This window comes from Nostoc sp. UIC 10607 (assembly GCF_047228265.1).
Lineage (GTDB): Bacteria > Cyanobacteriota > Cyanobacteriia > Cyanobacteriales > Nostocaceae > Nostoc > Nostoc foliaceum_A.
Window position 1 is genome coordinate 115,343 of sequence record NZ_JBIQNW010000003.1, and the last position, 115,343, is coordinate 230,685.

Genomic DNA, 115,343 nt, shown 5'->3' on the forward strand with positions numbered 1-115,343 from the left:
TTTTTTAACGTCATGTTTACCATTGCGATCGCACTCTTCTTGGTGGTAGAAGGAACTATTCTGATTTTTTTGGTGAAGTTTCGTCGCCGTCGCGGTGATGATACTGATGGTTTACCAATAGAAGGTAACGTTCCCTTAGAAATCTTCTGGACAGCAATTCCAACAGTGATTGTCCTCTGTTTGGGCATCTACAGTGTAGATGTTTTTAACCAAATGGGCGGCTTTGAGCCTGCGGGTCATCCTCATTCAGCAGCTCCTGTTGCTCATATGCCCGGAAGTGCTATTGCAGCTACATTAAGCGATACTGAAGCAACAACTGCGCCGACAATTGGTATTGGCGCGTCTCCTCAAACCCTTAACAAACCAGCCGACTTAGTTGTTGATGTCAAAGGTATACAGTACGCCTGGTTATTTAATTACCCTGATAGTGGCATTACCTCTGGGGAATTACACATTCCCGTCGGTGCTGATGTGCAACTCAACCTTTCAGCACAAGATGTAATTCATTCATTCTGGGTGCCAAACTTCCGCTTGAAGCAAGATGCACTTCCCGGTATCCCTACCGAACTACGATTTGTTGCCACCAAACCAGGTACATATCCCGTAGTTTGTGCTGAGTTGTGCGGTGGTTATCACGGTTCAATGCGGACACAGGTAATTGTCCACACACCAGAAGAATATGATAGCTGGCGGACAGAAAACCAGATTGCTCAACAGCAAAACCTCAATCAAGTCGTTGCTGTTAATCCAGCCGACTTATCAACATCAGAGTTTCTCGCGCCCCACACCCATGATATGGGAATTAGTGCAGCAACTCTAGAGTCAATGGTCATTGGTCAGGAGAGACACGATTGATTAATCGCGTCTGTACAAGAGCTTTGGACGTTTGACCCTGGACTCCCGATAGTGGTAAAAAAATATGACGCAGGTAGAATTCCCACGGAATACTCCACCAGAAGAAAATAAACCGGAAATGGTGGCTGGCCACACCTCCCATCCGAAGGCGTGGAAATGGCAGGATTACTTTACATTTAATGTTGATCACAAGGTTATTGGTATCCAATACCTAGTAACGGCATTTGTGTTCTATCTCATCGGCGGACTGATGGCGATCGCTCTGCGTGTCGAATTAGCAACACCAGATGCAGACGTACTCGACCCCAATCTGTATAACGCTTTCATGACCAATCACGGGACGATCATGATCTTCCTGTGGATTGTCCCTAGCGCCATTGGGGGATTTGGTAACTATTTGGTGCCGTTGATGGTCGGTGCTAGGGATATGGCTTTCCCGAAGCTGAACGCGATCGCCTTTTGGTTAAACCCACCAGCCGGTGCGCTGATTTTAGGTAGTTTCATTTTTGGCGGTTCGCAATCTGGTTGGACAGCTTACCCACCTTTGAGCTTGGTGACAGCACCAATCGCTCAAACTATGTGGATACTTGCGATCGTCTTGGTAGGAACTTCTTCAATTTTGGGTTCACTGAACTTTGTGATCACCATTTTGATGATGAAGGTTCCCAGCATGAAATGGGATCAAGTACCCTTATTCTGCTGGGCAATCTTGGCAACCTCCATCCTGGCGCTTCTTTCCACACCTGTATTAGCAGCCGGTTTAGTTCTGCTGTTGTTTGACCTCAACTTTGGCACCTCCTTCTTTAAACCAGATGCAGGCGGTAACGTTGTAATTTATCAACACTTATTCTGGTTTTATTCTCACCCGGCAGTATATTTAATGATTCTGCCCATCTTCGGCATCATGTCGGAGGTAATTCCAGTTCACTCCCGCAAGCCAATTTTTGGTTATAAAGCGATCGCTTATTCTAGTGTAGCCATCTGCGTTGTGGGTTTGTTCGTCTGGGTACACCACATGTTTACCAGTGGTACACCCGGTTGGATGCGGATGTTCTTCACTATCTCCACTCTTATAGTTGCAGTTCCCACTGGCGTGAAGATTTTTGCCTGGGTTGCTACCCTCTGGGGTGGTAAAATCCGCTTCACCGGTGCGATGCTTTTCGCCATTGGCTTGTTATCCATGTTTGTCATGGGCGGCTTAAGTGGTGTGACGATGGGAACAGCCCCCTTTGATGTTCACGTCCACGACACATATTATGTAGTTGGACATTTCCATTACGTTCTGTTTGGTGGTTCCGTGTTTGGCATTTACGCCGGCATTTATCACTGGTTCCCCAAAATGACCGGACGAATGCTGAATGAAAGTTTGGCACGCATTCACTTTGCCCTCACCTTCATCGGTACTAATCTGACCTTTTTACCCATGCACGAGTTGGGCTTAAAAGGAATGCCTCGACGAGTGGCAATGTATGACCCCCAATTTATCGACCTCAATCAAATTTGTACCTTTGGTTCATTTGTTTTGGGAATATCGGTAATTCCTTTCGCCATCAACATGATCTACAGTTGGTTGAAAGGGCCTTTGGCTGGTGATAATCCTTGGCAAGCTTTGACTTTAGAATGGACAACTAGCTCGCCACCTGCAATTGAAAACTGGGAAGTGTTGCCGGTTGTGACTCATGGCCCTTATGACTACGGTCATGGTCACAGTAATGAAGTACAGCCATCTGCAACACCGGAAGCTAGTGCTTAGTTAATAGATTAAGTACTGCGATCGCTGTTAAGGTGACTGTAATTTCTAGTCATTTAATTTGAGAACTCGAAACTCCAAGCTTAGAACTCGAAACTTGAGCTTCAGAACTCGGAACTTCAAGCTTAGAACTTGGAACTTGAGCTTCAGAACTCGGAACTTCAAGCTTGGAACTCGGAACTTGAGCTTCAAAACTCGAAACTTCAAGCTTGGAACTCGAAACTTGAGCTTCAGAACTCGGAACTTCAAGCTTGGAACTCGAAACTTGAGCTTCAAAACTCGAAACTCGGAATTTTGAGAATTCCTGAACAAGTGAAGAGTTAATACCATTTCACTTTAATAATGATACAAATACGCTGGTAAGGGCATGGCAATGCCATGCCCCTACGAGAAATCTATATGTATCAGGATTTTTGTGAATTGGTATAAGTTAAACAGGGATTTTGGATGAAGAATGAAAATTTTGCCGCTTCACACTTCATTCTTCATTCAAGCTTCCACAACAGACACAGTGGATAATATTGTCAAAAAATCTATGACCATAGCTACAACCACGAGTCAAGATCACAGTGCAGGACACGAAGAACATCCAGATTTAAGAGTCTGGGGATTGTTGACATTCCTAGCCTCTGAATCCCTGATGTTTGGGGGATTTTTTGCCACTTATTTATTTTTTCGAGGTACTACAGCAGTTTGGCCTCCAGAAGGAAGCGAAGTAGAACTACTTGTACCGACGATTAACACCATTATTCTGGTATCTAGTAGTTTCGTCATTCACTTCGGTGATAAGGCGATTAAAAAGAATAATGTCAAGGGAATGCAACTGTGGTATGCAATTACTGCAATCATGGGCGCAATATTCTTGGGTGGTCAGGTTTATGAGTACTCAACATTAGGATACGGACTGACTACCAACGTCTTCGCCAACTGCTTTTATATCATGACTGGGTTCCACGGTTTGCACGTTTTTGTGGGACTGTTATTGATATTACGAGTATTGTGGCGATCGCGTCTTCCCGGTGAATATTCTGCAACCAATCATACTTTCATCGAAATGACAGAAATTTACTGGCACTTCGTAGACATTATCTGGATTGTTTTATTCACCTTGGTGTACGTTCTTACTTTGTTTTAACAAAAGTTAGAAGTTAGAGATTATTAAGTCTTAACTTCTAACTCCTCACTCCTAACTCCTAACTCTCAGAAAGATTATTATGCAACTTGATGCAAACAAATTCTCGTGGTTCGAGGTTCCAGAAGACATCAAAAATCTATTAGTTTTAGCTGCACAAAACTGGGAGAACACATCAGAATCGGAAAAGTATATTCAACAAGCTTTAGCTAATACTGGTGAAAATACAGATGTATTGGTAGCAGCATATAGATTTTTTTATTATAAGAATAATTATTCTCTTGCATTACAAACAACAGTCAAATTATTAGATAAAATTAAAGAACTAGAAAAATTACCTGAGGACTGGGAGCAACTTAAGCTTATATTAGTCAATCGCAAAGAAGACCCACAAATTCGATTGTACTTAAATGCTTATGCTGCTTCTGGATTAGTATTAGCAAAGCTGGGAGCAATCGAGGAAGCAAAAGAAATCAGCACCAGAGTCAAACAGATAGACGACAAGAATGATTTTGGTGCCGGGATTCTACTGGATATTTTGACACGTCCAGCAGAAGAAGATGATTAATTAGTCAGCAATCAAAAATCAAGGTGAACAATCATGAACAATTGGTTATCTACTACCTCATATTCCTCTTACTCCCTGTTAGGAGCGGCTACTGATAGTAACTCTATCTTTCCTCCTATTACCATACCTACTAAACTTCCTGTAGGCAATATTCCTAATGTCTCTCCGATCCTGATCATCCAATCTTCGCCGTTATCAATTTAAAATCTATGAAAGGTAGGGATTGGCTGCTAACGGGGGACGGTCAGTATCAAGCCTGTAAATCTGTGAGAGCATGGGATTTATTGAGAGAAAACTACCGCCTTTATCGGTTTTTAACTGAGGTGGAAGATGTTCTCAATAGTGGTGATAATGAAACCAATTGTCTGCCAGAAATTCGGATGCTCGTAAGGCGCTTGATAGTAAATTCCTACTGGGTGCAAAGTCAACATTTAGAGGCTTCACCCAAAACGGGAAGCTCTGTTTTACTCCTATATGATGAATTGGGTTTTCCGTTGACGGTGCAAACAGTAACATTTGCACCGGGAACCCGATCAACCATTCATAATCATGGGACATGGGGAATAGTGGCGGTGTTAAAAGGTGAGGAAAAAAATACTTTTTGGCGACGCACTAATAGCCCAGAATTTCAGGACAAAATTGAACAGACGGGAGAGATAACTCTCTTTCCAGGGGATATTATTAGCTTCACTCCTGATGCAATTCACAGTGTAGAAGCAATGGGTGATGAACCAACAGTGACTTTTAATATCTACGGCGAAACTGATCCAGATGAGAGATTTGAGTTTGACTTAGGTACTCATCAGGCTAGGAATTTTTAATTAGGCATCGTCAGGGTTTATAGTTAGACGCTTTAGCGCTAAAGCGCCAACTACAAACAATTGAGTAATTAGGAGATAATTGCATGGCAAGAGTAAGTTTCTATAGCAAACCAGGCTGTAAAAGTGGTACTAAGCAAAAAGTTTTGCTCACAGCTGCTGGTCATGAGGTGATACCATACAACCTGCTAACAGAACCTTGGACAGTTGAACGGTTGCGCTCATTTTTTGGCGATCGCCCCGTAGCCGAATGGTTTAATCTTTCCGCCCCCAAGGTAAAATCTGGTGAGGTGGTTCCTGAAAAAATCGATGAACAAACTGCTTTGACGCTGATGCTGAAAGAACCACTGTTGATTCGCCGTCCTTTGTTAGAAGTAGGCGAACAGCGCGAGGTAGGATTTGATGTACAAAAAATTGATGCTTGGATTGGCTTACAAGCTGTGGATGAATCCTTGCAAGAAATCAGCGACAAGCTTATGAAGGAAAATTTGCAAGGCTGTTCTCACGGTCACGATCATGGGCATAAACACCATAAGGAAGGTGGCTGTAAGCATTAGTACAGGATTTTTGCATTAAAACCTGAATTCTTGGGTTTGAGATGCAATAATGCTCTCAAGTCCCAACATACAACTTTGGAGTGAATTAGTCTTTGTAACATCTCGTGAAATTATGCTGACTTTCGTCACAAATGTTACAAAGCTAAACTTGCATGGGCATAGTAAGTATGCTTAATATTGCAAGACAAAACAATGACAGCTACTTTATCTGGTTATCAACTCCTTGAAACCCTTCACTCCGGTAGTAAAACCGTCATTTATCGTGGACGGCGAGAAACTGATAACGTCTCTGTCATTGTTAAAACCCTCCTGTGCGAACATCCACTCCTAGAAGACATTGCACGACTGCGCCACGAATATCAAATTATTGAGCCTCTGCAAATTCCTGGCATTGTTAAAGCCTACGAGTTAAAGAATTATCAGCATGGTCTGGCTTTAGTTTTGGAAGACATTCCAGGTTGCTTGCTCCAAGAACTGATTGCAACTCAAACAACCACCTTGATTACTTTCCTCAAGGTGGGGATTAATCTAGCACATATTTTAGGAGAACTGCACGCCCAACAGATTATTCACAAAGATATTAAGCCGGACAATATTTTAATTAACCCCGATTCTGGCGAAGCCAAACTGATTGACTTCAGTATCTCCTCGCGCCTTGATAAAGAAAATCCCACCTTGAGCAATCCTCATTTGCTCGAAGGTACGCTTGCGTATATGTCACCTGAGCAGACGGGGAGAATGAATCGGGCGGTTGACTATCGCACCGACTTTTATTCGCTGGGTGTCACCTTGTATGAAATGCTGACGGGTATTTTGCCCTTTGAAGCTGTTGACGCGATGGAGTTGATCCACTGTCACATTGCCAAAACGCCAGCCGCACCCTGTAGCGAAACCGTGTGCCGTGTTCTGGAAGATGTACCAGAGGCAATTAGTGCAATTATTTTAAAATTATTAGCGAAAACAGCAGAGGAGCGCTATCAAAGCGCCTGGGGACTAAAAGCGGATTTAGAGGAATGCTTATTTCAACTTCATACGACTGGAAAAATTGAAAACTTTGTACCGGGAAGACAGGATAAATCTGGGCATTTTTCGATTCCGCAAACACTATACGGACGCGAAGCAGAAGTAGCAACATTGATGGCTGCGTTTAAGCGTGTGGCAGGTGGTAGCAGTGAACTCATGCTAGTCTCTGGTTATTCGGGGATTGGAAAGACGAGTGTCGTCAATGAAGTTCATAAACCGATTGTGGGAGCAAGAGGTTATTTCATTGCAGGCAAGTTTGACCAGTTCAAGCGCAATATTCCCTATGCATCGTTGATTCAAGCATTCCAATCCTTAATTGGGCAATTACTTACCGAAAGCGAAGCCCAAATCCAAGTGTGGAAAAAGAAACTCCTAACTGCGTTGGGAGAGAATGGGCAAGTCATTATCGATGTGATTCCAGAAGTCGAACTAATTATTGGTACTCAACCAGATGTAACACAACTTGGTGCGGCTGAATCTCAAAATCGTTTCAATCGCGTTTTTGGGCAATTCATTGGCGTATTCACGACCCAAGACCATCCTCTGGTTGTTTTCTTGGATGATTTGCAGTGGGCAGATTCGGCATCGCTAAACTTAATTGAGCTATTGATGACGGATAGCGATGCCTACGGCGGCAAGCTACGCAAATATCTATTATTAATTGGAGCATACCGCGATAATGAAGTGTCGCCCACCCATTCGCTCATGCTTAGTTTAGACAAGATTCAATCTTCTGGCGCGGTGGTAGATAACATCAATTTGGCACCATTGCAGTTAACGGATGTGGAAGTGTTAATTGGCGACACATTGAATTATACAGAATACAGCAAACCGTTGGCAGAATTGCTATTACACAAAACTGGTGGCAATCCGTTCTTCTTAACGCAACTGCTCAAAACCCTGTACCAGGAAGACTTGTTAACGTATGATTTTCATTCAGGGATATGGCAATGGAATATCCCAGATATTCAAGCGATCGGTCTTAGTGACCTGAATGTGGTTGAACTGACGGCGAGAAATATTCGCAAACTGTCACCAGAAACGCAAAAAGTCCTTAAACTGGCTGCTTGTATTGGCAACACGTTTAACTTAGATGTATTAGCGATCGTTAATGAAGCATCTTCTTTAACCACTGCGGTGCAATTGTGGTCAGCCCTTCAGGCTGGGTTAATTTTGCCGTTAAATCAGGACTACAAAATTCCCTTAGCGTTTAGTCAGGAGGATTCAGGTAGCGTTACCTTAACGGATTTCAAAGTTGACTACAAGTTTTTACATGACCGAGTACAGCAAGCAGCGTATTCTCTAATTCCCGATGAGCAGAAGAAAGCAACGCATCTGAAAATAGGTCAATTACTGCTGCAAAATACTACACCAGAAGAACGCAAAGAAAATATATTTGCTTTAGTTAATCAACTCAATTACGGTACTGATTTACTGATATCTGAAATAGAAAAATATGAACTTGCAGAACTCAATATAATCGCAGGTAAAAGAGCAAAAGCAGCCACAGCGCACGATTCCGCCATCAAATATTTGCAAGTTGGTTTAGATTTGTTAGCAGAAGATAGCTGGGAAAGTCAGTATGACCTAACATTAGCACTGCATGAGGAAGCAGCAGAGGCAGCTTTTTTGAGTGGTGATTTTAACGAAATGCAGAGATGCGTTGAGGTTGTGCTAAACCGCGCTAAAACGCTACTGGACAAAGTGAAAGTCTATGAAGTCCAGATGCAAGCTTACATGGGGCAGAACAGACTGATAGAAGCAGTTAATACCGCGCTACAAGTTTTAAAGCTGTTAGGGGTGGAGTTTCCCCAAGAGCCGAACGCGTCAGACATTGGGCAGGCACTAGGAGAAACTGCGGCAATTTTGAACGGGCAGCGAATTGAGGATTTAATTAACCTGCCTCAAATGAGCGATCGCTATAAATTAGCAGCTATACGACTGTTATCAAGTATCTTTGCTCCGGCATACATTGCTGCTCCTACACTGTTGCCTTTGACGGTGTGCAAACAAGTACAATTATCCGTCCAATATGGTAATGCTTCCGTTTCTCCCTTTGCTTATGCCAATTATGGTTTTCTGCTTTGTGGAGTTATAGGAGATATTGATTCGGGTTATCAGTTTGGTCAGTTGGCTTTAAATCTGGTGTCTAAGTTAAATGCTCAAGAAATCAAAGCCAAGACAGCTTTCATAGTAAATCTATTTATCCGACATTGCAAAGAGCATCTCAGACAAACTTTAGAGCCTTTGATGTCAGCTTACTCTAGCGGTGTGGAGACAGGAGATTTAGAATATGCAGGCTACTGTCTACTACAGTACTCCTGTTCAGCTTACTATAGTGGCAAAGAACTGACTGGACTTGAAAAAGAGATAACAATCAACAGAGATGCGATTCATAAAATCAAGCAAGAAACAGCGCTCAATTATATAGAAATCTATTGGCAGGCTATATTAAATCTGCTCGGAAAAAGTGAAAATCCTTGTCGTCTTCAGGGTGAAGCCTGCGATGAGCAAATTAAGTTGCCATCGTACCAGCAAGCCAACGACAAAGTAGGAGTTGCCTATATATATTTAAACAAACTTTTACTTTGTTATTGGTTTGAAAATTACTCTCAAGCGATTGAGAATATCGCTATAGCAGAGAAGTCTTTAGATGCAGTGGTAGGAATGCCCGTTGTTCCTGTCTTCCATTTCTACGATTCTCTGGTGTGGTTAGCGGTGTATTCTGATACTCCACAGTCAGATCAACAGGGCATTCTTGAAAGAGTACAAAGTAATCAAGAAAAAATGCTCAAATGGGCGCATCATGCCCCGATGAATCATCTGCACAAATTTTATCTCGTAGAGGCAGAACGGCATCGGGTTTTAGGTGAAAAAATCGAAGCGATCGAGATGTATGATCAGGCGATCGCACTTGCTAAACAAAACGAATACATCAACGAAGAAGCTCTAGCTTACGAACTCGCTGCCAAATTCTATTTGTCATGGGGTAAAGAAGCGATCGCCCGCACCTACATGACAGATGCTTATTACGCCTATAGCCATTGGGGTGCTAAAGCTAAAGTCAAAGATTTAGAAGCACGCTATCCGCAATTGATTGTGCGGTCAAACACACAAAAGCTAGAAACGAATTATAAAGAATTTACACTAGACAACTCCACGACTAGCGGCAGCGCTCAAATTCTCGACTTGATGACAGTGATGAAAGCTTCACAGGTCTTGTCAGAAGAAATAGTGCTGAGTCGCCTGCTCGAAAAATTGATGAAAAATGTCATCCAAAATGCTGGCGCTATCCAAGGTTACTTTATTGCCAAGCACGAGAATCAATGGATACTAGAAGCGGCGGGAACAATTGCAGGTAAGGAAGTTAGCGTTGTTGTTAATGGGCAGGATGAAACTAATTTACCCTTACTTCCGGTTGCCTTATTCAACTATGTGGAAAGAACCAGAAACAACCTAGTTTTAGACGATGCTGTTAAAGACTCCCGTTTTGCAGCTGATGCTTATATCGCCACTTACCAATCTAAGTCAATTTTGTGTCTACCGTTGATTCACTCTGGCAAGTTTACTGGTCTTCTTTACCTGGAAAATAATCTTATTCCTGGCGCTTTTACCCCAGAACGGGTAAATGTCCTGAGTCTGTTGATAGCACAAATTTCGATCGCGATCGAAAACGCCCGTCTCTACACCAACCTACAAGCTTACTCGCAACAACTGGAAGCCAAATCACAAGAACTCGAAGTTAAAAATGAAGCTTTGCAAGCATCCGAAATGCGAGAGCGAGAAAAAGCCGAACAACTCGAAAAATCGCTGCACAAACTGCAACAAACCCAGGCTCATCTTGTGCAAACCGAGAAAATGTCGAGCTTAGGGCAACTGGTAGCTGGCGTTGCTCACGAAATCAACAATCCAGTCAATTTTATCTTTGGCAACCTGACTCATGCCAACGGCTACACCCAAGAGGTGCTGAGACTGCTGGAACTTTACCAGAAACATTACCCATCTCCTCATCCAGAGATTCAGGAAGAAGCGGAGGCTATCGATCTAGAATTCCTGCTAGAAGACTTGCCTAAGCTACTTTCTTCTATGCGGGTTGGAGCAGACCGAATTCGGCAAATTGTTGCTTCCCTGCGAACTTTCTCACGCATGGATGAAGCCGAGATTAAAGCCGTTAATATTCATGAGGGGATTGACAGTACCATAATGATTCTGCAACATCGCCTCAAGGCAAAGTCAGATTGTCCCGCTATTCAACTTGTTAAACACTATGCCTTGCTGCCCCAAGTGGAATGCTATGCAGGACAACTCAATCAAGTGTTCATGAACGTGTTGAGTAATGCGATCGATGCTTTGGAAGAGTCATTAGTGGAAAATCAAGAACAAATAACAACTCCAACTATTACTATTCACACTGAACAAATTGATGCTCATCAAGTCGAAATTCGGATTGCAGACAATGGTATGAGTATACCAGAGCCTGTTCGCCGCCGCCTGTTCGATCCTTTCTTCACCACAAAACCTGTGGGTAAAGGAACAGGTATGGGTTTGTCGATTAGCTACCAAATTGTCACCGAAAAACATGGTGGTTCACTCTCTTGCACCTCAGAACCCGGCAAGGGAGTGGAGTTTCAAATCCGCATTCCAGTTTGCCAGGAAGTCAGCAAGAACCTTGTGGTTAGTGTCTAGAGACTGAAATACGCTGTATTTCAGCTAAATGAAGTACATGGGTAGGGGCACAACATGTTGTGCCCCTACAATTATCTGTACTCACCTTGGCGTAGCCTCTGTCTGCGATACGCTGCGCGTTTGCGTAGCATCCCGCAGAGAACGTAGAGAAGTTGCAATTTGCTGTATCACTCTCAATACGGTTCGGTTAAAGGGGAAAAGGGAATTTACCTTTTACCCCTTTCCCCAGACCATTGTCTTCTTTCCTACTCTCTTTAACGCACGCCAGCAGTTTCTAAGGACAAATCCTGAAACATGGGGGTGCTGAGGTAACGTTCGCCGAAGGAAGGCTGAATCATTACAATTAAACGTCCGGCATTTTCTGGGCGTTTACCTACTTGAATTGCGGCACACAAAGCTGCGCCAGATGATATCCCAGACAATAAGCCTTCTTCTTTTGCCAAACGTCGTCCAAATGCGATCGCTTGTTCATCGCTGACTCTAATTACTTCATCAACCAATTCTAGGCGGAGAACATCGGGGATAAATCCGGCACCAATACCTTGAATTCTGTGTGGCCCGGCTTCACCACCTGAGAGGACTGGGCTGTTGCTGGGTTCAACTGCGATCGCCTGAAAAGTCCGCTTGCGCTGTTTGAGTACTTCTGCAATCCCAGTAATCGTCCCACCAGTCCCTACCCCAGCAATGACGATATCCACTTCGCCGTCTGTATCTGCCCAAATTTCTTCGGCGGTGGTTTCTTGGTGAACTTTGGGATTGGCAGGGTTGCGGAACTGTTGCAGCATAAAAGCATCGGGAGTATTAGCCACAATTTCTTCGGCTTTGCGAATCGCTCCCCGCATTCCCTCAGCGCCTGGTGTCAACTCCAAAGATGCACCATAAGCCCTGAGCATAGCCCGTCGTTCTTGGCTCATTGTCTCTGGCATTGTCAAAATCAAACGGTAGCCACGCGCCGCAGCTACCATCGCTAAAGCAATTCCTGTGTTACCAGAGGTAGGCTCAACTAAAATGGTCTTTCCAGGGGAAATTGAGCCAGCCGCTTCTGCTGAGAGTACCATACTTAAACCAATGCGGTCTTTCACCGAAGCCGCTGGGTTCATACCTTCTAATTTGACAACTATCCTTGCTACTACTCCCTCAGCTTGAGGAATCTTGTTCAGTTGAACTAAAGGAGTCCGTCCAATCAGTTCTGTTATGTCTTGAGCAATCCGCATTATTTAACTCCTAAAATCCTAAATCTTAGTACAGAGTATTTACTTATAACAATAAGCTTTTGTGTATTTAATTTGCAGTTTAGTTACAATGAGTGCATATACTATGTATTCTAACTAAACCACAAAATATGAAAGTTTAGGAAGAACTTTTATCAGATGTTCCCATTGATTCTCACTTCAGCAGACGGCTAGCTTGCCATGCTTGTATTTTACCATTTACAGTTATTGACTATTGCTTCTTGTGCTGATATTCAATTTTTGTAATTCTGTATCTATAAATAATTTTTACCATTATTTTGAATATCTACTAATCCGGTTCGGTTAACGTGTTTATTCTTCGAAGATCCCCCCAACTCCCCTTAAAAAGGCTTGCTCTTGCTTCTTATTATCCTCTTTTTTAGGAGTTCACCACAGGCGGAGGCATCATATTGCAATATCTTCTATTTGTTATGGAAATGTAATTTACTTTCAAAACATTTAATTGCTTTTCTTGAATTATTAGTCTATCTTTATCACCAGACATTGATATTTTCTTTTGAGTGCAGATGTTATCAGCCCGAAATTGCATCAATAACAGTCCTTAACCATTGCCTACATTGCTTTTAGGTTGAGTGCAAAAACACCAGAACCCCACCTCGAAAACACTAGTACCCTGTCTCAAAAACACTAGTACCCATACCCCAATGAATTTTTTAAAGTCTTACCAGGTGAGGATTACAGCCTTTGAGTACTATTCTAATGAATTTAATAATTTTAACGTGGCTGGGGTAAACTGTTTTGTGGAGAGCGGCTGATATAAATCGTATAGGATTTACGCAGAGATTCCCCTCTACCCCCCAACATTCCTGAGCGAAAGCTTAGTGAACTAGGGGGGACTTCTTAATCTCTCTTTTGAGAGTTGGATGAAATCAGATTCTTTGAATCTGAGTGCGTTATTTCTGACTGAATAATCCTCCTTTTTGTGAAAATGTTGGTAACTTTTCAGTAGCCAGTAGTCAGTGGTAATTAAAAAAACAACTGACAACTAACGATTCAGAAAATTACCGTTTACACATATTTTAATATCAAAACTGTTTGAGAGGTAGAGATATATAGCTACTTTAGATAAACAGCAAAAGATATTTTCTTACTGGGTGCATACTACCTAGCAAGGGAGAGCCAAGATGAAAGCCAAACTTTTAAATGTTCTTACAGTTTGCGTAGTTACCTTAGCAGTGCTTTCTCCAGGAGTAGTAGTATTTAGCATAGTTTGGGAGCGACATTTAGAGTTAGTAAAATCCCAGAATTTAGCCTGCGAAGTTAACAAGATTAGTACAGATGCTCCTGCCTTGGCTCCCCGAATAGAGGGTACACATTCCCCTCAGGCTAGCATCCAATCCTCTGACCGTAATTTGATTCATCAAATGCTGACTGTTGCTGAACAATATAAATTTGCCACTATCCTGCAATGGTTCTTCTTGTTAATCCCTATTTGTGTTGGTTTAGGGATTCTCTTTTACGACAGATATCTTGTTCATCGTGCGGCTGTTTTAAAAGAACAAGTTGAAATGTTGGAAAGGCTATGGCAGCAAAGTATCGAACAGTAACCAATTCCCAATTTACTCACTAAAATCAACAAATTTATTATGTCAGAACAACGCCAACAGATGTATTTTAATCTGATTGATGAGTTACTCAGATGCCCTAATGGTCAAGAACCAGAAGTTTTAGAATCTAAGCCAGAATTGATTGATTCTGGTTTCGTAGAAACAATGTTACAAGTGGCAACTATGTTTGCCCATGAAGGCAATCAAGATGGTGCCAAATTTTTATTTTTTGTGGCGCGTGAGCTAGCTAAAGAACTAGGTTTATACCCGGAAGTTCCCAATACTGAAGTTGTAAATCCTGAAGCTGCCAATAAGGAGTAAAAATGCTGTTGACTTCAACGGATGCCGGACAAATAGCTTTAGAGCTACTCATGGCAGATTGGAATATTTCAGAAGAGAATCGAGAGTGGTTTACAATCTTTAACTCTCGTCTGATTGGCGAGAGTTGGTACACTGTGGAACTAGGTGTAGAAGGATTTCCAGATAGGTGGTTTATTCAAGTATATGACAATGGAGTGTGTGATCCAAACTATACATTTATATCACCAATCCGTGGTTGTGAAGGATTTACGGACTTTGTAAATGTACCGGATATTGTAGCAGAGGTCTTAGTTTGTGAACGCAATGCTCGATAATAATTAAAAATTCAAAATTTAGAATTCAACAATAGTTCGTAATTCGTAATGACGTTTGCGGACTCACTACCGCTGTGCTTATATATTGGGATTTAGACCTACCCATAATGAATAGTAAAACCTGTAGAGGTAGCTTTCTTTAAGCCTTGATTTAATTACGAATTACGAATTACGAATTTTTAATATAAAGATGCTTTACGCAAATCGGAGGCGATACTAAATAAGGTACGCCTCTTTTTTCTGTAATATTTAATATTTTATTAAAGCCTATTAGGCTATTTTGTCATATTTAAATGACAAAATTATGTTATATTAAATAGCGTGATGGACGCTACAGAAATATCAGTTCCAATGATTGCTGAAGATATCTTAGCCAAAGAATTCACAAGAGTCCTCAACCACTACTACCCAAAAGTTGGGGAATTACTAGACGGGTGTTATGTGAAAGTCATCACCTGTTTTTGGGGACGACCTGCTAGACGCTTGCAATATATAGGAATTTATTGCTCTGCTGAAATGATTTCCTGTGTGCAAGCCCACAAAGAAATTCTCAGAGAAGTAGCAGACAATATGGGTCTAGTGCAAGTAGTCTGCATGAATGCCAAGCGATTGTTGCGCGATCCGATGTCGAAGATCAAACACAACAACCCACGCCTATGGTTGGAGTTGCAGTGGGTTGCAAATTAGTCATTTATCGCATTAATGGAGAGGAGTAAATGTGTTTGTAGAGAGGACATTAGTCCTCAAATATATAAGCACTAAAGTGCTTACTACGAACCTATCGACCACTAGAATAGCCAGCACAAAGTATTAACGCAAGTAATGAAAACTGGAATTTTCTGCAATTACGATAATCATCACCAAGATGCTCGTCGTGCCATCTTTGAGCAAGTCGCGCTGATAAAACAGGCAGAAAGTTTAGGTTTTGAGTCAGCCTGGGTGAGTGAACATCATTTTAGTGAATCCAATCTCAGCCCGTCTATGTTGCTGTTAATGGCACACTTGGCGGGAATGACTTCAACTATCCAATTAGGGGCTGCGGCGGTGTTATTGCCATTCCATAACCCGATTCGGGTAGCGGAAGATATCGCCACTCTGGATAACCTATGCAATGGACGATTATTATTTGGAGTTGCCAAAGGCGGCCCCTTTCCCCAACAAAATAAGCATTTTGCGACACTCCCCAGTGAAGCCCGTCCCAAGATGCTAGAAGCGATCGCATTGATTCAAAAGCTGTTATATGCAACTGATGTATCATTTAATGGCAAGTATTATCAATGCGATCGCCTGACAATTTACCCAAAACCATTGCAGCAACAAATACCAGTATATGTTGCCACTGGCGGTGATGATGGTATCGAGTTTGCTGCTAAACATTCCTTCAGCTTGATGGGTGGGCCGCCATTCTCCCTACAGAGATTGAAGGATACTGTTGCTAAATATCGAGCCTTAAATTCTAGTGGTGCAGAAAACTTCGTGCTGGCACGCTTTTTTTATGTTGGCAAAACATTTGATGAGGCAGTGAGTGAGGCATTGCCTTTCGTTCGCCAATTTAGCCAGAAAATGAAAGCTAATACGGCTCAAGTATTGCAGAATAGTGCAAATACCAACCAAAAACCATTTGATCGCACAAACATTTGTTTCGATGAAGATTATTTGATTGAAAATTCAATTATCGGTGATGTGGAGACTTGTCGAGACAAAATCAAGAAATTTCAGGACGAATTAAATTTAGGTACCCTAGCACTCAAACCCTCGTCTGCGGATCTGCAAAAAAACCTGGACAGTTTGACGCGCTACAACCAAGAGGTGCGAAATTATGTCTTCTAAACTATATCTGCTTCCTCCCGATGATTTACCTCCCACTGAGGTAACTAAACAGGATGGAATGCTGCAAATGGAGCTAGAACAGTCTACTGGTAGATGCTTTTATCTAGCCTGCGATCGCATTACGCGAGTCCTGTTATCTAATTGTCAGTGGTACATCACAACAAATGCTAGCATCCTCACATTAATTGTTGACTGCCCTGATTTAGTATCTTACTGGCATATTGTCAGCAATATTGCCCAGTTAGGTAATAGGTTAGAGCGGTTTGCTAGCAATGGCAAAATCCGCGTTTATCCGCCATTTGGTAAGGGGATGCCATTTGAAATCAGCGTAAATGAAATATCTGCTTATCGAGATTGGCTTTGAGGTAAATAGAAACTGGGAATCACACAAAATATAGCTGTCTTCCACCCTGTACTCCTAAAGTGCAGGGTGTTGTAATTGTTATCAAAGCTACTCTTAAATTAGCAGTTTTCCGGAGTAGAAAATACTCCCAGATGCTCACGAATTTCGCTGACTGGCACATCCCAAAGTTGATCCCATTTTTGCGCGATAAATTTACCTGGAGTATGAGAACCCAACTTGTAGCCACGAGAGATTTCTGTCATTAAAGCTTTCAAATTAGTAGGTTGATAAAGGCTAATCATCGCCATACCAAAACTCAAAAGCATCACGTTGATGGGAATTGGAGTCTGAGCTAAGAAAAAAGCTTGTAGACCAATTTCACCAACTACATTTGTGTCAAATCCAGCAACTACATGATATATGTCATGGGTGGATCTCCAAAGCATTTTAAGATAGGAAATGTCATCAACAACAGGAACTTTTTTATAAAAGTAGGGATCGAATCCTCTAGCTTTCATTTCTCTAGCATAAACATGACCTAGTGTTCCTTCTGGGAGTTTGCCTAAATCATCTAAATTGAAAGGGGCCGGTAGCCAGCGTTCTGAAAACAAGGCATTGACTTCAGGGATTTTTTTTAATTCATCAACAGCTAACTGTGCCATTTCTGTTTGGTCGAGTGCGTCCTCGAAGTCAAATACTCTATTAGTATTACCATCTCCGATTTTGTGGGCACTAGATGCCAGAAATTGAATGTAAGCAAGAAGTCCTTTATCGTTGTTGTAATTAATTATATTGTCCATAGTGATTATCTACTTGAAGATATAATTTGGCTAATTTAAATCTGAGTATTCAATTTTGGAATAGATTTATCCAGTTTTTCATGAATCTTCAGAGGTATTTAGTGAAAGTTTTTGCTAGAAATATGTTTAGGTAAAAACACTATCTCAGAGAAGAGATGAATGATCAAGAAATGGAGCAGCACATTAATCTAAAAATCAAGACTTTCCTGTTAGCTGCCATTACACTATCTCTAAGTATGTGGGATCTCAGCTTTAACTTGGGAGCCTTTAAAGTTATTTTCTTTGAGAAAATCTTCTTGATTTGGGTAGCTTCATCAGCAACTCTCCTAGCGTGCCTTTTACTTCCACGCAACCGTTCACCAATTACATGGCCAGGATTACTGGTGATGAGTATCCCTACATTGTGGTTTATCCTGCCTTTTGTGCCTTTCCATGAAGTTTCTACGACGGGTGCTTTGCGAAAGATAGTTAGTCTCGGCTTAGGAATTGTTGTTTATCTGATTTGCCTACCTTATACCCTTTATATGGTTTTTGCGATTATTAATGAAGACATTATTCATCTGTCTAAAAAGCTGATTATAAAATTAATTGTGATACTTTTAATTATTGGCTGTATCGGATATTTTGTTGGTAGTCATAACTATCTATTTTTGTCATGTTTTGACTTTAAAGTGAGTGGCAATGATTTGCCAGCAAATTGTCTACAAGAAGGACATAAACCATTAAAAAGATTTCGATGAAAATTAGAATGTAAATATTTCGTAATTGCAGGGCAAAGCATTTTGATAAAACCAAAGCTTTGCCCAAATGCTGGTGTTTGCTTACGCCAAAATCACCATTCCCGAAGGAGGCAAATCAATTCGCACAGTTGCGCGACGGTCATTATGATGTTGTATAGCTACAGTTTGGTCGCGGGGTGGGTGGCGTAAATATGAATCGCTCCAATCGCTTTTGTATAAAAAGGTCATGGTCGAGTCTTGAGGATGCATGTAAGTATCTACTGTCACTTCGGCACCGCGATTTTCTAAGCCGTTGGTATTCAGCACCATCAACACTTCTGTGTCAAATAAAGTCTGTGACCAAGCAACTAATTCGCCTTGTCCGGGAATCGAAAAGGGGGAGTTACAAAAAGATGTTTCGCGCAGGTAGTGATGACCACGGCGCAATGCTTTACCAATTTTATCGTGACTGTTGCGGATACGTGCGATCGCAGCTATCCGCAAATAGGTGGGATGGTCGATATCGAAGAAATGACAGTTTGCTGTTTGAAATGCGCCAAAAGCGCCGCCAAACATTGCTTCTTTGATATATCTATCTTCGGCAAATCTTCCACCTTCTATGCTGTAATCGTGATAACCTTCATTCCCATCAAAAGCCTGTTCTGTTCCATAATAAATAGCAGGAATTCCTGGCATAGTTAATTGCACACCCACAGCATGAGCAACTTGCTCATAGAGATTAGGCACATTACTGTATGCGGCAAATCGCTGCTTATGAGTCCGGGATGACATTTCATCGTCATCCAAGATAGAAACATGATATGTGCCAATTTGGCGGTATTCGCCAGCGAGATTGTTTTCGCTATACAAATCGAAAAATTGCTTGGGGTGTACTAACCCTTTTGCGAATGCAGCCAATTCATTAGGGGTCTGCGCGATGTCTAATACAGCACTAAGGTTGCGAGCAATAATGTCTATGTAAGCACCAGCCATACTACCAGAGGTTATTTCCCCAGTCAGTAAAAAGTTGTCTTTACCAATAGATTCGGCATACTCGCGAATTGCAGTGCAGAATTTGCGGGAATCTTCTGGAGAAACGTGCTTGAGGCTATCTATCCGCAAGCCATCGCAATCAGAAAGAGCAATCCAATATTGATAAACTCTGGCTAAAGCTGCAATTACGTCATTTCTATTGAACCAGTTATCAGCACTCTGGTTGTATATTACATCTAGGATTACATACATTCTGCGATCGTGGGCAGCATCAATCAAATCTCTTAAATCTTGACGAGTGCCAAAGTGGGGGTCAACATCTAAAAATTCTTGAATGCGATCGCTGTGGTAAGCTTCTAATTCAGAACGTTGTCGCCAAGGTGGATTAATCCACAGCGTTGTTACTCCCAATCGTTGCAAATAGTCCAACTTACTCTTAATTCCCCTAAGAGTACCACCAACAAAGTTTGTACCTGCTGCCATCCAGCCAGCTTTATCTTTAACCTGGAATTTTAAAGGGTTATTGTGGTCAAAGAGTTCCCTTTGATTTTCATTATCATCACTGAACCTATCTAATAGCAATTGGTACAAAAACTGGTCGCGCCAACTGATAGGACTCGGATAAACTCTCCCTCGTGGTTTCAGGTTTGTTTCAGAGAGTTGCTGGGGTGTCAATTCTTCAACTTTAGCCATGAGGATTTACGCACAGATAGGAAAATGGCAGTATGCATCTCCTATATTGCAAAAATACTTCAAGTTTTCATGAACCCATAGAGGGATTTAGTAATACAGTGACTTAAATTTGTGATGACAGGTTTTTAAGATTGAGAAGGAAGTAGTACTGACAAGTTTGTTACCTTTTCAGTTAGCCACGCATACCAATTCTCTAACCCAGCACCAGTAGTTGCAGAAACCTGAAAAATCTGAATTTGGGGATTTACTTCAATAGCATATTCTATGCATTTTTGAACATCAAAATTTACATAAGGTAGCAAATCAATTTTAGTCAGAATCATGATGTCACTAGCACGGAACATATGCGGGTATTTTATCGGTTTATCTTCTCCCTCCGTGACGGAGAGAATCACGACTTTTGCCTGTTCTCCCAAATCAAATAAAGCTGGACAAACTAAATTTCCTACATTTTCAATCATCACAACTGAATTTAGTGGCGGATTCAATTGTTGTAAACCCCTGTCTATCATTGATGCATCTAAATGACAGCCTGTTCCGGTATTGATTTGGATGACTTTAGAACCTGTTTCTTTAATTTTTTTGGCATCGTTAGCAGTTTCTTGGTCGCCTTCAATGACACTGATAGATAATTGATGCTTTAAATCATTAATAGTTCGCGTCAAAAGAGTTGTTTTCCCTGCGCCGGGAGAACTCATTAAATTTAAGGCGAGAATATTTCGACCTTTAAACCATCCGCGATTTTGCGCAGCTAGCAGGTTATTCTTTGCCAATATATCCTGTTCTAAGGATATCGTTGTATTGTGTATTTTGGCGTGAACTTGAGACGCTTCTATATGAGTATCATGGCTGTGAGAATGAGTGATGACAGAACCATCTGGTAAAGTGTGAGTATGATGGTTATGTTCAGCTTCACCTGTTTCTAAATTGGTAATTTTAGTTTCACCACCATCAGAACAACCGCAGGTTACACACATAATTCCTCTATTTCTATTTCCTTAATTTTCAGTTCTTCACCAGTAATCAAATCTAATTGCACGCTTCCACAGTTACAGATACCAAATGGTTTATCTAGAGAAATTTCTGCACCACATTGCCGACATTTCCCTAAGCCGGGAATTTCCAAAATTTCTAATTTCGCCCCTTCTAAAACTGTGCCTTGAGTGCAAATATCAAAACAAAATCGGATAGCATCGGGCATAATGGCTGAAAGTTTGCCAATTTCTAATAAAACTCGCTGCACTTTTGCGCCTTTGGCGTGTTCACTTACAATTGCCACAATATTTTGAGTAATTCCAAGTTCGTGCATACTATAAAATATATTAAAGATTAACAAATTCGTGGCAATTGGTCGCCTACGAGCATATCAACAATCCTTTCAGCACCAAAAACTGTTTTTAACAATACGATACCTGGGGGTGAGGTAATAACTTCGCCAATGATACAAGCATCTTTACCTGCTGGGTGGGATTTCATGGCAGATAAAACAGTTTCTGCATATTTACCTGCAACCACTACAACTAACTTACCTTCATTAGCTAAATACAATGGGTCTAAACCGAGAATTTCGCAAACTCCGTTGACTTCTTCCCGCACTGGAATGGATTCTTCATAAAGGCGAATTCCCACATTGGAACTGAGGGCAAATTCATTTAGTACTGTAGCTAAACCACCGCGTGTAGCATCTCGCATAGCATGAACTTGGGGACATACATGGAGAATAGTTTCTACTAAATTATGTAACGGCTGACAGTCACTTTCAATATTAGTGTCTAAAGCTAATTCCCCACGGGCAATTAAAATTGCTGCCCCATGATTACCTAATTCTCCATTAACAATTACTGCATCTCCAGGTTGAATATTGTGGGCGGAAATATTAACTCCTCGTGGGATGATACCAATACCAGCAGTATTAATAAAGAGTTTATCGACAGCACCACGATGTACAACTTTTGTGTCACCAGTGACAATTTGAACACCAGCTTTGTTTGCGGCTGCTTTCATACTGGCTGCGACACGCCGCAGGGTTTCTACGGGTAATCCTTCTTCTAAAATTACGCTACAAGTTAGATATAAAGGTTTAGCACCACTAACAGCTAAATCATTAACTGTACCGTTGACGGCTAATTCTCCTATATCACTACCGGGAAAAAATAACGGGTCTACAACATAAGAATCTGTAGTAAATGCGAGTCTGTCTCCTTGTTCCATGAGACTGGCTAAGTTGAAGCTGGCTTGGTCTTCTAGTTGTGAAAGAATTGGGTTATCAAAATTGCTGACAAAGATATCGTCTATTAAATCACGCATGGCTTTACCACCGCTGCCATGTGCGAGAGTTATATGAGTGTCTTGCACTTTAGTTTGGCGACGGCGGACTTGTTCCATTTTTTGAAACAAGGAATTTTGTGATGAGTTGGTGGGAGAAATATTCATATTAAAATTGAGGATTTTTAAACGCAAAGGAACGCAAAGGGAAGCGCAGAGGTACGCAGAGTATTTATGAGATGTACTAGTCTGAGGAGAAGCCGCAGGCGGGGAGAGGTTCTTGGGTTATTTTTGGTTTTTGGGCGATTGTTCTTTTAGAAATGGTGGAGAGTCGTCCATATTTGTAATAGGCTGCACAAGCACCTTCGGAAGATACCATGCAAGTACCAATTGGTGTTTCTGGTGTGCAAGCTGTACCGAATACTTTACACTCCCAAGGCTTTAAGACTCCTTTAAGGATTTCTCCACATTTACAGGCTTTATGGTCGGCTACTTTGAGATTAGGAATGGTAAATTTAAGTTCGGCATCAAATTGAGCATATTCAGGTTTAATTTGTAATCCTGAATAGGGAATGTCACCCAAGCCACGCCAATCAAAACTATCTCGCACGGCGAAAACTTTGTTTATGGCTTGCAGTGCTACTCTATTTCCAGATTGTTGGACAATTCGGTTATATTGATTTTCAACTTCGCAACGATTTTCTACTAGCTGCTGTAATAGCATCCAAATTGATTGGAGAATATCTAATGGTTCAAATCCTGAGACGACAATTGGCTTATTATATTGTTGGGAAATAAATTCATAAGGGTCAGTGCCAATTACCATGCTGACATGGCCAGGCCCAACAAATCCATCTAGTTGTAAGTCGGGATTATCTAGCAGTGCTTTGAGGGCGGGAATCACGAGGACGTGATTGGAAAACATACTAAAGTTATGAATTTCTTCGGCTGCTGCTTGCAAAATGGTGAAGGCGGTGCTGGGGGCTGTGGTTTCAAAGCCTAATGCGAAGAAAACTACTTCTTTGTCGGGGTTATCTCTAGCAATTTGCAGGCTATCTAAGGGAGAGTACACCATACGGATGTCTGCGCCTTGTGCCCTGGCTTGCAGTAAACTCGTTTTGGAACCAGGAACTCGCATGGCATCGCCAAAGGTGGCAAAAATGACGTTATGATTTTGGGAGATTGCGATCGCATCATCTAATCTCCCCTTTGGCATCACACATACTGGACAACCAGGCCCATGAATTAGTTCAATGGCTTGGGGTAATATTTCTTCGATACCATATTTAAAAATGGAATGGGTATGTCCGCCGCATACTTCCATGATTTTGATGGGTTTCTCTAGCTGATTGCATAATTTGGCGATTTCGTGGCATAAGGCTTCAGCTTTTTCAGGTTCGCGGAATTCGTCAACATATTTCATAGGAAGTGAGGAGTAGTTAGTTTTATGTATCTGTTAATTTCGCTTTTGTGGTAAGGAGTTTTTTTTAACGAACCGCGTACTTCTACGGAGAAGCAAGCTACGCGCAGCGTCTCGTTAGAGAAGGACGCAAAGAGCGCCAAGGAAGAAAGAAAGGTAAGAAAAACATGAATTTTAGACTCTTTCTCTGCGCCTCTGCGGTTTTGTGTGAGACAAAAAAAGTTTATTAATTTAAGTATTTATCCCTGCTTGTGCTGCTGCTAATTCTTGGAATAGTTGTAATGTTTCTGCCGCTTCTTGTTCGTTAATTCGATTCATGGCAAAGCCAACATGCACTAATACCCAATCACCAATACAAGCTTCGGGGGGATGTTGTTCATCTACGATACAAGCAATATTTACTTGGCGCTTAACACCACCAATGTTAACTATGGCTAATTTATGGTTAACGTCGGTAATCTCTATAATTTGTCCGGGGATTCCTAAGCACATTTTTTTATTTTTAAAGATAAACTAACCGCAGAGGCGCAGAGAGCGCAGAGAGAATTATTTGTGAGGAGAAGTTTGTCAAATATCAACGCTCATGTATTAATTGTGCAGCTGCAATAACTGCTTGTCCTAAAGATAAACTGCCGTCATTAGCTGGAACTAAACTGTGAGTAAGTACTTTTATTCCCAATGTTTGTAATCGTTTGCTAACTTGCTCTAACAATATACAATTTTGAAATACTCCTCCTGTTAGCGCTACCTGAGAAATCAGATTTTCTTGAGAAAGATGTTTAACCATTTCCACAATCGCATTAGCTAAACCTTGATGAAATTTGGCAGCGATAACTGGTTGTGGAATCTGCTGCTGCAAGTCATTGAGCAAGGCTTGCCACATTGGACGCGGGTCTATATAATAAATCCTATCTGAAAAGCTAAAGTTAAAAGGATAGATTAGCGTTTCTTTATCATTATTTAAGCTGCTAACATCTACTATAGCTTCCATTGCGATCGCAGCTTGTCCTTCATAGCTACATTCATCTCTATAAATACCGATAGCCGCCGCGACTGCATCGAACAATCGCCCTACTGAGGAAGCTGGAGGAGAGTTAATCCCTTTCTCTATAAGTTGATTGAGTAACTTGAGTGGCTTGTTTTTCAAAAATTGAAATATTTCTAAATCAGCATATTTTTGTTTGCAATCATCCCAAAGGTTAGCGGCAATTAATTGGGCGTAGGTATTACGCCAAGGCTGATATATTGCTTGTTCACCACCAATCATTGGCACTGGTTTAAATGTTGCTAGTCGCTGAAATTTTCGGTAATCTGCTAAAAGAAATTCTCCGCCCCAGAGTGTACCATCGTTGCCGTAACCTAAACCATCTAAAGCAATGCCTAATACTGGAGGCGAATCCAGAGGAATGCCATTTTCTGCCATACAAGCGGCTATATGGGCGTGATGATGTTGGATTTGATAAATTTTGATTTGATTTGTATCTGCAAGTTCTTTACCAAGTTTGCTTGAGAGATATTCAGGATGTTTATCTATAGCGATTATTTCTGGTTTATGCTCAAATAAATTTAAGTATAAATTCAAAGTTTCTCGGTAAGCATTGAAAGCCGCAGCATTTTCTAAATCTCCCAGATGTTGAGAGACAATTGCTTCTCCTTCCCGCAATAAGCAAAAGGTATTTTTTAACTCACTACCCATTGCTAAGATTTGCGGCACCTTGTGAAATCCCGGTGGTAAAATAATTGGTGCTGGTGCATATCCTCTGGCACGGCGAATTGTTTGGACTTTATCGCCGACAACTCTCACCACCGAATCATCTACCCGATTAATAATCTCTCGATTGTGGAAGAGAAAGTAATCAGCGATTTTCCCTAATTTCTCTCTTGCTTCGTCGTTATCAATACATTGTGGTTCATCGGTTAGATTGCCACTTGTTAAAACAATTGGGCGATTCATCCGCCGCAAAATTAAATGATGTAAAGGCGTATAAGGTAGCATGAAACCGAGGGTATTTTGTCCTGCTGCTACCGATGGCGCAATATGAAGAGAGTTATGAGTTAGGAGGGAGGAGTTAGGAGTAAATAAACTCTTGTTATATCCGTCTCTCTCTTTTACCTGTAGTAAAACAATTGGTGCGGCAGAACTTGCCAATAATTCTTTTTCTTTGGCGCTGACAATGGAATATTCTTCAATTACCTCAATATCTCGCGCCATTAAAGCAAAAGGTTTATGATAGCGCCTTTTGCGCTGACGCAGTTTTTGTACAGCAGTTTCCTGAGTTGCATCGCAAGCTAGATGAATACCACTTAACCCTTTGATTGCCACAATCTCACCCTTTTGCAACAAGGTACAAACGGCATCTACATCATCCAACATAGAGAACATGGAAGCAGTAACCGATTTCCCATCAGCGCGTTCTAACCAAGCTGTGGGGCCGCAAGCATGACAAGCTACAGGTTGGGCGTGAAAACGGCGGTTTTCGACATCGTGGTATTCCTTTGCACATTCTGAACACATGACAAACGCAGACATACTGGTATTGCATCTGTCATAAGGAATGGCACGAATAATACTCAGGCGAGGGCCGCAATGAGTGCAGTTAGTAAATGGGTAGCGATAAAAGCGGCTAAAGGGGTCGAATATTTCTTGTTGACACTGTGGACAAGTCGCTGCATCAGGAGTAATTTCTGTTGTGATGGCATTACTGACACTAGTAGAAATTACAAAATTATTAAAGTTAAATTTACCTTCGTAAGGAGTTCTAGTTAGTTCGTTAATTTTTGCTAGTGGTGGACATTCTGTTTGCAATCTGGCAACAAATTCTGTTAATGCTTCCTCACTACCAGATACCCGAATTAATACACCTTCACCATCATTACAAACATCTCCACGCAAACCGTAAGCTTTAGCCAGACGATATACAGTAGGACGAAATCCTACCCCTTGAACTGTGCCGCGAACTCTAATTTCTTCAGTCGCCATATAAATCTGACTTTCAAAAATTACGAATTACGAATTACGAATTACGAATTATTAAACTGCCACAGCAAAATTCGGTTATTTCCAGAATCAGCTATTACCGCCGTATTACCACAAATTTTTATTCCGTAACACCAATTTAAACTATCTCGTTTCGGCAATCCGAAATTACGATTTTCACCTTTACTTTGAAAATTTATTTGTCCTGCCAACCCATCTGCCACTACACCTTGCAGTGATAAAATTGATTCTGGCTTCCTCCATCCTAACAAACGGGAATTAGCAGTATCTGCAACTACTAACCAATCCCCAGCAACATCCACACCATAAGGCATACTCAAACTATTAGCACTAGGCAAATAAACTCCTTGATTCATTTCCACAAAATCAAAGCTTTTTTGCCCTAAAACCACTGCACAAGGAGCATTATTTTCTGTTGGTATTCCCTGCCAAATCATTACCCGGTGATTACCTGCATCGCTGACAACCAAATTCTCTCCCCAAAAGGTGATGTCGTGACACCAACGCATACTCGCTGCGGTTGGAGAACTACCGCCGTTTTCATTGCGAGATATCATATCCGGTTGTCCCAAAACTAAATCAGCGGGTTGACCGTTTTCTGTTGGTAACTGATGCCAAATTAATAGCCTTCTATTACCAGTGTCAGCAATAAATAGTCGCCCTTGATGATAGAAAACACCATAGGGCCAGTGCATTGTACTAGCAGATGCTGCATGATTTCCCCGATTTGGTTCATTATCGCTAAAATTAACTTGCCCTAACACCAAATCTGCTGGAACATTGTTATCTTCTGGTAATTTTTTCCAAATCAAAACCCGATGATTCCAAGCATCTGCTACAGCTAACCCCTCGCCGCAAGCACAAATCCCTGTCGGTACACTTAGGGTTGTCCTTCCCGGTGTGCTTTTAGCATTTTGTCCCTCATGATAAAAGTCAGGTTGTCCAATTACCCAATCAGCAGGTTGACTATCTCTCGTGGGTAATTTCTGCCATCCTAATAATCGATGATGTCCCGTATCTGATACCCATAAAGGGCCAGTTTCTGATAACAAACAAGCACCACGAGGCCCAAACATTTCTATCGGACTGGGTGCTACAGGTATCACTAATTGTTCTGGTTCAATAATGCTGCCTAAAATTATCTCTGCACCTTGAGGTGATAAAGGTAATTTTTGAGAAATTTCTGTTGCTTCTAGCGGTAATTGTGATATTGAATTATTTTTGATTGGGATATCCATGAACCGCAGATAGACGCTGATAATTATTTAAAAACATTAATGTTGATTAGCATGTAACAGCAGTCACAATTTTGCATTATGTTTTCCCATAAAACCTTTAAAAAAGTTTTCTATTAATCAATCTTAAAAAGTTTTTACAAACCTTTAGTGCCTTTCGTTACACAATAATATTTGTAATGAGTGCGCGATATACTGAAATGAGAAAGCAATATGCCTTTTGACTTGCGGAAAATACCAAAATGAATGCGCGATATACTGAAATGAGAAAGCAATCAAGCATTTTGAGAAAACAATATGCCTTTTTGCTTGCTAAATCTACCGAAATGAGAAAGTAATCAGGCATTTTGAGAAATCAATATGCCTTTTTGAGAAAGCAATCAGTGATTTTGCTTTCTCAAAACACTAAAATGAACAACTGAATTACACAAGGGAGAAACAATTCAGGTATATTGATAAAGCAATCTGCCTTTTTGATTGCACAAAACCCTAAAATCAATGCGTGAACTACTGAAATGAAGAGGCAAAGTTGTTGTAATTTCCTAATCGCCGAGTATATTTGCCCAGATATTCTTTTAGCATCATCATTTTTGTAGTTTCACAAAAATCTTATCGCCCTTAATTTTTACTAGATACGATTGAAGCGAAACATCAGGTGCAGTTAAGCATTTACCTGTCTCTAAACTGTACTGGAATCTGTGGGAAGGACAGGTAATAATACCATTTTCAACTTTACCCTTTTCTAAGGGAGATCCTAGATGAGTGCAAGCATTACGGTAACATTTTATTGCAACATCTTGGCGATATAAAATGAGTGAAGTACCAGCAAGTTGTACTGCCAATACACTAAATTCGAGAACTTGATCAATAGTCGCTACTTTGAGCCAAGTAGAAGTTATTTTTGAAGAGAATGGACTGATTAAACCAGAACTTGCATTGTTAACAATAGGGTTGTAATTAACCGCAACCACTTTGCTAATTTCGGGACAATGATTTTTGATTGCCTGTTCTACTCCTTGAGATAAAGTCAAAGTAGAAGCTGGACAACTGCTGCAAGTTCCTATTAATCTAACTTCTACTGTATCTGGTGGCTTAATTGCCACTAATTCTACATCCCCATTATGGCTTTTTAAACCTGGGCGTACTTCTTCAAGGGCTGTCTGAATGCGCTGTGCTAATGGTGCTTTTGGTGGTTTAACTAGTTCGTGATAAAGCAGCACTGCATACACTAATTCATCAGCAACAGCATGACGCAAAGCTGACATTGATTCTTGTTTTAGGCTTTTAATCAAATTAGTCAATGCAGCTTTATGCAAATCTTCAATTGCTCTTTTTAGACCTACTGCTACACACCGTTGGCTTTCATCCCACTCGGATATAATTGCCTCAAAGCGGTTAATTTCCCGAACTAATTCTTCAAGGTTGGGCATGGGTATTGGAAAAACAACTCACAAATGGCTAATGACTAATGACAATTCACTTCATTTTGAAATCCTTGAGGAGAAATGGCATAATCATGCCCGTAACTAAACTAGATAATATTATTGGTAAGTAGAAGGGAATTGGGGCTTGTGCGAGTAACACTAGCAGTAAGAAACCCACAGCAATACCAATAGTAGTTTGCTTGGCAAAATACATCGGGTTGCGTATTAGCTTTCCTTTAAAAAATAACTTGGCAGAAAGCCATCCTATCTCTAACATGTTTTCTCCTAATAATTTGTCAATAAATTTAAAGCAGCAAGTCCTAAAAGGATGGCGGGAATTCCACCGGCAGGGGCAAGTAATGCACCAAGCATTGCTGAAAACTGATAGCCGATATCTTTTCCAGCTAACAGCATTCCACCAATTGCACCGCCGACCATAGACAAGGCTGTTGCTATGATTAACCAGACGAATTCTGTTGCTATGTTCAGTTCACCATCTGCTAAACTTGTGAGAAAATTTATCACATTTGGGTAGGTCGAAATATCTATCATGCTGTTTTTTCCTGATTGCTAAAGTGAAGAATGAAGAGTTAAAAGTTAGGAATTATATTAGATCTATAAATCCTAATCCTTCATTTCTGCTTTCACATCTTTTAGCGCTTGGGCTACTACCTCTGCTTGTGCCATTTGTTGATATTTCGTAAATATTTCTAAAGCATCTTGATAGTAACTCTGCGCTTGCAAAAGATTTTTAGGATTACCAGCTTCTGGTTTTTCTTGGTCATCTGGTAAGTTGAAGAGGGCGTTGGCTTTGTTAGAAATTGTATTAGCGTACTCTAGGGGTGTGTCTTTGGAGTTACGCACTTTTAGCGCTTCATCATAAGCTGCGATCGCACGCAAGTTATTCTCCACAGGATGGGAACTCACTAAATATTGCAAAGCGTTACCTAAATTGTTTTGCAACATCGCATATTCTCTGGGATGATCAATCAAATTAATATGCTTTAGTGCCACCTCAAATGATTGTACAGCTAACCCTTGACGCAAGTATTCACGTTCCGATGCTAGGGGCATAGAAAGGTAAGCGATCGCAATATTGTTATACAAAATCGCGTATTCTTGGGGGTAATCTTCCCAAGTAAACACCCGCAACGCCTCATGATAAGCCTGGATACTGTCGGTTATCCGTGCCAAATTGAACGGTACAAGCGACTGCAACACCAGCCCAAAATTCATCTGCGTTTCTGCCACTTCTTCTGGCAAAGCTAATTGTTGTAAAATCGGTAATGCCTCTTCATAACCGACTTTAGCTTGCATCAACAGTTGGTAATCAGCATCCGGTATTGCCTGTAACGTCCCCGCCATGCCCACTTTGGCCCTGGCTTTCAGTAGGGGATACTCCTCACCACACATCTCGTAGGCCCGGTAATATAAGCCAACTGCATTCCGCAAGTCTTGGGCAGCTTTGGGCTTTTTTTGAAAACCCTGTGCTATCTCAATCAGCATTTGGATTTTTTCCTCTGCTGAGGCTGACTCCGATGCAACAGCTGCGATCGCAGCCTTCACCGCTGAATCTGTAATGCTGGGGGTCATAACTCTGCCGTACTCTAGCCAATTGGGAATTGAGTCCAACACCCATGAATGAACGAGACACATTTACGCATCTCATCACGGGCCATACCGATTTACGCAGGCTTCGAGTCCTTTAGGCGGAATTCCCCTTTTTTGTCTAAAACTAGAGGCTATGGATTAATGATGCTAGGGACTAGGAAAAATTTTTCCCAATACCTAATACCTAATCCTCAATCCCCTAAATTGAGTGAATCAATTTTTTTACTATAAAACACTCTATTTCTAAAATTCTAGGGGGAAATTGCCAATATTTATGTCAGCTTTAAACACCTTACATTTTGATAAGGTGTTCTGTATCATGACCTGACACAACGCAGTTCTTCTATATTGAATTGATAACATTTTATATATTTAAGACCTAACTTTGTTATCAAAATCTAATTCTTCACTATTTCATTATTTTAATTTGCAGTCATAACTTTTAAATTACAATACTTTCACGTTTAAAATATTAGCCTATTCAGATATAGCGGTTTCCGTATAGTACAGAAACAATAACTAACCACAGATACTAGTAAGGGCACGGCAATGCCTTACCCCCACCCGTGTATTTGATTCACATGAGAAGCGCTATAGCAATCCTATCTGATTGGTAAAAATTCGTTGTGTCTAGATTCCCGATTTATTTAATAATTCAGAGAGCTAACTTTCAGTAAAAAATCAGACGTTCAGTTTATTATTCAAGTTTTTGTGAGAAAGTCTGTTATTGATACAACTTTTAAGCAATCTCAATTGCATTAAAATTCTTAGCAATGATTAATTTTTATTTAACAAAAGATAATTCAATAGAAAATCCACTAATATAAATAAATAAATATTGATAAATACGTGAGACTCTACAAGCATTATTTACTAAGTCACGTATCGCAAACAATACAAAAACACCTAGCCGATGACTAATGTACTATGGCTACAAGGTGGTGCTTGTTCAGGCAACACCATGTCATTTCTCAACGCTGAAGAACCGACAGTCTGCGATTTAATTGCCGACTTTGGTATCAATATACTTTGGCATCCTTCCTTGGGGCTGGAACTAGGCAACGATTTGCAAACACTGCTACGGAATTGTATTTCTGGCACAATTCCCCTAGATATCTTGGTATTTGAAGGCAGTGTTGTTAACGCCCCCAACGGTACAGGCGAATGGAATCGGTTTGCCGATCGCGCCATGAAAGATTGGTTAGCAGACCTTGCCAAAGTTGCTAAATTTATTGTCGCTGTGGGTGACTGTGCAACCTGGGGAGGAATTCCCGCCATGTCACCCAACCCCAGCGAATCGGAAGGTTTGCAATTTCTCAAACGTCAAGAAGGCGGTTTTTTAGGGAAAGATTTCGTATCGCAAGCCGGATTACCTGTAATTAATATACCTGGATGTCCCGCCCATCCTGACTGGATTACGCAGATATTAGTTGCGATCGCTACTGGACGCATAGCAGACATTGCTTTTGATGAACTAAATCGTCCCCAAACTTTCTTTAACACCTACACCCAAACAGGTTGTACCCGCAACGTTCACTTTGCCTACAAAGCTTCAACCGCCGAATTTGGTCAGCGCAAAGGCTGCCTATTTTATGACTTGGGTTGTCGCGGCCCCATGACTCATTCTTCCTGCAACCGTATCTTATGGAACCGCGTCTCATCCAAAACTCGCGCCGGAATGCCTTGCTTAGGTTGCACAGAACCAGAATTTCCCTTCTTTGATCTCAAACCAGGAACAGTATTCAAAACCCAAACAGTAATGGGAGTTCCCAAAGAATTACCGCCAGGAGTGAACAAAAAAGACTACGCCTTACTAACAATGGTTGCCAAAGACGCAGCACCGCCTTGGGCAGAAGAAGACTTTTTTACAGTTTAGTCATTGGTCATTAGTCATTGGTCATTAGTCATTGGTCATTTGTCATTTGTGATTTGACCAATGACTATAACCCAATACAGTTCAGAATGAGCAACAAAATACTTGTAGAGACGGGGATTTATCGCGTCTTGAAAACCCAAGCGTATTAGACTATAACCTTTCACACTCCCATCAACGATAAATCAGGGGTTTCGACCATTTTGCAGGAGAGGCGAGTGAATAATTACCAATGACAAATGACCAATGACCAATGACTAATGACAAATAACAAATGACAAAGGACAAATGACAAATGACAATTCAATCGTTAGATATATCGCCCGTCGGTAGAGTTGAAGGCGATTTAGATGTTCGAGTTGATATTGAACATGGAAGAGTGGTCAACGCCTGGACACACGCTGAATTATTTCGCGGATTTGAAGTTATCCTACGCGGTAAAGACCCCCAAGCTGGATTAATTGTCACACCTCGCATTTGCGGAATTTGCGGCGGTTCTCACCTGACATCTGCATCTTGGGCATTAGATACAGCTTGGGAAACGGAAGTTCCCCGCAATGCAATTTTAGCTAGAAATCTTGGTCAAATTGTCGAGACAATTCAAAGCATCCCTCGCTATTTTTATGGTTTGTTTGCCATTGACTTAACCAATAAAAAATACCGCAATAGTCGCTTTTATGAGGAAGCTGTTAAACGCTTCGCCGCCTTCACAGGCAAATCTTATGAACTAGGCATAACAATTTCCGCTAAACCCGTAGAAATTTATGCACTATTGGGCGGACAATGGCCCCACAGCAGTTATATGGTGCCTGGTGGCGTGATGTGCGCCCCAACCCTTACAGACATTACCCGCGCTTGGGCAATTCTCGAATACTTCCGCACCAATTGGTTAGAACCAGTGTGGTTGGGTTGTTCTTTAGAACGCTACGAACAAATCCAAACTTATGATGACTTCAGAGATTGGCTGGATGAAGACCGCAATCATCGAGATTCCGACTTAGGATTTTATTGGCGCATGGGTTTAGACATCGGTTTAGATAGATATGGCGCTGGTGTTGGTAAATATGTCACTTGGGGATATTTAGCCCATGAAGATAAATACCAAAAGCCGACTATCGAAGGACGAAATGCGGCGATGATTATGAAAAGTGGAGTGTACGACAGCTTCGCAGACACTCACGTTTTAATGGATCAGTCATTTACCCGCGAGAATACAACTCACTCTTGGTACGATGAAGGGACAGAGGATATTCACCCTAGCGATCGCACCACTAAACCCACTGCAATCAATACCAAAGACTTCGATAACGCCTACTCTTGGTCGAGTGCAGTCCTGCACAAAGACTTCGGACGCTTGGAAACTGGCCCCTTAGCGCGGCAATTAGTAGCTGGTGGTCAACATGGCGAATCTTGGCAACACTACGACCCCTTTATCCTCGATGTCTTCAAACGAATGGGTGGTGCTAGTATTCATGTGCGTCAGCTAGCACGAGTTCACGAACTTGTCAAGTTATATCGCCAAGCCGAACACTGCTTGCGCGAATTTAAGTTAAACGACCCTTGGTATATCAAACCCAAAGAAAAAGATGGACGCGGTTGGGGTGCAACAGAAGCAGCACGCGGTTCTTTATCTCACTGGGTGGAAATAGAGGGCGGTAAGATTAAGAACTACCAAGTTATTGCCCCAGGTACTTGGAATATTGGCCCTCGTGACGGTGAAGGAATTCGTGGCCCCATTGAAGAAGCGTTAATTGGCACACCGATTTACGATTCTAGCGACCCTGTGGAAGTTGGTCATGTGGCGCGATCGTTTGATTCTTGTTTGGTGTGTACAGTTCACGCCCATGATGCGAAAACTGGTGAAGAGTTAGCGCGTTTTCGTACCGCTTAAAATATGCTAATTTCTAATAGCTAATGGCTAATTATTTTTTAGTTAGTCATTAGCTATGTTTTTTACTATGTTAGATATTATGCCATGATTAGAAATAGCTATGGCATGAGGGAAAAGTTTATGACTATAACTATAGAAGCTGTTTATGAACAGGGTGTACTGAGGTTATTACAGCCGATTCCATTAGCCGAAGGAACTCGTGTTGAAGTCACTGTGATTTCAACTGAGGCTAAACCTCAAAACAAAACTCCTAGAGAGATTTTGGCACAAATTGCAGCCATGCCCTTAGAAGTAAGCAATGATAAATTTTCTGGTCGAGATCATGACACTATTCTTTATCCTCCCCATAGTGCAACATGATCTTTGTAGATACCAGCGCCTGGTTTGCTAGTATTGTTCCTTCCGATACTGAGCATCAGGCAGCGTCTTCATGGGTTAATCAAAATATTCAGCCATTGCTAACAACAGATTACGTTGTTGATGAAACCTTGACCCTTTTGAGAACCCGTGGAGAAACGTTGAGGGCAATCAGCTTAGGAGAGGCATTCTTTTCAGATAATTTGACGACCATTTATTACCTGACAGAAGAGGATATTCAACAAACTTGGCAGGTTTTCCGTCAGTTCTCAGATAAAAACTGGAGTTTCACGGACTGCGCCAGTCGGGTTGTGATGAATAAACTCCATTTAACTCAGGCATTCACTTTTGATCATCACTTTCGTCAATTTGGCTTTGTGAACGTTGTACCTTGAGAGTTGCGCGATCGCGTAGCGTGCCGGAGGCAATCGCATTTGCTATTTCAGCGTTCGCATTTGTTATTTCAGCGTTCGCATTTGCTATTTCAGCGTTCGCATTTGCTATTTCAGCGTTCGCATTTGCTATTTCAGCGTTCGCATTTGTTACTTCAGCGTTCGCATTTGTTACTTCAGCGTTCGCATTTGTTACTTCGGCGTTCGCATTTGCTAGTTTGGCGTTCGCATTTGTTACTTCGGCGTTCGCTGCTGCTTATTGCGTTCATCCACTTGACAAAATGTTGATTGCAGAGGCTCAGATAGAAGAAATGACGCTTGCGATCGCCGATTCAATGTTTAATAAGTACGACATTTCCCTACTTTGGGCAGCAAAATCGCAAGACTTCACCATCTTAAAACTTACTAGATTGCTCATTGACTTGACTCAATTAACCTCTAGAAGCAATAGTAAAAAACAAATTTATCAACGCCTTACCAAAAAATAGCCAATCTAACCAAAATACGATGTGAAGAATTGCTATCACCCAAAATACAACTTGATAAGAAACTTTGCTGCTTTTGTGATGTAGCTTCTGTTGAGCAACAAATGCACCTAACCAACCACCCATAAATTCGCATAGATGTAAAGTATTTTCTTGCGTTCTCCATCGTCCTTGTTGTGCGCGAGACTTGTCATCGGCATATAGCCTAAAGGTAATGAAACTCATGACAGGATAAAGAATTAGCGGAATTGGGTTGCCAGTTGTTAGTGCAAGATGGATTGAACCTAACCCCGGTAGTAAAGATAGAAGTAATGTCTTTAATGCTAATGATGTAGATTTGTCTACAGTTCTGGATGTAGACTTCTTTGGTGCAGCAGAAGGTGAGGACTTTGATGTAACTCCTTTGATTGAAGCATTAAAAGCGCGTACCTTGCCATCTTTACTAGCTGTCAGTTGATAACAAACAAAATCACCAACTTGGGGACGACGGTTAACGTCTTTCAATGCTGTAATGTGTAGAAAGACTTCTTGACTACTGTCATCGGGTTGTATGAAACCAAACCCGCGATCGTCCTTCCATGTGATTAGTTGCCCTTTATGTAAAGCAGGTTTCATGAACAAATCATATATTTATATTTATCTTATAGTGTGCCCTTATTTACACAAATAGACAACACCAAAAATGCGTAGGCGTAGCCCGTCGGAGACATCGCTCCACCAACTCTTTTAACTTAGTAAAAATCTGGTGATAACTAATGGACTATTCCCAATGCCTGATATTCAAAACTCGTAGCGTACCACACTAAAACTTATAGAAACAGTGCGTTAGGCTTGCGTTAATGCACTTGCATAAAACAGCAATTTACACGGTAAGCTTGTGTCTGATTTAGCGCTACATAATTATCTCCCTCGCGTTCCCGATGCAGCATTGCAAGAATACATAGAATGGTGTGTTTTAGAGCAAGCTCAAGCCGCAGAATGTAACTTTACTCCTGATAGAAGTAAGTTAGATAATTTGCCACCAGAAGACTACGTTCCTAAACTTGTCGAGCAGTTCATGAAAGTTAAACCAGACCCAATTAAAGCCGGTTTGGTAGCTGCGATCGCTGGCAAGGAAGCTGATAAACACGCTTTATCTGGTTTAGCGATCGCGGCTGATTTTGTATCTCTTTATGTCAAGTATTTAATTCCTAAAGAAGGAAGTACTAAAGAACAAGCTGAAGAGATATTAACTAAAGTGTCACAAGATCAGTATGATAAACTGAATGAAATCGCCAAGAAACATGGTGTAGAGTTCTAGATTCCTGCTGATAATTTAGTTTCTCAGAGGCTTTGTCTGCATTATTTAGTCAAAGCCTCTGTTTTAGTCACTAATGATTGGCTATATTACAAACTTTTATTACTGTTAATTGTTGAATTGCGATCGCTTCATAGACAAATTTAGACTTAGACTCCAAGTAGAGTAATACGAGTTAAGTGCTGGAAACAAAACACTAGAAAAGTCAAAATTAGACTATTGAGGAAGGTTATAACTGCTTGATCTAAAGCTTTTTCAACCCATTCAGGTGACTTTTCAGACAGATATTGACGTAAAAACAACAATATTGGAATGAATGAAAAACTTATCCAGCCAGCTACACTGCCAATTAGAGAAGCTAGGAGAGAAGTTGAGATACTTATAATACTTCCTCCCAGGATGACAAATACCCAATTGGCCAATTTTAAAGTGCCTATTGCACCTAAAATAACTAGAGCGAGTATACCACCAAGAATAGTACCTGCAAATCCAAAATAAATCGTAAAGATGACTACTGTAAATATTGAATCTGCGACTCCGCCATAATTTGAGGATACCAAAAGTAAACTTGCTAGAATGTCCAAGATAATACCTAGCCTAAATCCCCAAATTGCTCCCTTTTTAAGTGCATCTAAAGAATCCATAATCTTAAGTTCTTGAAATCAGTAAAAATCAGTAAACTGACTACATTGTTCCCAAATCCAGCAGAGATATAACAAGCTAACTGTCTTCACGGCGATCGCCCCACCAGCAACCTGACAACTACATACCCACCGTGGTATTGCTAGAATATACTTACTATAATTTTGTGACTCTATGCCCGCTAGGGATTTCTACCATAATGCTGTAAAATCAGCCCTCATCAAAGACGGTTGGATAATTACAGATGACCCTTACATCATCAAGTATGAAAATACTAAGCTATTTGCTGACCTAGCGGCTGAGAGAACACTTGCAGCTGAACGCAACGGAACTAAAATTATTGTTGAAATTAAAAGCTTTCTGGGGAAATCGCCAATAAATGACTTTGAAAATGCTTTAGGTCAATATATTCTTTATCGTAATCTAATTAAGGTTACAGAACCTCAATATCAACTTTATTTAGCAATCAAGCAAAGCACTTATGAAAATTTTTTCCAGCTAAAAGCAATTACGTTAGTAGTTCAGCAGAATCAACTCTTATTAATGATTGTAGATGTCGAAAGTGAGGTTATAGTTCAATGGATAAACTAAGTCACTACAAAAATATTATTAAAAATATTCTCATAGAGTACGATCGCCTCTGCAATAGCTCGCCTGATGACGATGTAGAGAGCCTTTTAGCACTCGATGATGAACGCGATCAGTACCTATGGTTTCAGATTGGCTGGCAAAAAAATCGCCGTATTAAAGGTATTACTGTACATATTCGGATTAAAAATAACAAAATTTGGATTGAAGAAGACTGGACTGAAGAAGGTATTGCCACTGACTTATTAAACGCCGGAGTTCCTCAAAGTGATATCGTGTTAGCTTTTCATCCTCCAAGCGAGCGCGCTTTGACTGAATTTGCAACTACTTAAATAATTAAATCTCATCCCATGCTCACTATTATTGGTTGCGGCAATCTAAATCGCAATGACGACGCTGTAGGCGTAATCATTGCCCAACGCTTACAAAAATATCTAGCTGAAAACCCTCATCCTGATGTGCGAGTATATGACTGTGGCACCGCAGGGATGGAAGTAATGTTTCAAGCTAGAGGTAGTAAACAATTAGTGATTATTGATGCAAGTTCAACTGGTTCTGAACCCGGTGCTGTGTTTAAGGTTCCAGGAAAAGAACTGGAAGCTTTGCCAGAACCTAGTTATAACTTGCACGATTTTCGCTGGGATAATGCTTTAGCCGCCGGACGGAAAATCTTTCAAAATGATTTTCCCGAAGATGTAACAGTTTATTTAATTGAAGCGGCAAATCTTGGTTTGGGACTAGAGTTAAGTCCTGTTGTCAAACATTCTGCTGATTTGGTTTTTGAAGAGGTAGCTGCACTTATCAGCCAGAATATCAACTTTTAATTAACAATCCAAAATCGAATCAAGCCCAATCCCGATAAACAGAAAGTTCATCTACCCTCATTTCAAAAGGTATGCCTTGACTTTCTGGCGGACAAACACGGATTTTAGCACTGTTAACAATTCCATATAGTAATGTTCCCATTGGCACAATTTTTTGTAAAATACGCCAATTAATAACTTGATCGGGACATTCAATAACTAATGTTAAAGCATTGGCGTGGGTTGTAACATACCACCGACAATCAGACAGCAGATTTTGAATGGTGCGATCGCACGCTTCATAAAAGTATCTACTAATAGAATCCTCTAGCTGTTGCCGCAGTATAATATCTGCTGATGTCGGTTGCATAGGATGCGAATCATCACTATTAAAGTAATACATATTTCTAGCCATCTCTCTTTAGCTTCCTACTTATCTTCCAATCACCATTCCATAAAGTACATCTTTATTTGTTTCTAATAATTCCTGGGTTTCATCATCATAATAAGCACCTATTCCACTACACTGAATCCCCAAATAATTACTAGTTAAATAAAGTCTCTGTCCCAGAAAACCAGCTATTTGCATAGCAGTTTGATAGTTTAAATAATCTGACACAAAAAATAAAGTTACAGCGCTATCTTTAGCAATAGCCTGATTAATACATAAGTAACCTGTCTTTTCACTAAAATTACCTGTCTTAACCAGATACGTACCTTTATATAACCCAGGTGTCATTCCCTCTACTCGATGCACGACTGAGTAAATTTCTATTTCCTCATAGTTTTCTGTCGGTATTGACTGTTGAAGTTGTTGCACTACATATAAATAATCTTCTTGAGAAATAAACTCTTTCCGGAAACGTCTAATAGAACGTCTAGCCCAAACAGTTTGATAAAATTTCTCTTTGTCGAAGTCAAGTTGAGGATATTCTAATTGCTGCTGGCGGCTATTTTGTAGAGTAGTTGCTTGATAGCCATCTTCAATAAATTGATTGGATTCAAAATAATCAGTACCAGAAACAAAAGGAACTTTCAGCCTTAATTGTCTGATTTTTTTATCTTGTACTTCTCCTGACATCGCACAAGCAGTAATAAACTCTTTATTCTCAAATCCCAAATCTGAATTGAGAGCAAGTTTATCAAAGTCGAAAATTAGTTGTATATCTCGGTTGTGGAGAAAAGCTGAAGCTGCGATCGCACCTAAATGGTGTCCGCTATCTAAGAAGCAATATCTTATGCTTCTGTTTTGATATTTCCAGCTAGACCTATAATAAACACAACTAATTAAAAAGATGAATCCATTGATACTTTTACCCGGTATAATATAACTCTCTAACCCATCATCGATTAATTCATAAATAAGAGTTAGACAATTATTCTCAACTTCTAGATGATATATACCATCTACTATTCCCTCAATACCGCGAACCTGTACGTAAACTTCTGTGGGGTACAAAGCGCCTGCTGATGGATTCACCCGCAGTTTGTAAGGGCCATCTTTATACACTTTCTCCAGAGTGATCGCACTAGTTAACGAGAGAAAAGAATGAACAGGATTATCGAGATTTAATTTCACTCTTCGATAAAACTTTGGATAAACTTTAAATGGAGATGGCTGTGTTGAAGCATCTACATAATTTGGATCGAGTTGTACCGATAAGTAAGAATGCTTAGTAGCGTCATGATAAGTTTTGCCCGATATTTGACTTGATGGCATTTTTCAGAATCCTTAAAACTTCTACGTTGCTAGCAAAATCAATAGCTTTATAGTCATCTAAATTTTTCAAATACAAATTAGGCTGATGCTGTAAAAGTAACTTAACTACTTCTGTTTTTCCGGCTGATGCTGCATACATTAAAACAGTTGCCCCATTATCATTTTGGTTATCAATATTAATGTTGCTAGCAAGCAGTAAATTAATTAAATCGTAGTGATTGCCAAAACAAGCAAACCACAAAGCATTGTTGCAATCGCTATTTCGAGCATTGATATCTACACCTGCATCAATTAGTTCTTTGACGACTGTATACACTCCTTCTCTTGTTGCCTTCATCAAAGCTGTATGGCCATTTTCACCTGGCTGATTTAAATTGCTAGGGCTATAGCCTTCCACTATTAACCATTGGGCTGTTGCTTCACTCAAATCTTGACTGTTTATTTGGCTCATAATTGTTCTTTCAATGCCATAAATCTAAGAAGTTTCTAAGCATAAATTTGCTTGGAAAACTTAATGGTGGGCATTACCCACCATTATTTTAAAATCCTATAAGGTTAGCTGAAGTTTAGTAGTTTACCAAAGCCACTTTGTTTATTCAAAAGTTTGGTAAAACAAAAAGTCTCTCTCTACTCCCCGCCCTCACTCGTTAACCTTAGGTTGTTGGAAACTAAGTTAACTAGCAACAATTTAGCTTAGTTATATATTATCACTGTGATAAGTTTGAATTATGAATCATTTATAAAGATCCCCAGATATATCTAATAAAAAATATTGAAATATGATTAAAATGCAGTATTTTTTACCATGCTATTTCAGAATCTAGTAGCGTATCTAACTTGTGTGTAAATATTTACTAGCACACTGTTGCAGAAGTTTGACTAGCTTTAACAATTTGCTCAAGCCCATTGTATTGTAATACTCTTGGGTTAATGGTTATCGGTGTAGATAATTGGTATTTTAAGACGCGATAAATGGCGTCTCTACATGAGGTTTCTGTTGCTAATTCTGAACTGTATTGCATTGTATTGCTAAAATTTGATATTACGTTTCCATTAAATCTTGTATTTAATAAAACAAAGATATTACTTTACACCCCGACACTTATTAAGAAATCTCAAATATCTTCCTTTTTCAAGCAAATTTTGCTATTTTATTTAAGTAAAAATAAGTAAAACACAGACAAAAAATGGAAATTAGCGCTCGTAATTCTCTCAAAGGTACCGTAAAAAAAGTTGTGCCTGGTACAGTTAATACTGAGATAACTTTAGAAGTGGCACCAGGAGTAGAGTTAGTGTCAATAATCACAAAATCATCAGCGGAAAAGCTGGGACTTACAGAAGGTAAGCAGGCTTATGCCGTGATTAAATCATCAGATGTGATAGTTGCTGTTGATTAAAAAATAAGCAAGTTGCCTTTTTTGCAAGCGGCTCTGTCTTGAATATCAAATTGCATTCATACTTATAAATTGAGTAACCTCACTCCTGAAATTAATTAGCAAAGGAGTGAGGTCAATTTAATTCGTAATTCGTAATTCGTAATTGCTATGTGTATTCTTAATTGCAAAATCAAAATTTTTTGATCAAGAAAATACGATTATATATTATATATGTTAATTCAATTATCGATAATGCGAACATAAATAGCTTTGATACTGTCTGTGTCTAGTGCTAAAGATGTGTTTTCTATTTTAAAACGGAATGATGGAAAGTTTTGTTCTAAAGTAATATTGGTTCCTGGTGTTACACCTATTGATATCAGTTTGTTTAAGATTGTTTCATCCTGACTTTTACAGAAAGTCACGATTCCTCGCTCTCCTGTTCTCAATAATTCTAATGAACAGCCAGTTACACTAAAGGGGGTAAACATTTGGATTATAAATGAGGCATTATTGTGAAGGAAAGAAGGAAGTATATTTTCATCCTTCATCCTTCATGCATTATTTGGTTGCCAAGGACAGCAACCAAAGTAATACTTTATACGAGATACGCTTCTTGATGTGTTTTGATTGTGCAATTAGAACGAGGATAAGTTACACAAAGTAGAGCGTATCCTTTAGAAACCTGATCGTCATCCAGGAAGTTTTGATCTTCTTGATTAACTTCACCTTCAACAACCTTACCTACACAGCTAGAGCAAGATCCTGCATGACATGAAAAAGGCAATTCAATACCATTTTCTTCTGCTGCTTCTAAGATGGTAGTTTCTTCATCAACTTCAATTGTGGTGTCGATGTCTTCTTTTTTGTTGATTAATCTAACTTGGTAGGAAGCCATTTTCCGATTCTCCTCAAACGTTATACAGTTGGTTTATTTCCGAAGTTTTTGAGCAACATATCCTACTTTTTGTTCTCCTTCTTCTTACAGAGATGCAAAGTTTAGTCGGCTTCTCTATAAGGGTGAGGAATGCAAAGCGAACTAGAGGCTACCTTAAGGGCATTGAAACTCTGTGGAATGCATCTATGGGAAGCCTCTACAATCAGACTTGGCCCTAACGGAATGATGTTAGCTGCAAGGTACACCAGTAGGCGTGCCGTCGTCTGTTTTGAAGGACTTTCCACAACCGCAGGTATCAGTCGCATTGGGGTTGATGAATTTAAAACCGCTTTCCATCACTCCCTCAACGAAGTCAACGATAACTCCGTCTAATAAAGGCGCACTTTTGGCATCAACGTAAACTACCACTTTGCCTTGGTGACTTACCAAATCATCTGGTTGAGGTTTGCTGGTGATATCGATCGCATATTCATAGCCACTGCAACCACCATCTTTTACCGAGATCCGGACACCTTTAGTGGCGCCGTCAGCGTCGGGTGCTGAACCTTTGAGGAATGCTCGCAGATGAAATTCTGCTTTTTCTGATAAGATAACGGCCATCAGTTCTCCTGATTTGTAGCGATTAGTTGTTCTGATTTCAGGTGTAGATTGTCATTTGTCCTTCGTCATTTGTCAGTTGTCTTTTGTTATTTACTAATGACCAATGACAAAATTAAGTATTTTGTGCAATACCTGTGGGTTCCATCGAATTGGATTGTGCGTGTCTCCAAGGCGCACTATTACCGCATACTGGACAAGAGCGATCGCGGTGAGAACGGCGTTTAGCAAATTCCATCCGATTTAAATCGATTGTCAGCAATTGCGATAATAGAGGCTGACTAAACCCAGTGATCAGCTTGATAGCTTCCAGTGCTGTTAAACAAGCTAGGGTTCCAGAAACAGCGCCTAGAACTGAAAAGCCGCGCTGATCCCACTCAGGCTTTTCTGGAAACAGACAAGACAAGCAAGGAGTCACACCAGGAATAATCGTTGTCAGGTAAGCCTCCATCCCATTCATTGCGGCTTCCACCATTGGCTTACGCGATCGCACACAGGCTTCGTTTAACAAATTGCGCTCTGTAAAATTGTGGGCGCAATCAAGAGCCATATCAGCAGATTGCACTAACGAATCTACATTTTCCGGGGTGATGTAATCATGAACAGCTTCCACTTGGACATCAGGATTAATCGCATCCAGAGTTTCTTTAGCTTTGAATACCCTTGGCTTACCTACCCAATCATCAGTCATGAGAACCTGACGATTCATATCATCTTGCCGCAAGTCACCACCCCGGACTAGGATTAGCCGCCCAACGCCCGCTACTGCTAAGTAAAGCGCCGCCGTACCGCCTAATCCCCCCACACCTGTAACCAAAACCGTCGCTGACTTCAGGCGTTTCTGTGCTGTTTCGCCAAAATTTGGAAGCATCATTTGGCGACGATAGCGTTCTAATTCGGTAGGCGTTAGGTTAACCAATTTATACCTCCTAATCAGAAGTGATTTCTGTCAGTGTGACTACATTTTTCGGCTTGTCGTTAAACACTTTGAACAGCTTTTGTTCATAAGCTGTCGATTCGATAAATACCTGATAAGCCTTTTGCAAAGCCAAAGAATATTGATTTAATTTCTCTTCTTGACTTAAATCAGGAGAATTATCATCAATTTCCTGCATATATTGAGAAAACTTTTTCAGAATATGTAGGCGATGTACATTTACAACTTCTAAGTCGTAGGACATATTAAAGAATTGGAAAAATTCTTCTGCATCTACGAGCTTCTTGAATTCATCAATAGTTCGAGTCATTTGGCATTCTCCAATTGTTTCAGATGTTGCTTAAGCTCATCTAACTGGCGATAGATTTCATAAGTTGCGGCGGCAACATCCATAAGTTGGTTGTAATCTGTTGGTAGCCCTTCAGCTAAATCATGCAGATCCATTTTCATTTGACCTGCTTTGCTGTTAAGCCGTCTGATTTGTCCTTGTAGTTCCTCAATTGTCATTTGTCCTTCGTCCTTCATCTTTTGTCATTAGTCATTTGTCTTTTACTAATGACCAATGACCAATGACCAATGACTAATTAAATTTTGCCAACTTCAGGAAAGCGCTTCGCCAAATCAAGACCTTTTTTGACGTAGTTTTCTCCCTCTTCTGCTAATTTCTCTAGCGAGTCAAAGCCAAAACGATGAGCATCTCGCAGGGTTTTCACAGTTAGCAAAAGACGACCAGAAAAAACTAGCGCCCAGCCAAATCCTTCATGGCTCAAATCAACTACAACCTGGGATATCAAACCTGTTTCTTGTTCAATACCAGCCGCTACAGCTCGAAAAAATGCCATAATCCGGGCTTGAGTTACCGCATCAACTTCGCCTTCAACGGAGATTTCCCGTTTCTTTTGTTTGGTAACAATAAAGGGTTTGAGAATCAACTCATCCGACCAAGTACGATAAACTCCATAACTGTCTTGACCACGGATTTGTTTGATTAAGACCTTCAAAAAAGGTGAGTTCAAGACTTCAGTTGTAGCGGTTCCGTTCACACTATTATTTGCGGTCATACTGTTGCTTCGTCTTCAATTTCATCAGCAAAGTTTGTGGTTTTTGGCTGTAAAGCTTTACGCAACCAAGGTGGAGGATTACCTTTGAGGGTTTTCACTAGCTTATTTAGCACTTCACTAATTTCTTCTTCTTCTGATCGCGCCTTCACTGGGGTGACACCTTTCTTGATTAACCGAGCGGCGGCACTACCACCAATTGCTGTTACGTAAACAATCGTACAGTCACCTATTGCTTCAAGTTTTGGGGTGATTTTGTCTTCATTCCCGTCTTCTTTGAGTTCGCCTTCAAAGGTGAGGGTTTCTACGAAGTGATATCCCTCATCGGTAATTTCGTAAACATCAATCATTTTTGCCCATCCGAAGTGAGCATTAATATGAACTCGGTCGCTCGTCGTGAAGGCTATTTTCATTGTAATTCTCCTCTCTAAAGTTTTGAATTTTGAATTGGGAAGAAGGAATTCAGGAATCAGAACTAAATCTGCATGTTTAGTGTTTTTCCCTATGAAAATGTCAAAGGTAAACAATCAGTGGCAGGTTTTCCACTTTCTGAAAAGCATTCTGAATTCTGGATTCTAACTTCTGAATTCTTGAAGAAGAATTCAAAACTCTGCGCTCACAGTTCCGAACTCTTGGAACTGTTTAACTCTCGCTTCTTCTGCCTCTAAAAACAGGTTGCCGATGCCAAATAAAAGTTCCATCGTGCCTCGATAGCCAACTTTGGTAAATTGACCATTACCTAAGCGGTCATAAATGGGCAATCCTAAACGATAAAGAGGAATCGAGAGGCGTTTTGCGATCGCACCCACATTGGAGTTACCAATCAGCAAATCAGAACCGCCTGCTAGACTCTCAAAGTCTTCTAAGTCGCCGATGGTAATGCTTTTAACCGGGAGTTTTTCTAAGAGGTGCGATCGCGTGGTTGTCACCACTGCATGAATTTGCGCTCCCATCGATTGCAAGAAATGCACGGTTGACCACAACAAATCAGGTTCCAGTGCGAGAGAAACTCGTTTTGCACCGAAGTAAAAGTGGGTGTCCAGCATCGCATCTTGCAACTGACAACGTTGGCGACGGTATTTTTCAGGTACGCTGTTACCGCTCAAAATCGCCAATGCTTGGATAAATTCATCTACTGGTTCTAATCCCGTCAGTTCGCCAAACACTTCGTAAGGTGTGCCAAAGCGTTCTTCTAGAATCTTTGCAGCACCGCGCATACTTTCACCCAATGCCAGGGTAAAGGCAGAACTACCTACTTCTCGTAGCTGTTTTAAGGTAGTTCCACTGACTGTAACCGCACTATAATTATCCTCTAAGTGACCATCTAGAGAAGCGCCAAGGTCAGGTACAAAGATCGGCACTAGTCCAAAGGATGTGACTATCTCTTTAATTTCCTGTACATCCCCAGGTGTGAAAGCAGAACCCGCCAAAATCGTGACTTGTTCAGTTCTGAGTCCACCCGCGCGAGGAATTTCCTTAACTATGCTTTCGACAGCAACAGCAAAACCATCTTGCAACGCACCTTTAAAATCTGGGGTAGGTGCAAAAACGATCGCTAAATCATTCAATTCTGGATGGCGATCGCGGATTTCCTTAAGAAAACCTTCGATGTCATCTCCTCTAGTTTCCGTTAACCCAGTGGTACATAAACCAATAATTTCTGGGTTAGCCTTTTCTACCAGAGTCAGAATTGCTTGCTCCACATTTTCTTCGCCACCCAAAATAGTAGTGACTTCCGTCATCGCTGTCGTAGCTAGGGGAATCGCTTCCCGGAAATGCCGCACTAGGACAACTTTGGCGAAAGCAGTACAACCTTGAGAACCGTGGAATAAGGGCATTGTCCCTTTCAATCCCAAAAAGGCTAAGGTTGCGCCCAAAGCTTGACTTTGCTTGAGGGGATTAACTGTCAGTGCTTTGTTAGAAGCGGTAACGATCGCCATTTAAACTTCCTCCTCTTCTTCCCAAGGAGCGGGTTTGCGTATTTGTTCCCAAATCGGGCTATACAGAGCTTCGTACAGTTCCCGCGCCATCTCAATCATTCCCACATAACCTGCATAAGGATGGTGGCGTTCTTGGTTGATATCAAGGAAAGGAATTCGAGCTTTCAAAGCTGTGTATTGGTTACGTCCACCAGCAATCAGCATATCTGCGCGAGTGTCTTTAACCAGTTGTAGCAATTCTTGAGCGTTGCCTTTCTCTAGCATGATGCCATCGTTGCCAATCAACTTCTTGATTTTGGCTTTATCTTCTTCAGTACTTTTCCGAGTACTGGTAGCAACAACTTCAATGCCTAAGTCTCTAGCCGCCGAAATAATCGACCAACTCTTGACACCACCTGTATATAAAACAACCCGCTTACCTTTGAGTCGAGCGCGATAAGGAGCCAGTGCCAAATCTAAAGCAGCCGTTTCTTCTGCAATTAGCTTTTCTGTCCGCTCCTGTAAATCAGCGTCGCCTAATTTAGCGGCGATGTTTCGCAGACAGCGATTCATATCATCGATGCCGTAGAAAGACTCTTCAATGTAAGGGATGTTGTAACGCTCCTCCATCTTTCTCGCCATATTCAGCAACGCTCGTGAGCAGATCATGACGTTGAGCTTGGCGCGGTGGGCGTAGCGAATTTCATTGTAGCGAGCATCGCCCGTAATTTTAGACAAAATACGGATGCCTAATTTTTCTAACAGTGGTGTTACTCCCCACATTTCACCGGCGATGTTATATTCACCGATTAAGTTAATATCATAGGGCGTTGTATGTTCCGGTTCTGCTGTTCCGACAACATATTCTAATAAAGATTCACCACCAAAACGGTTGCCGAGATTTTTACTGCCAATGAATCCTGGAGCAATTACGGGAACAACAGGAGTACCAATTTTCTCAGCCGCAGCTTTGCAGACAGCATCGATATCATCACCAATTAAGGCTGTAACGCAAGTGGCATAGACGAATACTGCTGCTGGTTGGTAGCGCTCGTGAAGTTCCAGAATTGCTTTGTAAAGCTTCTTTTCGCCACCGAAGATGACATCATTTTCACCCAAGTCAGTAGTAAAGCCCATTTTGTAGAGTTGAGGGCCAGACGACAGACTACCACGACTGCCCCAGGAATTACCAGCACAGGCGATCGGCCCGTGGACTAAATGAGCAGCATCTGCGATCGGCACTAAAGCAATCATTGCACCATCAAAGGCGCAGCCCCCTTGAGCCGCGCCAGGTTGTGCCTGTTGGGCGCAAGACTTGTTTTTCTTCTCGGATTGTTTGTGCTGATTATGTTCGCATCCTGTCTCAGTCAGCAGCTCGTTGATTTTGCCTTGGGTGCTTTTCATCTCTCTTCTCTTAATTGTTAATTGTCCTTTGTCATTTGTCATTTGAATTGACTATTGTACAGACGCGATTAATCGCGTCTCTACCAATGACTAATGACCAATGCCCAATAATTAGCAAATGTATCTTGTGACATCCTCTCCACATACATCGGCGAGGTAAGATAGAGCGCGGAAACGCAATCCTACAAATTCGTCATATAAAGGATTGAGTTTACATAGTGGTGGAATATCAATAGACTTCCCAAATAATTTAATTTGTCGCTCAAAAGGACAACAACAAGGAATTGTTTGGCAAATTAGATGAGCGAAGCGATTATTTTTAACCTGAATTCCATCCACTACACGGCGCAACGGATTAAGAAGATTGTGGAACCACCCTCGTTTTTTCTGGTTAGGTGGATGGTAATTAGGATGAGGATGAGTGTGAGTATGTTCGTGAGTGTGATTGATGGTTTCCATTTATCAATTCCTTGGGTAAATGCTATCAAGAAAAAGGGGGAAAATAATTCGTAATTCGTAATTCGTAATTATTTTCTCCCCTTAATTAACACGTTGTGTTTCTACGCAATTTCTAACGAATCAAGTCGTAGGAAATATCTGTCTTAGAAGGAATGTTGGTGTTGCGATCGATTTCTTCAAACAGGGTGTTTACAGTCCAGTTGAGGAGGTTGATCACACCTTGATAACCAATGGTGGCATAGCGGTGTAAGTGGTGGCGATCCATGATGGGGTAGCCGATTCTCACGAGGGGAATCTTGGTGTCGCGCCACAGGTACTTACCGTATGTGTTACCAACTAAGAAGTCTACTGGTTCGGTGAACAACAGTGAACGCATGTGCCACAAGTCCTTACCAGGCCAAACAGTTGCATGTTGACCGAAGGGGCTAGAAGCAAGCAGTTCTTTCATTTCTGCTTCAAATACTTCGTTGCTGTTGTGAACCAAGATATGCACAGGTTCAGCACCCATTTCTAGCATAAAGCCAACTACGCTGTATACTAAATCTGGTTCGCCGTAGATAGCGAAGCGCTTGCCGTGAATCCATGAGTGAGAGTCAGTCATGGCATCAACTGCACGACCGCGTTCGATTTCCAATTCTTGAGGAATGGGAATACCACTCAGTTCGCTGAGTTTCATCAAGAACTCATCAGTACCCTTAATGCCCCAAGGACGGGAAACTGAGGTTGGTTGCTTCCATTCTTTTTCGATGTACTCGCGGGTTTTGGGTGTAGAGTGTGCTTGCAGAGCGATCGTAGCTTTCGCGTTGATTGAATCTGCTGCATCTTCTAGCTTTGTTCCACCTGGGTACATATCGAACTCACCTGTGTTTGGTGAATCCAAGTAGTCGCTGTTGTCGGCTAGAATTGTGTAGTCAAAGCCGAACAGAGAAGCAATCCGCTTGATTTCGCGGTTGTTACCTACGTAGGTGTCAAAACCTGGGATGAAGTTGATTTTACCATTGCTGGTTTCTTTCTTATGACCTGCGGTCAAGTTAGAAAGAATTCCCTTCATCATGTTGTCGTAACCAGTGATGTGGGAACCGACAAAGCTAGGGGTGTGAGCGTAAGGTACTGGGAAATCTTGAGGAACTGAACCAGCTTGCTTAGAGTTGTTGATGAAGGCTTGTAAGTCATCACCAATTACTTCTGCCATACAGGTGGTGCAGACAGCAATCATCTTAGGCTTGTACAGTTGGTAAGAGTTCGCCAAGCCGTCAATCATGTTTTGCAGACCACCAAACACGGCTGCATCTTCAGTCATTGAAGAAGATACACCAGAGAATGGTTCTTTGTAGTGACGGGTTAAGTGGGTGCGGAAGTAAGCAACGCAACCTTGAGAACCTTGAACGAAAGGTAGAGTACCTTCAAAACCAACAGCAGCAAAGATTGCTCCTAGTGGTTGGCAGCCTTTAGCAGGGTTAACGGTTAAAGCTTCACGAGCGAAGTTCTTTTCACGATAATCCCAACCCTTTGTCCACTCTGAAACCCGTTTTACTTCTTCGGGATCGTGACCATTTTCAAACTGCTTTTTGTTTTCAAATAGCTGTTGGTACTCAGGTTGGTGGAATAACTCGACGTGATCTTGAATTTTTTCTGGATTCTGAGGCATTTCTTCTGGACTCCAAGGTTACTGAATTCTTTACTGATTGAGGTGCGAGTGGGATAGAGACGCGATTAATTCGTTACAGACGCGATGAATCGCGTCTCTACAAGGGAGTGGGAATATGATTCAAAATTCAAAATGCAAAAATCAAAATAAATTTTTAATCTTTCAATTTTGAATTTTGTATTCCCAACTCCCCCCTGGGGTTTTAGCCCCAGGTTATCCTTACTTATCTCACTCTCCCATTTCCCTAAACGGCAGCCTTAGCCTTAGCTTCAGCCTTCTTAGCCTGAGCTTTTTCATTCCAAGGAGCGCCAATTAATCCCCAGGTTGGGCTGTTGAGTGCTAAGTCCATGTCACGTGCGAAGATGGCAAAGCCGTCATAACCGTGATAAGGGCCGGAGTAATCCCAAGAGTGCATTTGACGGAAAGGAAGACCCATCTTTTGGAAGACGTACTTCTCTTTCACACCAGAAGCTACTAGGTCAGGCTTCAACGCCTTGATAAATTCCTCGAATTCGTAAGCGGTAACGTCGTCATAAACGATGGTGCCATTTTCGATGTAGTGAGTGGTACGTTTGTAATCGTCATTATGAGCGAACTCATAACCTGTACCAATCATCTTCATGCCCAAGTCTTGGAAAGCTGGGACAACGTGGCGAGGACGTAAACCACCAACCATGATGGCTACAGTCTTACCATCCAAGCGGGGGCGGTACTTAGCAACTACCGCATCCATTGTGGGTTGATACTTGGCGATAACTTTCTCAGCGTTTGCTTGGATTGTTTCGTCAAACTTGGAAGCGATTTCCCGTAAAGATTCAGCAATCTTGGTGGGGCCGAAGAAGTTGTATTCCAACCAAGGAATACCATAAGCTTCTTCCATGTGACGGCTGATGTAGTTCATCGACCGGTAACAGTGGATGAGGTTCATCTTCACATTGGGGGTCATCAACATTTCGTTGATGGTGCCATCACCTGACCACTGAGCGACTACGCGCAAGCCGATTTCTTCTAACAGGATGCGGCTAGCCCAAGCATCTCCACCGATGTTGTAGTCACCAATGATGGCTACATCATAAGGAGTACCTTCAAACTTGAGTGTACCGTCTTTTTTCGCTTGGTCGGATCTGGTGAAAACCCAGTCACGAACCATGTCGTTAGCAATGTGGTGTCCTAAAGATTGGGAAACACCCCGGAAGCCTTCGCAACGTACAGGTACAACTGGCTTGCCAATTTCTTTGGCTGTCTTCCGAGCTACTGCTTCGATGTCATCCCCAATTAGACCGATGGGGCATTCAGATTGAATGGAAACACCACGGTTGAGAGGGAAAAGTACATCAAGTTCTTGGATTAGCTTGACAAGTTTCTTGTCACCACCGAACACGATATCTCTTTCTTGGAAGTCAGAGGTGAAGTGCATGGTACCAAAGGTATCAATACCTGTGGTGCCGATGTAGTAGTTACGACGACCAGACCAAGACCAGTAACCGCAACCTACAGGCCCGTGGCTGATGTGGATCATGTCCTTAATAGGACCCCAAACCACACCTTTAGAACCAGCATAAGCACAACCACGAGCGGTCATTACCCCAGGAAGGGATTTGATGTTAGACTTAACGCCGCAATCGGACTTACCTTCTTCGTATACACTTAAGTGCTTTTCCCGTTTTTTCTTAGCTTTATCGGGGTAAGCGTCTAGAACTTCTTTAATTAGTTCTTTTCTTTCTTCGATGATGTTTTGATTTTCTGGAGGTGTCATATTTAGCCTCTGTGACTCGTAAGGATCAGGCATAGGGGGACTAGGAGTCCCCTCTAAGGTTAGGGGGGAGATGCTAGGGAGAGGATAAAAGGAAAGATATGAAACTCTTCCTTTTTCCTTGTGCTAAATCGTTATTTCTTAGCGGCTACTTAGACTAAGCTTGAGCAGCAGTCTGACCAACCAACTTGGCAGCATTTTCTTCGCTTTCGAGAATACCAAATTCAATCAACAATTCTTCTAGTTCTTCCATTTCGATGGGTGTAGGAATAGACAGGTTTTTGTTGTTGATGATCTTGGTAGCCAATGTCCGATATTCGTTAGCTTGGTTGCTTTCTGGTGCGTACTCGTTAACAGTCATCCGGCGCAATTCTGCGTGTTGAACAATGTTGTCACGGGGTACGTAGTGAATCATTTGGGTGTTCAACCGTTTTGCCAAGGTTTCGATCAATTCGATTTCTCGGTCTGTGTTACGGCTGTTACAAATCAAACCACCCAAACGCACGCCACCGGTGTGAGCATACTTAAGAACACCACGAGCGATGTTGTTAGCAGCGTACATCGCCATCATTTCACCAGATGTAACGATGTAGATTTCTTGTGCCTTACCTTCGCGGATAGGCATTGCGAAACCACCACACACAACGTCACCTAATACGTCGTAAGATACGAAGTCTAGGTCTTGGTAAGCACCATTTTCTTCTAAGAAGTTGATGGCGGTGATAATACCACGACCAGCGCAACCTACACCGGGTTCTGGACCACCAGATTCTACGCAACGAACGTTACGGAAACCGGTCAGCATTACTTCTTCGATTTCGATATCTTCTACTGCACCACGTTCTGCGGCGAGGTGAAGAACGGTTGTTTGAGCCTTGCTGTGCAGCATCAAACGGGTGGAGTCAGCTTTAGGGTCGCAACCGACGATGAGGATGCGTTGACCCATTTCTGCCATAGCTGCCAAGGTGTTTTGGGAGGTGGTAGATTTACCGATACCGCCCTTACCGTAGAAAGCTATCTGTCTTATGTTTTCTTCTGTCATTGTTCGTGTTTCCCTGCAATTGGTTGGTTGGTGGGTCTTTGCGTTTGTCAGTTGCGTTCACGCCAGTTGAGCGACAGTAGTGAGCGCGTGTAGAGCATCGTTGGTAGCGTTGGCATAAATGCCTGCTGGGGGCGATCGCTCCACAGCCAAAATTATTGAAAGTAAGTACATCGATCTTCCTCGTTAAATTTTTTTCTTTTTATCTTTTGTCCTTTGTCCTTTGTCATTTGTTTTGACAAAGAACAAAGAAAATTACGCAATTTACAAATACGTCATAATGTGTTTCAGCTTGCAAGATTCAATAGGACTTGGTGTTGCTATTTGTCAACAATCAATGCATAAGTCCTATTACTTGTTCAAAATAGCGCCCTTCATATTTGTGACGCGATCTAGTGCAGCTTTGGTGTTTTCTGCTGACACTCCACGCACAGCCATTGCTTCACCGAGATGCTTGGCGATCGCATCGAAGTGTGGTTGCTGTAGGTTCATTCCAGCGTGGGTTTTGTCCATTGGACGACCGCCGTATTGCTTTGGCCCTTCAAATATTTGAGCTAAGAAAGCAACTAGATGATTACGTTGCTTTGCCATATCTGTACCAGCAAAAAATGTGTTGAGGGTGCTGTCTGTGGCAATGCGTTTGTGGAGTTCATCTACTACTTGTTCAATAGCTGGTTGTCCACCAATGTTGTCGTACAATGTGCTCATATCCTGTTCCTTTGAAGCGAGTTGGATGATGAAAGAAAGCAAGTAGGCACTTAATCTATGAAGCCTATATGCTGTTAGCCGTCATAGTGATAGGAGTACCAATTCGTAATTCGTAATTCGTAATTCGTAATTCGTAATTAAGAAAGAATTGGTATGAAGCATTGATGTGGAGACAATGATTCGGTTCAAATCCTACTTTCTGTTCCTGGCTGAATGCATATTAGGGCGTATTTGTAGAGTACGTTAAGTCCTACAGCAATTCCTAAACTGCTTCGACTACAAGGCTCTTGCTGACACGATCTTGTAATCTGGCTTCGATCGCAATTTTCAGAGTTGCTGTACTACTAGAACAGGAACCGCAAGCACCTTGCAGTACAACTTTAACGCGATCGCCTTCTACATCATAGAGTTCTACATCTCCCCCATCTGCAATGAGTACGGGTCTGACTTCTTCATCAAGAACCTTTTGAATTAGAGCAATCTTTTGGACGTTTGTTAGCGCTCGTTCCTTAGATGTAACAATTTCTGTGGCAACTTTTACGCCGTAATTGTTGAGAGCAGGTGAGGCGTATTCCTGTTGAACTGATCTAATAATATCATCAATGTTCGCCAGACAGGAACCGCATCCGCCACCAGCTTTTACATAATTTGTTACTTGTTCGGCATCCGTGAGATGATTTTCTAGAATCACGCGACGAATCTTAGACTCGCTGATGCCAAAGCAACTGCAAACTAATGCACCTTCATCATCATCATCGTGGGTAGCTAGAGGTATGCCACGATAATTGTAGATAGCGGCTTCTAGGGCTTCTTGTCCCATGACAGAGCAATGCATCTTTGCTTCTGGTAAACCACCCAGGTAATCTGCAATGTCTTTATTGGACACTTTCAGGGCTTCATCTAAGGTTAAACCTTTAACCATTTCGGTTAATGCACTAGAAGATGCGATCGCACTAGTACAACCAAAGGTTTGAAAGCGAGCATCTAGAATCTTATCAGATTCTACTTCCACTTTCAGGTGCAATCTCAGAGCATCGCCGCAAGCAATGCTACCGATTTCGCCCGTTGCAACCTTAACTCCAGCTTCGCCCGTTTCTTCAATTTCTCCCTGATTCTTGGGATCGTAAAACAGTTCTAATACTTTATCGGTGTAGTCCCACATATTAAGTTCCGAGTGCTGAGTGGTGTTAGCGGAAGCGGGGCGTTTAGCCCGTGCTGAGTGGGGACAGGGGACAGGTGATAGGTGATAGGGAATAATCTGTACCCTATAACCTGTACCCTATTCCCTAATTAACGATGCGCCAGTGCTTGTTCTTGTCCTTGCAACCAACCCGCATTATCATTTTTGAAGGGTGAGAGGGCGCGTAAACGTTCTACAATACTGGGCATTACCTCTATTACTTGATCGATTTCGGCTTCGGTGGTGTAGCGACAAAGACTGAAGCGGATAGAACCGTGCAAAGTTGTATAGGGTAAGCCCATTGCCCGCAGGACGTGGGAGGGTTCTAGAGAACCGGAGGTGCAAGCAGAACCGGATGATGCACAGATACCGTATTTGTTCAATAACAGTAGAATTGCTTCACCTTCGATGTACTTGAAGCCGATATTGGTGGTGTTTGGCAATCTCTGCGTAACGTCACCGTTAACGACACAATCGGGAATTTTAGCTAGTAAAGTTTGTTCGAGGCGATCGCGCAGCCTTCTTTCTCTTGTGGTCGCTTCTTCTAAGTGTAACAGTTCTAGTTCCGCAGCTTTGCCCAAGGCGATAATTGCTGGAACATTCTCTGTTCCCGCTCTACGTCCGCGTTCTTGGTGTCCCCCAATCATGAAGGGACGGAACCGAACCCCGCGCCGGATATATAAAGCACCAATTCCTTTCGGCCCGTGAAGCTTGTGACCAGACAGGGTTAACATATCCACGGTGCTAGTTTTCATATTCAACGGGATTTTTCCCACTGCTTGCACCGCATCTACATGGAAGATAGCGCCATATTCTTTTACGCGCAACCCAATTTGCTCAATTGGGAAAACCGTTCCGGTTTCATTATTCGCATACATAATTGTCACCAAGGCGGTGTTACCCGTCAAGGAAGCTTCTAGTTCATCTAGATCCAGCTGCCCTTGATGATTTACTGATAGATAGGTAACACTATAACCTTGGGTTTCTAATTGTTTGCAGACATTGAGTACTGCTGGATGTTCAACTTGGGTGGTGATGATGTGTCGCTTTTCTGGTTGCGCTAACAGTGCGGCTCGAATCGCCGCGTTATCTCCCTCAGTACCGCAACTTGTGTAGACAATTTCTGACTCATCGGCTCCCAGGATGGCTGCAAGTTGTTCTCTTGCTGTTCTCACTGCTTTACCGACTTGCCCACCAAAAGTATGCATACTGGAGGGATTGCCGTAATAATCCGTCAGGTAAGGTAGCATTACCTCTATAACTTCTGGGTCTACCTTAGTGGTGGCATTATTATCGAGATAGATGCAGTTATTTTGCATTGTTGTCTTCAATTACGAATTACGAATTACGAATTATTTAAGCTTCTGCACCCATTGTTTGGGATTGACGCTTTTGCAACTGTTCCGAGTATTTCTGGGAATAGCAGTTAAACCAACGTTCCCAGTAATCTTGTTTATTTGTTAATTTAGCAACTACGCGGTTGTAATTGGCAAACCAGCCTTCCCAGTAATCGCTAGGCTGCTTAACGCAACCGTTGCAGGTGGGACAACCAGCTTTACACTGGGGCATGGTATGAATACTACCAACACAATTTGTACAAAGTTCAGGGTCAATCCAGTGCTGTCCATCAACCACTTTTACTGCATTTGTGGGACATACCGTTAGACAGAGATTGCAGGAAATACACTGGCTAGTAAGAATTTTGTAAGCCATGATTTATTCTCCTTTTGGGGAATGGGGCATTAGAGTTAGGGTAGAGGTTACAGGTGATAGGCAATAATCTGTCCTCTGTAACCTGTAACCTATTCCCTAATTACCTAATTCCTTAACGTATTGCTCGTAGAACTCCAAAGCAACCTTTTCAATTACGTCGTAAGCTTCAACAGTCTTGATTCCAGCTTCTTGCAATTTTTCTTGAGGACAGTTACCAATCTTGGAGACTAAAACTGCTTTGCAATCTGCGATCGCTTTCATAATATGCTCAAAAGAAGCTTCTTCGCCGTATCCACCTTGGCAGTATTGGTCAATTTTGCGGTGACTGACAAAGCGAACTTCGTCCCCACCCACTTCGTAAATTTGGAATTCTTTCGCATGACCGAAGTGTTGGTTAACTAATCCACCGCCTTTGGTTGCTACTGCAACTAAGATTTTAGGACTGTTAGCAAATTTCTTGCCGGCTAGCGCCTTGTCTTTGGCTACTTTAAGTTCTTCTTTAAACTTCTCAATCCCTTCGTGAACGGTAGCGCGTTGTTCCATGTCGTATTCTGGAGTCATTTCCAAGAATTTCTCTTTGGAAAACTCCTGGCTGCGGTCTTCTCCCAATAATCCGACTGCATCGGCACGGCACTGGCGACAGTGACGCATCATTTTCATGTTACCAGAGCAGTTGTCTTGAACTTCTTTGAGTTCTTTGGGTGTGGGGCCGCGTTGACCAGTTAAACCGAAGTGTGTGCCATGTTCTGGTGCAGAAATCAATGGCATGATGTTGTGCAAAAATGCACCTTTCTCACGAATGACTCGATTCACTTCGACTAAGTGATGGTCATTAATTCCGGGAATCATCACTGAGTTAACTTTGCACAAGATGTCAGCGTCTTTCAGGGCTTGCAATCCTTCCATCTGTCTTTCGTGGAGGATTCTTGCGCCTTCAATGCCTCTGTAGCGCTTGCGTCTGTAGTGAACCCAAGGATAAATCTTAGCACCGATCTCTGGATCTACCATGTTAATGGTGATCGTCACGTGATCTATATTTAATTGTTTAATGCGATCGATGTAGTCTGGCAGCATTAAACCATTGGTTGATAAGCACAGCTTGATGTCTGGTGCTTGCTCTGCAATCAACTCAAATGTGCGGAAGGTTTTTTCTGGGTTCGCCAGAGGGTCGCCAGGACCAGCAATTCCCACAACTGTCATTTGGGGAATCTTGCCGCCAATGACCAAAGCTTTGTGTGCTGCTTGTTCTGGTGTTAGCAATTCGCTAACTACTCCAGGACGGCTTTCGTTAGCGCAATCATATTTGCGGTTGCAATAGTTGCATTGAATGTTGCAAGCTGGTGCAACTGCAACGTGCATCCGGGCGTAGTGGTGATGAGCGTCTTCGCTGTAGCAGGGATGTTTAGCAATGCGTTCTTGAAGCTTTTCGTCCCTTTCCACGGTGGCGCTGCTGTTGCTGTCGCAGCCGCAACCACCGGATTTTGCTTGGGTTGTCGATTCCGTAGCGTTGGAGTTGAGGAGTCGTGTAGACGGTGATGTCATTGAATTTCGCAAAAAGGTCGGTGGACTCGGCTGCCACTGTGGGAGATGCTGTTGCTACTCTTTCATGCCCAGAATTGAAGTCGCGTCTTCCACACTGCCTGCAAACCCTTGGGTTCGGGCGACTTGTTTTCAAGTCAGGCAGGCGATAGATATCTGATGTTCGGCTGGTGTGTGTCAACGTTCGGTTCTTGGGTAGAATTTGTGCTTACAGCCGCGACTTCTCTTCACTTCAGGCATGGTGCTATGTCATCCCTCCACTCACTTTTCGCTTTGTTTTGTTTCAGAGCGTTAAGTGATTGGCGATAAAAGATTTATATCAGCCGTCTTGAAGCTAGGCGATATGTGTATCTAGGATAGAATTTATTGGATTTATTACATTTGTACTCAAATACTAAAAACCCTAATTCTTAAAGCATTACAAGAATTAAAAAAGTTTTTTTCGGGTAGGGGTTCTAGTATTTTTTGGTTGGGGTTCTAGTGTTTATAGATAGGGGTTCAGGATTTCTTTGTACTCAGCTAAAACCCAATCCCAACAAGGAATTTAATCTACTTGTAACTGGGTTTGGGTTATTTCAATGTGTACTCAGATTGCCCTCAAATTCCGTCAAAAGCAGTCAAGACCAAGGGTTTGAGGGTGAAAAACTGGAGTAGTCTACATCGTTCTACTCCAGAAACGTGCGAAATTCAATTCTGTATCTAACATATCATTTTTTTGAGGGTAAAAATGCAATTCATATTTTTTTAATTTTTGCTTTGACAATGATATTCAATTGTGGTTCTAAGTCTTATCTGATAAGCCATATAAGCTAATGGGGATAGGTGTGTTGCTGCACATAATTTTCAAAAAACTTAACTTTCAACTCCTTTTTTTCATTCCCACAATGAGGAGATGGGTAAGAAATTCTCAGATTTTGTGTTTAAGAGAAACAACAAACTACAATCTAACATGATTGAGCGATCGCAATGAATTTTCTGAATTGCTCACTACAAACCTTTGCAAAAAATCTAACCCCCTTCCTGATGCGGGAAGAAGAAAAGTTTAAAGTCTCTCTTCTTTTCAGAGAGAGGTTTTCCAGATACCGTTCTTTGTTGCTGATACTATTTGGCTACAATCAAACCAAGCGTAAAAATCTTAGTTTCGTTATGATCGCCATCCCCCAACAGCCGCCAAAAATGACCGTTGAGGAATATCTCGAATGGGAACCTCAGCAAGACCTTCGCTACGAATATGCCAATGGCGAAGTGTTTGCGATGACAGTTGGTACAATTCCGCATAACGACATTGCACTTAATCTCTACAGAGCTTTGTACCCTCATCTGCGTTCCAGAGGTTGTCGAGTGAATGTGTCAGATGTGAAAATGCAACTCACGCCCCAGAGCCGCTATTATTATCCTGATGTTATTGTCAGTTGCAACCCTCAAAACCTGAATGCCCGCAATTTTATTCAACATCCCAAGCTGATTGTCGAAGTTCTTTCCCCAGGTACAAACGCTAAAGATCGGGGTGAAAAATTTACTTATTATCTGACAATCCCCAGTTTGCAAGAATATCTCTTGATTGACTCGGAAAAAATCTCTGTTGAGCGTTACTGTCGGGGTGAGGGTAAGATGTGGCTTTACTATCCCTACACGGCTGAAGATATGGTCACTCTATCGAGCATTGAATTTGAGTGTCCGATTGAATTGCTGTATGAAGGTGTTGTATTTACCACTGAAGAATAAAGAGAATGTTCCGTGTTAACTCTTAAAGAGCGATGTCTACGACGGGCTGCGCCTACGCACTTTAAGCAACTGCATAGCCAGTGTAGGGTACTAGCTGCCATACAGGTGTAGTTTTAGACTGATATTGATAGATATTTTAGGAAATTTATGGCTGCGCCTAGCATCTTCGTTAAATGCAATGCGTAGGCGTAGCCAATCGTAGACATCGCTACACTGTAGTCATAAGCTGTCTAAGTTCATTCACGAAAACAGGGTAGCAGGAGGAATGCAATGAAAGCAGTGGTTATCCGTCGGTATGGCGCGGCTGAGGTGTTGCACTATGAAGATGTGGAGCAGCCGAAAATTGAACCAACGCAGTTACTTGTGAAAGTTCGTGCTAGTAGTGTTAATCCCATTGATTGGAAAATCCGTAAAGGGATGTTGAGTTTGATTACCGGCAGTAATTTTCCAAAGATTCTGGGGTTTGATGTGGCGGGAGATGTGGTAGCCGTTGGCTCTGGTGTCACCCGTTTTAAAGCAGGAGATGCTATTTATGGCAGTACTAGCTTTCCTGGAGGAGGTTATGCCGAATTTGCAGCTGTTCCAGAAAATGTGGCGGCTCTTAAACCAACGAACTTATCTTATGAAGAAGCTGCGGCTGTTCCCTTAGCAGCGCTCACGGCTTTGCAAGCCCTGCGAAATGAGGGAAATATTCAAACAGGACAAACTGTTTTGATTAATGGTGCTGCGGGCGGTGTAGGCAGTTTTGCAGTACAAATTGCTAAGGCTTTAGGGGCAGTGGTAACGGGAGTTTGCAGTACCAAAAACTTGGATTTGGTGAAATCTCTCTTAGCAGACCGCGTGATTGATTATACGCAGCAAGATTTCACCGAAGATATAGCGCAGTATGACATTATCTTTGATGCAGTGGGTAAGCGATCGCTCTCACAAACCAAAAGAGTCCTCAAACCCAACGGAATTTATATCACCACGCTACCCAGCCCTGAAGTCTTCTTAGAGGGCATCTTAACAGCATTCCTTCCCGGTCAAAAAGCGAAATTTATCCTAGAAAAACCCAACACTCAGGACTTGGTTTATCTGAAAGAATTGATTGAAGCGGGTAAAATTCGTGTGGTGATTGATCGCACATATCCCTTAGAAGAATTAGCGGCGGCTCATGATTATAGCGAAACTGGGCGTGTAGTGGGTAAAATTGCGATCGCAGTTTCTAGTTGACTTTCCAAAGATCCTCTCAAACCTTTTTAAATTTTGGATTTTAAATTATTCAATCCCTTCGGGTGACGCTCGTTCGCTCTTAGCGTCTCCCCTTCTCCCAAAGGGGAGATGCTAGCGCCAAGGGAGAAGACCGCGCTGCTTCACCAAAATCCAAAATTTAAAATTCGGTGACTGGTGCTATTTGACTTCTATAAACGAGATTATGTTATCTAAGTCAGCTCCTAAAGATTTATAATCACCAGCACTAAACTCACGGCATCGACCACCTGTTTCATGTTGGCATACACGTAGCACTGTACCCGGTGGTACACTTAATGAGCTAATAGCATCATTACCAACAACCTTTAAGTTACCTTGGTTGGCTTTGTATACTCCTGGGCTTGTAGGAAATGACTGGGAAGCTCCAGCAAAATTAGGGTCTCTGTAGACCTTAACTTGTGCTGACGGCGTAGAGGGGAGATTGTAGGATAGCTTGTAGATGGTGCCGCTGTAGTCATCCGAAATTAACAAATTACCTTGCTGGTCAACTACCATATCTACCGGTCGTCCCCAGACTTCTTGCGTTGAGGGAACTAGCCAACCGTTGACTAAATCCATCTCCTCCCCTAGAGTCTTTGTCGTAATGTTCCAGGGAAAGTAAGCTATTTTGTAGCCCGTTTTCTTTTGCCGATTCCATGAACCATGCAGCCCCGTTACTGCCCCACTTGAGTACAGGCTGGGAAACTTAGTATTTTGTAAGAATGTTAGTCCCAAGGGAGCCGAATGGGCTTGAATACCCTTGTCAATCCTGTCCATTGCATTGCAATTAACACGTCCATCAGCATTAAACTGATAGTCGCGGTCAAATGGCATATTGTTGAGGCCAGTTGATGTGTCAGGATTGGGGTTGCAGAATGGCCAACCGTAGTTACCGCCATCTCGGACTTTTGTAAACTCCTCTGGCGGGTGGTTGTCTACGTAGGAGGGGATAATCTTACCGTAATTGCCACTGCTATCCTTGAAGGGATAGGCGATGTTGTCTCGATTATTAACGACTACCCAAAGGTCATTTGTGCCAGGTAAGAATGCCAATCCTTCGGCATTACGTAAACCTTGGGCAAAAAGCCGCTGATTGGTTCCATTAGCGTCGTACTGGTAAATCGCACCACGCTTCGGGTAACTGACAGTATCTTCCAGGCAGGCATTGCACGTAGAGGCAATCGACACGTATAGTTTGTGATTGGCATCAAGTGCGATATTTTTCAGTTCGTGACCATAAGAGCCTTTGAGTTCTGATGTGCTGCTGTCTGGTAAACCAATCACAACGATTTGGCGATTTTTGGCGATTAAATCTCCAGAATTGTAGATGAAGCGGTTAATTTGATGAGTCTCAGAGATATAAATGTATGTGGTGTTGCCAATTTTATGAAACACAATATCATGTGGCTTGCGTAGACCCGTCACGAAGTCAGAAATAATTGGGTCTTTGCTGCCATTTGGCCGGACAATTAATACTTTACCCGTACTGGGCTGTGACACTAGAAGATCCCCATTGGGAGCAACTGCCATAAAGCGAGCTTGCTTAATGCGAGCATAAACAGAGATAGAGAAATTGGGCGGCACTTTTAAGTAACGGTTAGTATTAAACGGTTCATAAGACATTGTGCTAGGCACTTTCAGCTTGGTTTCGACAGACGCAGGGGGTGGGTTGCCGAACGCTGCGGTGGGAACAACCTCTAAGGACATAAAACTAACTAGTGATGCAGATATTATGCGTCTGAGTATCTGTGTTGGTTTTAGAGCAAACATCATGATTCTGAACTTCCCTCTAGCATTGTGGTGATTTATGTTACACATAACTCTCGGCTAGCCGATTTTTCCGAGAGTTAGAACAAACATTACTCAGGGGTAGTCGTTTTTGAGAACACTTCGTTAAATATATTTATATACCCGTATTTTTCTTAATTTATCAAAAAATGGGTGAATCGGAAGTTAGGCAGAGCGATCGCTCTTTCAAACCAAAAGAGTCCTCAAACCCAAGGGAATTATCACCCCCAAAACCATTATGTATAGAGCTTTAACAGCATTCATCTCCAGTCAAAAAGTCAAGTTTGTGTTTGAACAACCCAACCCTGAAGACTTGGTTTTTCTCAAAGAATTGATTGAATCTGGCAAAATTCATGTGGTGATTAATTGCACATATACCCTAGTACAAGTAGCATCGCCTAAAGATTGTAGCAAGAGTGAGCATGCTGTGGGTGAAATTGCGTAGGCGCAGCCCGTCGTAGACATCGCAGTTAGCAATTGATCTGAAAAATCAACGCGAAACCTCACCCCTTAACCCTCTTCCTTTATAGCTATCCATTCGTAATGTAGACGGTGGGAGGATATTAACTTGAGAGACAGAAAATGTACTCAGGTATAGCCTAAAAGGAGAGACAATACTTTTCGGTTAAGGGGGAAAGGGGAAAGGGAAAGGGTTTGAATTTCCCTTTCCCCATTGCCCTTTAACCTTTCCCCAGACTAAAAGAGAGATTATTGGGTTTAACCGAAAAGTATTGAAAGGAGAGAGGTGAGAGTGTATTGCATACAAGCGATAACCCTTATAAGGAATGGTCAAAAATGACAAACAATGCCCAATCCCTAATCTTCAGGCTGTGGTGATTGTGGATGCTTCAATAATAGGTTCAACTTGTATCGGTGGCGCTTTTTCTTCAAAGGCGGCTAAATCGAACCAAAAAGTGGTGCCAATGCCGACTTCACTCACCAGATGGACTTTACTACGATGTCTATCGATGATATTTCTGACAATCGATAAACCTAAACCCGTGCCTTCTAGGGTGTGAACTCGGTTTTCTACGCGGAAGAAGCGTTCAAAAATTGAGTGTTGATCTTCTGTGGCAATGCCAATTCCAGTATCGGAAATTTCAATTCGCACTGGAGAAGATTGGGTATGACTGGGTTTGAAATCTAGTTGGTAGGCACGGATTGCTACTTTACCACCGGCTTTGGTGAATTTAAGGGCATTACCAATCAGGTTGCCAAACACTTGTACTAACAGATCATAATTACCCATTACCAGGGGCAAATTAGGAGCAACTTCCTGAAGGAGTTCAACACCTTTATCTTTAGCGTTGAGTTGGTAAGTACGCAGTGTTTGCTCGATCGCTTGGGCTAAATCCACGCCATCGAAGTTGTACTGGCGACCAGATTCGAGTTTTGACAAATCCAAAACATCGTTAACTAGGCGGGTTAGGCGATCGGTTTCATGGTTCACTGTTTGCAGAAACTCTTGCCGTTCTTGCAAAGCTAAGTCTTCGCCGTAGTCGTGCAGGGTTTCAATATAAGTTTTGATGTTAAATAGAGGCGTTCGCAGTTCGTGAGAAACGTTGCTGATAAATTGGCTTTTTGCATCGTTTAATTCCACCTCACGGGTTATATCTTGGACAGTAATCGCAATGCCTTTGATGCTTTCTCTTTGCACGTTGAGGACTGTAGTCAAGAGAATGCGGATCGTTCGTGGGGTGGGTTGGTTAATAAAAATTCGGAATTCAGCGCTTTCGCATTCGCCTGCGGCCATTTCGTACAATGGGCGGGTGATTTCCATTTGTACCGCTGGGGGCAAGTGATGTAATACGTTTTGGCCTACCACATCAGCTGCTTCCCAGCCAAAAATTCGCTGTGCTGTGGGGTTGACTAAAATCACCTGCATGTTGTTATCAATCAACACAGCACCATCTGCGATCGTTGAAACTAGGGTTTCTAGCTTGGCTTTTTCTGCGGTCAGTTCCTCAATATTCTGTTCTTCATAGCGCTCTAATCGCTCTGCCATCTCATTAAAGCTTAAAATTAACTCCCCCAGTTCGCCCCCTAAAGGTAAATCAATGCGCTGTTTGAAATTCCCGGTAGCAATTTGCTTCACCCCTACCAGCAGTTCTTTAATGGGCTTGGTGATGGTTAAGGCGTTAATTACACCTGCCAAAATCACCATTACCCAAATCGTGATAAAAACGGCAATGGTAACATCGCGGGTAAAATTGGTAGAGATGACAGCGGTCTGATTGGGGTTGATACCGATCGCTAATACACCTAAGTATTTTTTATTGACGATCAGGGGAATAAACACATCGGTGACTGTTCCATCTGGGGTCATGTGTTGCCGCACCATCGGCTTTTCCCCATCACCAGGGTAGTCTTCTGGCAGTTGTATTCGCCGCTTAATGGTAAGGGAGTTTTCTACCTCCGCTTCCCAAAAAGGAATGCCAAAAAAGATTTCCCCGGTTTCATCAGCGTAGAGCATATAACGCACACTAGAGGTGCTGCTGTAGAAGCGTTGAGAAAATTGGGCGACCTCAGTCAGATTATTGTCAGCAACTAGGGGGGCAACATTGGCAGCAAGTAGCAACCCCAAGTCACGACCAAAGCGGGTGTCATTCATCCGCGCATCCTGCTGAATTGTATTCACAGCCCAGAAGGTCAGACCACTCATCACCAATGAAACTACCATTGTGGCCACAGCCAATAATTTGGTCTGGAGTGTGAACTCCGACCACCAAGTAGCGATCGCATGTCGAATTGTTTTTAACAGACTTAGCATCTTAAATAAAGTTGTTAGTAGTCTTTGTTATAAAGCCCAACAACTAAAAAATTAACAGTTAATTTGACAAACATGTAAGGGGACAGAGAGAGATGGGAAACTCCAGGGGATATTCCTGTAAGGTAGTCTTAACGAATTTACCTCATTTCAGCCATCCGAGTTTATATCCAGTTGAGGATGAACGCGTTAAACCTCATTTTTGCGACTATTGGTTACGCACAGATGAGCAGTCTAACAAAAATCCAACCTGTCGTGATTTTGAGCTAGTTGTCCACCTCAGGTTAGCGGCTGCTAGTAAACACATCAGACTGTATTTAAATTGAATACCTTAGCGATCGCTTATGGGGTTTTCCCCTCTTGCTTCCCACTCGCTACTCTATGCCCAATATCTCTCCGGTAATATATCCCCTCAAACTGAATATATTTGATCCCTGCGTAGGCTTGAGCGATCGCTTGCTCAAAATTTTCTCCGATCCCGGTCACATTTAATACTCGACCCCCATCTGTCACTAATTCTTGTTGCTGGTTCAAGTTCGTACCTGCATGAAATACGGTTGCTCCTGTTGCCTCTGCCTCACCAATGCCAGTAATGACCTGGCCTTTCTCATATTCTCCGGGATAACCGCCTGAAGCTGCAACGACAGTGGCAGATGCTCCCGCTTTCCAAGCAATGGGCGGCAATTCACTTAACCGCTGTTGTACACAAGCTAGAATCAATTCTTCTAGAGGTGTTGCTAAGAGTGGCAAAATCACCTGGGTTTCGGGATCGCCGAAGCGACAGTTAAATTCCAAAACCTTCAAGTCGCCATCGGGTACAATCATTAACCCAGCATACAGTACACCTCGGTAATCAATGCCTTTAGCTCGTAAGGTTGCGATCGCTCTTTCTAAGACTTCTGTTTGAATGCGTGCCATCAACTCTGTTGTAGCAATGGGTGCTGGGGCATAGGCTCCCATCCCACCAGTATTTTCTCCCGTATCGCCGTCACCAATTCGCTTATGGTCTTGAGCTGGCAGCAAGGGTCGAATTGTTAACCCATCCGTTAACGCTAAAACTGACACTTCTTGCCCAATCAAACATTCTTCAATGACGACAAATTCACCAGCACTGCCAAATTGTCCCTGAAAAATTGCATCAACGGCACTTTCTGCCTGCTCAACTGTTTCAGCTACTATTACACCCTTACCAGCCGCCAAGCCATCAGCTTTGACGACAATTGGCGCTCCCTGAGATTGGATGTAAGATTTTGCTGCTGCTGCCTGCGTAAATACCGCACTTCGTGCCGTCGGAATCCCCGCTTCTTGCATCAGGGCTTTTGCCCAAGCTTTACTCGCCTCAATTTGCGCTCCTGCTCTAACTGGGCCAAATACCATTAATCCTTTGTCTTGGAGGTAATCTGTGATTCCCTTCGCCAAAGGCACTTCTGGCCCAACTATCACCAGAGTTATGCCATGTTCTATAGCATATCGGCTCATGCCCTCAAAATCATCGACTGCTAGGGGCAAGTTCTGGCAACGTTCCATACTTGCTGTACCCCCATTCCCTGGTACACAGACAACTTGCTCAATTTGCTTAGATTGCAACAGTTTCCATGCCAGAGCGTGTTCGCGCCCTCCGTTACCTACAACTAAAACTTTCACTGCTTTCCTCGTGCGTTCCTTGCGAAACGAGAATACCTGATTCGGCTCTCGCGGATCAATTTTTTCACCAATGATCACACTTGTACAAGCCCCCTCACGACTAAAAAGGCTGAGGAGGAGGGTGCAAGAAGGAATATAGCTATCGAATTTCTACTGGATTTATTTTTAAAATCCAATTTAGTTAATTAGTAGAATTATAAATGTTATTAATAGCAATAATTCAATAAATATACTTAGATCATTCCAGTGTAAGTACAATATTTAAGTATTTATGATGATTTTTTGGAGCATTGAAATAATTGAGAAAAAAATCATCTTCAGGTAATGACGATCATTGATTACAAGTATTAACCTGTGAATATGGAGATTAATGAAAATATCAAAAAATAGGCAACATGGCTAAAATTATTGTTACTGGAGCCGCTGGCTTTATTGGCTCTCATCTTGCAGAAACATTGCTGCAACAAGGAGAAGAAGTGATCGGGATTGATGAATTTAATGATTACTACGATCCTATGTTAAAGCTTAAGAATGTTGCACACTTACATCAGTCACCCGGCTTTACATTAATTGAAGGAGATATGCAGTTTTTAGATTGGCAGAAACTCCTAAAAGATGTTGATGTAGTTTACCATCAAGCAGCACAAGCAGGTGTCAGAGCGAGTTGGGGTAAAGCTTTTCGAGGTTACACAGAACGAAATATTAACGCTACACAAATTTTGCTAGAAGCAGCCAAAGATGCTAAAGACCTGAAAAGATTAGTGTTTGCCTCATCATCAAGTGTATATGGTGATGCAGAAACATTACCCACTCACGAGGGAATTTGCCCTCAACCAGTTTCTCCTTACGGCATTACTAAGCTAGCGGCTGAAACTTTGTGCAGACTGTATCACAAAAACTTTGGTGTGCCATCTGTATCATTGCGGTATTTCACTGTTTATGGCCCTAAACAGCGCCCAGATATGGCATTTCATAAGTTCTTTAAATCCATTTTACAGGATGAGGCGATTCCTATTTACGGCGATGGACAGCAAACGCGGGAGTTTACGTTTGTTAGTGATGTCGTCGCCGCCAATTTAGCCGCCGCCTCCGCACCCGAAGCAGTGGGAGAAATCTTTAATATCGGTGGCGGTAGCAGGGTGGTTTTAGCAGAAGTCTTAGATACGATTGAAGAAATTGTTGGGAAACCAATTAAAAGAAACCACATAGAAAAAGCTATGGGAGACGCCCGCCACACTGGTGCTGATGTATCTAAAGCGCAGAGAATTCTGGGATATCAGCCGCACATCTCTCTTAAAGAGGGTTTGACACAGGAATGGCATTGGATTAAGTCGTTGTATACCTGATAGGATTTCACCATATTGCTAAAATTTAATCCGCTTGCGTTAGTAGGGACGCAATACGGTTCGGTTAAGGGAAGAGACGCGATAAATCGCCGTCTCTACAAAGGACTGATTATTGTAAAGACGGCGATTTATCGCGTCTTTGTGATCTATAACTTTCATCAAAAAACCTTATCCGAACCGTATTGAGTAGGGACGCACGGCTGTGCGCCCTACAGGGGATTGTGGTTCAAATAAATGAAAAAGGCTGTAATTCCCTCTTTTTTATCCCCCTATTCCCATGATTGAAATTCATCAATGGCGCTACGAATTAAGGAAGTTATTTGAGCGCGACGGGTTTCAAAATTGGCAGCGATGTAAATCAGCAGGATGCCAACTAGCAAGCCAACAATCCATTTTAAAAAAGAGTACTGCAAGCTGAAAATTACCGATTGATAGATTGTAGTGATTAAAAAAGTAGCTGTACCAATGTAGAGAAAAGCCCGCACTCGCAAAGCTAATCCGGCAAAGATGGCGATGAGGCTGAAAATTCCCGGTATCCAGGCTGTATCTTGATTAAATAAAATTGCCCACCCACAAATTAAACCACTACCTAGCACTCTCAGAATATGGCGAGCTGCTTTGTACTCTGGTAACCTCAGTTGGGTATCTACTTGAGCAATATAAAGCAGTGATAGCCCAATTGGCGTGACATACCATAAAACATCAGTCAGGCGTAAGGAATCAAACCATCGGAAAAGTGCCCAATCAATCAACCCCACACTGACATAGGTAAAACGGATGTTTTCACCCACCTTTGCGAGAAAGATGTAGAATCCAGCTGCGAGTACCAAGGTAATGGGGTAAGTTTGCAGTCTGGTTTCCCATAAAATTATCAATGGTATGATGTAGGCGGCTTGCTGCCAAGGTCTTTTAGACCAACCCCAATTTTCCCAAGGTAGAATGTACAGAAAATAGGCTACCACACAAGCGATCGCACCGTTCCAAGGAACTAACGGCCCCGCCCAAAATTGTCCCACTGCTGTCTCGCGCCAATAAACCCTCATCCCGGCTACCTCTAATAAGCCAAGGTAAACCCACATTTCGGCGATTGTGATTCCTCCAAAGATGCTGGGGGAAGTGCGCGAATTTCGTCCCTGAAAGATGGCATAGCGAATCAAAAATACCCCAGTTGCCAATCCCACCAAACGGTTAACTCCAATGGGAAGAGGAATGGCAGCCATTAATAAGCAGCTACTCCAAGCCCAATGAATATGGGCAATTCCTTTCAGTTCTTGGGGAGTCAGGCGTAAGTAGCTTACCAGCCAAGGCGATAGGATGCGGTAAGCATACATAATACTGGCACCAAGGGCAGACATGGCAATCAATCCATCACCTAATGCTCCTCCTGAAGCTTGTAACATTTGATAGAACAAAAGTTCATAAGCAGAAATTGATACGCCAATGATTCCTAAGTACAGCAGGGGTTTAAAGTTCTCGCGCCGTCGCCCCACGCCAATGATAATTAAAGCTACACCCAAGGAATACAAACCTGTCCACTCGGTGAAGGTGTTCAAACGCAGTAATACACTGAATGCACCATAAATTAATGGCAAAATGTGAAAACTGCTAGGAAGCCTTTCTAACTGATGTCGTCGTCGCCACCACTCGCCGACAAGTTGAGCGATTAAACCTAAGCCGATATTTGCGATTGGCAAGCCACGCTCCGCGATCGCAATTTTAACAGTTGAGTGTTCCCCAAATCCCAGCCCTTGGGCAATCAACAATTCTAAACACCAACCGATGCCATAAAATGCCCAATTTGTCGGTTCGCGCCAACTGCGATAAACAATGGCTGCCAAGGTAATTGCAGTAGCAGCTAAGTATAAAAATCCAGAAGTAATAAACCCTGAGTAAATCAGTCTTGAGTGTAGCGTCAAACCCAACAACTCAAAACCACACAATGCGATCGCCCATTTATCACTTGCAGCTGCATATATAACTGCTAATTCGTTACCGCGTCGGCTCAAAACTGTCCGCGCTAACCATAGACTTAAGGTTGCGATCGCTCCTACGACAAACCAACCTGCTAGCGAGAGGCGAGGTAAGCCAGGTACACCTACCCATAGCAGCGCCACAATGAAACTTAGAGCAAATCCTTCTGTAATTACCGCAGATATTTGGTTTCGCAAATAGCGCGTATTGGCGAACATCAATCCCGTACCCACAGCCAAACCGATTAATCTGGTTTCTGGTAGCTGTAAAGTAAGTAACTGAGCAACTCCCACAGCCAAGACACTCAAGTAACGGGTAGTAGTCCGACGTTCTGTAGTTGTGCAATTGGCAACACCCGTGAGAGCTATAGGCGTAACTAGCCATAAGGCTCCCCAATAAGCTTGGCTATCAGCTATGCCATACCATGATGATTCTGCATTCATCCACAATAGGAAAAAACTAGCGGCGGCTAGTCCTAAACCGATATCCCATGCACTACGTTGCCATAGTCCTTCTTTGACGCTAAATCGCCATTCTGCAACCATCAGAGCTAATAAAATACTTGCCCAGACTTGTTGACTTAGGGTTGGTTCCAGCCAATTAATGGTAGAGCAAAATGTCAGTACCCCCATGATGTGAGTTAGATATACCAGCAAAAGAGAGGAGGAGGAGCGGCGTTGAGTGACGAATGCCAGAGTGATTGTGGAAAATAGCAAATTTAGCGATCGCAATGTGGGATTTACAATAGCGATCGTTGTTAAAAAAGTTCCAAATAAGAGGGTGAGCAGTTCACCAAATTTAGCCAATTCTCGCTTTTCGGTGCGATGCAGGCTATCTGTGAGCGCCACCATCAAAATTACGTAGGGAAATAAAGCTATACTCAGCAATGCCCAAGGTTCATTTTGAGAATTGGTGAGTTGGGTGCCAGTTGCGATCGCTAATTTCTGGAAGCTATCAGGTACTAATCGCCAACCTAGCCAAATCGTTTGTAAGCCGATGACAAAAACAGCTGCGAAGTCAGCCTTTAAGCTGTACTGCTGCAAGCGATTTCCCACAAACCACAAACCCAAACCACTCACAGCTATTGCTTGCCAAGGATAATTTACTACCGAAACGAGCCAACCCAGGAAGATTAAAATGCCACCGAGTTTTTCCCAAAGTAAGAGGGATGAGGGGGATGGAGGGGATGAGGGAGATGAAGAGGATGAGGAAGATATTACTGTTACCTCCCCTGCTCCCCCTGCTTCCCCTGCCCTCTCCCATCCCCGCTGTACCAACCAAGTTACCAACCAACCGCAAATGCCAATGGCTAGCCCCAACTGCGTGACATCTACCCCAGCCACAAAAATCGCCCGCACTAGCAGCACTATCAAAGCATAAATAATTACAGCAGCAGACAAGGTAATATTTAAGCTACTGTGCTCGCACCTATCTTCCTCACTTATAGAATTAGGCTGTTGGTAAAGATTATGATAAACGGTAATGATGGTTGTGCCGATCATTGCCACATAAACGGCAATCAAGGGAAATCCTTTTAATTGCCAACCCCAATGCAGATAACTCAGCCCCAGAATATTTGCTAAAGGTAATTTGCCAGTATGTAAATTAGCAAAAATAGTCCGATTTTTGGAGAGTAAAACAGTTATAGCAGTGAGAGTAGGGCAAGCGATCGCAACTACAATCCAATCCACAGGATTTTGCCACAACCGAAAGCTATCCATTGCCCAAAAGTTTACTGGTACTAACAAAAGGGTGACAATCAACAATGTCTGAGCCGTTAATCTGAGATTGCTTTGCCGATTCGCCCAGAAGCTTAATCCCCAGAAACTCAAAGTATAAGCAAATAAAACTCCATACTGTCCAGAGGCGGGAAACCTCTCCCACTGACTAGCAGCCAGTACCCCAGAGGATACAACTACCAGAAATACCCCTAGAAAAAGCAACCAACGGACACTCAGTTCTGCCCCCAAGGACTGCAACATTGTGCTGATAAAGTTGGGTTTAGCTGGTTTTTGTTGCGGTTGTCTACGGCTACTAGATTGTAAAGCTGCTACGGGCAACTGCTGCACGGGGTCGGAAGTGACAAACGCTACCTTTGTTTTAGATTCAGGCTGGGGTTGCAACACCACCGTACACACTAGAAACTCTCGGCATAGCTGCCTTACTTGGGTATCAGATATCAAACCTAAGCGCAGCCATATATCTAGCCCTTCTAATAACTGAGGATGGGAAGATGGCAGCCTGATTTCAAATTTTAGTGGACGCTCAAGGGGCGATGACATAAGTGGCAAGAGTATAACTATATACTTAAGATTGCGTTTTATTAAAGTATATTTTGGCTCTAATTGTGCCACTTCTTAGGCTAATTGACATTAATTTTTAACCTACGAGCAATATTCAAATGTCAACTGTCTGATTTTAGGTTCCGTATTCTAGCCTCCCAACCGTTACATACGCCTATAGGTTTAGTTTTGGTGGATTTTGTTATCGAGAAGGGGGAAAGGGGTAAAGGAAGAAAACCAAGATTCTTTCCCCCATGCGGTATAGAGCAAGTATTTTGAAATATGGAAAACAAAAAAGAAGATTTTTGAGGCACGCAGTGCGATAAAATCAGCATCCATACTTGAAACCCCTATTTTTAAATATGGGGTTCCCTTTCCCCTCATCATCTATGCAGTAACTGCTATATTTTCCAGAGAAAGCCGTTTATTTTCCGTAACTTTGAGTTATAAATTTTCTCAATTCCAGCTTTTAAGAAATCAGAGGGATTGAACAAAAATATGTCAGTAAAACCACTAGTAACCTCTGGTAAATGTTTTTTCTCTACAATTTGAAATCGTACTTTTGGATCAACTAAGTGACTAAGAAGTTGTATTGGTACAATGATGCTATCATCACTAATTAAAAGCGGTTTTTTGCCTTGACTAACAATGTTAGCAATTTGGGGAAATTCTTGGTATTTTTCCGGAAATTTGTTCCACCACATCTGGGCTTGAGAACTGACAGCACAAGATATTATTCCGCCTATAATTACCATGAATACTACAAGTGACCAGAGCTTTTTTCGCCAAATTTTAGGAGAAATAGATGTAATTTTAGTGGTCAATAGATAAGCAACAGCTAACTGTATACCCAAAACAGAAGGAAGCGTATATCGGCTAGTAGCGTATCGCTTTTGCAAGACAAAATCCACTATCAATAGAGGAAGCCCTACAGAGCCAATCAAGGTTAATACAAATAACCAAACTTTTTTAGAGGTTTTTCGCCAAAGAAAATAAATTGAGTAGAGCATTAAAGCTAAAATAATTAAAATAAAAGGAGTCAAGGCAAACTTAATTGTTCCCGGATCGCTAGGGCTAACACCTAAATCAAGAAAGGCACGACTAAAGATACCAGCCCACCTTGTAACTGATTCAAATAATGTTTGTTTAACATTGGCCCAAGTCACTGCTTCAGATTGAGGGTTACTAATAATAATCCAAATCCAGGGTACGAAAGTTATAAACCCCGCCAGTGATGAAATCAGGTAAGAAATCGATGTTTTAGTCAATCGGAAGCGTTCGATTGCAACTACATAAATTCCCTGTGAAAAAGCAACCAAGCTAAAAAATATATGAGTATAAAATCCCAATGATAATGTTGCTGTATAAATGCACCAACTAAGCTTTGTTTTAAGGCGCATGGCTCTCAGCAGTGCTACGCTCGAAATTAAGATAGTTACTATCCATAAACTGTATGCTCGTACTTCCTGTGCATACACAACATGAATAGGTGAAACGGCTACCAATGCGATAGCCATGCACCCTATTAGGGAAGACTCAAATAATTCTTTGCATAGCCAATAAATACAAGGAAAGGTGAGCAGACTAATAAATGCCGAAAAACTTCTGGTTACTGCTATAGAATTGCCAAACCACTGTACCCAAAATCGGTTCATCACAATGTATAGTGGCAAAATCTGTGAGTCTTCTAAAATAATCCCTTTAATTGCATCAATTGTGTTTTTTTCAGGATTGGGATACTGGTATTTATGCAAATCTTCTACGCTAATCAAACGACCATCACTTAACTGCTGATTCATTTCTGTCTGCATATACCCAGATATGCGTAATGATGAAAAAATTTCATCACCCCAATAAAGTTTTTTGTCAAGATTGACAAACCGAAAAAATACACCTACTACTAATAAAATAATGGTTAAAAAACGCAACCAAGATTTAGAAATAAACCAGTTCTGTGACAATTGCTTTTGCATGCAGTTTTCAATCTCCTTAAAACCTTAATAAGCTGTGGTAAAATTTTATTTTGATGATCGCTAGAATGATCTCTTCGCAGACATTTGGCTTTCAATGCTACTCTAAGACGTATTGCAAAATGTCAAAACTATTTGATGCTGATTAAGTACCAGATTCAGTTTCAGATTAACCCAGAGATTGCAAATTGTAGATGTTGTCACCCAATGTGATAAATATGAATTACTGGAGGAAAATATTTGTATCCACATTTTTAAAAGGCAATTCATAAATGTTTAAGAGCCAGTTGCTAATGGCAAAAGTAAATTAATATCTCCGAATATGCTAAGAGATAAAAATTAGGAGTTATATAATCTACAAATTAAACACCAGTAAATTGGAATTGGTCATTACTATATAAATTTATTCTAAGTAACATGTGAATTAGTACTTAGAACTTAACTCATATCATTCAGTTATAAAATTAATAGCAAAAGTGAATTTTTTTATTGCTGTTTTCCTAACTATTTGTGTTTAGTATAACAGGTATAAGCTAGCCAATAAACACCTGGATATCTCTCAAAGCTTAACAGTTAATCAGGATAAAACTGTCTATAAATATTTGAGCTAATAGTATTCTATGTCCACAGAATGAGCCTCAAAAATTTTGCAGTTTTTAGCAACAAAATCCCATATTAAATGCAATTGTTTATCTGTCATCGTATAGTATAAATTAATCGAGATGTAAAATACTTGTGTTAAAAATAAAAAGATTTGATAAAGTTTTTATAAAGTTGCTTAAGTAGACCGTGGAGTAAGATTGAAGCTAAAGTTACATTAACGTTTGTTTAAACACCAATTTTGCAACAGTGGAAGATTCTGAGTCTGGTTTATCGAGTAGACTAAGCTAGCGATCGCTCCGTAGCCCAAGTACTTCTGATTCATGGCTGAAGTGGCTGATTGTTCTGATAGTTGCGATCGCGTCTACTCAGGAAAAGAAAATTTTTGTTGAGTAGAAAGTGTACAATAATGTGTCTTTGTTCCAGCACAAGTGCTTTTAAGCATAGGGTTTCACCTCTGCCCTCCACCCCTTTCCTTACTCAGCACTACTGAAACACTCAGTCCCGCCAGTTAGAGGTCATTTTGCCACCTTCTGTAGTTATTGCCTTCTTCCAGTAATAGAATTAATAACGAAGCCTTTGTAAAGCCTTCAACTATCAAAAGATAGAGATTTAGTAGCAGATTTGACTAAGTGTAAAAAGAACGAAAATCTGTATTCCAAGTAAGCTTGTAGCATATAAAACGCTTGTAAGATTTTTATGACTTCCCGGATTCGCTTTTTAATGTGTCCTCCTGACCACTACGACGTGGACTATGTGATTAATCCTTGGATGGAAGGGAATATTCACAAATCATCGCGCGATCGCGCCGTGGAACAGTGGCAGGGACTACACGAGATTCTTAAACAACACGCCATTGTAGACTTAGTATCACCGGAAAAAGGTTGGCCTGATTTGGTTTTTACCGCCAACGCTGGCTTAGTACTAGGCGATACTGTCGTCCTCAGTCGCTTTTTACATAAAGAGCGTCAGGGAGAGGAGCCTTTCTTCAAACAATGGTTTGAGGAAAATGGTTATACAGTCAATGAACTTCCTAAAGATTTGCCCTTTGAGGGAGCAGGGGACGCACTCCTGGATCGGGAAGGACGCTGGTTATGGGCGGGATACGGTTTTCGCTCGGAATTAGATTCTCACCCTTATCTAGCTAAATGGCTGGATATTGAGGTTCTCTCCCTGCGACTCATCGATGAACGTTTCTATCACCTGGATACCTGCTTTTGTCCCCTAGCAAATGGCTATTTGCTATACTATCCAGGCGCTTTTGATTCTTACTCCAACCGCTTAATTGAAATGCGAGTCGCACCCGAAAAGCGAATCGCCCTTGCTGAAGCCGATGCAGTCAACTTCGCTTGTAATGCGGTGAATGTGGATAACATCGTCATCATGAACAAGGCGAGTGAAGCTTTGAAAACCCGCCTTGCAGATGTAGGTTTCCAAGTACTGGAAACACCACTGACGGAATTTCTCAAAGCTGGTGGTGCGGCTAAATGCTTAACTTTGCGGGTGACAGAGCCAGTTAGAGATGAAATTCATGCCAATGTATCGGTAGAAAGCCGTATCATTCGCATGGAAGGACATTTGCTAGATGCTGGCTTAATTAACCGCGCCTTGGATTTGATTATAGATGCCGGGGGAAGTTTCCAAGTCCTGAATTTCAACTTGGGAGAACAACGGCAAAGTACTTCAGCAGCCGAAGTGAGGGTATCAGCACCATCTCATGAGGTGATGGAAGAAATCATCTCAATGTTGATTGATTTGGGTGCAGTCGATTTACCCCAAGATGAGCGAGATGCCAAACTAGAACCAGTAATCCAAAATGGTGTTGCGCCCGATGATTTCTACGTCAGTACAATTTATCCCACCGAAGTCCGAATTAATGGTCAGTGGGTAAAGGTAGAAAATCAACGGATGGATGGCGCGATCGCAATTACTCAAACTCCCTCTGGCTTAGTCGCTCGGTGTAAAATACTCCGCGACTTAGAAGTTGGCGAACAGGTAATTGTAGATGTGTTAGGTATCCGTACCATCCGCAAAACTGAATCGCGCGAACTCCGCAGCACCCAAGAATTCAGCTTCATGTCGGCGGGCGTTTCCAGCGAACGGCGCGTGGAATTAGTCGTTGAACAAGTGGCTTGGGAATTACGTAAAATCCGTGATGCTGGCGGTAAGGTAGTTGTCACGGCTGGCCCCGTAGTGATTCACACTGGTGGCGGCGAACACCTAGCGCAACTGGTTCGAGAAGGATACGTGCAAGCGCTGCTGGGTGGGAATGCGATCGCAGTTCACGACATCGAGCAAAATATCATGGGCACTTCTTTGGGTGTAGACATGAAGCGGGGTGTCGCCGTCCGTGGTGGACACCGCCATCACCTGAAGGTAATTAATAGTATCCGCCGTTATGGCAGCATTCCTAAAGCTGTGGAAGCGGGGGCAATTAAAAGTGGCGTGATGTATGAATGTGTCCACAATAATGTACCTTTTGTGCTAGCGGGATCGATTCGGGATGACGGGCCTTTACCTGATACCGTAATGGATTTGATTAAAGCACAGGAGGAATATGCCAAACATCTAGAAGGTGCGGAGATGATTTTGATGCTGTCATCGATGCTGCATTCCATTGGCGTGGGGAATATGACTCCGGCTGGTGTGAAGATGGTGTGTGTGGATATTAATCCAGCTGTGGTAACTAAGTTAAGCGATCGCGGCTCTGTAGAATCGGTGGGTGTAGTAACAGATGTAGGATTGTTCCTCAGTCTGTTGATTCAGCAGTTGGATAAGTTGACAAGCCCTTATGTTAATAAGGTAGGTTAAGAAAACGTAGACTCAGAGGGCGCAGAGAAAGGGAGATGACAAGAGTAGCTTTCAGTGAAGAGTTGCAAGTTAATTGGGTCAGCTTCATTGCTGATTTCATGCTGGTGGGGATGGTTTTTGGCCCACCAGTGGCTCCCTTTCTGGCTGCGTCTGGAGTGCCTTTGCTTCCTGGGATTGCGGACATCATTTATTTCATGGGTAATCATGTTTGTCCGCAACCAGATATGGGGTTAGATTTAGCACCACCGTTTATTATGGCTGTGTGTATGCGCTGCTACGGCACTGTAACGGGTTTGCTGATTACTCGTCTGCTGTATGGAGTAACTGGTGGTAAAGGATTTTACTGGTTAAGTCAGTATGGCTGGAGTGGTGTAGCGATCGCCAGTGTGCTGATGATGGCTTATCCTTTAGAATTAGCAGCGCAAGTGTTAGGTTTGTGGAGTTTTAATAATTATCTGGTTACGCCTTTTGGGTTAATTACGGGTTTGGCGTGGGGATTGTTTACTATGCCTATTTTGCACGGGTGGCGGGGTATTAAAACCAGCTAGACCAAATTGTAAGTAAGTTTTATCGCACAACTTACTAGAGTGGATTAATTTTTGCAAGTCGATGCAATGGCATTGTAATACCAATTTGAAAAAAGAATGCGACAAATAGACCATTTGTAGAGACGCGATTCATCGCGTCTTTACTTTACCCAAGAATTCAGAACAACCACAATATTTACCTGTCCAGGCGCTAGCTGTGTTGGGATATCAAGATGCAAATGTCCCGATGCATCAGCAATTGTCGTCAGTTGAAAAACTTCCATTGTTATCCCAGCTATTGAACTCTGGTTTCATTTTAATCCGATGTCTACGACGGGCTATGCGATCGCACTATTGGACAAAAAACCTTGGTCAAACTCGAAGCATCAAGCTGTCTTGGTTATGTGTATAAAGATATAGAGCGATCGCACATTGTACAATGTGTTAATTTTTCCTAGCTCATGATGCGACTAACTTTTTGCGGCTGGGACGCTTGTAGTCTGATTTTTTCTTCAATCCTACCGCTTGGGCTTGATCGCTATTTAATCCATATTGCCCACGTACAACTTCTTTCATCGCTAAAACCGCATTGTGAAATTCCCATTCTGCTAATCGCGCAGCATCAGCCGCAGCACGGTACAAAGCTAATTTCTCGGTTTCGGCTTGTTGCTGGGTCAACATAGCTTGATAAGCTTGCTGTAATTTGGCAGCAGATGCATCAGCACGGTTCGTTTCATAAGTGCCGATGGTTTGCAAGCCGTGCCATGAATTAACATCTTCACTAATTAATTGAGGGCGCAAACGGCGTGTTGTATCTTGGGTAGGCATATCAGCATACGGTTGTAATGTATACATTCAATGTACCCATTACAACCCTAAAGCTATCAGTAAGATGAGGTTTTTAGATAAAATAAGGTTAAAGAAAGGGTAAGCTCATTTTTGCAACTTAGATACAACAAAGTTGCAAGCAGATGCATCTAAGTTGCAGGTCGATGCATTCAAGGTGCAAGTCGATGCAACTTAGTTACAAGTCAATGCATCTAAATTGCAGGTTGATGCATTAAAGGTGCGAGTCGATGCAACTTAGTTACAAGTCAATGCATCTAAATTGCAGTGCTAGCGATCGCTAGTACTATAGTAGCGATCGCGTTTGTTATCGTTATCGTCTTATACTGCCTGTACTTGCCTCCACCTTCTGTGATCCCTCAACGATTTGGTAGAGTTTGTCTTCAAATTTTTGCATACATGCCGACCAATCAAAGTCGAGTATAGAAGGGCGAGCGTGCCGAGTCATATCTGCTTTCAAATCGGGATTTTCCAGAATCGTAATTACCCTTTGGGCGAAGTCAATGGGGTTGTTGGGTTGGGCAAGAAAGCCGTTACGACCAGGAAACACCTGTTCTGAGGTTGAGGGTGCAATAACCGCAACCAGAGGGGTTCCAGAGGCTAACGCTTCGTTATTTGTAGTGCAGAAGTTTTCGGTCACGGAGGGGTTGACAAAGACATCCGCTCTGGCAAACCAACCTAAAAGTTCTGTACCATGAGACTCACCCCATACAGTAACACCCGATCCAAACTTTTTAGCACGCTCCCGAATCTCCTCATCTAGCGGGCCACTACCAACAATCACCAGATGGACATCAGGGATTTTGGCAGCGATGAGTGGAAATATATCGAGCAGTTGATTGACATTCTTTTCAGGAGTGATGCGTCCGACAAACAAGAGAGTTGGTCGGTTATCGTTAGGAATGGGGTTGTAACAAATGTTTCGCGGGTGAAATTTTTCGCAATCGATGCCTTGATAAGCAACATATTCAGCCCGTTGGCATTTCAGCTCTTCGTATTTAGTGAGTTGTTCTTTAGAAGAAAAGTAATTGAAGTCATAAGACTCACTAAATTGCTTAACTAAAGCAGGAATGATCGGACGAACTAAGCTAAAGAATTTATCCCCAAAGTAATATTTGATATATGCAACGATATCTGTATGGAAGAGTGATATTGTTGGGGTACCTGTTCGTCTTCCGTATTCGGTGCCAATTGGACGACCATAACCTTGCAAGAAAAATGAGTATAAACCTCTCATTTGGGCTGCTTCTTCAACCACGATAATGTCAGGCTGGAATTTCTCCAGCAACTTGGTATCACTCCAATGACGATAGTTCAATGGTTGAGGAAGAGACTTGTAGAATAACAGTGGTTGTGTGGGGAATGCGTAAGCAGAGAAATTAGGGAAAGACTGAATTTCCTCTAAACCTGGCATGGGGCGATCGCCTACATTTTTAGGATAGCGATCGTTGATTTGCGGATGGATTAAAAAAACCTCATGTCCCTGCTCTAGCAACCAACGAACCCGTTGGTGAACTGCAACAGAAACTCCAGTTAAGAAAGGAGCATACAACCCTGTAAATAATGCAATGCGAAGTGCTTTCTTAGTCATAATAAAGGGGAATATTTCACGAAAATGCTGGTTTTGAATTTAGGATTTACGCAGCAAATGTTTCATGAACATCCTGATTATTTCGCTCAGAAATTCCCACTAATACAGTTAGACTAAGGATTTACGCATTTTCAGTTAGCCGAAATTGTCGATTGTGAAGCGGATGTTTATAAACCGAGATTCAAACTATCAAAACATCCAAAATACTAAGTCAAAATTCCCCTTAATATACTTGTCTAAACCCTTGCCATTAATGCAAATACATTTTGTTAATCAACAAGAAAAAGCGTGTATTCTGGCAAGGGTTATAGCTAATATAGTTCTACTAAATATAAGATAATATAATTTGAAGACTAGGGAATGTTTAGTGTAATAACTTTCATGCCCTAGTTCATATCTAGCGATTCATTTCAAAGAGAAACCTTGCTATCAATAGGCTGATCCAACCATTGATAAGGGCGATATTCCACTAACCGGACATTCCAGGGCCCTTGAACCCGATAAGCGACACCGCGCCAGGTGACTGTTGATATCCACAAGGATGATAACATCGCTAACCCATAAACCCACTGCGTTAGCGGAATCGCAATCAACATTTTGATGATTGTAGCAGCTGATAATTTTGCGATCGCTTGGTCATTAGAGCGAACCACTCGCTGTATCTCTAATTCCAACACGAGCATTATCAAGAGTAACCCGACAGTATAGACTCCATAGCAGCCTAACAACAGAGCCGCAGCTTCCCATTTTGCCTGTAACAACGATTCAAGAACTAAGATGATGACTGTAGTAGGAAACAAAATACTAGAAACAGCTTCACTAACTAAAGCTAACCAACGTGGGTGATACAGTCGAGAAAAAAGAATGAGGCGCTTGAGATAGTCTATTAAGTTAAATAAATCAGTCTCTTCACGATTTACTATCAGCAGCGAAGGCACAAACTTTACCTGCAACCCATGTTTTTTGAGGATGTCATGCATCATAAAATCTTCGCCTAAAGCTTGTCCCCACTTATCTAGCAGTTCTGTTTGGCGAAGCACTTCTGTTTTCACAGCCAAAGTCCCACCCCAAGGAATTTGGAAGAGAAACATTTGCACTACTGTGGATACATTGCCGGCGTAGCGTACTAACGATCCCCAATACTTACCTGTCGGTACGTACCAACGATTACCTGTTGTCGCTCCAACTTTGGCATCTCTTAGAGGACTGACTAATTCTCGTAGCCAATTCCCATGGACTATAGTATCAGCATCTACTAAGGCAACCACCTTGTAAGAATCATCCAACTCACGAACAGCTTGGATTAAAGAACTGCATTTGAGACTACAATTGTTGCGTACTATTCTCAAAGGGCTGATTTGAACATTGGTCGCTTCTTGCTCTGTGATAGTTTCACTGGCAATTTTCCAAGCGGGATCTTCGTGACTATCAACGATCAACTTTAAATCATACTGTGGATAGTTTTGATTTAGGAGCGATCGCAAACATCTAGGCAAAAACGGATCGGCTCCGCGTAGGCAAAGAATCACTGCGGTTTTGGGCAACTGGTCATCTGGCAATAAGTTTTTTTTGGATGAGCGCAGATACCATATAAAAACAAGCGTTAAACACACCTGAATAACCAGCCAACCCATCAAAGACTTAGACAGAAATATCGCCAAATCTTCCATTAAATTTTTAGTCTCCGGTAGAATATTGGCTTGTTTATATGTAGGTGTGATCTAAACCGTAATTCAGAAGAATTGGTCATTAGGGGAGAGGTGACAGGGAACAGGTGACAGGGAATAGTCTATTACCTGTCCCCTGTTCACTTTACGAATCCAGCGAATATTTCATGATAATGTTGACAGTTGTATTTTTGTTTACAACAAAACTGGCATCACGAAACTTTGGTGTACCTGTTTGTATAGACACAGTTGGATTTTTGGAAATCCCAAAACCTTCTTGAGGAATACCGAAAAAATCTTTATTGAGTTTGCGATCGCCATTTTGATCGTCAACTACGGCGACAGCATAAGTTCCAGGCTTCAAACCGGAAAATTCTTTTTTTACAGAATTGCCAGTAATCTTAGCACAGCCACTTTGAGCTTCACTAGTATTACTCATCGGAAATCCTTTTTCACTTGCGTAAACTCTGAAGCAAATCTCACCTTTTTGGTGTTGTATTCCATTTACCACAACACTAAGTGTTGCACTTGGCTCTGCATTAACTGTTTTAGCAAAGCTGATGCTTACTAAAGTAGCAAGCAAAACATGAGATATTTGAGAAAGTTTCAGCATAATTTTGTAGTGAAAAATAAGTGATTTTGGGATTGAGAAGAAGCTGGAAAACACAGCTTCTATTTCTGAAGTGATTCGTTCAAAGTCTTACTTGCTGTTTTTTTAACTAATGCAACTTGCCAACTTTTCCAAATTAATTGCAGCACTCTCAGCAAATCTTTCAGTAAAAGATATTCTGTCCCTTTTAGCTGCTGTTGGAGACTTATATGGCAACAAAGACGCTCATACAGACTTAGATGACTACGCCATATGGAAAGTATATACTCCCAGATTATTCTCCAATGTGGGAACAAAATTTGTCCTTTATTTGCTGAATCAAACCACACTGCATATGCATAAAAATCAGGCAGCATACTCAATAATGGTTTTTGATTTTTGTCAGAAAACAACAAGTAATTCGGAAAGAACATACTCATTGATTGTTGCGGATGACTTCTGGCAAAAAATAGGTATTCAGGGATTTCATAAAACCTACCAAGAAGACCAAGCCTTAACAAGAGAATTCCATCTGCATTACCGTAACCACCCATAGGCGGTACCATTCTCAGGGCGCTGGCGCGAATTACTCCGTAACATTGATAACACAAATGTTTGGTCAGCAATTCGTGAAAACGTTTGTGTGGTTTTAGTGCATCTGCCTTGAGTTTGATATCGTAGTTTTGGAGGAAATTCCCCTGTTCATCAATGAAATATGTATGGGAGTGACACAAGATTATGCTAGGGTCTTGATCAAGCACCTCAACACACTTCTTGATAAAATCTGGAGCATGTAGATCATCATAGGCTGCCCACTTAAAGTACTCACCCGAAGACAATTTAAAGACGCGATTAAAGTTACGGGCGCAACCGATATTCTTGTCATTGCGGTAGTAACAGATACGTTGGTCTTGTTCGGCGTATGCTCTACAAATTTCTTCAGTTTTATCTGTAGATGCATTATCTGAAATAATTAGCTCAAAATCTTCAAAGGTCTGAGCCAAGAGTGAATCTATGGCTTCTTTGATAAATTTTTCACCATTATATACAGGTAATCCGATGCTCAATCGTGGCTGATTGCTACTCATATAAAACAAGTATTCGGAAAATCTGTGGATTATTTTATGCTTAATTGCAGATAATTGTTAGGCAGATGCAACGTAATAATTCAAAATCCAGAAGCCAGAATATTTTGATACTTCATATCTAACTCCCAACTCCCAACTCCAACTCATTACAATGGTTCTAAAAAATCTGTGGTCTATTTCATCAAGCTTTGGATATCTGTTTTTTGCAGCCATTCATGTGTTCGCTGCATTCCTTCTTCTAGGTCAATTGTTGGTTTATAATTTAACAGGCTTTGTGCTTTGGCAATGGAACAAGCATAAGGACGAGTCATAAAATCTATAGACTCTGGTAGAATATCAACTTTTTTGCGAAAAAGTTTTTGTCCTTGAACGCGTAGCTTTAGAAACAACTTGATTTCATCTTTTGGTAATGAAAGAGGTGCTTGTAAACCTTCCATTGCTGCTAAACGCATAAAATACTCTTTCCAGGAAGTTTCTTGGCCGTCGGTGATATTAAATATTTCACCATAGGTTTCTTTTTCTATCGCTAGAAAGATGCCATCAATCAGGTTGTCAATATATACATGATTCATTACTCCTTTACCATCATTGGCACAGGCAAATAATTTTTGACGCATCATCAGAATTGGTCTGACTATCCAGGGGATACTTCCTGGGCCGTAAACATCTCCGGCTCGAATAATGATAATGCCAAAATCTGGGGGATTATTCAGTTCTAAGAGCGCTGTTTCGGCTTCTATTTTTGTTTGACAATAGGGATTATTTTCGCCAGAGAGTGGCCCGGATTCTGTAACACCATTAGGATAGTTGAAACCGTAGACCATCACGCTGGATAGATGCACAAATGTTTTGATACCAGCCTGTTTAGCGGCTTTAGCTATGTTGACAGTACCGCCAACATTGACATCACGAAAATGGTTAATTGCGCCAGCTTCTTCGGCAATTTGATCTGCATGTAAAACAATATCTACTCCCTGGCAAGCCTTTTGAGCAATAGTAGAATCGGTGATACTACCAATAATTACTTCAACACCTAAATTCTGTAATTGTTTGTTCTTTTCCGTAGAACTTTGCAATCCACGAACATTCATTCCTTGAGCTATAGCCAACTCGGCTGTACGCAAACCGACAAGTTGATCAATCCCAGTAATTAGGAGGGTTTTGTTTTTGAGGTTCATAAATTTGGGTTTATTGTTAAATAGGTGAATTTGAGTTGTTAGATCAAAGACTTCAAAGTTATACCAAATTGAAATTTGGGTAAAGACTTTTAACCTAAAATCTAAAATGGGTATAAAGAGCAATTTTTCTGTGGAGAGGCTGCACCAATGTTTAGTTATGAGTCTATATCAAGGCAAAATAATTTGATTATTTTGCTGGTAATAATAGCTAGAAAATATCTCCTGGATCTGCGGAGCGGAGTTTGTTGATAGCAAGCGCTCCTGATGTTATGCACATTAATACTGTTGAGGTTAAGACAATTAGTGCATTATTATTTGTCATAACTATTGGTAATTTAGTTGCTTCTGCTGCAAAGCTATACAACAAAACAGAAGTTATAAATCCTGGGATGTAACCTAAAATTGCCAAAATTAAAGCTTGCTGGAATACCACATTTAATAAGTAACTATTGGCATAACCTATAGCTTTTAAAGTGGCATAAGCAACGAACTGCGTTGCAATATTACTGTAAAGAATTTGATAAACAATAACTACACCAACAACCGCAGCCATTGTCAACATCAAGTTAAGAATAAAACCAATGGGTGTTCTGACAGCCCAATATCTTTTTTCAAAATCAATGAAGCCTTGACGTGTAAAAACTTGGACATCATTAGGCAAACTTGCTTGCAAATTTTTCAGTACTGTTTCTGCATTAGTACCAGGTTTGAGGGAAATCAAACCGATATCTATCATATCTGCCGGACGAGTATTAGGATTTATCCTTAAGAAAGTTGAGTCACTGACAAGCAAATTTCCATCTACCCCAAAGGAAGGCCCCAAGCTGAATAAGCCACCAATTCTGACTCTATAGCCGATTAATGAATTAAAGGGAAATATTTCAATTGTTTGTGCAGTCTCTCCCGCATTAAATTTTTCAGCTATTGGGCCAAATTCTGGGCGAGAACTCCTGTCAAAAAGCATGACATCGGGAGTTTTGAGTTTATCTAAATTTTTCTCAACTTCTGGGATGTTCATCACAGGTCTGCCTGGATCGAAACCAATAACGTATATTGAATATTTCTCACCAGTTGCCGGATTTTTCAATTTGGCAAATTGCAAATACATGGGGCTAACTGACTCTACGCCATCAAACCCCAGGGATTGGTACAAACGAGTCCGCGAAAAACTTTGATTTGAGGTCAAAGATTTATATTGCGAACTAACTAAAAATAAATCTCCTTTGAGATTCTGATGTACTGCCGTTGCACTTGAATAGAGAGCATCTTGAAAACCAAGTTGCACAAACATTAGCAGCACAATAAAACCAATCCCGGCTACAGCTACTAGTAAACGAACTTTTTGCTGGGCTAGCTGTAGCCATGCTAAAGGAATTTTGAAAATCATGAATTTATTTCTTAGTTGTTATTTGTCATTTGTCATTCACAAATGACTAATGACCAATTACTAAATCTGAATGGCGACATCCACCTGTAAGTTAGTTAAACGAGCCACCCGTTGACTATCTGCGGGATTATCGATGGAGATTTTCACTTCAATTATTCGGCGGTCTGTATCTGAACCAGGGTTGAGGCTGAAGATGCTTTGCTTGTCAACTTGCCAACCAATCTCTTTCACAGTTCCCTGTAATGTTCCAGTAAATGCAGTGCTGGTAATGGTAGCTTTTTGTCCTACACGCACTTTTTGAACATCGGTTTGATACACCTCTGCAATCACATACATTTGAGATGTCTTACCTATCTCAGCAAATCCTGTGCTGGTGCTGATTACTTCTCCGGTTTTGGCGTGAATTTTCAAAATTTTGCCATTTATGGGAGATTTGATGTAACTTAAATCCAAGTCGGCTTTTGCTTGTTGAACAGAAGTTGTTGCACTGTTGACTTCGGTTTGTGCTACCTGAACATCTACACTACGCACTTCGCTAATACTGGTGAGTTGTGCTTGTGCTTGCTTGCGTTGTTCTTGGAATGTGTCTTGAGTCCGCTTGAGAGTCGCTTGGGCTTCTGTAAGTTGCTGTTGTGTAGTCTTGAGTTGTAAAGCTTTGGTATCTGCTACAGAAGCCGCGATCGCACCTTGTTTATATAATTGCTGATAGCGATCATTTTCGGCTTGAGCATTGTCTACCTCAGCCTGGATGCGGGCGATTGTCGCTTCTTGGGTAGCAACATCCCCTTTATATTGTGGCTCTAAACGTGCGATCGCTGCCTTTTGAGCATCGATATCTCCGGTTTTAGCTCCAGATTTGACCTGCGCTAGTTTAGCTTTGGCAACTTGCAGTTGGTCTAAAGCCTGTTGTAAAGCTGTTCTAGAACGACCATAATTTTCTAGATATGCCAGTAATTGCCCTGCTTTTACCGCATCGCCTTCTTTCACCAACAGTCTTTCTACTCGCACCCCATTATTTGAATTAGGAGCATTCAATGAAGTAACTTCACCTTCTGGCTGCAAACGTCCTAAAGCAGTCACAGCAACTTTCGCAGGAGCGACAGCCTTGGGAGGATTTGCTGGCGGTGTCTCAACTTTAGGTTTAGACCAAAGTGGTACCAAACTATAAAAAGCTATTAATCCCGCCGCCAAAGTGAGAGAAGCTGCTAAAATTACTTGCGATCGCCCTACGGGTTTTGTGAATAATCGGCTTTCTTTATTTACTGCCATATTTTCATTCCAATTCTGTTTTCTAGGGGATAGCCTGGTTATTATTTAGTCGATTAGATATAGACTCATCCGCAAATTACCAAGAGGACTTGCCCTCTAGGGTTTCTACCTTAATAAAGTGGATGCGTCTAAATTGGTTTTATATGAATTGTTGTACGCTTTTGCCGCCCAAACTCACTATTGTGGCGTGAAAATTAATGGTGGTGTTACTTCAAAGCTTCCTAAGTTATATCCTATGTTTACATTTAATCCAGTAGCGTAAAATACAATAGCACTAACCGAAAAACTTAACTTTCAAAAACTATGAAGCGCTAGTAAAAAATAAATCAAATTTGGAAGAAACTTGTTATTAACAATGCCATTAAAATTGATTTTTGTCAACGGATTAACTTTGCATAAGTTCTGATTCTATCACTACAATATTTTATCAAAGTAAGATTAGAGACTTAATAAATTTACTCATCACTAATCACTCATCCGCTAATTAAATTCCAATAGATGGTTAATTATCAAGCAGATTTGATATTACTAACAGATTGTTGCTATTAAGGTTGTGTAGTATAAGACATTCTTATCAGCTTTCTTCATAGTAATTAAAGGGCGGTCAGAAACTACGTCTACACGAGGTTTTACCCACCTGCATCTGATTTTTTACGGTATCTAGAAAACCTCTCTCCTAAAAAGAGAGAGACTTTGAATTTTCCCCCTTCCCGCGTCGGAAAGGGGGTTATGGGTTGTTTGAAAAGTGTTTCGCTGTGACTTTAGGCACTTTTAGCTCCCCCCTAACCCACGCCAGTCGCTCCCCTAAAAAAGGGGGGAACCGGAATCAAAGTCCCCCTTTTTAAGGGGGATTTAGGGAGATATAAAACTATTTGATACCGACAAGAGGACTTTTCAAACATCCTCTTAGGTTCGTGGGTTTCAAACACCCAATTTTTCTTAGTCCGCCTCCGCGGACTACCCTGCGGGTTCGCTGAAAGCGTCTATGTTTATGTGCCCGTAAACTCCGCGAATTCCATTGCCATAGCGTACTTAAACGCTCTTTGAAATGATGTAATCATGATTATGTTTATCAAGCAACATACTAAAAATTAATATTTGCTTTATAAATAACCACTTTGCGTTTTAACTTGACTTATATTGAAAAATAACCACAAACTTTGACTCAATTATCATGTTTCTCTGAGAAAACATACTTATGGTTATTCAATTTATTTATGTATTCATGGAATTGTTACTTACTAGACAACACATTTGCATTGATAACTTAATCCAGCACAAATTTTTGGCTAACCCGTAGATAACAAAATATCTCACACATTTATATAGTCATAAATTATACTTTTATGCTGAATTTTATTCAAAATTCACAACAGGAAGAATGGAAGTTTATTTATAAAATAACTTTAAAGGAATGATTTAGTTTCTATAAAGTGTGCTATTGTTTTTATTAATTCAATGCTTAAAAGCAGTTAAGCAACCTAGTTATTTAATTTGAATTTTAAAATTAAAAATAACTAAAGATAACTGCTTATTCCTCACCTTATGATCGTTTAATTACTTTTTAAACTTGCATAAACTCGGATTAAAGGTGGTGTCTCTTCTGTAACGAACTTATCAACTTTCCTGGGTCAAATCCCATAAGATATATTATCCCGGACGTTGAAACTGGCTATGACATTTATCAAGATACAGAATTTTGTCATTAACAACAGGTATGTTGCAGTGGTCAGGCTAGATAATCAAACGGTTCCGGGTGATAAAAGCGTTTCTGTTCCTTTAGCTACTCCTCAATTTTCATCGTTCCAGTGGGATACCATTGCTCAAAATCTCTACTATTACAAATGCATTGAATTCACTGGTCAAGCAGCTATTACACTCCAAGACTATTTTACCAGTTTTAACAACGTCATCGACCTATTGCCACAATATCAAGAGTCTAGCGTTAGATAACATTTTTTCGCGATGTCTACGACGGGCTACGCCTACGCAGTATGCCAAAGTCGCCTGGAAACATAAGGCTTTACCCTGGCAGTATGTGTCGTGTGGTGTCGATTTGGAAACAAGCATTTAGCGGAGATAAAATAGCTAACTGCTTACAAAACCAGAGTTTTTCATTATTAGTAGGCAACAGAAATTACTGTAGCTACACAATCCACAGTACTCACTATGCCCTATGTCTGCTTATTCAATTGATACTGCCTTAGCGGAGTTAGAGAGCCTTGTCAATAATTGTGAACAGGCTGTAATTAAGTCTATCGAGGGAAAAAAAATGAAACCAGATAAATCAGTGTCAATCAACAAAATTAACAGACAATTACAACACAATCCTATCGCCATCGTTGGGATGGCTTCTCTATTACCTCAAGCCAGAAATTTGCGGGAATACTGGCAAAATATAGTAAACAAAATTGACTGTATTACTGATGTTCCTTCCACACATTGGAGCGTCGAAGATTATTACGATCCCAATCCTAGAACTACTGAAGATAAAACCTATTGTAAAAGAGGCGGGTTTCTTCCAGAGGTAGATTTTAACCCGATGGAATTCGGCATACCACCCAGCATTTTGGAAGTCACAGATGTATCGCAACTATTAAGTTTAGTAGTTGCGAAAGAAGCGATGGAAGATGCAGGTTATGGCGAAAAACGTGAGTTTAACCGCGAGATGGTTGGGGTAATCTTAGGCGTGGCGATGGCCAAGCAATTAGGAATGCCACTTTCTGCAAGATTGGAATATCCGATTTGGGAAAAAGCGCTTAAAAGCAGTGGTTTATCTGACGAAGATACGCAAAAAATCGTTGATAAAATCAAAAGTGCTTACGTGAAATGGGATGAGAACGCTTTCCCTGGAATGTTAGCTAACGTAGTCGCGGGTAGAATTGCCAATCGCCTAAATTTTGGCGGGATGAATTGTGTAGTTGACGCTGCTTGCGCTAGTTCCTTTGGTGCTTTAAAAATGGCGATTAGCGAACTAGTTGAGCATCGTTCTGACATGATGCTGACTGGTGGCGTTGATACCGACAACACCATCATGGCTTACATTTCATTCAGCAAAACACCGGCTGTTTCTCCCAGTGAAAATGTCAAACCTTTCGATGCTAAATCTGATGGAATGATGCTGGGTGAAGGTATCGGGATGATTGTCCTGAAACGGTTAGAAGATGCTGAACGGGACAACGATAAAATATATGCCGTAATTAAAGGTATTGGTACTTCCAGCGATGGGCGTTACAAGAGCATTTATGCTCCGCGCAAAGAAGGTCAAGTTAAAGCCTTGGAACGTGCTTATGAAGATGCCGGCTTCTCTCCCGCTACTGTTGGTTTGATGGAAGCACATGGCACTGGTACAATGGCTGGAGATCCGACAGAATTCGGTTCTTTAAAAGACTTCTTTGATGTATATGATGACAAAAAGCAGCACATCGCTTTGGGTAGTGTGAAATCACAAATCGGACACACAAAAGCGGCTGCGGGTGCGGCGAGTTTGATTAAAACTGCTTTGGCTTTACATCACAAAGTATTACCGCCCACAATTAACATCACCGAGCCGAACCCCAAACTCAACATTAAAAATTCATCCTTTTATTTGAATACCCAAACCAGACCTTGGATTCGTCCAGAGGGCGAAGCACCAAGACGCGCAGGTGTCAGTTCCTTTGGATTTGGCGGAACCAACTATCACGTTGTTTTGGAAGAATATGAAGCCGACCAAAGCGCCGCTTACCGCTTGCACAGTGATGCTAGTGAAGTGCTGTTGTTTGCTCCCACAGTAGAGCAATTGTTGAGCAAGTCAGAAGAGATTTTAGGTAAGTTGCGTTCACGAAGTGACTCCGCAGGAGTATCGCCTGAAGCAACTTCATACTACGCACAATTAGTCAATGAGTGCAAATCACAACAGATTCCCCTCTCTGCTCCCAGATTTGGGTTTGTCGCTGAAAATCTGGAAGAAGCTTGCAAGTTTCTGCAAACTAGCATTGACTGGCTGAAACTCAAAGGTTCAGCAGCATCTTGGGAGCATCCCCAAGGGATTTATTACCGCTCCTCTGGTATGGAGTTGGGCGGAAAAGTTGTCTCTCTATTTTCTGGTCAAGGTTCGCAATACCTGGAGATGGGACGCGAACTGGTGATGAATTTTCCTTTGATGCGCCGTCTTCATGGCTACATGGATAGCCTGTTGCTCAAAGATAATTTGCAGCCCTTGTCAGAAATAGTTTTTCCTCATCCTGTGTTTGGAGAGGCAGAAAAAAATGTCCAAATTGCTGCCTTGCAACGCACAGAATATGCTCAACCAGCCATTGGGGTGTTGAGTGCAGGGATGTACAGCATACTGCAACAAGCTGGGTTCAAGTCAGATTTTGTGGCGGGTCATAGCTTTGGTGAACTAACAGCGCTATGGGCTGCGGGGGTTTTGAGTACTGAAGATTACCTGTTTCTAGTGAAAGCTAGGGGTCAAGCAATGGCTGCACCCGAAGACCCAGATCATGATGCGGGAAGTATGTTGGCTGTCAAAGAAGACATCAGCAAAGTGGAAGCAGTGCTGAGACATTTTCCCCAAGTTGCGATCGCTAATCAAAATTCTCCGACTCAATTTGTCTTGGCTGGGCCTACCGCAGAAATAGCGAGAGTCAAAGAAGCTTTACACGAGAAAGGATATACGGCTGTATTGTTACCTGTTTCAGCAGCGTTCCATACACCGCTAATCGCCTTTGCTCAGAAATCCTTTGCGATCGCTACCAAGTCTGTCAAGTTCCAAAGTCCCAAAATCCCTGTTTACAGCAACGTCACCAGTAAGCAGTATCCCAAAGAAGCCCAAGGTATTCAAAAGATTCTGGAAACGCACCTTTCAAACTCAGTGCTGTTCAAGCAGGAAATTGAAAATATCTATGCGGCGGGTGGTACTTGCTTTGTGGAATTTGGGCCTCGGAGAATTCTTACCAACTTAGTGAAAGAGATTCTTGGCGATCGCCCTCATATTACCGTATCTTTAAACCCCAGCACTCAAAAGAATAGCGATCGCTCTTTGCGAGAAGCAGTTGTGCAGTTGCGGGTAATTGGTATGGCTTTGAATAACCTCGATCCTTACCAACTTCCCCAAACTATCCCGCCAATTGAGACGAAGAAGACATTAAATGTACGTCTAAACGGCATCAACTACAGATCCGAAAAAACGAAAAATGCCTTCGCTCTAGCTTTACAGGATGGGCATAAAGTCACATTACCCACTCCCGAATCTTCTGAAACTGTAGCTCCTTTATTTAGCAGCCCCGGTGTAACTCCACCTGTAGCAGTGATAGAAACTAACGGACATAAAAAACTTACCCCAGCAATGAACGGTGTGACTGCTAATATCATCACCCAGCCAGAGCAACAGATGAATCCTGTTACCCTGTCACAACCAGCCCAGGAATCTAAGATGCAACCAACACCAGAAAAACTTACAAATTACGAACAACTTTTAGCAAGTTTAGAATATCTCCTGACACAGTTCCAGGAAAATCAAGCCGAGAATTTACAAGTTCACGGTACTTATCTCAACCATCAAATGGAATACGCCAAAGCGTTTTTCCAACTGATGCAGCAGCAGAATTCCTTGTTGAGTGAAAGTAAATCAACAGCCGAAACTGCCAAAATGAAGCTAGTTGTCATGGAAAGCTTAGAGCGTAGCATGATGCAGTTTCACTCCCAACAAGGTGAAACTCTACGCATCCATGAGCAATATCTCCAAGAGCAGCTGGAATATACTAAGAGCTTTTTCCAACTCATCCAGCAAGAGTATTCTCAAATCATCTCAGGTGAGGGAGCAACCCAACTAACAGAGAAATTAAATGAGGTAAAACATCATTTCACTTCATTCACCACAGAAACAACTGTTACTGATGCACCCGTACCCGTTACTACCAAGATAGTAGAAAGCCAACCTTTGCCTGTAACTGAGCCTGTAGCTAAAAATGGCTTAAATGTTACCCAAGCACCTCTCCCGGCTGCTGTAGAGCCTGTAGTTGAAACTTCTTACTCTCCACTTCCCACTCCCCATTTTGCCACTGTCGAGACAGTAGAGCCTGTAGTCGCGCCACCTGTCCCAGTAGTAGAAGAACCTCAAGCTGAGGTTGTAGTTAAAATTAGCTCACCTCCAGTCAAGGAAGTTGTTGCAGAACCAGCACCCATAACTGCTGCACCTGTATCTAACGCAACCATCGATATTGTTGACTTGGATAAAAACCTCTTAGCCATCACCAGCGATAAGACCGGCTACCCAGTCGAGATGCTGGAAATGGACATGGACATGGAGGCTGATTTAGGGATTGACTCCATCAAACGGGTGGAAATCTTGGGGGCGCTACAAGAAATGTACCCCAACCTACCCAAGCCAAATTTAGAAGAACTGTCAGAAAAACGCACCATCGGTCAAGTTGTAGAGTATCTGCAATCCCACGCTTCCAAAGGTGTTTCGGTAGAAATTGCAGTTCCCGAAGTGCAACCAGCAACCGAGATTCCAGTAGAGGCTGCACCAGTAGTTGAGGTAGTCACTGCACCGGAAGTAAGCGTAGTTGTCGCATTCACTCCAGAACCAGAACCCGCTACAAGTGATGAATTTGCAAACTTAGGTGAAACCCTGTTAGCCATCACCAGCGATAAAACCGGTTATCCAGTGGAGATGCTGGAACTGGAAATGGACATGGAAGCCGACTTGGGTATTGACTCCATCAAACGGGTAGAAATCTTAGGGGCGATGCAAGAAACGTACCCCAACTTACCCAAACCAAATATCGAAGAACTCGGAGACCTCCGCACCATCGGTCAAATAGTTGATTACCTACAGCAGTTGGCTGGAGGTGAAAAAAAAAAGTCTGAACCTGAGTTTGTCCAACAGCAGCCACCCCAATTAGAACATGAACTAGAGCATAATATCCAGCGCCATCTCGTCAAACTCAGAAGTCTACCACAGCCCGATTACTTGGATTTCACATTACCAGAGGGACACATCGGTTTAATCACTGATGATGGTTCCCTCACCACTTACAAATTAACTGAATCCCTAATTGAGAAAGGCTGGAAAGTAGTAGTTATCAGCTTCCCCCAATCGCTCATCGCCCAACAAGCGCCTTTACCTACAGGAGTAACCCGCGTCACCTTAGCAAACTTGAGTGAAGAACATCTTCAACAACAATTGCAAGCGATCGCATCTCACTGCGGAACGATTGGGGCCTTCATCCACTTACATCCAATGTTTGTGGGAAATCACACCGGAAGTATTTCTTATAACGAATCAGAAAAGGCGATCGTCAAGCACGTATTTTTGATGGCGAAACACCTTAAACCCTCTCTAAACGAAGCCGCAAAACATGGACGTAGTTGTTTCTGCACAGTAGCTCATCTTGATGGAGCCTTCGGCTTAGAGTACAAAGTCAACTTCGGTGCGATCGGCGCTGGTTTATTTGGATTAACCAAAACTCTGAGATGGGAATGGCCAAAGGTGTTTACTCGTGCGATCGACCTAAGCCCCAGACTTGACGCTAAACAGTCAGTACAAAACATCATCGCCGAACTTCACGACCCCAACCTTTATATAAGTGAAGTTGGCTACGGCTCACAAGGACGAGTCACCATTATCGCCGATTAAAAATCTTTTCATCTCTTCTCTCTGCGCTCTCTGCGTCTCTGTGGTTCGTTTAAAAAAACCGCAGAGGCGCAGAGGACACAGAGAAAGAGATAGGAAACAACTTGGCTTAATTACGAATTACGAATTACGAATTAATATCAGAGGATTTATGACACAAACAGCCCAGCTTAGTCCATCATCTGTCTTTGTCGTGAGCGGCGGTGCAAAAGGGATTACGGCTGAGTGTACTATCAGATTAGCTCAACAGCAACCCTGCAAATTCATCCTCCTAGGTCGCTCCGAACTATTAGAAACCGAGCCAGATTTTGCTCAAAACTCTGATGAATCAGCATTGAAAAAATGCATCATGGAAAATCTTCTTTCTCAAGGAGAGAAGCCCACACCCATGAATGTGCAAAAAATATATAACAAAATAACCTCCAGCCGCGAGATTAAAAAAACTCTAGCAGCAATTGAAAAAACCGGATCTAAAGCAGAATATATCAGCGTCGATGTCACAGATACGCCAGCTTTACAAGAAAAACTTGCCACTGCTGTACAACATCTCGGCCCAATTACAGGAATCATCCACGGCGCGGGAAACTTGGCTGATAAGTTAATTGAAAAGAAAACAGAAGAGGATTTTGAAAAAGTTTACACCGCCAAAGTTCAAGGTTTAGAAAACCTGCTAACTTGCGTTAATCCTAATCAACTCCAGCATTTAGTTTTGTTTTCTTCCGTAACAGGTTTTTATGGAAATCCTGGACAATCTGATTATGCGATCGCAAATGAAATTCTGAACAAATCAGCCCATATATTTAAGCAAAGTTATCCCTCATGTCATGTAGTCGCTATCAACTGGGGCGCTTGGGACAGTGGGATGGTGACAGCAGAATTAAAGAAGATTTTTCAAGAGCGAAAAATTGAAATAATTCCCATTGCAGTCGGGGCACAAATGCTGGTTAAGGAAATGGATAACGCCAATCATGCAACTGCACAAGTTGTTATTGGTAGCCCACTCGTTCCCCTTGCGGCGGAGTTAGATTCAGAACTACGAACCTATCGTATTCGTCGCCAAATGACATTAGAGGCTAATCCATTTTTACACGATCATACGATTGCTGGTTCTCCAGTTTTACCGGCAACTTGTGCAATGACCTGGATTATCAATGCTTCTGAGCAATTATATCCCGGTTATCGGTTGTTTAATTACCAAGATTTCAAAGTTTTGAAGGGGATTACTTTCAATGAGACATTAGCGAAAGAACATATTTTAGAAATAGAAGAGATTTCTAAAGTTAATCTTGAAAAAATCGAACTTAAAGCCAAAATTTCGAGTAAAAATTCAGAAGGCAGAATCCATTTTCATTTTAGCGCTCAACTCAATCTCCAGCGAGAAATCCCAGTTCCACCTATCTATGAATCTCTCAATCTCGAAGAAGATAATATCATCACCGCTACAGGAAAAGCTTTTTACCAAAATGGTGGGGCTACATTATTTCACGGCCCCGGTTTTCAAGAAATCAAAAAAGTCTTAAACATCAGTCCTGAAAAAATCACTACAGAATGTCTGTGGCCAGAACTCAGCGCACAGGAACAAGGACAATTCCCTGTCCAATGGGTAAATCCTTACACCACTGACTTGAGTATGCACGCCTTATGGGTTTGGACACAACACTTTCATGAAGAAGGTTGTTTACCTGGAAAAGTAGAAAAATTTGAACAATTTGCTATGATACCACATAACGAAACATTTTACGTTTCTTGTGAAGTACTATCTAAGACACCAAGTAGTGCGATCGCAAACTTTATCATACATGACCGTCAGGGAAAAATCTATTCACGAATGCTCGGCGCTCATGCCATTATTTGGTCAATGAAAATGCTCAGAAGCTAGTAATCTGTGAAATTCCAAGTTTGTAGTAAGGACTTTAGTCCTTGTTTTATAAGTACAGATTTGTATGAACTTGTGGCGAATTGAGGGTTGAATTTTAAACGCAAAGGGGCGCAAAGGTAAACGCAAAGGTTCGCAGAGAGTTCGCTAGATATCTTGTACTAAGTACTAAAGTCTTTACTGCAAACTATCAAAGCTAGCTTAATCTTAGGATTGCTATAACTTGCCTCGTTTAAAGTTTGGGGAACAGCGTAAATCCTGCCTTTTAATTATCTCTTGCTAAATACCCAAACTCGGAGCATATAAATCGTGGAAAAAATAGCCATCATCGCATTATCATGCCTATTCCCCGATGCAAAGAATCCTGAAGAATACTGGCAAAACATCGTTAATCAAAAAGATTCGACATCCTCTGCAACCGTCGAAGAAATCGGAGTAGATCCGACAATCTTTCACAATCCAGTTAAAGGTACACCAGACAAAACTTATTCACTCAAAGGCGGGTACATCCGCGAGTTCCAGTTTAATCCATCTGAATACAATCTACCATCAGAATTTGTTGATAGCTTAGATAACACCTTCAAATGGTCATTGTATGCCGCTAAACAAGCAATTGAACAAAGTGGTTATTGGGGTAATCAAACTGTTTTGGCAAAATGCGGCGTAATTTTAGGTAATTTATCATTCCCAACAAAATTATCTAATCAATTATTCTCTCCAATTTACCAGCAAGCTATTAATCCTGCTGTCAGAGAACTTTTGCAGTATGAAGACTTTAATTTAGCTGTCCCAAGTGCTACCAAAGCATCTTTATACAATGCGATGATATCTGGTTTACCAGCATCTATCGTAGCTCAAGCTTTATCTCTATCCCAGATTAATTTATGTCTGGATGCTGCTTGTTCGTCATCATTTTATGCGATTAAACTAGCATCTCATTACTTATGGTCACACAAAGCTGATGTCATGTTAGCTGGAGCCATAAGTTGTGCAGATTCTTTATTCGTGCGGATGTTATTTTCCGGTGTTCAAGGGTATGCAGAAAACGGCATCAGTCGTCCCTTAGATAAGTCATCTAGAGGGCTAATTCCCGCCGATGGTGTTGGGATGGTAATGCTGAAAAGATATTCTGATGCCGTCAGAGATGGCGATAATATTCTCGCCACTATCTGCGGTAATGGACTATCGAATGATGGTAAAGGTAAGCACTTACTCAGCCCTAATCCTAAAGGACAAACCTTAGCTTTTGAACGAGCCTATAATGAGGCGAATTTTAGTCCAAAAAGCATCGATTATCTAGAGTGTCATGCCACCGGCACATTACTGGGAGATACAACCGAATTCAACTCCATAGAAACATTCTTTGGTCAAAATCAAGCTGCGCCTCTGGTAGGTTCTGCCAAAGCAAATACAGGTCACTTGCTAACTGCTGCTGGCATGGTTGGCTTGACTAAAGTGATTTTGAGTATGTCTCATGGTGTAATTCCAGCAACCATGAATGTTTCTGAACCTTTAACTTCAGAAAAAGGTACAATTTCTGCCGACAAAATTGTTAGGACAGCTACAGCATGGACTAATAATAATGCACCAATTAAACGGGCAGCTATTAGCGCTTTTGGTTTTGGCGGCACTAATTCTCATCTGATTTTAGAACAAGGAACTACAGCAGAATCTGTTGAATCAATTCCACCTGTTCCACCTACCAAAGTTGCTATTGTTGGCATGGATGCCTTTTTTGGTAACTGCAATGGCTTAGATGCTTTTGAACGCAGTATTTATGATGGAACACAACATTTTACTTCCTTACCGCCTCAAAGATGGCATGGGATAGAAAATCAAGAAAGTGTCCTGAAAGAGTACGGTTTAACAGACGGGAAAGCACCAGTAGGGGCATATATCAAGGATTTTGAAATCGATACTTTATCGTGCAAAATTCCACCGAATGAGATAGAGAAGTTAAACCCACAACAATTGTTGCTTTTGAAAGTTAGCGATCGCGCCGTCAAAGATGCGAAACTACAGGAGGGTGGCAATGTAGCTGTAATTGTCGCCGCCGAGACAGAATTCTCTGTGCATCAGCTACAGCAAAGATGGAATCTATCTTGGCAAGTTAAGGATGGCTTACTCAACCAAGGAATTTCTCTACCTGCCCAACAGCTTTCCCAACTAGAAACCATTGTCAAAGATAGCATTCACCAACCAGTAGAAATCGGCGAATATGTGAGTCACATCGCCAACATCATGGCGAGTCGGATTTCGGCTTTGTGGAATTTCACTGGCCCTGCATTCACCGTCAGCGCTGGTGAAAATTCCGCCCTCAAAGCGTTGGAAGTTGCCCAAATGCTACTTGCTACGGGAGAAGTAGACGCGGTGGTTGTGGGTGCGGTAGATTTAGCCGGTGGCGTGGAAAATGTCTTATTCCGCAGCCAATTTGCACCAATTAATACGGGTGTCAATACGTTGGGTTATGACCAACAAGCTAACGGCTGGACGGTTGGCGAAGGTGCGGGTGCAGTTGTTCTCAAGCGCTACGAAGCTGCTAAAGAAGATAATGAACGCATCTATGCAGTAATTGATGCCATGAGTTTTGCACAAGGTAATTCTACTTTGAGTGATGCTTTGGTAAAACCTGATGCTTCAGCTATCAGCAATGTCTGCAAACAAGCTTTCGAGATGGCGGAGATTCAACCCACAGAGGTTAACTATGTGGAAGTCTTCGGTAGTGGCGTTCCCCAGGAGGATGAAGCCGAAATCACAGGTTTACTGCAAGCTTATCCGAAAGTGGGCAATGGTTTGCATTGTGCATTAGGCAGCGTCAAAGCCAATATCGGCCACACCTATACAGCATCGGGAATTGCTAGCTTAATCAAAACCGCTCTCTGTCTTTATTACAGGTATATTCCCGCCACACCAAAATGGTCTGGTGTCAAAACACCGCAAGTATGGGAAGGTAGCCCTTTCTATGTGGCAATGGAATCAAGACCTTGGTTTGTCGATAAAGGCGGTACACGCAGAATAGCAGCAATTAATAGCATGGGTATAGATGGCAGTTACGCCCATTTAATCTTATCGGAAGAACCCAGCCAAGAGGAGCGCGACAACAGATATTTGCAACAAATGCCTTTTCATCTGTTCCCCATCGCAGTTAGCGATCGCTCCACTATACCCGATATCCTAAACCATCTCCAAAAATCTATCGAAGCTAGTTCTTCTTTATCAGCTACCGCCAGCGAGACATTTGCTAAGTTTAAGCAGCAATCTAATCCAAAATACGTCTTATCAATCACAGGACGTAACACAAAAGATTTACTCAAAGAAATTGAATCTGCCCGCAAAGGTGTAAATAATGCCTTTGAAAACGGCACAGATTGGCAAACACCTTTAGGAAGTTATTTCACAGCAAAACCATTGGGTAAAACTGGAGCAGTTGCTTATGTTTACCCCGCAGCAGTCAATTCTTATATTGGCATTGGTCGTACCGTCTTCCGGTTATTTCCGAAAGTCTTCGAGGATTTAAAAAGTAACAATCTTTACAACCGAGCAGCCGATGTTGAAAAACTAGTTTATCCCAGAAGCTTACCTAAATTAACAACGAGGCAACTAGAAACACTCGAAAAGCAATTGTTAGATGATTCACTGGCAATGTTTGAAAGCGAAATTGCCTTTGCTAGATACATGACGGCAATTTTCCGAGATGATTTTAAAGTCAAGCCGCAATCTGTATTTGGGTATAGCTTGGGTGAAACTAGTATGATGGTTGCCCAAGGGGTTTGGAGTGATTTTGAGGGCGGAAGTAACACCTTAAACTCATCACCTTTATTTGGCGAAAAGTTATCTGGGCCGAAAAATGCTGTGCGTGAATATTGGGGATTAACAGATTCACCAAACAACAATCTTTGGAATACCTATGTTCTCATGGCTACTCCATCTCAAGTTAGAGAATGCTTGAAACATGAGAATCGCGTCTACTTAACTCAAATCAACACACCAGAAGAAGTATTAATTGCTGGTGAGGATGCAGCCTGTAAGCGAGTGATTGAAACTCTAGGTTGCAACGCCTTCCCCGCTCCCTTCGACCATGTGATACATTGTGAAGCGATGCGATCGCAGTACGAGGAAATCAAGAAGGTAAACAGCTTACCATCACAAAATCTGCCCGGTATTGTGTTTTATTCAGCCGCCGATTATCAACCAATTGCACTTGATAGCGATACCATTGCCCACAACATCGCCAAAGGATTGTGCCAAGAACTTGATTTTCCGCAATTAGTAAATCGTGTCTATGGTGATGGAGTCAAAATATTTCTAGAAGCAGGCGCAGGTAATGTCTGTTCACGATGGATTGATAAAATTCTCGGCAACAAAGAACATATCACAGTTTCTCTAAATCGTAGAGGGATGGATGACCATGCTGCAATGGTCAAAGCATTAGCAAAACTACTCAGTCATCAAGTGAACGTGGATTTATCACCACTGTATGGCAAAGCTCAAGAAACTGCTAATTCCAATAAAGCAACATTGAGAACAGTTACCTTGGGTGGGAAAGCGATCGCAGCTACAATTTTGAGCGAAGAAAATCGTAAACTTGTTGAAGATTTTGCTGGGGATCTTAGGAGCGATCGCTTCAAAATACAGCATCTAGATATACCTAATGTGCAACAATCTGAAATCACAGATTTTCTTAACACTCCCAACCAAATAACCCAACAAGAAAGTCATTACCCTAACATCTTGCCTCAGCATGAAGAAGTAAAACCGAAAAATATCATTGATAACGTTTTTGAAACGAGAGAACAATTACAATCTTCTGAGTCAAGCGCAATTAAACAGCCAATTTCTCTTTCTTCCCCGCCAGTCATAACTCGAAAAATTAGTAGCATCATCAGCATGTTCGATTTAAATAAGACCCAGTATCAAAAGCTCAATGCTAATAATTCAAAGATAACTAAAGCACACACTGCCTTCTTACAAGCTAGACAAGATTACAGTCAGCAAATGAGCGAAATCATTCAATTGCAACTAGCTTGCGCCCAAAACTTGCTTAACGACGAATCTTAATATCTCATACCAATTCTCTCTCAACTTTCTCTTCCTTCTCTTCGAGACGCTGCGCGAACGCGGTTCGTTTAAAAATTATTACGTGCATCTCCCAGAGAATTGGTATTACTCTCTTACTCTGTGCCCTCTGCGCCTCTGCGGTTCGTTAACAGAGTCTACACCCTTCAACTTTAATCATCCATTGTTTGTAATCCGAGGGATAACTACCGTGACAACCGTAGATACGGTACTAAGTAAACACGATAATGGTCTTAACTTCTCCACTTGGTCTCATAACAAAAACCAGGTTTGGAAAGGTTCTTTAGAAACTGTATCTTTCGAGAAACAAACCATCAAAGATAAATTGATGGTGTTAAATAAACCCTGCTACATCGTGAAAGTTGCCGGAAAAATCGGTGTCACAAATGAGGGGTATTTATGCCCTGGTGATAATGGCACAACAGCACAAGTAGAACTGCTAACATTTGCAGCCCCAATCTGCATTCAACAGTTTGGAGATCCGAATTTTCTCTCCTCTCATGGAGTGAAATATGCCTACGTTACCGGCGCAATGGCTGGCGGAATTGCTTCCGAAGAAATGGTCATTGCACTCGGAAAAGAACAAATTTTGAGTTCCTTTGGTGCAGGTGGTTTAACTCCAGAACGTTTGGAAGCAGCCATAAATCGCATTCAACAAGCTTTACCTCAAGGGCCTTATGCATTTAATTTAATTCACAGTCCGAATGAACCTGCGATTGAACGCCGGGCTGTGGATTTATACCTCAAATATCAAGTGAGAACAGTAGAAGCATCTGCATTCCTCGACTTGACCCCCAATATTGTTTATTACCGTGTTGCTGGATTGGGGTTGAATAGCGCCAATCAAATTGAAATCAAAAATAAAGTCATTGCCAAAATTTCTCGCCGAGAAGTTGCTACTAAATTTCTGCAACCAGCACCAGCTAGAATACTCAAAGAACTTCTGCAACAAGGGTTAATTACTGAGCTACAAGCAACTCTTGCAACTAAAGTTCCGATGGCTGATGATATTACCGTCGAAGCTGATTCTGGAGGTCATACAGATAACCGTCCCCTGGTTTGTTTGCTGCCTTCTGTTATTGCCTTGCGGGATGAAATTCAAGCACAATATCATTACCAAACACCCATTAGAATCGGCGTTGCAGGGGGAATTGGTACACCACAATCAGCATTAGCAGCTTTCATGATGGGTGCTGCTTATATAATGACCGGCTCAATCAATCAATCATGCGTTGAATCTGGGGCTTGTGAACATACCAAAAAGTTATTAGCCCAAGCAGAAATGGCTGATATGATAATGGCTCCAGCAGCAGATATGTTTGAAATGGGAGTTAAATTGCAAGTTCTCAAACGGGGTACAATGTTCCCCATGCGAGCGCAGAAATTATTTGAACTCTATCGCGCTTATGATTCCATTGAAAGCATCCCTCTTGCAGAAAGAGAGAAATTAGAAAAACAAGTTTTTCGTAAAACTATTGCCGAAGTATGGGAAGGAACTGCGGCTTATTTGTCCCAAAAGAATCCTGAAAAACTTGGGAAAGCAGTCAATAATCCTAAACTGAAAATGGCGTTGATTTTCCGCTGGTATCTAGGATTATCTTCTCGCTGGTCTAGTTCTGGTGAAAAAGGTAGAGAAGTCGATTATCAAATTTGGTGTGGCCCGGCAATGGGCGGTTTCAATGACTGGGTACGCGGTTCTTACCTGTCTGAACCAAATAATCGTGGTGTAGTTGATGTTGCTAATCAAATTATGACTGGTGCAGCCTTTTTGTACCGTGTTCAAAATTTGAAAATTCAAGGGCTGCAAGCTTCCGATTATTACAGTCAATATCACCCTGTTCGTTCTACATCATTGTTGGAGATTTAAAAATGACTATAAAACAGTCTTTCACAGCAGACGATATTCAAATATTTTTGGTATCTAACTTAGCTAAGTTGCTAGGAGTTGCAACTGATGAAATAGATGTCAAAGAACATTTAGAAAACTATGGGTTGGATTCAGCCCAAGCAATGATTCTAGTAAGTAACTTAGAAAAGTTGCTAGGATTTCAACCATCTCCATTGCTACTGTGGCATTACCCAAACATTGAAGCTCTTTCACAGCGTTTAGCAGAAGAAGTGCAAGATGGTTCGCCAGTTCAAGATACAAAGGTAGTAGCCTCTAATGCCAACACTCCACCCTCTGTTCTAGATTTAGGTGCTGAGGCTGTTCTTGACCCCACCATCCATCCCGGCGCTGCATCTAATGTACTTGTGGGTGAACCCAAGAACATCTTTTTAACTGGAGGAACAGGCTTTTTAGGAGCCTTTATTATCCGGGAATTGCTACAAGAAACCAATGCGGATATCTATTGCTTAGTGCGTGCTGCTAATGCTGAAGAAGGCAAAAGCAAACTCCAAAAAAATCTGGAACAGTATGCCATTTGGCAGGAAGAATTTAACTCCAGAATTATTCCGATTGTCGGCGATTTATCTCAACCATTGTTAGGTATTGGTTCGGAACAGTTTCAAATTTTAGCTGCCAATATTGATACTATATATCATAGTGCTGCTTTGTTGAATTATGTTTTCCCATACTCAGCACTAAAAGCAGCCAATGTTTTAGGCACTCAAGAAGTTTTGAGATTAGCTTGTCAAGTTAAAGTCAAGCCTGTGCATTACGTTTCTAGTGTTGCTGTTTTTGAATCCACTGCTTATGCTGGCAAGGTTGTCAAAGAACAGGATGAATTCAATCATTGGGAAGGTATTTATCTTGGTTATTCACAAACTAAATGGGTAGCTGAAAAGCTAGTCAAAATTGCTCGTGACCGTGGACTTCCTGTAACTATCCACAGACCACCACTAATTTCTGGTGATAGCAAAACAGGCATTTGTAACACACATGACTTTATTAATTTGATGACCAAGGGCTGTCTGCAAATGGGATATTTCCCTGATGTAGATTATATGTTGGATATGTCACCTGTGGACTATGTAAGTAAAGCGATCGTTTATCTATCACGCCAAAAAGAATCCATAGGTAAAGCTTTCAATTTACAACATCCCCAACCCGCCGCTTTGAAAATGCTAGTTGAGTGGATACGCTCTTTTGGTTATTCAGTTGAGATGATTCCTTACGAAAAATGGCAATCAGAGTTAATCAATAATGTCACTTCTGCTGACAATCCTTTATACACTCTGCGACCATTTTTGCTGGAACGTTGGTCTGATGAACAACTGACTATTCCTGATTTGTACTTGCAAGCTAGAAGACCTCATATTAGCTGCCAAGATACTCTCCATGCACTAGCAGGTAGTTCTATTGCTTGTCCTCCAATTGACTCTCAATTGTTTATGACCTATACCGCCTACTTGATTCAAAGCGGCTTCTTGAATCTCGCTTAGGAATTCACAAATTGCGTAGGATGTGTTAGGAACGAACGCATCATCTCGGATACTTTCGATGCGTTATTGCTTCTGTAACACAACGCCAGTTGCTACAACGGAGGGAACCTCCGCAACGCACTGGCTCCCCTACAAAATAATTTTATTTATTCCATGTTTTTTAAAACTCAGTACTACTAAATAGCCAATATTTCAGATGCCAGCAACAACTAATACACTAACAGCGGCAATATAATTGCCCTGTTTTTTTATGCTCAATCATGTAAATTTTTAGTATTCAACCCTTGACAGAAGCAATTGAGGATAGAATGGTTAATGTCGGGCATAAAAGGTTGATTTTACCCGCTGGCTTTTGTGAGTGATCAAAAGCCAAATGCTAGCAGTCTGAAATAACCGAACTCCTTTAAGGCCTAACTTCTCCGATGCATAAGTCCTAAATTTGCGTTTGGACTGCTACATCTATCCAATGCATCACATAAGCATTTGAAATGGTAATAACTCAAGATGTTTCTTGTAGGTTGAGATATTACGCGTACTTAATTGTAGAACAAGAACCACTGTAAATGCAACGCAGCTTCATCAAGTTGAATTCACCAACATTCTTACATGAACACAACACATCAAAGACAGAGCAAGCAAACTGCTCTTATTACTGGCGCAGCCGGTGGAATTGGCTACGAATTAGCCTGTATTTTTGCTGCTCATGATTACAATCTAGTCTTAGTAGACAGAAACGGGCCAAAGCTAGTAGAAATTGCAGCCAAATTCCAAGAAAAATTTGGAATTTTTGTCAAAACTATTGTTAAAGATTTATCTATATCAACTGCTCCTGAAGAAATTTTCACGGAGTTGCAACTCGCCGATATTAATGTTGATGTGCTGGTAAATAATGCCGGATTTGGTATCTATGGATTATTTCATGAAACAGACCTAGCTACTGAACTGGAAATGCTACAGGTAAATTTGGTGTGTCTCACCCATTTAACTAAGCTATTCCTAAAGCACATGGTCAACCAAGGTGAAGGTAAGATATTAAACGTCTCCTCGGCTGCTGCTTTTCAACCAGGGCCTTTGATGGCGGTTTATTTTGCTACTAAAGCCTATATCTTATCGTTTTCAGAAGCGATCGCTAATGAATTAGAAGGTACTGGTGTCACTGTGACAGTTCTTTGCCCAGGCTCAACCGCATCTGCCTTTCATGAAAGAACCGGAATGGCAGACTCTAAGTTGCTCAAGGGTAAGAGGATGATGGATGCACAAACAGTAGCCGAAATTGGTTTTCGCGCCTTAATGAAGGGTCAAACCATTGTCATTCCTGGTTTACTCAATACAATACTTGCAAAAAGCGTCAGATTTGTACCTAGAAATCTCGTGACAAAAATTGTCAGAAATATGCAGGAAGATAAGTAGGGCATTGGGCATTGGGGAAGAATAACTAATGACTAGTATTAATACTGCCAACACTTCAAATCCCAGCCAGAATTCTCTACAGCAACAGCAGCAATATAATTGTTAGCAGGTACTAGTTCAAAAAGACTCCAGTCTTCAGATATCTGTAACTTGGCTGGTTCTGTGGGAGTCAACGACACTTCAATTTGCTCTAACTGAGATAGTCCGTCTCCAGTTGCTTTTAAATAAGCTTCCTTACAAGTCCAGTAACGGAAAAATACCTCTTGCTGTTGGTTGGGAGATTGCGATCGCAACATCTCATATTCTCTCGGTAAAAAAAACCGTTTGGCAAGAGCTTCTAAATCAGACATCGGGCGAATATATTCTAGGTCTACACCAATAGGGCGAGTGCAATTCACCGCACACAAACCCAAACCTTGAGAATGAGACAAGTTAAACGCCAGTCTACTATCGGCAAATTTATCTGCTAATACTGGTTTGCCGCGCTGTTGATAATTAAACTGCACTTGTAAGGGCTGGATACCCAAATAACGACTTAATATAGTTCGCAGAATACCACGACCTGCGATGAAACGCTGTCGATGTTCCTGAAAATAGAACCGTTCAGCACGAGCCGTTTCGTCACTGGAAAGAGTTGCTGCTAAATTTTGCAGTTGTGTTTCCGGTTGCTCAAGGTCTATGCGCCAGACATGAATCTCATCCGGTAGCAAAGTTAAATCCGTCGGTGCAGGTTGCCAAATATCATTAGAAGCGGTCATTGAGTCAAAAAATCAAGGGAGTTGTACTTTAATAGTTTGTTTAATTACGACGATTATTATGGTTGGATCTGGTTTGACGCTTTAGCATTACTATATACAACTGCGCCTGTTTTTCCTAGAATCTGCCATACGTGTTGTTAGATATTAAGTCTAGCTGTAAATATAAATACAGATAGCCGCGATTGCTTTTGCCAGCTAAATATTATAATTTACAGCGTATTTCAAGTAAATGAAGTACATGGGTAGGGGCACAACATGTTGTGCCCCTACGATTATCTGTAACTCACCTTGGCGTAGCCTCTGTCTGCGACACGCTGCGCATTTGCGTAGCATCCCGCAGGGAACGTAGAGAAGTTGCAATCTGCTGTATTACTCTAGGTGTACGCTCCTCAACTTTGCGTTAAATCCCCTGAGAGAGAATACTTTAAAACTCTTGACAGAGAATCGCAAATTTTATTTTGGCTACAACATTAGCTATTACAGCATTGCTCAAAGGAACTACGAACAATGTCTGCAAGGGTTCTGAAGTAGATATATCTTCAGTAATAAATAATTTTTATCAGAAAGTGTTAAATCTGGAACAAAAAACCCTTGCCAAAGCTTGTTAAAAACCTATTACAACTACTTTTTTGTAGAACATAGTGAGGATGAATGATTCTTAATTTGGAGTACTTTGCCTTTTTTATACTGCTACTAGCAGCGCTGCTATTAGCAATTAGGCAAATGAGCGTTGCTTTGGATGAGTTAGATATTGCGCGTTTTACTCTCTGGACAGGTATTGCTTCTGTTATTGCTGGTTTACCAATGATATTGTGGTAGCTTTTGGGTCAATGCCATCCTCTCTATTTTGGGCTTCCAAGCAATACGACTCCATCCGTCGAGTATCCTAGCAGCTAGAATATCATCTGGCCTACTGTGTTCGTTGTTGCTCTAACCATTGTAAAACCCGATTCCATGCCCACCAAGGGTCAGAATCTTGTACTTGGCGCTGGCACTCTTTACTACTCAAATAGCCAACATGTCCGCCGTATTGAGTGAGTAACAAATCTATTGCGGAATTGCGATCGCAAGCTTCTTCTAATTCTGGTATGATGGCTGGGTCAAAAAGTGGGTCATCAGCAGCATATAAAATCAAAGTCGGTTTTGAGATTTGCGGCAATATTTGCAAAGCGCTACTAGCCTGGTAATATGCCTCCACAGAAGAAAAACCTAGCCGGTTAATTACCAGTTCATTATCAAAACCCCAAATACTGTTCGCCCGTTCAATCGCCGCTGGGTCAAGGCTTCCAGGATGAGCATCATGGATTCGCCATGCCAGTTTTTTCAAATTCTGTGCAATTCCCGCTTCCAAATATCTGCCGAAGGGCTTTGTAACTAGATAAGATAGCGATCGCTCCGAATCCAAACTCGGACAAATCACCATACCACCGCCAATATCGCTATCTTCTAGCCCTAAATCTCCATACTCCCTAATCACCTCACCAGCCACCTTCACCGCCCATAGCGCCAATTGCCCTCCCAAAGAAAAACCTGTAAACCAAAATTTCCCCGGACATCCCATTGCCTTAGCAGCGGCGGCGATGCGAACAAAATCTTCCCCCTCATACAAACCATCAGAAGTCAGAGTCGGCGATAATTCGGCAGTTTTCCCGTGGGCCCGCCAATCAAATAACACCACAGCGTATCCTTGAGCATAGGCTTTACGCCCTAGTACTCTCAAAAACCATTCCGTTTTTAACTCTCCAGTAATGCCATAAGTGCCGATAATTGTGCTATGAGCATTTTCCGGGATGGCAACCAAGCCAAAAATTGGCACACCTTGGCCACCAACAAAGATTTTCTCGTGATAAGACGGTTCTGGGTCTTGAATAGTACTTTGCCAGTGACGTTTTCCCCACAGAGCGGTGTATACAGTCATCATCACACCGTTTTGTAAAAACCAAGACGGATTGTAGGGGGGAGCATAACACATCATAGACTATAAGATTTCGTGTAATTGAGTCTTGATTTCACAGTCATTTAATCTTAATATTTATGTAAGATTTAAAACCTTTTTCATAATCGATTCAAAAATCTTTGTATCTATCAAAGGTTGTTAATTATCCTTAATAAGTAGTAATAATTTTTTAAGAATGCCGAGGATTCTTGTCATAGACGATGACCCAGCGATTTCAGAACTAGTTGCCGTCAACTTGGAAATGGCTGGCTACGATGTTAGTCAAGCTGAAGACGGCATCAAAGGTCAAGCGCTGGCTCTCCAGCTACAACCAGACTTGATCATGCTCGATTTAATGTTGCCCAGAGTAGATGGGTTCACCGTTTGCCAACGCCTGCGCCGTGACGATCGCACCTCTGAGATTCCCGTGTTAATGTTGACGGCTTTGAGCCAAACTCAGGACAAGGTGGAAGGCTTCAATGCTGGCGCAGATGACTACCTCACCAAGCCTTTTGAAGTTGAAGAACTGCTGGCGCGGGTGCGGGCACTTTTGCGGCGTACTGACCGCATTCCCCAAGCAGCAAAGCATAGTGAAATTTTGAACTATGGCTCACTTACCCTAGTTCCCGAAAGATTTGAGGCAATATGGTTCAATGAGACGGTGAAATTGACTCACTTGGAATTTGAGCTACTTCACTGCTTACTACAACGCCACGGTCAAACAGTTTCTCCCAGCGAAATCCTCAGAGAAGTTTGGGGCTACGATCCTGATGACGACATTGAAACGATTCGAGTCCATATTCGCCACTTGAGAACCAAGCTAGAACCAGATCCCCGCCACCCCCGCTATATCAAAACAGTGTATGGCGCTGGATACTGTCTTGAGTTACCCGGTATCCCTCCAGCAAGCGAGGGAGTTTCCACAACACTGGTTGAATAAAATCACGCTAAATTCCCTTAAACTTTGCCATGACTTAGGCAAGAACTCCAGAAACTCTTATTCCTTACCGTTTAGTTAAGGTTATTTGTGGAATTTACTGGTGTGTAGAGATGTTGCAATGCAACGTCTCTACAAAAGTAATCGACAGGAAAATTATTTTAAGGGTTTTAAACTAAGATTATTCTCAACAGGTTCAAATTAATGACAAAAAGTGATAAGAGAATAGGGTTTTAAGATAGGGATATAGTAAGCGATCGCGGGCGGGCAGGTAGTTAAACACTAAATATGCAGATTTAGTGGGTGTGCAAAACGCTCTTGATTCAGACGTTCGCGGACTCGCTTTCTCGTGTCTCTATCCGCCATTCAGACTCCAATTCATGCCCAATTCTAACTTCTGAATTCTTTCTGATAAAGTATTTCAAGATAAATCAAATCCTTTTATGAGCAAGGGTTTTACCCATATTTATAGGGAAGTTTAATAGTCATTAGCTTACTTGTGAGTTGTATATTCTGGTCAAAAAGCTTTTGAAATAAAATTTAATATAAAATTTACATATTTTATTGATTATTGCAATCAAAGTCAGTCAACAAGTATAGCCTTTTATCTATGAAAGCAATTTAATATTTATTTAATCTTTAGGGTTGTGAATAAGCAAAACTGGCAGATAACGCTGTAAGCTATTGTTAATCTCATTAAACTTAGCAATCAATAAAACTTGCAATTTATGTAAGTTTTTCCAGTCAAATTTTTGAACTGTCTTTGACCTAAGCCTTATCTATTGGGGATTTGTATTCAGCAAATTGCCATATAGAAAGGCACTATAGTCTCTTGCTTTGCAAAGAATTAAAGTTTTCTTAGCCTAATTTTTCATGGCAACAAAACATAAAACTTACTCAAAGTAGCTGGCCATTTTTACAACCCAAATTTATTTTGCTGTTTTTGTAACCAAAACTAAAAACCCAGTATGTCATTGACTAATACTATCCATTTTAGAAACTTACGAGGCGATTTATTCGGTGGTTTAACTGCTGCGATCGTTTCGTTGCCCCTAGCGCTGGCATTCGGTGTCGCTTCCGGTGCTGGGCCTGTAGCTGGTCTTTATGGTGCAGTTTGCGTCGGCTTTTTCGCAGCCTTATTTGGTGGGACACCAACTCTAATTTCTGAGCCAACGGGGCCAATGACCGTGGTTATGACTGCAATTGTCAGTTCCATGACCGCAGCTAACCCCGAAAACGGCTTGGCAATGGCATTTACCGTAGTCATGCTAGCGGGAATATTTCAAATCTTCTTTGGAATATTTAAGTTGGGTAAATACATTACCCTCATGCCTTACAGCGTGATTTCTGGCTTTATGTCTGGGATTGGGGTAATTCTGATTATTTTGCAGATTGCTCCTTTTGTCGGACAGCCAAATCCTAAAGGTGGCGTACTGGGGATGGTGCAAAATCTGCCTCAGTTATTGACTCAGATTAATCCTGCTGAAACAGCTTTGGGCTTGCTGACGCTGGCAATTATTTTCTTCATGCCATCCAAAATCAAGCGCTTTGCTCCTCCGCAGCTAGTAGCATTAATTATCGGAACTATAGTTTCTTTAACCATCTTCGGCGGTACGGATATCAGACGAATTGGGGAAATTCCTGTAGGACTGCCCACATTACAAATGCCTACCTTCACTGCATCCCAAATGACAATCATGATTGTTGATGGGGCAATGTTGGGGATGTTGGGTTGTATTGATACTCTACTAACGGCAGTAATTGCAGACAGTTTGACCCGCACTGAACACAAATCTGACAAAGAATTGATTGGTCAAGGTATCGGTAACTTAGTATCTGGCTTGTGTGGTGGGCTACCTGGGGCTGGTGCCACGATGGGAACGGTAGTTAATATCCAAACTGGTGCTAGAACAGCTGTCTCTGGTTTAACTCGCGCATTAATTTTGTTAGTTGTAGTTTTGTGGGCTGCGAGTATCACTCAACCTATCCCAATGGCAGTGTTGGCTGGTATTGCTCTCAAGGTCGGGGTTGACATTCTGGACTGGAGCTTCTTGAAACGCGCTCATAAGGTGTCGCTGAAAGGCACAATCATCATGTACGGTGTGTTGTTTTTAACCGTATTTGTTGACTTAATTGTTGCCGTTGGCGTGGGAGTGTTTATTGCTAATATCTTAACTATCGATCGCCTCTCTGAATTACAATCTCAGGAAGTGAAGACAATTAGCGATGCCGATGATGCAATTGTCTTAAATGACGAAGAGAAAAAATGGCTTGATCTAGCTAATGGACGTGTCCTGCTATTTTACCTGAGCGGGCCGATGATTTTTGGAGTATCCAAAGCGATCGCTCGTGAGCATTCAGCAATGGCAGACTCTGATGTGTTGATTATGGATTTGACAGATGTACCAATGTTGGGTGTGACTGCATCTTTGGCAATTGAAAACGCTATCAAAGATGCTAGTGAACAAGGTCGTAATGTGTTAATTGTTGGTGCAACCAGCAAAGTCAAAAAGCGCTTAGAAAAGTTTGGCATTTCGAGGTTTGTACCAGAGCATCATATGTTTGTAGATCGTATAGATGCACTTAAACAAGCCGTTGCTTTAGTTAATCCTCATGCAAGTTCTGCTAATACCTC

93 protein-coding genes and 1 pseudogene (2 of these 94 running past the window's edge) are annotated in these 115,343 nt (G+C 41.7%); 39 read left to right on the forward strand and 55 right to left on the reverse strand.

The window, feature by feature from the left end; translation table 11 throughout:
- The 7 genes from ACEYW6_RS03965 to ACEYW6_RS03995 all read left to right on the forward strand — a co-directional run.
- Positions 1–855: the 3' portion of a cytochrome c oxidase subunit II gene (locus ACEYW6_RS03965; RefSeq protein ID WP_412978708.1), read on the forward strand. Its footprint begins 132 nt before the window's first position; the window shows 855 of its 987 coding nt (coding positions 133–987); its start codon lies off the left edge, out of view; its stop codon occupies positions 853–855.
- A gap of 64 nt (positions 856–919) precedes the next feature.
- Entirely contained in the window at positions 920–2,608 is a 1,689-nt protein-coding gene (ctaD, locus tag ACEYW6_RS03970) for a cytochrome c oxidase subunit I (RefSeq protein ID WP_412978709.1), read from the forward strand.
- A 532-nt stretch (positions 2,609–3,140) separates the two neighbouring features.
- Positions 3,141–3,740 (forward strand): heme-copper oxidase subunit III, encoded by a 600-nt coding sequence (locus tag ACEYW6_RS03975; RefSeq protein WP_196509916.1) that lies wholly within the window; start codon positions 3,141–3,143, stop codon positions 3,738–3,740.
- Between the two features lie 79 nt (positions 3,741–3,819).
- Complete coding sequence (locus ACEYW6_RS03980) at positions 3,820–4,305, forward strand: hypothetical protein (RefSeq protein WP_412978710.1); 486 nt, start codon at positions 3,820–3,822, stop codon at positions 4,303–4,305.
- Positions 4,306–4,514: 209 nt separating this feature from the next.
- Entirely contained in the window at positions 4,515–5,126 is a 612-nt protein-coding gene (locus tag ACEYW6_RS03985) for a cupin (protein ID WP_412978711.1), read from the forward strand.
- 83 nt (positions 5,127–5,209) lie between these two features.
- The gene (locus ACEYW6_RS03990; RefSeq protein ID WP_412978712.1) at positions 5,210–5,680 is read left to right on the forward strand and encodes an ArsC/Spx/MgsR family protein; all 471 of its coding nucleotides are present in this window, start codon (positions 5,210–5,212) and stop codon (positions 5,678–5,680) included.
- 192 nt (positions 5,681–5,872) lie between these two features.
- Positions 5,873–11,389 carry an AAA family ATPase gene (locus ACEYW6_RS03995; protein ID WP_412978713.1) on the forward strand — a complete coding sequence of 1,839 codons (5,517 nt, stop codon included), beginning with the start codon at positions 5,873–5,875 and terminating at the stop codon, positions 11,387–11,389.
- A gap of 254 nt (positions 11,390–11,643) precedes the next feature.
- On the opposite strand, the gene cysK is transcribed toward ACEYW6_RS03995, so the two are convergent.
- Positions 11,644–12,603, reverse strand: coding sequence for a cysteine synthase A (cysK, locus tag ACEYW6_RS04000; protein WP_412978714.1), 960 nt, complete (start codon positions 12,601–12,603; stop codon positions 11,644–11,646).
- Between the two features lie 1,163 nt (positions 12,604–13,766).
- Between cysK and ACEYW6_RS04005 the strand changes: the two genes are divergently transcribed.
- The 6 genes from ACEYW6_RS04005 to ACEYW6_RS04030 all read left to right on the forward strand — a co-directional run bounded on the left by ACEYW6_RS04005 (position 13,767) and on the right by ACEYW6_RS04030 (position 17,018).
- Positions 13,767–14,189: a hypothetical protein gene (locus ACEYW6_RS04005; protein ID WP_412978715.1), complete on the forward strand. Its 423-nt coding sequence runs from the start codon at positions 13,767–13,769 to the stop codon at positions 14,187–14,189.
- A gap of 39 nt (positions 14,190–14,228) precedes the next feature.
- Positions 14,229–14,510, forward strand: coding sequence for a hypothetical protein (locus ACEYW6_RS04010; RefSeq protein ID WP_412978716.1), 282 nt, complete (start codon positions 14,229–14,231; stop codon positions 14,508–14,510).
- A 2-nt stretch (positions 14,511–14,512) separates the two neighbouring features.
- Entirely contained in the window at positions 14,513–14,824 is a 312-nt protein-coding gene (locus ACEYW6_RS04015) for a hypothetical protein (protein WP_412978717.1), read from the forward strand.
- A gap of 324 nt (positions 14,825–15,148) precedes the next feature.
- Positions 15,149–15,511 carry a hypothetical protein gene (locus tag ACEYW6_RS04020; RefSeq protein WP_190890015.1) on the forward strand — a complete coding sequence of 121 codons (363 nt, stop codon included), beginning with the start codon at positions 15,149–15,151 and terminating at the stop codon, positions 15,509–15,511.
- A 135-nt stretch (positions 15,512–15,646) separates the two neighbouring features.
- The gene (locus ACEYW6_RS04025; RefSeq protein WP_412978718.1) at positions 15,647–16,654 is read left to right on the forward strand and encodes an LLM class flavin-dependent oxidoreductase; all 1,008 of its coding nucleotides are present in this window, start codon (positions 15,647–15,649) and stop codon (positions 16,652–16,654) included.
- On the forward strand, positions 16,644–17,018 hold the full coding sequence (locus tag ACEYW6_RS04030) for a hypothetical protein (RefSeq protein WP_181930331.1): 375 nt from the start codon (positions 16,644–16,646) through the stop codon (positions 17,016–17,018). Before ACEYW6_RS04025 ends, ACEYW6_RS04030 begins: the two co-directional genes overlap by 11 nt.
- Before the next feature lie 98 nt (positions 17,019–17,116).
- On the opposite strand, the gene ACEYW6_RS04035 is transcribed toward ACEYW6_RS04030, so the two are convergent.
- Positions 17,117–17,797: a Coq4 family protein gene (locus ACEYW6_RS04035; protein ID WP_412978719.1), complete on the reverse strand. Its 681-nt coding sequence runs from the start codon at positions 17,795–17,797 to the stop codon at positions 17,117–17,119.
- Positions 17,798–17,952: 155 nt separating this feature from the next.
- Between ACEYW6_RS04035 and ACEYW6_RS04040 the strand changes: the two genes are divergently transcribed.
- Entirely contained in the window at positions 17,953–18,537 is a 585-nt protein-coding gene (locus ACEYW6_RS04040; protein ID WP_412978720.1) for a hypothetical protein, read from the forward strand.
- Positions 18,538–18,618: 81 nt separating this feature from the next.
- Here the strand turns inward: ACEYW6_RS04040 and ACEYW6_RS04045 are convergent, their stop codons facing one another.
- From ACEYW6_RS04045 to ACEYW6_RS04100, 12 genes are all read right to left on the reverse strand, one after another.
- Entirely contained in the window at positions 18,619–20,202 is a 1,584-nt protein-coding gene (locus ACEYW6_RS04045) for an alpha-amylase family glycosyl hydrolase (protein WP_412978721.1), read from the reverse strand.
- Positions 20,203–20,327: 125 nt separating this feature from the next.
- On the reverse strand, positions 20,328–21,179 hold the full coding sequence (gene hypB / locus ACEYW6_RS04050) for a hydrogenase nickel incorporation protein HypB (protein WP_412978722.1): 852 nt from the start codon (positions 21,177–21,179) through the stop codon (positions 20,328–20,330).
- On the reverse strand, positions 21,170–21,511 hold the full coding sequence (hypA, locus tag ACEYW6_RS04055) for a hydrogenase maturation nickel metallochaperone HypA (protein ID WP_412978723.1): 342 nt from the start codon (positions 21,509–21,511) through the stop codon (positions 21,170–21,172). The genes hypB and hypA overlap by 10 nt, the downstream gene beginning before the upstream one ends.
- Positions 21,512–21,531: 20 nt before the next feature.
- Positions 21,532–22,635 carry a hydrogenase expression/formation protein HypE gene (hypE, locus tag ACEYW6_RS04060; protein ID WP_412978724.1) on the reverse strand — a complete coding sequence of 368 codons (1,104 nt, stop codon included), beginning with the start codon at positions 22,633–22,635 and terminating at the stop codon, positions 21,532–21,534.
- 76 nt (positions 22,636–22,711) lie between these two features.
- A complete protein-coding gene (hypD, locus tag ACEYW6_RS04065) occupies positions 22,712–23,890 on the reverse strand; it encodes a hydrogenase formation protein HypD (protein WP_412978725.1) in 1,179 nt (392 codons plus the stop codon).
- A gap of 228 nt (positions 23,891–24,118) precedes the next feature.
- Positions 24,119–24,379, reverse strand: a complete 261-nt coding sequence (locus tag ACEYW6_RS04070; RefSeq protein WP_412978726.1) for a HypC/HybG/HupF family hydrogenase formation chaperone — start codon at positions 24,377–24,379, stop codon at positions 24,119–24,121.
- An 82-nt stretch (positions 24,380–24,461) separates the two neighbouring features.
- Positions 24,462–26,867: a carbamoyltransferase HypF gene (gene hypF / locus ACEYW6_RS04075; protein WP_412978727.1), complete on the reverse strand. Its 2,406-nt coding sequence runs from the start codon at positions 26,865–26,867 to the stop codon at positions 24,462–24,464.
- Positions 26,868–26,908: 41 nt separating this feature from the next.
- Positions 26,909–28,123, reverse strand: a complete 1,215-nt coding sequence (locus ACEYW6_RS04080) for a hypothetical protein (RefSeq protein WP_412978728.1) — start codon at positions 28,121–28,123, stop codon at positions 26,909–26,911.
- A gap of 581 nt (positions 28,124–28,704) precedes the next feature.
- A complete protein-coding gene (locus tag ACEYW6_RS04085; protein ID WP_412978729.1) occupies positions 28,705–29,550 on the reverse strand; it encodes a NifU family protein in 846 nt (281 codons plus the stop codon).
- 46 nt (positions 29,551–29,596) lie between these two features.
- Positions 29,597–29,821 (reverse strand): hypothetical protein, encoded by a 225-nt coding sequence (locus ACEYW6_RS04090; RefSeq protein ID WP_412978730.1) that lies wholly within the window; start codon positions 29,819–29,821, stop codon positions 29,597–29,599.
- 8 nt (positions 29,822–29,829) lie between these two features.
- Complete coding sequence (locus tag ACEYW6_RS04095; protein ID WP_412978731.1) at positions 29,830–30,096, reverse strand: hypothetical protein; 267 nt, start codon at positions 30,094–30,096, stop codon at positions 29,830–29,832.
- A gap of 72 nt (positions 30,097–30,168) precedes the next feature.
- Positions 30,169–31,137: a hypothetical protein gene (locus tag ACEYW6_RS04100; RefSeq protein WP_412978833.1), complete on the reverse strand. Its 969-nt coding sequence runs from the start codon at positions 31,135–31,137 to the stop codon at positions 30,169–30,171.
- Positions 31,138–32,068: 931 nt separating this feature from the next.
- On the opposite strand from ACEYW6_RS04100, the gene ACEYW6_RS04105 reads away from it, so the two are divergent.
- From ACEYW6_RS04105 to ACEYW6_RS04120, 4 genes are all read left to right on the forward strand, one after another.
- Positions 32,069–33,031, forward strand: coding sequence for a hydrogenase small subunit (locus tag ACEYW6_RS04105; protein ID WP_179071786.1), 963 nt, complete (start codon positions 32,069–32,071; stop codon positions 33,029–33,031).
- A 292-nt stretch (positions 33,032–33,323) separates the two neighbouring features.
- Positions 33,324–34,919: a nickel-dependent hydrogenase large subunit gene (locus tag ACEYW6_RS04110; RefSeq protein WP_412978732.1), complete on the forward strand. Its 1,596-nt coding sequence runs from the start codon at positions 33,324–33,326 to the stop codon at positions 34,917–34,919.
- 120 nt (positions 34,920–35,039) lie between these two features.
- Complete coding sequence (locus ACEYW6_RS04115; RefSeq protein WP_114083644.1) at positions 35,040–35,279, forward strand: antitoxin family protein; 240 nt, start codon at positions 35,040–35,042, stop codon at positions 35,277–35,279.
- Entirely contained in the window at positions 35,276–35,671 is a 396-nt protein-coding gene (locus ACEYW6_RS04120) for a type II toxin-antitoxin system VapC family toxin (RefSeq protein WP_179071789.1), read from the forward strand. The genes ACEYW6_RS04115 and ACEYW6_RS04120 overlap by 4 nt, the downstream gene beginning before the upstream one ends.
- A 428-nt stretch (positions 35,672–36,099) precedes the next feature.
- Here the strand turns inward: ACEYW6_RS04120 and ACEYW6_RS04125 are convergent, their stop codons facing one another.
- Positions 36,100–36,768 (reverse strand): DUF1294 domain-containing protein, encoded by a 669-nt coding sequence (locus ACEYW6_RS04125; protein WP_412978733.1) that lies wholly within the window; start codon positions 36,766–36,768, stop codon positions 36,100–36,102.
- Positions 36,769–37,030: 262 nt separating this feature from the next.
- Here ACEYW6_RS04125 and ACEYW6_RS04130 point away from each other — a divergent pair, with 262 nt between their 5' ends.
- Positions 37,031–37,453, forward strand: coding sequence for a hypothetical protein (locus ACEYW6_RS04130; RefSeq protein WP_412978734.1), 423 nt, complete (start codon positions 37,031–37,033; stop codon positions 37,451–37,453).
- A 146-nt stretch (positions 37,454–37,599) separates the two neighbouring features.
- Here ACEYW6_RS04130 and ACEYW6_RS04135 read toward each other — a convergent pair whose 3' ends face one another.
- Positions 37,600–38,094 (reverse strand): hypothetical protein, encoded by a 495-nt coding sequence (locus ACEYW6_RS04135; RefSeq protein WP_412978735.1) that lies wholly within the window; start codon positions 38,092–38,094, stop codon positions 37,600–37,602.
- Positions 38,095–38,266: 172 nt separating this feature from the next.
- Here ACEYW6_RS04135 and ACEYW6_RS04140 point away from each other — a divergent pair, with 172 nt between their 5' ends.
- The 3 genes from ACEYW6_RS04140 to ACEYW6_RS04150 are packed head-to-tail and all read left to right on the forward strand — an operon-like array spanning position 38,267 to position 39,504.
- Positions 38,267–38,683: a XisH family protein gene (locus ACEYW6_RS04140; protein ID WP_412978736.1), complete on the forward strand. Its 417-nt coding sequence runs from the start codon at positions 38,267–38,269 to the stop codon at positions 38,681–38,683.
- Entirely contained in the window at positions 38,671–39,012 is a 342-nt protein-coding gene (locus tag ACEYW6_RS04145; RefSeq protein WP_412978737.1) for a XisI protein, read from the forward strand. The genes ACEYW6_RS04140 and ACEYW6_RS04145 overlap by 13 nt, the downstream gene beginning before the upstream one ends.
- An 18-nt stretch (positions 39,013–39,030) precedes the next feature.
- Positions 39,031–39,504: a hydrogenase maturation protease gene (locus ACEYW6_RS04150; protein ID WP_412978738.1), complete on the forward strand. Its 474-nt coding sequence runs from the start codon at positions 39,031–39,033 to the stop codon at positions 39,502–39,504.
- 19 nt (positions 39,505–39,523) lie between these two features.
- Here the strand turns inward: ACEYW6_RS04150 and ACEYW6_RS04155 are convergent, their stop codons facing one another.
- From ACEYW6_RS04155 to ACEYW6_RS04165, 3 genes are read right to left on the reverse strand one after another with little or no spacing between them, the layout of a single operon-like run.
- On the reverse strand, positions 39,524–39,898 hold the full coding sequence (locus tag ACEYW6_RS04155) for a hypothetical protein (RefSeq protein WP_412978739.1): 375 nt from the start codon (positions 39,896–39,898) through the stop codon (positions 39,524–39,526).
- An 18-nt stretch (positions 39,899–39,916) separates the two neighbouring features.
- Positions 39,917–41,203 carry a SagB/ThcOx family dehydrogenase gene (locus ACEYW6_RS04160; protein WP_412978740.1) on the reverse strand — a complete coding sequence of 429 codons (1,287 nt, stop codon included), beginning with the start codon at positions 41,201–41,203 and terminating at the stop codon, positions 39,917–39,919.
- Positions 41,166–41,654: an ankyrin repeat domain-containing protein gene (locus ACEYW6_RS04165; protein WP_412978741.1), complete on the reverse strand. Its 489-nt coding sequence runs from the start codon at positions 41,652–41,654 to the stop codon at positions 41,166–41,168. The genes ACEYW6_RS04160 and ACEYW6_RS04165 overlap by 38 nt, the downstream gene beginning before the upstream one ends.
- 736 nt (positions 41,655–42,390) lie before the next feature.
- On the opposite strand from ACEYW6_RS04165, the gene ACEYW6_RS04170 reads away from it, so the two are divergent.
- Positions 42,391–42,600 carry a TOBE domain-containing protein gene (locus ACEYW6_RS04170; protein ID WP_190890066.1) on the forward strand — a complete coding sequence of 70 codons (210 nt, stop codon included), beginning with the start codon at positions 42,391–42,393 and terminating at the stop codon, positions 42,598–42,600.
- A gap of 218 nt (positions 42,601–42,818) precedes the next feature.
- Here the strand turns inward: ACEYW6_RS04170 and ACEYW6_RS04175 are convergent, their stop codons facing one another.
- From ACEYW6_RS04175 to nifB, 19 genes are all read right to left on the reverse strand, one after another.
- On the reverse strand, positions 42,819–43,070 hold the full coding sequence (locus ACEYW6_RS04175; RefSeq protein ID WP_412978834.1) for a FeoA family protein: 252 nt from the start codon (positions 43,068–43,070) through the stop codon (positions 42,819–42,821).
- Between the two features lie 107 nt (positions 43,071–43,177).
- Complete coding sequence (locus ACEYW6_RS04180) at positions 43,178–43,477, reverse strand: 2Fe-2S iron-sulfur cluster-binding protein (RefSeq protein ID WP_094339973.1); 300 nt, start codon at positions 43,475–43,477, stop codon at positions 43,178–43,180.
- Positions 43,478–43,705: 228 nt separating this feature from the next.
- Complete coding sequence (locus ACEYW6_RS04185) at positions 43,706–44,077, reverse strand: HesB/IscA family protein (protein ID WP_012407189.1); 372 nt, start codon at positions 44,075–44,077, stop codon at positions 43,706–43,708.
- 112 nt (positions 44,078–44,189) lie between these two features.
- Positions 44,190–44,993 (reverse strand): HesA/MoeB/ThiF family protein, encoded by an 804-nt coding sequence (locus tag ACEYW6_RS04190; protein WP_163926944.1) that lies wholly within the window; start codon positions 44,991–44,993, stop codon positions 44,190–44,192.
- A gap of 10 nt (positions 44,994–45,003) precedes the next feature.
- Positions 45,004–45,321 carry a nitrogenase-stabilizing/protective protein NifW gene (nifW, locus tag ACEYW6_RS04195; RefSeq protein WP_163926945.1) on the reverse strand — a complete coding sequence of 106 codons (318 nt, stop codon included), beginning with the start codon at positions 45,319–45,321 and terminating at the stop codon, positions 45,004–45,006.
- On the reverse strand, positions 45,318–45,518 hold the full coding sequence (locus ACEYW6_RS04200; RefSeq protein WP_100900533.1) for a CCE_0567 family metalloprotein: 201 nt from the start codon (positions 45,516–45,518) through the stop codon (positions 45,318–45,320). Before ACEYW6_RS04200 ends, nifW begins: the two co-directional genes overlap by 4 nt.
- Positions 45,519–45,595: 77 nt before the next feature.
- A complete protein-coding gene (locus ACEYW6_RS04205) occupies positions 45,596–46,072 on the reverse strand; it encodes a NifX-associated nitrogen fixation protein (protein ID WP_100900532.1) in 477 nt (158 codons plus the stop codon).
- A complete protein-coding gene (gene nifX / locus ACEYW6_RS04210; RefSeq protein WP_012407194.1) occupies positions 46,069–46,482 on the reverse strand; it encodes a nitrogen fixation protein NifX in 414 nt (137 codons plus the stop codon). Before nifX ends, ACEYW6_RS04205 begins: the two co-directional genes overlap by 4 nt.
- 189 nt (positions 46,483–46,671) lie before the next feature.
- Positions 46,672–48,009, reverse strand: a complete 1,338-nt coding sequence (gene nifN, locus ACEYW6_RS04215) for a nitrogenase iron-molybdenum cofactor biosynthesis protein NifN (RefSeq protein WP_412978742.1) — start codon at positions 48,007–48,009, stop codon at positions 46,672–46,674.
- Positions 48,010–49,392, reverse strand: a complete 1,383-nt coding sequence (gene nifE, locus ACEYW6_RS04220) for a nitrogenase iron-molybdenum cofactor biosynthesis protein NifE (RefSeq protein WP_163927026.1) — start codon at positions 49,390–49,392, stop codon at positions 48,010–48,012.
- Positions 49,393–49,503: 111 nt separating this feature from the next.
- Positions 49,504–49,851, reverse strand: coding sequence for a Mo-dependent nitrogenase C-terminal domain-containing protein (locus ACEYW6_RS04225; RefSeq protein ID WP_292739745.1), 348 nt, complete (start codon positions 49,849–49,851; stop codon positions 49,504–49,506).
- A 112-nt stretch (positions 49,852–49,963) separates the two neighbouring features.
- The gene (gene nifK, locus ACEYW6_RS04230; RefSeq protein WP_179071806.1) at positions 49,964–51,499 is read right to left on the reverse strand and encodes a nitrogenase molybdenum-iron protein subunit beta; all 1,536 of its coding nucleotides are present in this window, start codon (positions 51,497–51,499) and stop codon (positions 49,964–49,966) included.
- A 244-nt stretch (positions 51,500–51,743) separates the two neighbouring features.
- Entirely contained in the window at positions 51,744–53,255 is a 1,512-nt protein-coding gene (gene nifD / locus ACEYW6_RS04235; protein WP_412978835.1) for a nitrogenase molybdenum-iron protein alpha chain, read from the reverse strand.
- A gap of 154 nt (positions 53,256–53,409) precedes the next feature.
- Complete coding sequence (gene nifH / locus ACEYW6_RS04240) at positions 53,410–54,294, reverse strand: nitrogenase iron protein (RefSeq protein WP_190932650.1); 885 nt, start codon at positions 54,292–54,294, stop codon at positions 53,410–53,412.
- A 348-nt stretch (positions 54,295–54,642) separates the two neighbouring features.
- Positions 54,643–54,999, reverse strand: a complete 357-nt coding sequence (locus ACEYW6_RS04245; RefSeq protein WP_412978743.1) for a group 1 truncated hemoglobin — start codon at positions 54,997–54,999, stop codon at positions 54,643–54,645.
- A 262-nt stretch (positions 55,000–55,261) separates the two neighbouring features.
- Positions 55,262–56,161 (reverse strand): Fe-S cluster assembly protein NifU, encoded by a 900-nt coding sequence (gene nifU, locus ACEYW6_RS04250; protein WP_094349931.1) that lies wholly within the window; start codon positions 56,159–56,161, stop codon positions 55,262–55,264.
- A gap of 128 nt (positions 56,162–56,289) precedes the next feature.
- Positions 56,290–57,498, reverse strand: coding sequence for a cysteine desulfurase NifS (gene nifS / locus ACEYW6_RS04255; protein WP_412978744.1), 1,209 nt, complete (start codon positions 57,496–57,498; stop codon positions 56,290–56,292).
- 37 nt (positions 57,499–57,535) lie between these two features.
- Positions 57,536–57,892, reverse strand: coding sequence for a 4Fe-4S binding protein (locus ACEYW6_RS04260; RefSeq protein WP_412978745.1), 357 nt, complete (start codon positions 57,890–57,892; stop codon positions 57,536–57,538).
- Between the two features lie 96 nt (positions 57,893–57,988).
- Positions 57,989–59,434 (reverse strand): nitrogenase cofactor biosynthesis protein NifB, encoded by a 1,446-nt coding sequence (gene nifB / locus ACEYW6_RS04265; RefSeq protein ID WP_412978746.1) that lies wholly within the window; start codon positions 59,432–59,434, stop codon positions 57,989–57,991.
- 1,143 nt (positions 59,435–60,577) lie between these two features.
- Here nifB and ACEYW6_RS04270 point away from each other — a divergent pair.
- Positions 60,578–61,156 carry a Uma2 family endonuclease gene (locus ACEYW6_RS04270; protein ID WP_412978836.1) on the forward strand — a complete coding sequence of 193 codons (579 nt, stop codon included), beginning with the start codon at positions 60,578–60,580 and terminating at the stop codon, positions 61,154–61,156.
- 270 nt (positions 61,157–61,426) lie between these two features.
- On the forward strand, positions 61,427–62,371 hold the full coding sequence (locus ACEYW6_RS04275) for an NAD(P)-dependent alcohol dehydrogenase (protein ID WP_412978747.1): 945 nt from the start codon (positions 61,427–61,429) through the stop codon (positions 62,369–62,371).
- A 177-nt stretch (positions 62,372–62,548) separates the two neighbouring features.
- Here ACEYW6_RS04275 and ACEYW6_RS04280 read toward each other — a convergent pair whose 3' ends face one another.
- A complete protein-coding gene (locus tag ACEYW6_RS04280) occupies positions 62,549–64,162 on the reverse strand; it encodes a PQQ-dependent sugar dehydrogenase (protein ID WP_412978748.1) in 1,614 nt (537 codons plus the stop codon).
- A 214-nt stretch (positions 64,163–64,376) separates the two neighbouring features.
- On the opposite strand from ACEYW6_RS04280, the pseudogene ACEYW6_RS04285 reads away from it, so the two are divergent.
- Positions 64,377–64,622: pseudogene (locus tag ACEYW6_RS04285) on the forward strand (zinc-binding dehydrogenase); the annotation flags it as partial.
- Positions 64,623–65,000: 378 nt separating this feature from the next.
- Here the strand turns inward: ACEYW6_RS04285 and nblS are convergent.
- Both nblS and purD read right to left on the reverse strand, forming a co-directional pair.
- Positions 65,001–66,947 carry a two-component system sensor histidine kinase NblS gene (gene nblS / locus ACEYW6_RS04290; protein ID WP_412978749.1) on the reverse strand — a complete coding sequence of 649 codons (1,947 nt, stop codon included), beginning with the start codon at positions 66,945–66,947 and terminating at the stop codon, positions 65,001–65,003.
- A 339-nt stretch (positions 66,948–67,286) separates the two neighbouring features.
- Positions 67,287–68,588, reverse strand: coding sequence for a phosphoribosylamine--glycine ligase (gene purD / locus ACEYW6_RS04295; RefSeq protein ID WP_412978837.1), 1,302 nt, complete (start codon positions 68,586–68,588; stop codon positions 67,287–67,289).
- A 395-nt stretch (positions 68,589–68,983) separates the two neighbouring features.
- On the opposite strand from purD, the gene ACEYW6_RS04300 reads away from it, so the two are divergent.
- Complete coding sequence (locus ACEYW6_RS04300; RefSeq protein WP_412978750.1) at positions 68,984–69,934, forward strand: NAD-dependent epimerase/dehydratase family protein; 951 nt, start codon at positions 68,984–68,986, stop codon at positions 69,932–69,934.
- 269 nt (positions 69,935–70,203) lie between these two features.
- On the opposite strand, the gene ACEYW6_RS04305 is transcribed toward ACEYW6_RS04300, so the two are convergent.
- The 3 genes from ACEYW6_RS04305 to ACEYW6_RS04315 form a co-directional block, all read right to left on the reverse strand.
- Entirely contained in the window at positions 70,204–74,187 is a 3,984-nt protein-coding gene (locus ACEYW6_RS04305) for a DUF2157 domain-containing protein (RefSeq protein ID WP_412978751.1), read from the reverse strand.
- Positions 74,188–74,370: 183 nt separating this feature from the next.
- Positions 74,371–74,526 carry a hypothetical protein gene (locus ACEYW6_RS04310; RefSeq protein ID WP_412978752.1) on the reverse strand — a complete coding sequence of 52 codons (156 nt, stop codon included), beginning with the start codon at positions 74,524–74,526 and terminating at the stop codon, positions 74,371–74,373.
- A gap of 62 nt (positions 74,527–74,588) precedes the next feature.
- Positions 74,589–76,160, reverse strand: coding sequence for a glycosyltransferase family 39 protein (locus ACEYW6_RS04315; RefSeq protein WP_412978753.1), 1,572 nt, complete (start codon positions 76,158–76,160; stop codon positions 74,589–74,591).
- A 1,296-nt stretch (positions 76,161–77,456) separates the two neighbouring features.
- Here ACEYW6_RS04315 and ACEYW6_RS04320 point away from each other — a divergent pair.
- Complete coding sequence (locus tag ACEYW6_RS04320) at positions 77,457–79,568, forward strand: bifunctional arginine dihydrolase/ornithine cyclodeaminase (RefSeq protein ID WP_412978754.1); 2,112 nt, start codon at positions 77,457–77,459, stop codon at positions 79,566–79,568.
- Between the two features lie 35 nt (positions 79,569–79,603).
- On the forward strand, positions 79,604–80,116 hold the full coding sequence (locus tag ACEYW6_RS04325; RefSeq protein WP_412978755.1) for a DUF2085 domain-containing protein: 513 nt from the start codon (positions 79,604–79,606) through the stop codon (positions 80,114–80,116).
- Between the two features lie 140 nt (positions 80,117–80,256).
- Here ACEYW6_RS04325 and ACEYW6_RS04330 read toward each other — a convergent pair whose 3' ends face one another.
- The 9 genes from ACEYW6_RS04330 to ACEYW6_RS04370 all read right to left on the reverse strand — a co-directional run bounded on the left by ACEYW6_RS04330 (position 80,257) and on the right by ACEYW6_RS04370 (position 89,710).
- On the reverse strand, positions 80,257–80,379 hold the full coding sequence (locus tag ACEYW6_RS04330) for a hypothetical protein (protein WP_412978756.1): 123 nt from the start codon (positions 80,377–80,379) through the stop codon (positions 80,257–80,259).
- Between the two features lie 175 nt (positions 80,380–80,554).
- Positions 80,555–80,923 carry a hypothetical protein gene (locus tag ACEYW6_RS04335; RefSeq protein ID WP_412978838.1) on the reverse strand — a complete coding sequence of 123 codons (369 nt, stop codon included), beginning with the start codon at positions 80,921–80,923 and terminating at the stop codon, positions 80,555–80,557.
- A 331-nt stretch (positions 80,924–81,254) separates the two neighbouring features.
- Entirely contained in the window at positions 81,255–82,532 is a 1,278-nt protein-coding gene (locus tag ACEYW6_RS04340; protein ID WP_412978757.1) for a glycosyltransferase, read from the reverse strand.
- Positions 82,533–82,942: 410 nt separating this feature from the next.
- Positions 82,943–84,202 carry a glycosyltransferase gene (locus ACEYW6_RS04345; RefSeq protein WP_412978758.1) on the reverse strand — a complete coding sequence of 420 codons (1,260 nt, stop codon included), beginning with the start codon at positions 84,200–84,202 and terminating at the stop codon, positions 82,943–82,945.
- Positions 84,203–84,344: 142 nt separating this feature from the next.
- A complete protein-coding gene (locus ACEYW6_RS04350) occupies positions 84,345–84,812 on the reverse strand; it encodes a DUF2141 domain-containing protein (RefSeq protein ID WP_412978759.1) in 468 nt (155 codons plus the stop codon).
- A 59-nt stretch (positions 84,813–84,871) separates the two neighbouring features.
- The gene (locus ACEYW6_RS04355; protein WP_412978760.1) at positions 84,872–85,876 is read right to left on the reverse strand and encodes a glycosyltransferase family 2 protein; all 1,005 of its coding nucleotides are present in this window, start codon (positions 85,874–85,876) and stop codon (positions 84,872–84,874) included.
- Positions 85,877–86,049: 173 nt separating this feature from the next.
- The gene (locus ACEYW6_RS04360) at positions 86,050–87,054 is read right to left on the reverse strand and encodes an NAD-dependent epimerase/dehydratase family protein (protein ID WP_412978761.1); all 1,005 of its coding nucleotides are present in this window, start codon (positions 87,052–87,054) and stop codon (positions 86,050–86,052) included.
- Between the two features lie 208 nt (positions 87,055–87,262).
- Positions 87,263–88,441, reverse strand: coding sequence for an ABC transporter permease DevC (gene devC, locus ACEYW6_RS04365; protein ID WP_412978762.1), 1,179 nt, complete (start codon positions 88,439–88,441; stop codon positions 87,263–87,265).
- Positions 88,442–88,501: 60 nt separating this feature from the next.
- The gene (locus ACEYW6_RS04370) at positions 88,502–89,710 is read right to left on the reverse strand and encodes an ABC exporter membrane fusion protein (protein WP_412978763.1); all 1,209 of its coding nucleotides are present in this window, start codon (positions 89,708–89,710) and stop codon (positions 88,502–88,504) included.
- 1,674 nt (positions 89,711–91,384) lie between these two features.
- Between ACEYW6_RS04370 and ACEYW6_RS04375 the strand changes: the two genes are divergently transcribed.
- The 7 genes from ACEYW6_RS04375 to ACEYW6_RS04405 all read left to right on the forward strand — a co-directional run bounded on the left by ACEYW6_RS04375 (position 91,385) and on the right by ACEYW6_RS04405 (position 109,077).
- A complete protein-coding gene (locus ACEYW6_RS04375) occupies positions 91,385–91,663 on the forward strand; it encodes a hypothetical protein (RefSeq protein ID WP_412978764.1) in 279 nt (92 codons plus the stop codon).
- Positions 91,664–91,886: 223 nt separating this feature from the next.
- Positions 91,887–97,334 (forward strand): beta-ketoacyl synthase N-terminal-like domain-containing protein, encoded by a 5,448-nt coding sequence (locus tag ACEYW6_RS04380; RefSeq protein WP_412978765.1) that lies wholly within the window; start codon positions 91,887–91,889, stop codon positions 97,332–97,334.
- Between the two features lie 148 nt (positions 97,335–97,482).
- Positions 97,483–99,210 carry an SDR family NAD(P)-dependent oxidoreductase gene (locus ACEYW6_RS04385; protein ID WP_412978766.1) on the forward strand — a complete coding sequence of 576 codons (1,728 nt, stop codon included), beginning with the start codon at positions 97,483–97,485 and terminating at the stop codon, positions 99,208–99,210.
- Positions 99,211–99,516: 306 nt separating this feature from the next.
- Entirely contained in the window at positions 99,517–104,265 is a 4,749-nt protein-coding gene (locus ACEYW6_RS04390; RefSeq protein WP_412978767.1) for a PfaB family protein, read from the forward strand.
- 208 nt (positions 104,266–104,473) lie between these two features.
- Positions 104,474–106,150, forward strand: a complete 1,677-nt coding sequence (locus ACEYW6_RS04395) for a PfaD family polyunsaturated fatty acid/polyketide biosynthesis protein (RefSeq protein ID WP_412978768.1) — start codon at positions 104,474–104,476, stop codon at positions 106,148–106,150.
- Between the two features lie 2 nt (positions 106,151–106,152).
- Positions 106,153–107,667, forward strand: a complete 1,515-nt coding sequence (locus tag ACEYW6_RS04400; protein ID WP_412978769.1) for a thioester reductase domain-containing protein — start codon at positions 106,153–106,155, stop codon at positions 107,665–107,667.
- Positions 107,668–108,273: 606 nt separating this feature from the next.
- Positions 108,274–109,077: an SDR family NAD(P)-dependent oxidoreductase gene (locus ACEYW6_RS04405; RefSeq protein WP_412978770.1), complete on the forward strand. Its 804-nt coding sequence runs from the start codon at positions 108,274–108,276 to the stop codon at positions 109,075–109,077.
- Between the two features lie 38 nt (positions 109,078–109,115).
- Here ACEYW6_RS04405 and hetI read toward each other — a convergent pair whose 3' ends face one another.
- Entirely contained in the window at positions 109,116–109,835 is a 720-nt protein-coding gene (gene hetI / locus ACEYW6_RS04410) for a 4'-phosphopantetheinyl transferase HetI (RefSeq protein WP_412978771.1), read from the reverse strand.
- Positions 109,836–110,486: 651 nt separating this feature from the next.
- Here hetI and ACEYW6_RS04415 point away from each other — a divergent pair.
- Entirely contained in the window at positions 110,487–110,654 is a 168-nt protein-coding gene (locus ACEYW6_RS04415; RefSeq protein ID WP_190893192.1) for a hypothetical protein, read from the forward strand.
- A 91-nt stretch (positions 110,655–110,745) separates the two neighbouring features.
- Here ACEYW6_RS04415 and ACEYW6_RS04420 read toward each other — a convergent pair whose 3' ends face one another.
- Entirely contained in the window at positions 110,746–111,810 is a 1,065-nt protein-coding gene (locus ACEYW6_RS04420) for a YheT family hydrolase (protein WP_412978772.1), read from the reverse strand.
- A 157-nt stretch (positions 111,811–111,967) separates the two neighbouring features.
- Here ACEYW6_RS04420 and ACEYW6_RS04425 point away from each other — a divergent pair, with 157 nt between their 5' ends.
- Both ACEYW6_RS04425 and ACEYW6_RS04430 read left to right on the forward strand, forming a co-directional pair.
- Positions 111,968–112,711, forward strand: a complete 744-nt coding sequence (locus ACEYW6_RS04425) for a response regulator transcription factor (RefSeq protein ID WP_190893187.1) — start codon at positions 111,968–111,970, stop codon at positions 112,709–112,711.
- A gap of 965 nt (positions 112,712–113,676) precedes the next feature.
- On the forward strand, positions 113,677–115,343 hold the 5' portion of the coding sequence (locus tag ACEYW6_RS04430; protein WP_412978773.1) for a SulP family inorganic anion transporter. 31 nt of this gene lie beyond the right edge of the window; 1,667 of the gene's 1,698 nt are visible here — the first part of the coding sequence; its start codon is at positions 113,677–113,679; the stop codon falls past the right edge of the window.

Bases quoted from the DNA above. Each gene is read 5' to 3' on its own strand.
- ctaD (WP_412978709.1), top strand. From the start codon at position 920: ATGACGCAGGTAGAATTCCCACGGAATACTCCACCAGAAGAAAATAAA.
- ACEYW6_RS03975 (WP_196509916.1), top strand. From the start codon at position 3,141: ATGACCATAGCTACAACCACGAGTCAAGATCACAGTGCAGGACACGAA.
- ACEYW6_RS03980 (WP_412978710.1), top strand. From the start codon at position 3,820: ATGCAACTTGATGCAAACAAATTCTCGTGGTTCGAGGTTCCAGAAGAC.
- ACEYW6_RS03985 (WP_412978711.1), top strand. From the start codon at position 4,515: ATGAAAGGTAGGGATTGGCTGCTAACGGGGGACGGTCAGTATCAAGCC.
- ACEYW6_RS03990 (WP_412978712.1), top strand. From the start codon at position 5,210: ATGGCAAGAGTAAGTTTCTATAGCAAACCAGGCTGTAAAAGTGGTACT.
- ACEYW6_RS03995 (WP_412978713.1), top strand. From the start codon at position 5,873: ATGACAGCTACTTTATCTGGTTATCAACTCCTTGAAACCCTTCACTCC.
- cysK (WP_412978714.1), bottom strand. From the start codon at position 12,603: ATGCGGATTGCTCAAGACATAACAGAACTGATTGGACGGACTCCTTTA.
- ACEYW6_RS04005 (WP_412978715.1), top strand. From the start codon at position 13,767: ATGAAAGCCAAACTTTTAAATGTTCTTACAGTTTGCGTAGTTACCTTA.
- ACEYW6_RS04010 (WP_412978716.1), top strand. From the start codon at position 14,229: ATGTCAGAACAACGCCAACAGATGTATTTTAATCTGATTGATGAGTTA.
- ACEYW6_RS04015 (WP_412978717.1), top strand. From the start codon at position 14,513: ATGCTGTTGACTTCAACGGATGCCGGACAAATAGCTTTAGAGCTACTC.
- ACEYW6_RS04020 (WP_190890015.1), top strand. From the start codon at position 15,149: ATGGACGCTACAGAAATATCAGTTCCAATGATTGCTGAAGATATCTTA.
- ACEYW6_RS04025 (WP_412978718.1), top strand. From the start codon at position 15,647: ATGAAAACTGGAATTTTCTGCAATTACGATAATCATCACCAAGATGCT.
- ACEYW6_RS04030 (WP_181930331.1), top strand. From the start codon at position 16,644: ATGTCTTCTAAACTATATCTGCTTCCTCCCGATGATTTACCTCCCACT.
- ACEYW6_RS04035 (WP_412978719.1), bottom strand. From the start codon at position 17,797: ATGGACAATATAATTAATTACAACAACGATAAAGGACTTCTTGCTTAC.
- ACEYW6_RS04040 (WP_412978720.1), top strand. From the start codon at position 17,953: ATGAATGATCAAGAAATGGAGCAGCACATTAATCTAAAAATCAAGACT.
- ACEYW6_RS04045 (WP_412978721.1), bottom strand. From the start codon at position 20,202: ATGGCTAAAGTTGAAGAATTGACACCCCAGCAACTCTCTGAAACAAAC.
- hypB (WP_412978722.1), bottom strand. From the start codon at position 21,179: ATGTGTGTAACCTGCGGTTGTTCTGATGGTGGTGAAACTAAAATTACC.
- hypA (WP_412978723.1), bottom strand. From the start codon at position 21,511: ATGCACGAACTTGGAATTACTCAAAATATTGTGGCAATTGTAAGTGAA.
- hypE (WP_412978724.1), bottom strand. From the start codon at position 22,635: ATGAATATTTCTCCCACCAACTCATCACAAAATTCCTTGTTTCAAAAA.
- hypD (WP_412978725.1), bottom strand. From the start codon at position 23,890: ATGAAATATGTTGACGAATTCCGCGAACCTGAAAAAGCTGAAGCCTTA.
- ACEYW6_RS04070 (WP_412978726.1), bottom strand. From the start codon at position 24,379: ATGTGCTTAGGAATCCCCGGACAAATTATAGAGATTACCGACGTTAAC.
- hypF (WP_412978727.1), bottom strand. From the start codon at position 26,867: ATGGCGACTGAAGAAATTAGAGTTCGCGGCACAGTTCAAGGGGTAGGA.
- ACEYW6_RS04080 (WP_412978728.1), bottom strand. From the start codon at position 28,123: ATGGATATCCCAATCAAAAATAATTCAATATCACAATTACCGCTAGAA.
- ACEYW6_RS04085 (WP_412978729.1), bottom strand. From the start codon at position 29,550: ATGCCCAACCTTGAAGAATTAGTTCGGGAAATTAACCGCTTTGAGGCA.
- ACEYW6_RS04090 (WP_412978730.1), bottom strand. From the start codon at position 29,821: ATGTTAGAGATAGGATGGCTTTCTGCCAAGTTATTTTTTAAAGGAAAG.
- ACEYW6_RS04095 (WP_412978731.1), bottom strand. From the start codon at position 30,096: ATGATAGATATTTCGACCTACCCAAATGTGATAAATTTTCTCACAAGT.
- ACEYW6_RS04100 (WP_412978833.1), bottom strand. From the start codon at position 31,137: ATGACCCCCAGCATTACAGATTCAGCGGTGAAGGCTGCGATCGCAGCT.
- ACEYW6_RS04105 (WP_179071786.1), top strand. From the start codon at position 32,069: ATGACTAATGTACTATGGCTACAAGGTGGTGCTTGTTCAGGCAACACC.
- ACEYW6_RS04110 (WP_412978732.1), top strand. From the start codon at position 33,324: ATGACAATTCAATCGTTAGATATATCGCCCGTCGGTAGAGTTGAAGGC.
- ACEYW6_RS04115 (WP_114083644.1), top strand. From the start codon at position 35,040: ATGACTATAACTATAGAAGCTGTTTATGAACAGGGTGTACTGAGGTTA.
- ACEYW6_RS04120 (WP_179071789.1), top strand. From the start codon at position 35,276: ATGATCTTTGTAGATACCAGCGCCTGGTTTGCTAGTATTGTTCCTTCC.
- ACEYW6_RS04125 (WP_412978733.1), bottom strand. From the start codon at position 36,768: ATGAAACCTGCTTTACATAAAGGGCAACTAATCACATGGAAGGACGAT.
- ACEYW6_RS04135 (WP_412978735.1), bottom strand. From the start codon at position 38,094: ATGGATTCTTTAGATGCACTTAAAAAGGGAGCAATTTGGGGATTTAGG.
- ACEYW6_RS04140 (WP_412978736.1), top strand. From the start codon at position 38,267: ATGCCCGCTAGGGATTTCTACCATAATGCTGTAAAATCAGCCCTCATC.
- ACEYW6_RS04145 (WP_412978737.1), top strand. From the start codon at position 38,671: ATGGATAAACTAAGTCACTACAAAAATATTATTAAAAATATTCTCATA.
- ACEYW6_RS04150 (WP_412978738.1), top strand. From the start codon at position 39,031: ATGCTCACTATTATTGGTTGCGGCAATCTAAATCGCAATGACGACGCT.
- ACEYW6_RS04155 (WP_412978739.1), bottom strand. From the start codon at position 39,898: ATGGCTAGAAATATGTATTACTTTAATAGTGATGATTCGCATCCTATG.
- ACEYW6_RS04160 (WP_412978740.1), bottom strand. From the start codon at position 41,203: ATGCCATCAAGTCAAATATCGGGCAAAACTTATCATGACGCTACTAAG.
- ACEYW6_RS04165 (WP_412978741.1), bottom strand. From the start codon at position 41,654: ATGAGCCAAATAAACAGTCAAGATTTGAGTGAAGCAACAGCCCAATGG.
- ACEYW6_RS04170 (WP_190890066.1), top strand. From the start codon at position 42,391: ATGGAAATTAGCGCTCGTAATTCTCTCAAAGGTACCGTAAAAAAAGTT.
- ACEYW6_RS04175 (WP_412978834.1), bottom strand. From the start codon at position 43,070: ATGTTTACCCCCTTTAGTGTAACTGGCTGTTCATTAGAATTATTGAGA.
- ACEYW6_RS04180 (WP_094339973.1), bottom strand. From the start codon at position 43,477: ATGGCTTCCTACCAAGTTAGATTAATCAACAAAAAAGAAGACATCGAC.
- ACEYW6_RS04185 (WP_012407189.1), bottom strand. From the start codon at position 44,077: ATGGCCGTTATCTTATCAGAAAAAGCAGAATTTCATCTGCGAGCATTC.
- nifW (WP_163926945.1), bottom strand. From the start codon at position 45,321: ATGACTCGAACTATTGATGAATTCAAGAAGCTCGTAGATGCAGAAGAA.
- ACEYW6_RS04200 (WP_100900533.1), bottom strand. From the start codon at position 45,518: ATGACAATTGAGGAACTACAAGGACAAATCAGACGGCTTAACAGCAAA.
- ACEYW6_RS04205 (WP_100900532.1), bottom strand. From the start codon at position 46,072: ATGACCGCAAATAATAGTGTGAACGGAACCGCTACAACTGAAGTCTTG.
- nifX (WP_012407194.1), bottom strand. From the start codon at position 46,482: ATGAAAATAGCCTTCACGACGAGCGACCGAGTTCATATTAATGCTCAC.
- nifN (WP_412978742.1), bottom strand. From the start codon at position 48,009: ATGGCGATCGTTACCGCTTCTAACAAAGCACTGACAGTTAATCCCCTC.
- nifE (WP_163927026.1), bottom strand. From the start codon at position 49,392: ATGAAAAGCACCCAAGGCAAAATCAACGAGCTGCTGACTGAGACAGGA.
- ACEYW6_RS04225 (WP_292739745.1), bottom strand. From the start codon at position 49,851: ATGGAAACCATCAATCACACTCACGAACATACTCACACTCATCCTCAT.
- nifK (WP_179071806.1), bottom strand. From the start codon at position 51,499: ATGCCTCAGAATCCAGAAAAAATTCAAGATCACGTCGAGTTATTCCAC.
- nifD (WP_412978835.1), bottom strand. From the start codon at position 53,255: ATGACACCTCCAGAAAATCAAAACATCATCGAAGAAAGAAAAGAACTA.
- nifH (WP_190932650.1), bottom strand. From the start codon at position 54,294: ATGACAGAAGAAAACATAAGACAGATAGCTTTCTACGGTAAGGGCGGT.
- ACEYW6_RS04245 (WP_412978743.1), bottom strand. From the start codon at position 54,999: ATGAGCACATTGTACGACAACATTGGTGGACAACCAGCTATTGAACAA.
- nifU (WP_094349931.1), bottom strand. From the start codon at position 56,161: ATGTGGGACTACACCGATAAAGTATTAGAACTGTTTTACGATCCCAAG.
- nifS (WP_412978744.1), bottom strand. From the start codon at position 57,498: ATGCAAAATAACTGCATCTATCTCGATAATAATGCCACCACTAAGGTA.
- ACEYW6_RS04260 (WP_412978745.1), bottom strand. From the start codon at position 57,892: ATGGCTTACAAAATTCTTACTAGCCAGTGTATTTCCTGCAATCTCTGT.
- nifB (WP_412978746.1), bottom strand. From the start codon at position 59,434: ATGACATCACCGTCTACACGACTCCTCAACTCCAACGCTACGGAATCG.
- ACEYW6_RS04270 (WP_412978836.1), top strand. From the start codon at position 60,578: ATGATCGCCATCCCCCAACAGCCGCCAAAAATGACCGTTGAGGAATAT.
- ACEYW6_RS04275 (WP_412978747.1), top strand. From the start codon at position 61,427: ATGAAAGCAGTGGTTATCCGTCGGTATGGCGCGGCTGAGGTGTTGCAC.
- ACEYW6_RS04280 (WP_412978748.1), bottom strand. From the start codon at position 64,162: ATGATGTTTGCTCTAAAACCAACACAGATACTCAGACGCATAATATCT.
- nblS (WP_412978749.1), bottom strand. From the start codon at position 66,947: ATGCTAAGTCTGTTAAAAACAATTCGACATGCGATCGCTACTTGGTGG.
- ACEYW6_RS04300 (WP_412978750.1), top strand. From the start codon at position 68,984: ATGGCTAAAATTATTGTTACTGGAGCCGCTGGCTTTATTGGCTCTCAT.
- ACEYW6_RS04305 (WP_412978751.1), bottom strand. From the start codon at position 74,187: ATGTCATCGCCCCTTGAGCGTCCACTAAAATTTGAAATCAGGCTGCCA.
- ACEYW6_RS04310 (WP_412978752.1), bottom strand. From the start codon at position 74,526: ATGGATGCTGATTTTATCGCACTGCGTGCCTCAAAAATCTTCTTTTTT.
- ACEYW6_RS04315 (WP_412978753.1), bottom strand. From the start codon at position 76,160: ATGCAAAAGCAATTGTCACAGAACTGGTTTATTTCTAAATCTTGGTTG.
- ACEYW6_RS04320 (WP_412978754.1), top strand. From the start codon at position 77,457: ATGACTTCCCGGATTCGCTTTTTAATGTGTCCTCCTGACCACTACGAC.
- ACEYW6_RS04325 (WP_412978755.1), top strand. From the start codon at position 79,604: ATGACAAGAGTAGCTTTCAGTGAAGAGTTGCAAGTTAATTGGGTCAGC.
- ACEYW6_RS04330 (WP_412978756.1), bottom strand. From the start codon at position 80,379: ATGGAAGTTTTTCAACTGACGACAATTGCTGATGCATCGGGACATTTG.
- ACEYW6_RS04335 (WP_412978838.1), bottom strand. From the start codon at position 80,923: ATGCCTACCCAAGATACAACACGCCGTTTGCGCCCTCAATTAATTAGT.
- ACEYW6_RS04340 (WP_412978757.1), bottom strand. From the start codon at position 82,532: ATGACTAAGAAAGCACTTCGCATTGCATTATTTACAGGGTTGTATGCT.
- ACEYW6_RS04345 (WP_412978758.1), bottom strand. From the start codon at position 84,202: ATGGAAGATTTGGCGATATTTCTGTCTAAGTCTTTGATGGGTTGGCTG.
- ACEYW6_RS04350 (WP_412978759.1), bottom strand. From the start codon at position 84,812: ATGCTGAAACTTTCTCAAATATCTCATGTTTTGCTTGCTACTTTAGTA.
- ACEYW6_RS04355 (WP_412978760.1), bottom strand. From the start codon at position 85,876: ATGAGTAGCAATCAGCCACGATTGAGCATCGGATTACCTGTATATAAT.
- ACEYW6_RS04360 (WP_412978761.1), bottom strand. From the start codon at position 87,054: ATGAACCTCAAAAACAAAACCCTCCTAATTACTGGGATTGATCAACTT.
- devC (WP_412978762.1), bottom strand. From the start codon at position 88,441: ATGATTTTCAAAATTCCTTTAGCATGGCTACAGCTAGCCCAGCAAAAA.
- ACEYW6_RS04370 (WP_412978763.1), bottom strand. From the start codon at position 89,710: ATGGCAGTAAATAAAGAAAGCCGATTATTCACAAAACCCGTAGGGCGA.
- ACEYW6_RS04375 (WP_412978764.1), top strand. From the start codon at position 91,385: ATGACATTTATCAAGATACAGAATTTTGTCATTAACAACAGGTATGTT.
- ACEYW6_RS04380 (WP_412978765.1), top strand. From the start codon at position 91,887: ATGTCTGCTTATTCAATTGATACTGCCTTAGCGGAGTTAGAGAGCCTT.
- ACEYW6_RS04385 (WP_412978766.1), top strand. From the start codon at position 97,483: ATGACACAAACAGCCCAGCTTAGTCCATCATCTGTCTTTGTCGTGAGC.
- ACEYW6_RS04400 (WP_412978769.1), top strand. From the start codon at position 106,153: ATGACTATAAAACAGTCTTTCACAGCAGACGATATTCAAATATTTTTG.
- ACEYW6_RS04405 (WP_412978770.1), top strand. From the start codon at position 108,274: ATGAACACAACACATCAAAGACAGAGCAAGCAAACTGCTCTTATTACT.
- hetI (WP_412978771.1), bottom strand. From the start codon at position 109,835: ATGACCGCTTCTAATGATATTTGGCAACCTGCACCGACGGATTTAACT.
- ACEYW6_RS04415 (WP_190893192.1), top strand. From the start codon at position 110,487: ATGATTCTTAATTTGGAGTACTTTGCCTTTTTTATACTGCTACTAGCA.
- ACEYW6_RS04420 (WP_412978772.1), bottom strand. From the start codon at position 111,810: ATGATGTGTTATGCTCCCCCCTACAATCCGTCTTGGTTTTTACAAAAC.
- ACEYW6_RS04425 (WP_190893187.1), top strand. From the start codon at position 111,968: ATGCCGAGGATTCTTGTCATAGACGATGACCCAGCGATTTCAGAACTA.